The sequence below is a fragment of the Methylobacterium sp. 77 genome (assembly GCF_000372825.1).
GTDB lineage: Bacteria > Pseudomonadota > Alphaproteobacteria > Rhizobiales > Beijerinckiaceae > Methylobacterium.
Genome location: NZ_KB910516.1, coordinates 1575377 through 1690719, shown reverse-complemented (window position 1 = coordinate 1690719; position 115343 = coordinate 1575377). Strand labels below are relative to the sequence as shown.

Genomic DNA, 115343 nt, shown 5'->3' with positions numbered 1-115343 from the left:
TCGTCATCACCGTGTCTCCTCAGCTCCGTCCCGCATAGGCCGTGCGGACGGCGCTCAGCAAGATCGGGTGTCGAGCCGGCGATTCAAGCGCAAGGATTCAAGCGCAACGGCTGCACGCAGGCAGATCAGGCCGCGCGCGACCAGGTGATCTCCCCAAGATTCTCGCGGAAGGCGAAGCGCATCAGGTGATCAGCCACCACGTTTTCGAGGCGGGTGAGGCCGGCCGGATCGGGAGTCGCCACGCGCATCAGCAGCGCGTCTGCTTCCGCCTGGAACGTGCACACGCGGTTCTCGCCGAACGGCACGGTGCCGGACGCGTCCGTGGTCTCTACGGGAAACTTGTGGCTCCAGTGTCGGCAGAGCTGCTTCAGGTAGCGGCTCGCCTCGGCTGTGGGAACTCTCGCCTGCGAGGTCGGCATCGTGTCGTCTCCTTCGGTCCCTGTTGTCCGTCAGCGCAGCTGCGCCATGGTCGTCGCCCGGCCAATCAGGCCGTCGCGGACGCCCTCAGAAGTGTGATCCGTCCCTCGATGAAGTGCTCAAGACCGTTAACACCCCAATAAGACGCTGCAGCGCACCCACGGAGCACGCTCGTTGCGACAGAGCCTTAGACCGGAATTTCGAGCCGATTTATGGCGCATCGCAAGAGAGATTGTGACGCCATCTTGTGCGATGCACAATGGGGCAACTTGATAACGCAGGCAGCGCTCAAACCGGCGCTGCGGCGAATCCCCTCAGGCGCCCGATCTATTCCTGGGGCAACGCGGAAGGAGGGTTCAGCGACAACGCGACGATCTTGCCGGGGTTCAGCAGGTCTTTCGGGTCAAGGGCAAGCTTGAGCCGGCGCATCAGATCCAATCCAACCGGATCGCCGTAACGGCCGAGTTCGTCGCGCTTGAGCAAGCCGATCCCGTGCTCGGCGGCGATCGACCCTCCCATCCCGTGCACGATGTCGTGAACGACCCGATTGAAACGGCCCCATTGCTTCAAGAACGCGGTCTTTTCCATGCCGAGGGGCTGACTGAGGTTGAAGTGGATGTTGCCGTCGCCGAAATGCCCGAAGGCGCAGACGCGCAGGCCCGGCATCTCGGCCTCGCAGGCTGACGTTGCCGCATCGAGAAAATCGGCGAGACGCGACAGTGGCACCGACACATCGTGCTTGATCGAGCCGCCTTCGAGGGACTGAACGTCGGACAGATTCTCGCGAAGCGCCCACAAGTTCGCGTTCTGCGCCTCGCTGGAGCCGATCACAGCATCCTCCGCGAGGCCATCTTCGATAGCGGCCGCGAGTGCCGCCTCCAGTCCGTCGAGGGAACCCGCGCCGGGCCGTGTGGTGGACATCTCCACAAGCGCGTAGGCCGCGTGATCTCCGGACAGGGGACGCGGCAACCCGGACCGGTGCTTCAGGACGATGTCGAGGCCGAAACGCGGGATGTACTCGAACGCCGTGAGGTCGCGGCCGCCCGCCCGTCTCAGCGCCTCGAACAGCGCGAGCGCCTTTTGCGGTGAAGACAGGCCGACGAAGCCCACCGCCCGCGACGAAGGCTTCGGATAGAGCTTCAGCACCGAAGCGGTGATGATGCCGAGCGTGCCCTCCGAACCGACGAACAGGTGCTTGAGGTCGTAGCCGGCATTGTCCTTGCGGAGCGCGCTCAACCCGTTCCAGACGCGTCCATCGGCCAGCACCACTTCGAGGCCGAGCACCAGGTCGCGCATGTTGCCGTAGGCGAGCACTCCGGTCCCGCCGGCATTGGTCGCGAGGTTGCCGCCGATTGTGCAGGACCCTTCCGATGGCAGCGACAGGGGAAACATCATGCCCTGCGCATCGGCCGCCGCCTGAACGTCGGCGAGGAGCGCGCCGGCCTCCACGGTGATGGTAGCGCTCAGCGGGTCGACGGCTCGGATGCGGGAAAGGCGCACCAGCGACAGGACGATCCCGCCATGAGGAACGCCGCCGCCGACGAGACCGGTATTGCCGCCTTGGGCGACGATGGCGATTCCGGCCTCGGCACAGGCCGCGACGACGAAGGCGACCTCGCCGGTATCGGCAGGCCGGATGACGGCGAGCGCGCTTCCCTGGAACAGGCCGCGCCATTCCAGGAGATGGGGCGCGATATCCGCCTCTGCCGTGAGGACATGCTTGTCCCCCAGGCGCTCGGCGAGACGAGAGAGGAGATCGTGGGAAGCGGTCACTGGCGTCTCGGTGGGCGGGTGTTCGGGAGATGGCGTCGGTAGACTGTCCCCCTATGATAAGCGTCGTGACCCGTCTTTGCAGGGCGCCAAGCCGACCTGCAACCGATCAGCGCGAACCCGTGACAAGGCACCCGACCGATGCTGTCCGTGATCCCAAACCCACCCCGCATCGCCCTGCCCATCGTCGGCAGCGAGGATTTCTTCCCCGTGCGCCGCGTCTATTGCGTGGGTCGAAACTACGCCGCCCATGCGCGCGAGATGGGCAAGGACCCCGACCGCGAGCCACCGTTCTTCTTCATGAAACCCGCCGACGCACTCCAGATCGTTCCGGGTGCGGAGGCGGTCGATCACCCCTATCCGCCCCGCACCGCCAATTACCATTTCGAAGTGGAACTCGTGGCGGCCCTCGGGAGGGGAGGGCGGGACATCCCGGCGGATGAGGCCCTCGACTATGTCTACGGCTACGCCGTCGGCCTCGACATGACCCGGCGCGATGTCCAGGACGAGGCCAAGCGCCTCGCCCGTCCGTGGGATCTCGCCAAGTCTGCGGATGCCTCGGCACCCATCGGACCGCTCCACCGGGCCGAACTCCGCGGACATCCGGTGCGCGGCGCCATCGCGCTCGCCGTGGACGATGCTCCCCGCCAAGCGGGTGACCTGTCGGAGATGATCTGGTCGATCCCCGACCAGATCGCGCTCCTGTCCAGCTATTTCGAGCTCCATCCCGGCGACCTGATTTTCACCGGCACTCCCTCGGGAGTCGGCGCGGTCGAGCGCGGACAGGTGATGGAAGCGGCCATCGAAGGCTTCGGCGCCATACGCCTCAACGTCGTATGATCGGCACGCTCTTCGACAGGCCGCTGCTCCAACGGCTGTTTCAGCTCGGCGCCCTCGCCACCCGCGGAATGACCCTCGGCGTACGGGGAGCGGCCTTCGACGAGCGAGGTCGCGTCTGCCTCGTGCGCCATACCTACGTGGCCGGATGGCACCTGCCCGGTGGCGGGGTCGAGGTCGGAGAGTCCGCCGTCGATGCCATGATCCGGGAGTTTCGGGAGGAAGCGGAGGTCGCGGTCAATGAACGCGTGCCGTTGCGGCTGCACGGCTTCTTCCGCAGCACGGCGGCAGCGGGACGCGACCATATCGCGGTCTATGTCGCCCCTACCTTCAGGCTCCTCGGACCGAAGGATCCCGACCGCGAAATCGCGGAAAGCGGCTTCTTTGCCCTCGACGCCCTGCCTGAGGAGACGACGCGGGCCACGCGCGAGCGCCTGCGCGAGATCGCCGAGGGAGCGTCCCCGGCCGCCACATGGTGAGCGCGGAAGAAAGATGGGCGTCGGCAAAAGAAGCGGGAAACAGCCCTTGCCACGCCCGCCAGAATGTTGTTTAGAGACGCCGTCCGGGGCCGCCGGCGGTCTTCACCACCAGCGGCACGGCATTGTGAGCGGGTGTAGCTCAGGGGTAGAGCACAACCTTGCCAAGGTTGGGGTCGAGGGTTCGAATCCCTTCGCCCGCTCCAATTTTTCATTCCCGATGCAGATAAAAGCGACAGTTGAACGACTGTCGCTTTTGGCGTTGTCGAAGCCGTTCGCGGCTCGCAGTTGAGCTCCCGATGGCTTGGCGATGTGCCGGTCGGCTCGAACGATCGAGTGGCACCACCGGTACACCCAGAGGATCGCGACGCCGCCACGCGGATCGTCGTGAAGGCACCGACTCCCCGCGTCGCCGCCTCATGAAGTGGCTGGACAGGACCATTTCGACGAAGCGGCCCCTATCTCCCAGCCCGCCTCGCTCACCGGACTAAACCGGAAGCTCGGATTCAATCCTTCTGGAGTATCTTGCCCAGCGATCTGTGGACGCGAATTTCGCCATCGTATTCGATGAATCCCAGATCCCGGAACTTGTTGAGGAACTGGCTAACTCTCGGACGGCTCGCACCGACCATCTGTGCGAGACTTGCCTGGCTCAGCCTCGGGATCACGGCGGTCAGATCATCGTCGGTATCGAAATTCGCCAACAAAAGCAGCGTACGGGCCAAGCGTTTCTCGCTGGAATTAAACAACTGGTCGATCAAATCCTCTTCGATGCGCTTCGATCTGGCGAGCAGATGAGCCAGGAAACTGCCCGAGAAAATGTCATCCTCTCGCAGCAGGCGGATGACGAGCGCCTTCTCGATTCTGAGAATCGTCGCAGGCCCGATCGCAACCGCGTCGCTCGCACGCCTGGAATGTCCTGCGATGAGGCAGCCTTCGCCGAAGAACTGGCCGGCGTTAGAAATACCAATGATGGCTTCCTTGCCGCTTATCGAGAAGGCGACGAGTTTAATCTGACCTCCCGATACGTAGAATACAGAATCCGCGAGATCCCCCTGGTTGTAGATGACATGCCGTTCTTCAAGAAAATATTCCGACACACCGGAACCTAGACTGAGCAGAAATTCCTTGAAACCCAATATTTTCAATTGCTTACGAGGCATCGTGCTTGCCCTACGCTCCATGTCCGGCGACGACTCGATTAATGCCCTATCTGTGATGATAGTAACCCGAACCTAATCTCGCCGCAGGTTGGACCGATGCGCAGGTTTGGTATCCTCGCTTGATCCAATGCCTTGAGGATAAACAATAATTTTTTGCATTCAATGTTCTTTTTGGAACAGACATATAATGCTCACTTGCGCTGATTTATCTCTCGAATGAAAAATCGAGATTTCACGGCAAGACCGAAGCTTAAATTAACTTTTGTTTATTTTTCTATAACAGTACTGAAACTTCGATAGCCTCGTTCGAGTTCGTCTACGCAGTCTGCATCCGATCATAACTGTATAATCCGTCCACAGAAACTGAAGGATTCATGCCAGGATTTCCTCATTACGGATGGGATACCGGACAAGAAAATCGCAGGCGGATACGGTTTTCATAGACACAAAACACTGTTCGTGAAAGCTGACACTCTGCATTGATCGATGGATTTTGCAGAACTATCGGATGGGAAGCCAATATCTTTATGTCACCATATGGTGGATACTTATCAGGCAATTTACCGGCATCGCAGGTCTCGTCGAAGGGTAAGATTTAGAACCTATATTCCTATGTTCTCTCATCCTCTGCAGGCAGCGTCTGCATCAGGTCATAGCGAGGTGGACAAAATGACGAAGCGTCCGCACCGACCGATTGGCGGCATTGGCAACATCAGTCTTCGCGTAGGCCTCAAGAAGTCTCGGCCCCGCGGAACCGAGGAAGTTGTCCTGGTTGTTCCGAACGAAGTCTTCCGCGAAGGACTGAGAAGCGTCATTGCGGGGTGCCGGATCAAGGTCAGCATGTGTTTCGATAGCGTGATGGAGCTACAGGCATCGAAGGATTCGCTTCGCGAGGAAGCGATCGTGCTGATCGATTGTGCGACCGAGGCCGAGGTGGCGCTGATATCCGATCTCGCAACACAGATTCAGAGCTGTACGTCGTCGATCAGGATCGTCGTGCTGGCAGCCCCGGAAGCGACCGGCCTCTGGCATCTGGCCAATCTCGGCATCATCAACGCCTTCGTGCCGCGCAGCATCAGCTCTTCGGCACTCGTGAGCCTGCTGTATCTGGTCTGGGATGATTTCGCGGTCACGTCGATGGGATTGATGCAGACCATGAGGGTGCTGCAGAAGCCGGAACCGATGCAGATCGAGTGCGTTCAAGCGCCCCGGCCGGACGAGGTCGTCCTCCTGAACGAGATGAGGACGCTCTCGAACCGCGAGCGGGAAATTCTCTTCCTTCTCACCAACGGCGCATCCAACAAGGAAATCGCGCGCAAGCTCAATATCGCGGAATCAACGGTCAAGATTCACGTCAAGGGCGTATTTCGCAAGATCGGCGCCGCCAATCGCACCCAGGCAGCCATCTGGGCACTGATGCGAGCCGAGCCCGATCAGCCGATGCACCATCTCCCCCTGCCTCTGACGGCAGCGCTCGACAGCGACATCCAAGTGATGAACGGAGTCGCCAAGATTCAGTGATCCGATTCCGGAGCCGATGAGTCCGAACTCATCGGCTCCGCTGTCGGCAATTGCGACGCGACGCCAGCGCCAGACGGCGAAACTGATCACAACCAAGCATCTCGGTCATCGGCCCGGATAGAATTTCCGAGGCGGTGCCGTGATCGACTTCCATCAGCGAAAAATTGCGCCTGCTCAGTCGCGCAGCGCCCGTTTCTGCGAGGCGGCGTCCGGGAGGAAGACCTGTATCCGATCGATCTCGAAATCGGCCGGGAAGCGGGTCGCGGCGTCTGGTGTCCCCGTCCATGTGCCGCCGACGGCGAGGTTGACGAGCAGGAACATCGGCTGGTGCAAATCCGACGGCGTTTTCTCGGTGAAGACGGGCGCGCCGTCGAAGTACCAAGTGATCTCCTCCATCGTCCATTTGACCGCATAGACGTGGAACCCCGCCGACAGGTCCGAGACGTCGATCTTGCGCTGCGATTGACGGTGACGGCCGATGTCGCCGGTATGCAGGGTAACATCGAGAGTGGAGGTGCGGTCGCCGTAGACTTCCATCACATCGATCTCGGGCGGCCAGCCGCCGGCACGGGGCAGCAGCCAGAGCGCCGGCCAGAGACCGCGCCCCTTCGGCACGCGCGCCCGCATCTCGACGTAACCGTAGAGGAAGCTGAAGCTGCGGTATGTCGTGAGCATGCCCGAGGCGTAGGCGAGACCGGAGCTGGCATGCCGATCCGCCCGAGGCACCGGCCGTGCGCGGATCGTGAGGATGCCGTCGCTCACCGAGAACGGGCTCAGGGCGGCAAGCCCCGGCGCCTCGCGTCCGGGCCGCGGATCGACGTAATACTCCATTTCCTGATTGCCCCGGTTGGTCCGCGACCCGTCCGGATAGGCGTAGTCCCATCGCCCCTGATCGGCTTGGGCCGTATCGAGCTTGTCAAAGGTCTCGTCGAACGCGAGCCGCCAGCCGGAGGGGGGGAGGGGAGCGGCCGATTCGGCTGCCCACGGGCCGCTCGGGATCGTCCATGCGCCGAGCGCCGTGATGGCGACGAGGCCGAGAATGACCCAGCCTGCGCGCGTCGAAGCCCCTGACGCCCTCGGACGGATGAGATCAGTGATCATGGCGGTCTACTCCGCGGAGGACGGCTCGGCTGGGGGAGGTGATTTGCCGATGCGCGGCAGCAGCCACTGGGCATCCCGCGCGATGACATAGAAGACGATGAGGTTCTGCAGTGCCGGCAGGATGAAGATCGGCGCCTCGCTCAGGCCGGAGACCACCATGAAGATCGTCACCTGGTCGCGGGTCGGGTCGGGTGTGGTGATCATCCGCAGGAGCAGGCCGGCCACGAAGCAGAAGCCGGGAATTGCCCCGATGAACCCGAGGGTAAGGACGAGTTGCACACTCATGTTGTGCGCGTTGAGATGGCTTCCGTAGAAGGTCGTCGGCACGCTGTCGGAGATCAGCTGCTCGGTTCCGTTGTAGCCCCATCCGAACAGGGGGCGCTGGGCAATGAGGTCCGCAGCGACGGACCAGATTTCCGTGCGCCCCGTCAGCGTCGTCAATTCGCTGATCGAGCCGCTCCGGGTCACGCCACCGAGCAGCGCATCGAAGTGCGACAGGTCGGCAACCGCGAGGAAGAGCGCGGCGAAGGATCCCGCGAGACACACGGGGATCGCGGCGAGCATAAGAAGACCGCGCCCGCGCAGGCCGATCACGCCCCAGGCGAGCAGGCAGGCCAACAGGGTCGTCCGGCTATTGGTCATCCAGATAGCGGAGCACGCGGTGACGATACAGACGAGGGCCATGCCCCTGCCGATCTGTGAGCGGCGACGTGCACAGACGGCGAGCGTCAGAAAGTATCCGGCTTGTTGCGCGCAGACGTTGGGATGCCCGGAGATGCCCTGGAAACGCCATTGCGGCTCTTCGTTCGAAGGAGGAAGCCACCCGATCTCCGGAAACAGCGTTCCGATGACGAACCCGCCAACCATCAAACCGAACAGGCTTCCCGTCATCACGCGGATCGCCGTCCGGTCCGGCACGGTCGCGGCCAGGAGGCAGGCAAAGCCGAGATAGCCAAGCAGTCCGAGCCCGTTCACCATCGTGTAGACCGGCGTCAGGGACCAGAGCGTCGAGAGCAGCGCCACCGCCACATGGGCGCCGGCGAAGGCGAGGACGGGGTCGCGGAACATCTCCGCGATCCTGCGCCCGTGCAGGATCGCGACGACGGCGAGGACCAGCCAGACCACGAGCTTCACCCCGTTCTGTGGAGTCAGTCCGACCTCTCCCTCCGCCCGAGGGGCAAATGCGATGTTGAGCCCGAGCACGACGATGGCCAACATGATCAGGAGGGCCATCGGCCGCGCCGCCATCAGGCCCCAGAGAATCAGTGCGACCGCGAATCCCCCTGCGACGAGAAGCGGCGCGAGATAGGCGATCGTGCCGTGATTGCCGGCAGTGGCGAGGTAAGCGGCCCATGCCGCGGTAAAGGCGAGCGGCAGCGCGATTGAACCGAGCAGGCCGGACGCGCGGGACGGAGTCATCGCGCGAGCTCGCTGACCTTTGTGCTGCCCGTGGCGCCGACGACGAGCTGCTCGGGGCGGATCACGACTTCGATCACGTCGTCGGGCAGGATCTCGGTGCCTTCCTCCGCCGGGACACGGACGGTCCCCTCCGGATTCTTGCGGTAGATCACCACGTCAGGCGCGCGCCCGGTCCCGCGCAGCTGCGCCTTCAGGGCTCCCGTATAGAGCAGCCGCTCACCCGCCGACCGCACCTGGGCGCGCTCGCGCTCCAGCTCGACGACCATGGTCTGCAAGGTCTGGGTCACTGTCGACCTGTGCTCGTCAATGGACCGTTCGAGCCTGCGTTCCAGTTCGGACAGGTCCCGCCGAGCCTGGGCGAGACGCGCCGTCGCATCGACCTCCTGGGACCTCAGGAAGGCGACTGAACGACGATCCTCCTCGAGGCGATAGGTCGGCGTCAGACCCTTTGCGGCGTTGCCGGCCGTCCGTTCGATCGCCTGCCCCTGTTGTACAAGGGTGGCTTGGCTTTCACGCAGCGAGCGTTCGAGAGAGGCAATGTTCGTCTGCGTCTGCTGGATCAGCCGCTCGATCGACTGGCGCTCGTTACGGAAATTGGCGGTGCGGATGGCGAGGTCGCGGGATTCGAGTTGACCGATCTGCGCGACGACGCGCGGATCGACCGGCGCCTCCTTCAGCACCGCGAGATCGATACTGTCCCGTCCGTCGATCTCGGCCTGGAGACTCAGAACCCGTGCCTTGCGACGCACCAATTCCACCCAGTGCGAATCGTATTGGCTCTGCATCTCAGGGCCGGCGAGCAGCGGGTTTTCGGCTCGGAAGCGAAGGGCGTCGTAACCGCCGGCCACCGCCACCGCGTGACGGACGGTCATGCCCGGCCGATAGACCTGGGAACCGGGGCGGGCGACGTCACCGCTGATGTAAAAGGGGCGGTGCTCGATCAGCTCCACCGTGACGTCGGGATTACGCACGGTGCCACTCGCATCGAGCCCCGTCGAGACGGTCTTGCGCAATTCGGCCAGCGTCAGTCCGGATGCCTTCGCCTCGCCGAGAAACGGCAGGGACACCGTTCCGTCGATGTTGACGGTGACGCGGCGCCGGTAGTCCGACATCCCGAAGATCGCCACCTCGACGATGTCACCCGTGCCGAGGCGATACTCCGCTCGGGCCGATGGGACAGCGGCGGTGAAGCAGATCAGGGTCGAGAAGGCACAAAGGACCGGTCTCATGGGAAGCCTCATCGATCGCTCGAAGTTTGGGCCGTGAACGTTGCGGAATGGGTGCGCTCAGCGGAGGGGGCAGTCTGCTGCCTCCACACGGCGGCCGTCAGGGCGATGACGCTCGCCAGAACGATCTGTGTCGCGGCCATGCGACGGGCCTCGACAGCGGCGACGATGCGGGCGCGTCTCAACATCGCCACGAGCCCGACAAACGTGAGCAGCCCCGCGAGCGCGCAGCCCCAGCCCTGACCGGCAATCCCTGCGTAGGAATCTCCGACGACGATGAGGGCGACGAGAACGACGAGCGCGGGCACGAAGAGGCGCAGAGCCTCGACCAGGGGCTTGTCCGTCAACACCATGGCCATGGGAATGGTCCATGCGACGACACCGAGCGGCACGCAGGAGAGGGCGAGGCCAATCGTGGCCGACGTCGCAGCCTCGTAGCCCGGAAACAGGAGCGCGATGACCGGGCCGGTGAGGAAGATGGCGAGAAGGGCGATCCCGGCGAGGACGAGGCCGACACGGCGTGCCTCATGCTCGAACATCGCCGAGGTCGCCTCCGGCGTGCTGGCCACTCCGCTGAGAAGCTTGGGGTAACGCACCTGGGCGACGGCGCCGACGATCGCGAGGCCGACCATCGCCAGGTTCGCGCCGAACGCGAACAATCCGAGTTGTTCGGGCGCGGACAGGAACGCCGAGACCCAGCGGTTGGAGGTCATGTAGGCGAGCCAGAGACCGTTGAAGACGAAGAGCGGCAACGCCTGCCGGACCATGCCGGCGAGAGGTCCGATCTTCCAGGCGAAGGCGCGTTGCGGTTGGCCGAAGAGCGCCAAGAGCAGCACCGACCACAGAGCCAGGGCGGCAAAGCAGCCAGTCACGCCACCGAGGACCAGGCCGGCGAGGCGCGGTGCGGTGAGTCCGGCCTGCTGAACCAGGGCGAGCAGCGTGAAGTCCCAATGCTGGGAGGCGGCCCGGTAGATCATCGTCGGCGCATGCGCGACCATTCCCAGCACGCCGCCGATGACGGCGAGGGCCGCATCCAGCGGAGCGAAGCGCCCGCTGGCGAGAGCGGCGGCGACGGCGACCGGTGTGAGCACCACGACACCGATCAGCCCGAGGGCCCAGGAGGCCTGTAGAATCTCCGCGCTGCGCGCTGCCGCGGCGTGGGGCCGGCTCGCCAGATCGCGGTCGGCGAGCTGGGACAGGCCGAGATCCGACCGGGCGGCATATTGGAACAGAGTGCCGAGGAGCGCGAAAGAACCGAAGGCCGCGGGATCGAGGAGGCGCGGGATGATCAGCGTCGTCCCCATGCTGAGAAGACTGACGAGGCATACGCCGATTGCGTAGGCGGACGGGTGCCCGAGCCAATCGAGACCGATCCGCCGCCGGATGCCCCTGAGGGCAGCGGAGCGGGGGATGTCGAGGATGTCGAGTTCCGCGCTCATAGGGCCTGTCGCCCCCTGGGCTGCGCGAACAGCACCTGGCGAAGAGAATGCATCCCGTCGAGCGCGCGGCCGAGACGGAGGGAATCCCGCATCAGGCCGAGGGCGACGAGTTGCGTCGAGGAGGTGAACGTCTCGCTCTCCGCATGGAAGAAGCCGGTTTCGGGCCGGGCCGCGATGATCGCGGCATAGCGGGCATATTCAGCGGCCCCGTCCCAATGCTGGCCCCGCGCCGCCTCCTGGACCGCGCGAGCATGGAAATCGGAGAAGAACTTGAAGTGAAGCAAGATTCCGGTCACGGGAGCGGGAATGAAGGGCGTCGTCAGGTGGTTGCCGATCCAGCGAAGGCCGGGCCGGACCTTGAGCAGGGGCACCTTCCGGAGTTCGGGCGGAAGCCCCGCTCCCAAACGCGTCCGATCCAGGCCGAGATGCGATCCGATCGGGTTGAGGCGGAGGGAGCGCAACGCGCGCCGCATCGCCATTCCGAGGCGCCCGGTCCGTGCGAGTTCGGGATAGAACAGCCGCTGGCGCGGGCCGCCGACGATCTCGGGCTCGTGGCCTGGAACGAGGCTCGGACGCTCGCGATATGTCCTGTCGAAATGGGGGCAGGTCGTCAGGAACGACGTGCCAGTCTCGTATTTGGCATCCCGGATCGGCCCGGCATTGTACATGTCGAGCATCAGCGTCGAGAGACCTTCACTTCCCGCTTCGTTCAGGAAGGCGCAGAAGCGCGGGAGCTTCAGGCTCTCCGAATGGGGATAGACCAGCAGCTCATCGGCATCGATGAACAGGCACCAGGTCCCCGCCGGCAGCCGCTCTGCGAGTCCATTGATCCAATCCATGCCGAAATTCGCATCGCGAAAGCTCTCCTCAGTGCGAAAGACGTAGCAATCGGGCTGTGAGAGGAGGAATTCGAGGCTTCCATCGGTGGAGCCGTTGTCGACGACGAAGAAACGCTCGACTCCGAGGTCGCGGTGATAGTCCAGGACGAAGGGAAGGCGCAGGGCCTCGTTTCGTACGACCATCAGCGCAGGGCAGGAGCCCCTACCGACCGAGAGCGTCCGGGTGTCCAGTCGTCTGAGGGGCATCGGCGGCGTCCTCTGTGCGGCGGTAGGATGGGCTTCGGGCAAAATTCGCAGTGACGGCGAAGCTCAGAGCGCCAGAAGGCGGCGCGCTCGCGAGAACAGCAGACGGCCGTTCATCGCGGCGCCCGCTAGGCAGGCGGCAAGGACACCGCCGATGGCGTAGAGGGGCAAGCTCGGAAACGCCGCCTGGGTCGGCACCTCAGGCTGCGAGACCACGTCGACATCGGCGCGCTGAGCTCCGTCATTCGCGATCTGCGCCTTCATCCGGGTGAGTGCGTCGGTGAGCGCGCTGCGATCGCTGGCAGCCTCCTGCTGCAACCGCTCCAGGGTCATCGTGGCCTTCTGGCGCAAGGTCAGGGTCGCGCGGATCGAGAGGATCTGATCCTGCAGAGCGCTTGCGCGAAGGATCCAGTTCCGAGCCTCGGCATCGACGCTCCGCACGATGCGATCGCTTTCATTGGCGATCTGCTCGTTCACCGCCCGCTGCTCAGGGGACATGACCACGGTGCGGCCGAGCGCGGCGCTGAGGTTCTGCTTGAGGGCCTGGATCGTGGTGGAAGCGAGCACCTCCGGCGCACCATCGAGAGCGTTCGCGGTGCGCATGGCCGCCAATGTGGACGCGCGGGTCGAGACGTCGATGGCCCGGGCCTTGGCGAGGGCTGCCTCCTGGCTCAAGGTGACGAGCTGGGCATCCAACGAGATCTGGGCGCCGCGATCGACCAGACCGGAACTCGTGGCGAAATCTTCCATCGCCTGGGTGCTGGCCTGCTGCTTGGCCCGGATCAGGTCGACACGCTGTTCGAGCCATTTGAACAGCTGTTCGGCCACCCGCCGCTTACGGGCGATCTGCTCGTCGAGATAGGTATCGAGGATCGTGCGCGAGATCGCATAGGCCTTGGCCGGGTCCGACGACCAGAATCCGACCTTGACCGTATAGGATCGCCGATCGCGTGCCGTCAGGATATGGGAGCGAACTGCGCTGCGAAGCTCTGCCTCGGTCAGGCGGAGGGGGGTCGGGCCGGGCCTGAGCCAGTCCTTCAAGCGGGCGACGGAGGAGATCGCCGCGAATTCAGGATCGATGGCGATGTCGTGATGCGCGATCACCGCATCGACGATCTTGGTCGCTGCGACGACGTCCATTTCGGACTGGACGGCATTGTCGTCCAGCGGCTGGCGCATCGACTGCACCGAATCCGACTGCCCCTCGCGATCGGTTGGGCGCAGGACGATGCTGCCCGCCGCTTCGTAGCGTCGGGGCAGAAGCGGCCATGCGATCGCGGCCGCACACATCACGACGAAGAACCCGAACATGAACCGTCTGACGGCGCCCGCCATCGCGTCCGTCGCGAACAGGTCCAGGTCGCGCGGCCAGGGCGCGGTGACGCGCTCATGCGGGGGTAGGCGGCGGGAAGTCAGGTCGTCCATGAGTATGTCCCCATTGTACCGCGTCGGCGCGCTCACGTCGGGTCGGTGTCTCAGGTCCGCGTCAGGGCGTAGAGGCGGTTGCGCATGCCGCCGGAGACCAGCCGGAAGATCGTGTAGAGGCCGGTGACCACGAGAAATTCGCGGGTGTTGAGAAAGCCGGCGCGCAAGCAATCGACGCGGAAACGGATCTCGTTCAGCGCGTAGCGCGCACCTCCACGCCTTCGGCGCTGGTCGATACTGCTCCTGATCCGTACGAGAACCTTGGGGATGACCCGAAACCTGGCCCCCTTCACCGCGAGGCGCACGAACAGGTCGTAATCCTCGAGTAGGCCGTACTTCGCCCGGTACCCATCGACCGACCGCAGGATCTCAGTGCGCACGAAGACCGTCGAGTGCTGGATGACGTTGCGCCATTTCAGCGCCGCCAGCAGAGCGTCATGAGTGACGGGCGCCACTTTCAGGCGAGTGGGACCGCCCTCGTCGAAGAATTCATCGTTCCACGAACAGATGAAGTCTAGGTCTGGAGAGCGGACCGCATAGTGGGATTGGAGTTCGAGACGGTCGGGAAGACAGAGATCATCGCTGTCCATCCGCGCCGTATACGTCCCGTTGCAATGCGCGAGCCCGGCATTGAGGGCACGCGCGAGACCTTGGTTCGTCGGCAGCCGGACGAGCTCCAGGCGTGAGCCGTGCTCGCCCGCCACATGCCTGGCGATGACGGCCTCCTGGTCCGGGCCGACCGGACCGTCGAGGACGAGGACCACCTGATCAGGAAGGAGCGTCTGCGACCATAAGCTGTCCAGCGAGGCCTCCAGGTTGGCGGCAGTCTCGCGGACGTAGGTGGACATCAGCACACTTACGCTGGGTCGGTCGGTCGGCGGCGAGATCGGGCTCGACATGGCCACCCCCTACTTCGCGCCGGAGCGGCGCAGGACGGCACGCGGTGTCGAGAGCAGGATCGCCAGATCCCGAACCAGGCTCCAGCGCTCGACATAGGTCCGGTCGAGGGCGACGCGGCTCGTATAACTGAGATCGCTGCGACCGCTGACCTGCCAGAGGCCGGTCATGCCGGGCAGCACGCTCATGTAGAGGGCTGCGGTCGGGCCGTAATGGATCATCTCCGAGCGTGTCACCGGCCGGGGTCCGACGAGGCTCATCTCGCCGCGCAGCACGTTCAGAAGCTGCGGCAGCTCGTCCAGGCTCCATTCCCGCAGAAGCGCGCCGATCGGAGTCACGCGGGGATCACGAACGAGCTTCTGGCTCGCCCGCCACTCGGTGTTCGCCAACGGGTGGTAGGAGAGGTATTCGCCCAGGCACTCTTCCGCACCGGGGATCATGGTGCGGAACTTGAGGCAGTCGAAAGCCCTGCCGTCCTTGCCGATCCGGCGATGCCCATAGAAGACCGGACCGCCGTCGAGGGCAACCATCACGGCGATGATCAGGAAGAGCGGCCACAGGATGGCGAGGAGGATGAGGGCACCTGTCATATCGATGGCCCACTTCGTCAGATGAGCCCCCGCATCGATGGCTTTGGGCCGACGCTGCGTCAGTCTGTTCTGTTCGGTGCCGAAAGTTTCAGACAGGCTGAAGACTGCCGAGGACCTCACATCCCCGAACGGAATCGACTCCGAACGGGCATTCGATTCCACCAATTGATGATCCATCCCGAATCCTCCTGGTATTCGACACAGGTCAGGGATGGCCTCCATTTCCGGGCAAGACAGCTCGCCGTCAGCAGCGCGGTGGCCGCAACAACACAAGCATTCAGCTCGATAAATGTCGGCGCGAGGATGTTATGCGCCCAGATCTTGAAGAACTGGACTTGTTTATTGATCTGCCTCTAGTCCCTGACCCGTCTAGTGACGCTTAGAGAGAGCACCATTTCGGCGGCAAATCACAATATGTGCGGAAGTATTAATGCCGACGAACCGCCCGTTTTGCAGCATGCGAGAGCATCCGTGAGGCGAATATGAAAACCCCGAGGAAGCTATGGGCGAGTGGCCCCGGGTTAGGAGGCTACGCAGGTCGGCGGAGCATCGGGTAGGAAGACTCGGCGGCCTCGGAAGGGGGCATCTGCCGCGATCTCGGTCGGAGGTCCGGATCAGCGCGTCGGATCGGGCATGGCATCCCGTCTCATGCGCTAAGCCCTTGTTTTCGCATCACACGAATGCGCCGAACGGCGGCGGAGACATCCGCCGCCGTCGATCGCCTGGGAGCATAGGCCTGAAAAGCGGACGCCGCCTTTCTGGCCTATGCAAACCAAGACACTCTGCAATGTCCCGGATACGATATCCGGTACGGAGTCCTAGGCGAACATCCAGTCGGCCTGGTGGAGCTGGTTTGGCAGGATGTGGTCGAGGGTGGTCAGCGGGACCGCTGCGTGCCCCCCGGTCCCGTCCGCGTCGAAGGACACGTCCGTGCCGCCCGAACCGTTCGCGGTCAGGGTGAGCGTGTGGTCTGCGAGCGGGTCGGTGCCGTGATAGCCCGCACCGGTGAGCAGGCTCCGCAGATCGAGCTTGTCCGAGCCGGACTTGAAGTCCGTCACGTGGCCGGCCTGCGAGGGCAGTTCATCGAAGCGGAAGCTGTCCGCGCCATGACCACCCGTCATCGTCGCGGCACCGTGCTTGGAGACGAGCGTATCGTTGCCGTCGCCGCCACGCAGGTCGGCCTCGTTCCATGCGGAAGCGACGATGTTGTTGTCCCCCGCATTGCCGATGCCGGTCTGCGGACCGCTCCCGTTGAGTTGTAGGTTTTCGACGTTCTTCGGAAGGGAGTACTCCGTAAGGGTTGTCCTGACGAGATCGTCACCCCGATTGTTCCATTCGATCACTCGGTCGCCGGCATTGTCGACGATGTAGGTGTCGTCGCCACCTCCGCCTCTCGTCGTGTCGGCACCGTGGCCGCCATCGATGAGTTCGTTCGCCGAACTACCCCAAAGCCTGTCGTTTTGCCCGTGTCCCGTGACCGTACGGGTGGGGTCCGCCGTCCAGGTCAGGTCGGTGATATGATCCGTGCCCGGCTCGGTCGTCGGCGTCGTGACCGGGTCGGTCGGCGTATCCGGCGAAACGGGCGTGGGCGTCGTCACCGGAACCGTCGGCGTAGTCGGCGTATCCACCACCGGTGTCACGACCGGGTCGGTCGGCGTGACCGGGGTCGTGGGCGTCGTGGCAGGGTCCGTCTCGGTGGGTGGCGGCGTTCCTCCGCCGGGCATCTCGGAATAGACTCGGATGTAGTCGATCAGCATGTGGTTCGTGCTGCCGTTCGGCTCACCGGCCCAGGCCCCGCCGGTCGCCAGATTGGCGAGCATGTACATCGGGTCATGCATGTCCGCCGGCGTATCCGCCTCGAAGACTGCCTTGCCATCGAGATACCAAGTGATCGTGTCCGCCTGCCAGTCGACTCCGTAGGTGTGCATCCCCCCGCTCGAGAGGCCGGGCACGTTGGTCGCCCTGTTGACCATCTGGTGTCCGTTGGCGTCCCAGTGCACGGTGGTCACGAGGGCGTCCGGCGCAGTTCCCACGACCTCCATGACGTCGAGTTCCGGCGGCCAGCCACCCGATGTCGGCAGAAGCCAGAAGGCCGGCCACATTCCTTCGCCGGCTGGAATGTCGGCGCGCATCTCGAAGTAGCCATAGGTCTGGCTGAACGATTGCTGGGTATTCACCATTCCCGAGGTGAAATCGTAGCCGTTGATCAGGGCTTGCGTCGCTGCGCTAGCTGGAGCCTCCTTGATGTCGAGCACGCCGTCATGGACCGTGTAGGTGTCGAGCTGCGAGGTCGGCGCGTAATTCGCGTTGATGTACCACCCGGACTCACCGTTCGCGGTGTTGGTGCTGCCGTTCGCCGCGCCCCAGGGATATCCCGTCCCCCAGGTGCTGGAATCGAGCGTCGTCGTATTGAACTCGTCCGAGAAGGTCAGCGTCGCGGTCGTTGCTAGGTTGTTCGGGTTGATAGCCATGAATTATCCTCATGCGGCAGTGTTCCCGGTTCGAAGACCGGGGCCTGCTGATTCGGTTGGGTTTGGATTGCTCCGGAGATGGACCGGCCATGCTGCCGTGACGCAGACTGGAAGCAGCATGGAACCTCAGGCGCCGTCAGTGCGTGACGGGTCCTGACGGGGGAAGTGCACACCGAAGGGGAAGGCAGGAGTCCGAGTCTCCCGGAGCAAGAACGGACATCGTCGAGCGTGCAGGCCGCGCCGGGTCTGGAAGTTCGCTCGTCGACGGGGGGTGCCGGCGCCTACCCCGATGGGACTAGGCTGGCAGAGCGGTATCGTTATGTGAGCGGCAATCGTACCTCCTGGTCTGGTTGGCGGAATCGACGCGCCGGGCCGCTATCCTGTCGGGTTAGGGCCGGCGCGAAGGGGAGAGGGCGCTGTCACTTCTCGCGGAAGGCGCGCGCAACCTGATCGGCGAAGGGCTTCGTGAAGTAGGAAAGCACGCTTCGCGGGTGTGTCTGGACGAAGACCTCGACGGGCATGCCGGGCTGGGTCTTCACGCCGCCGAGGCGGGCGATCTGGTCATCGGTCACCGCGACGCGCGTGGTGTAGTATCCCTGGCCAGTTTTCGGATCCGTGGTGATGTCGGCCGAGATCAGGGACACGGCGCCCTCGATCTCTGGCGTCGTCCGCTGGTTGAGGGCGGAAAAGCGCAGGATCGCGCGCTGGCCGGGATAGGTCTGGTCGCGGTCCTGCGGCGAGAGCCGGGCCTCGACGGCGAGGCGGTCCTCCGCCGGAACGATCCGCATCACGGTTTCCCCGGCGCTGACGACGCCGCCCACGGTGTGGAGGGCGAGTTGGTCAACGATGCCGTCCTGGGGCGCGCGGATGTCGACGCGCTTCAGCTGGTCCTCCGCCGACACCTTCCGCTCGACAAATTCGGAGATGCGGTTCCAGATGTCCGCGAGTTCCTGGCCGACCTTCGTCCGCATGTCCTGTTCGAGCTGGATCTGTTGAAGGCGCGTCTCGCTGATGCGTCCGCGTGCCTGCGCGATGTCGGAGACGCGGGAGCCTCGCTCGCTGCGAATGCGAACGAGATCGCGCTCGAGGGCGGTCACACGCTGAATCGGGACGAGTTTCTTCTGCCAGAGCTCACGGACGCCGCCGATCTCGCTCTCGATCAGCGCGATCTCGCTGCCCTTAGCCTCGATCTGTTCGTTGAGGCCTTTGATCTGCTCCTCCGATTGGGCGATTCGCTCGGACAGCTGCGCCTTTTGGGCGTCGAGCGCGGAGCGTCGCATCTCGAACAGGGTCCGTTCGCCGCGAATCAGCCGATCGACATCCGTCTCCCCCTTTCGGGCGAGCAAATCGGACGGAAACACCAGTTCGGTGGATCCTTCCTGCTCGGCCTGGAGACGTGCGCGCCGCGCCATCGACTCGTCGAGGGCCTTCGTCACGATGGCGAGGTTGGCCCGCAGCAGGGTGTCGTCGAGGCGGAGCAGGATGCTGCCCGCGGTTACGGCATCGCCGTTACGGACGCGAAGCTCGCCCACGACTCCGCCGGTCGGATGCTGGATCTTCTTGACCTGGGATTCGACGACAAGGAGGCCCGATGTAACGACCGCACCGGAAAACTCGACATTCGCGGCCCATCCCCCGGCACTGACCACCAGCGCAGCGAGGCCGGCCGACGTGGCGATGAGGTGATGGCGGATGCTGCGCGCCGTGGTGGGGCTGAGTTCGATCATGATTGCGCTCCCCCCACGGCTCTCAAGGGACGGTCGCCGCGCGCCGGAGGGACGGCCTTCAGCGTATGGGCGAAGATCTCCTCCTTCGGTGCCAGTGCGTGCATGCGGCCCTCGGTCATCACCAGGACCAAATCGATGGCGGCGAGCGCGCTCGGTCGGTGAGCCACCACGACCACGATCCCACCGCGACGGCGGATCGCGACCATCGCATCCGTCAGGGCCTGCTCGCCCTCGCTGTCGAGGTTCGAGTTCGGCTCGTCGAGGACGACGAGGAAAGGCTCCCCGAAGAGGGCCCGTGCCAGGGCGATGCGCTGGCGCTGACCTGCCGAAAGATCTGCACCATGGTCGCCTACGAGGGTTTGATAACCCGCGGGAAGCGCCTGGATCATGGCGTGAACGTTGGCGGCCTGTGCCGCCGCAATCACGGCCTCCGCAGTGGCGTCCGGGCGGAATCGGGCGATATTGGCGGCGACCGTTCCTGGGAAAAGCTCGATCTCCTGGGCCATGTATCCGACATGTCGCCCGAGCGCGTCGGCATCCCAATCCTCAAGGGCCGAGCCATCGAGGCGCACCTTGCCCCGGACGGGGGCCCAGATGCCGACAAGGAGACGCGCGAGGCTGGACTTCCCGGAGGCGCTCGGACCGATGATCCCAAGCCCTTGTCCGCCGTTCAGGGTGAAGCTGACATCGGCCGCGGTCAGCCGCTGGACGTTGGGCGGCGCGGCGCAGGCGCCCTCGACGATCAGGGTCTGGCGCGGAGCGGGAAGCGGCATCCGCACCGGCTCGTCGCGGGTGAGGGAGAGATGGGCGGACAGGCGCTGCCAGCTCTGGCGGGCGAGGGTGAGCCCCTTCCAATGCCCGATCGCCTGGTCCACCGGCGCCAGAGCACGGGCCGTCAGGATCGAACTCGCGATGATGACACCGCCTGTGGCGTCCTGCCGGATCACGAGAAAAGCGCCGACGCCGAGGACGAGGGATTGAAGCAGCAAGCGAAGGACGCGAGCGGCCGATCCAAGCCCCGCCGTCACGGCGGATACGCTCTCCTGGCTCGTGCGATAGGGCAGGTTGACGCGATCCCAGATCAGGGAAAGCTCCGGCTGCATTCCCATTGCCCGAATACTGTCGGCGTTTCGGCGAGCCGATTCGGCGACGCGCTGGCGTGTTGCACCGGCTGCCACGGCCTCGCGTGTCGGCTCACGCACCGCGAGTTCCGTCGCCAGGGTCAGCCCTACCATCAGGATGGCTCCGCCGAGCACGACCGCCCCGATCCAGACGTGGAACAGAAAGCAGAGGGCGAGGTAGATCGGCAACCACGGCAGGTCGAAGAACACGGCGGGACCGCTGCCCGACAGGAAGCTGCGGACCTGATCGAGATCCCTGATGAGCTGCGACGCATCGCCATTCGGGCGCCCGCCCGCCGGCACCGCCACCGAGGCCCGGAAGACGCGGCGGCTCAGCGCTTCGTCGACATGGGTTCCGACCTTCAGAAGGAGCCGGCCGCGAAGCAGATCGAAGATTCCGTGAAAACCGTAGAGGAAGACGATCAGTGCCGTCAGACCGAGCAGCGTCGGCACGCTGTGGCTCGGGAGGACTCGGTCGTACACTTCCATCATGTAGAACGAACCGGCAAGCGCCAGGAGGTTCAGCATCCCGCTCAGGATGGCCGCCGCGGCAAGCGCCGAACGGCAGGGGCGAAGGACCTCGATGAGGGCTCGGGCTCGGACATCTTTCCGCACGAAATCGCCGACGCCAAACCCGGCCATGAGAGTGTTCGGCAGAAATGCCTTGATCTTTCCGATTTCCAAGACGCTCATGCTATCGCTTTTCCCAAGGTTATAATCTCAAGTAGAAGTATTAATTTGTAATATAACGTTATTTGCAGTTAGTAATATTGAGATTTAGATTGAAATCAGTGTGCAAACTCAGTTCGGAACATGGCTAGGTTGGGGCTTGGCCGAGCTCGAAATCGTCTTTCCGCGCCAAAAAGCCGGGATACCCGGTCAAGCATCGCCCCTTCGGCTTAGCCAAAGGCGGCGGCGGTCCTTCCGACGGGGTAGGACGGCCGGGCGATTTCGCTGCTGAGCCGCACAGGCTAGGCTTCTTTGCCGATCGCGTCGGGGCAGCCACCGCTGCATCGCCGCACCCATCCCACCGATTCGAATCGACACTCATCTCGACAGGTAAGGCGCGCGCTTTTCCGCTGGCGTCCCTCGGGGCCGTCCGCGGCGGGGACGGCACCGTTCCGACCGGAGCACCCATGCCGGGATGCGTCGGGAAGGGGCGGGTGCTGCCCAGGAGGCCGAACAGCATCGGCGACAGGCCAGTTCGCAAGGCTCTGCAACAAGGCTCTGCACAATGCCCTACGCTGACGCCATCAATGCCGCTCTGCCCGTGACGGACGCCACCCTCGTCCGGCTCGCATCGGGCCGGATCGCGCATGCCGGATTGCCAGTGCACGCACTCCTTCGCGAGGTCGGCTTGCCCACCTCGGTCATGGATCACCCCGAACCGGTCGGTGCGATCCAGGAGGCGAGTTTCCTCGAACTCGCCTCGCGGGTTCTCGAAGACGGCCTTCTCGGCTTCCACATGGCCAAGGAGACCGATGGCCGGGCCTTCGGCCCGCTACACTATCTTCTCGCCTCCAGCGCCGATCTCGGCGATGCGCTCTCGAAGCAGGCTCACTACCTGCCGACCGTCAATCGAGGACTGACCTGCAGCGTCGAGAGACCGCCGTCCCTGCTCGCGCTGGAGTTCCATACCGAGGGCATCGACCGCGACCTCTGCACCCAGGAGATCGAGTTCTGGATCACCTCGGTCCTGCGGATGTCGCGCAAGCTGACGACGCTGGAGCTGAACCCGTCGCGAATCGAATTCCGGCACGAGCACCGGGGCGACATCTCAGAAATGCGTGACTATTTCGGAAGGACGCCGGTCTTTCAGGCGGAAAGAGACAGCATCGTCTTCGACGATCAGGTAGCCGGCCTGCCTCTCATGCAGACGGACCCCTATCTCAACGCCTTCCTGACGCGCTTTCACGACGAACTGCTGACGCGGTCGGTGTCCGAATCGAACTCGATCGCGGTTCGTGTCGCCTCGCTTCTCACACCGCTGCTCGCTCAAGGCCAGGGGAACGTCACGCTGGTGGCGACGACGCTCGGCATGAGTGCGCGGACCCTTGGCCGCCGGCTCGCAGGAGAGGGGGTCAGCTTCCGCTCGATCCTCGATCAGCTTCGGGCGGATCTGGCTCTGCGCTATGTCCGCGACACGACGATGCCGGTCTCGCAGATCGCCTGGCGGCTCGGCTACCGCGATCCGAGCGCGTTTATCGTGGCTTTCAAGCGATGGACCGGCAGGGTGCCACTGGCGGTACGCCGCGAATCGCGTGCGTGAGCGGGCTGGAGCCGGCGCGGAAAGCTGCGCCTTAACCCCCCTTTCTCGTTTCCAAGCATGACGCGGCGCGAAAGCATATCCGTTCGGGGGAGGTTTACCGAAACGCCGACACAGTCCCATCCGTCGGCCCGCCATTCGCGCTAGCCCAATGGCCTAGTCCCTCAGAGCGAATTGCGCGCGGATCGAACGCACCGTCACTCTGCAAGTGTCGAAGCGCGGCTGCGGCGGGCGGTTCTTAGAAGATCCTACCGAGATCGCATCCAGACTGGAGCAACTCATCGTTCGTCTCAGATCTTCCTGAGGCATGTCCTTGGGTTTTCCTTGGGGGAGGAATGCTCAGTGTGCGGATTGGTCGGATACGTCGGAAGCGTTTCTTCGGACGAGAGCAGCTCCGTCTTGCAGAACATGGTGCTGTCGCTGGCTCACAGGGGGCCTGATGACCGGGGAGCTACGACGTTCGAAGGGGCCGGGCTCGGCCATACCCGCTTGGCCATCGTCGACATCGACGGCGGAATCCAGCCGATGGCGAGTGAGGACGGAGCCATCTGCGTCAGCTTCAACGGCGAGATCTTCAACTTCGTCGAGTTGCGCGACCGATTGCGCCAGCGGGGCCGCCGCTTCCGGACGGAATCGGATACAGAGGTCTTGCTGCACCTCTACGAGGAATACGGCCCCGACTGCGTCGAAGCGCTGAACGGCGACTTCGCCTTCGCGATCTGGGACGGCAGGCGCCGGCGGATGATGCTGGCCCGTGACCGCGCCGGCGTCCGTCCGCTATTCCATGCGCGACGGGGCGAAATCATTGTCTTCGCCTCGGAGATCAAGGCGCTGCTGAGATTCCCCGGCATCGCCACGGAGATCGACCCGATCGCCCTCGATCAAACCTTCACGTTGTGGGCGCCGATCCCGCCACGGACGATGTTCAAGGACATCGCCGAATTGCCGCCTGCCCACATGATGCTGATTGAGGACGGGCAGGAGACCATACGGCCGTACTGGCAGCTCACCTTCCCGGACCGGGACGCGCCGCAAACGACCCGCTCCGACGAAGACCTGTGCGAAGAGGCCCTCGCCCTCCTCGAACACGCCACCGCCATCCGGATGCGCTCAGACGTGCCGGTCGGGGCCTATCTGTCGGGCGGGCTCGATTCTTCCCTCGTCGCTGCGCTCGCGGCGCGCCAGGCTCCGGAAAACCTGCGCACTTTCTCGGTGACGTTCGACTCGGCGGAGCACGACGAGAGCGCCTACCAGCGGATCATGGCGGACCACCTCGGCACGCGCCATGCTGCCGTCGCCTGCGGTGCCCGCGAGATCGCGCAGTCCTTCCCCGACGTCATCCGCCACACTGAGCGCCCAATCCTGCGGACGGCCCCGGCGCCGCTCTTCCTGCTCTCGAGGCTCGTCAGCGAGAACGGCATGAAGGTCGTCCTCACGGGAGAAGGGGCCGACGAAGTCTTTGCCGGCTACGACATTTTCAAGGAGGCCAGGGTTCGGCGCTTCTGTGCGCGCCAGCCGACCTCACGGATGCGGCCTCACCTGCTGCGCCGGCTCTATCCCTATATGTCCGGTCTTCAGCAGCAGACGCCGGAATCGCTGGGTGCGTTCTTCGGGGCCGGCGAGGATGCCCTCGACGACCCGCTCTATTCGCATCGCCCGCGCTTCCGGGGCACGGCGGCCACGAAGATATTCTTCTCGGGTGATCTCAAGGCTACCTTGGGCGACTACGATGCAACCGAGGAACTCGCGGCCGCGCTGCCTGCCGAGATGCGGCGCTGGCACCCGCTGCATCAGGCGCAATACCTGGAAACCCGATACCTCTTGCCCGGCTACATCCTCTCGAGCCAGGGCGACCGAATGGCGATGGCTCATGGCGTCGAAGGCCGCTTCCCGTTCCTCGATCATCGCCTGATCGAGTTCGCCGCCGCACTTCCACCGGGCCTGAAGTTACGGGGCCTCGCGGAGAAGCATATCCTGAAGCGGGCCGCGCGGGACATCGTCCCGGCTGCGATCATCGATCGACCAAAGCAGCCCTACCGAGCGCCCGACAGCAGCTCCTTCGCGGGACCGGACGCGCCCGACTACGTCGCCGCGATGCTTTCGTCCGAGGCGGTTCGCAGGACCGGTCTTTTCAATCCGGCCTCCGTGACGCGGCTCGCCGAGAAATGCCGCACCCTCGGCAGCCGTGGGTTCCGGGACAACGCGGCCTTCGTGGGGATCCTGTCGACGCAACTCTGGCATCGCAGCTTCGCCGAGGCGCGGACGCATGAGGGCGAAGCCACCGCGCTCGCCGCCGCGATCTGAGAAAGAATCGGACCAGGGACACGTCGAAAGTCGGCGAAGTCAGATCATATCAAGTTTTATTCGGGGAGAATGAAGATGTCATCCAGCATTTCAGACCAGGTTCATTCATTCGTCGTCGAAACGTTTCTCTTCGGCGATGTGACCTCTCCTTTGACCTACGACGGATCGTTCATCGAGCATGGCGTGATCGACTCCACCGGCATCCTCGAACTCGTAGCTTTCGTAGAAGATACGTTCGGGATCGTCGTTGCCGATGACGAAATTCTGCCGGCCAATTTCGATTCCATCGCCAAGGTAGACGCCTTCGTCGCACGAAAGCGTTTCGCCGTGGTGTCCCCGTCCTCCCAGGCAGCCTGAGGAGGCCGGGATGCGCATCGAGAATTATCTCCGCGAGAGCGCCCGCCGCCTCGGATCGAAGGTTGCTCTAGTCACGTCGGAACGCCGTCTCACCTATTCCGAGCTCGACCTGCTGTCGGATCGCCTCGCGGGAGTACTCCAGGCCCGCGGCATCGAGCGGGGCGACCGCGTGGTCATCCAGATGGGGAACATCTGGGAGGCGGTCGTCGCCATCTTCGCCGTGCTGAAGACCGGCGCCGTCTTCAGCATGGTCAATCCGTCAGTGAAACCAGAGAAGCTCGACTATATCTTGCGTAATTGTGAGGCCCGCGCAGTGCTCATTGAGGCTCCGCTCGCCGTCGCCGCGAGGTCCGTCCTCGCATTGGCCCCGAGCGTCATCCTCGTCGTCGCGAACGGCGCGACGGAAACCGTTCCGAATGCCGTCTCCTTCGCGGGCTGCCTCGAGGCCGCGCCCCCACTGCAGTTGCCGCATGGCGGGATCGACTCGGATCTCGCGATGCTCGTCTACACGTCGGGCTCTACCGGCCGGCCGAAAGGCGTGATGATGACCCATCGCAACGTCGATGCGGCGGCAAGTTCGATCACTACTTACCTGCGCAACGTCGAAGAGGACGTGATCCTCAACGTGCTGCCCATCGCTTTCGATTACGGACTGTATCAGGTCCTCATGGCAGTGAAGGTCGGCGCCCGAATCGTCCTCGCGACGTCCTTTGCCTATCCGCATGCCATCTTCGGGCTGATGCGCACCGAGCGCGTCACGGGTCTGCCCCTGGTTCCGACGATGGTGGCGATGATCCTGAAACTGCGCTCCTTCCAGCCGGACTCGCTGCCGGACCTGCGCTACCTCACCAACACTGCGGCCGCCCTGCCGGTCGCCCATATCGAACGGCTGCGCCAACTCTTCCCGCATGCCGCGCTCTACTCGATGTATGGGCTGACAGAGTGCAAGCGCTGCACATGGCTCCCGCCGGAGCGGATCGAAACCCATGCCGGGTCGGTCGGGATCGCCATCCCCGGCACCGAAGCCGTCGTCGTCGATGCAGCCGGCCGGCCGGTCCCTCCGCACGTCGTCGGCGAACTCGTCATCCGCGGGCCTCACGTCATGCAGGGCTATTGGCAGAACGAGGAAGCCACGCGCGTTGCCCTGAGACCCGGATGGAACAGCTGGGAGAAGGTTCTCTACACGGGAGACCTGTTTTACGCGGACGCCGATGGCTTCCTATACTTCATCGGGCGCAAGGACGACATCATCAAGACGCGGGGCGAAAAGGTTGCTCCGAAGGAAGTCGAGGCTGTGATTCATGCGATGTCCGGTATCGACGAGGTGGTCGTGATCGGGCTGCCCGATCCCGTCCTTGGCCAATCGATCCGCGCGCTGGTCGTCGCCTCCGATCCGGCGATCACCACTCTCGACGTGCTGCGCCACTGCCAGCGGCATCTCGAGGATTTCATGGTGCCGCAATCTGTGGAGTTCAGGTCCGAACTTCCCATGACCGATACCGGCAAGGTGAGTCGCAGGCTCGCCGCCGAGGGCATCAAAGCCGACGACAGCATGGAGATGGGAGCATGAAAACGGGTCTCGCCTCCCTCTCCGGTCTCACAGCCTTAACTGTCGAGCCCGACTTCTCCGCCGCGAGCCTGAGGCTTGATCCGGGCGCGGAGACCGACCGCATCGTCGAAAGCCTTCGTCGACAGGTCCAGGGGACGTTGCGCAAGCGCGGCATCGTCCTTGGCCTCTCCGGCGGAGTCGATTCCAGTCTCTGCGCCGCCCTCGCGGTCCAGGCCGTCGGCGCCGAGCATGTCCTCGGCCTGCTGATGCCGGAGCACGATTCCGATCCGGAGAGCCTAACCCTCGGCCGGGAGGTGGCGGATGCTTTCGGGATCCGGTCGACGATCGAGGATATCGGCGACACGCTTCAGGCGATGGGCTGCTACGCCCGGCGCGATGACGCCATTCGAACGGTCGAACCGGCCTATGCCGAGGACTGGAGATCCAAGGTCGTGATCGCCAATCCCCTGGCGGGCGCCGAATACGGCATCTCGTCGCTCGTGGTGCAATCGCCCACCGGACAGATGCGCAAGATCCGACTGCGGGCGGCCACCTACCAAGCGATCGTGGCCGCGACCAACATGAAGCAGCGCACTCGCAAGCAGATGGAATATTACCATGCCGATCGATTGAACTATGCAGTGCTCGGCACGCCCAACAAGCTCGAATACGACCAGGGTTTCTTCGTGAAGAACGGCGACGGGGCGGCCGACGTCAAACCGATCGCGCATCTCTACAAGGCGCAGGTCTATCAGCTCGCGGAGCATGTCGGCGTGCCCATCGGCATCCGAAGCCGGCCGCCCACGACGGACACCTGGTCGCTGCCGCAGACCCAGGAGGAATTCTACTTCGCGTTGCCCTGGCAAGCGATGGATCTTTGCCTCGCGGGGCTCTCGCTCCACGCACCACCTCATGCGGTGGCCGCCTGCACAGATCTTCGAGAGGATCAGGTCATGCGCATCTGGCGCGACATCGAGGCGAAGCGGACGGCGACCGCCGCCCTTCACTTGCCGCCGCTGCTGTGCGGCGCCTGACCAAAGCGGGATCACGAGACGGCAGGCTCCCGCCACCAAGACGATCCTCGCGACGCGCGGATCGGCATCGCGCTCAAGGCGAATGGGACGAACGGCATGACGGATGACGTTCAGAAGGAACTGGCGAGACATCGACGCCTCGAGAAGCTGCGGTTCTGGCGCTATGCCTGTGCCGCGGAAGGTACGGTGGTGACACGCTACATCGGTGCGCCGGGCAGTTCGTTCGCTCCCGACGCCGCGCCGCTGCATTTCTTCCATGGTGATTGGGATAATGGCGGTCTCTACATGGCGAGATTGGCGGCAGAGCTCGGCTTCCCGGTCATCGGCATCGCCCCGCATCTCGAGCCCGTCCCCGCCACCGTCCACGAGATGGCAACGGACCGTGTGCAACACCTCCTCGTCGCGCAACCGGACGGACCTTACCGCCTCGGCGGATTCTGCAACGGCGCCATGGTTGCCTATGAGGCGGCGCGCCTGCTGATTCAGAGCGGGCGGGATGTCGAGTTGGTGGCCCTCGTCGCCCCCCCATCGCTGAATGCCGGACGTGCCTTTCGGCGCCTCTTCGCGATCACCGACAGGGCGCTCGGGCCATCCAGCCCCGGCTCCTCTCCCATGCGCCAGTATCGGGTCGGCACAGCCATGACGCGCTTGACCGCCCTGCGACGGGTCATGGGCTTCTCGCTGCACGAGATGCGGGTGGTCCTCGACCGGAAGAGAAGACTCAGGACCGCACGCAAGATGCGGCTGGTCGCGGATGCCGCCGTCCCCGCGGCCGCGCGCGCGCAAGAGTTGGCGATCAGCGAGAAGCACCTGTCCCTCACCAGCGCCTACGAGCGCGCGCTGTACTCGTACATTCCGCCCTCCCTCCCGGTGCGGATCGTCGTGCTCGGGACCGGGGTCGATGCAGCAGGGCGGCGCGGAGAGAATTACGACGCCGCCTATGACGGCCGATCCTGGGCCAAACTGTGCCCCGACGTCACCTACGTCCCGGTCCCTGGCAACCACTACACCTGCATCGCGGATCATGCGCCGGAACTGGCGCACGCGCTCTCGGACGCATTCCACTTCCCTCGGACATCCCACCATCAACGCATCGAGATTTCGAGCGAGATCCCATGTCGAACAGCATCGAGCGGCACAGGCACGATCGTCCTCTCCTCGGCCACCCCGGAGCGTGGCGACCAGCGGCACGCCTCCTTACCATCCCCCTTGTAGGCTTCCTTCGCGGAGCGCCATGCCCTCCTTCGTCCCTCGCCGGCTGGCGCCCGCCCTACCGCTGCCCCGAAGACATGGTCCGAGCAGGATCTGGAGATGGGAGCACATCACCTGACCGGTGCCGCCGATCCCCGGCTCGGATCGTGATGCACCTTCAGCCAAGCCCGCGTCGCGGTTTCGTCCGGGCGGCGCGGTGGAAAGACGGTCTTGGATCACGGGCCGACGTGACCGACGAGAGCCCCTCAGGAACGAGCGAACCCACCGATCGGGATGATTTCGCTCCACCGGCCTTCAGCCCAAGACATGGACGGCCGGACCAAAGACGCGCTCCTCTTTCCCATGCCGAGGAATGGGTGAACCCGCCACGCGATCTCGCGTGCAAGTCCAAGTGTGGCGAGAGGGGCAGGCCATCATGATCGATGCCGAATGGTCTCAGATGATCGAGCCGATCCTGCACACGCCGATACTCGGAGCTTCCTTCCGCCTGCATCAGCTAAATCTGCCCCGGAAGGACGTCGGTGCCTCCGTGGACCTCGCCGGTCATTCCGTCGACGGCACCATCAAGGTCGTTCCGTTCATGGGCTCGACCGAGGATTGGGAACGGTTCGCTCAAGCATGCGACGCCTCGTTCTGGTGTGCCGGAGGCGGCATGCGCATGTGGCAGATGAAGCTGCATTCGCTCTTCCACCTGAGGCGCTTCGAGGTCTTCGCCGTCCGGCGCGGTGCCGGAGAGTGCAAGATCGGGCAATGTGCGGTCGGTATCGGTCCTCGGATCAAGGCGTTCTCGGACGGGCTTCATCTCCTGCCCGCCTTCGCGCCGCTCTGGCCCAAGGCGATGAAGGCCGTCCTCGATACGCTCGGGCCGGGCCGCTACGTCTACGGGTCGTTCTGGAGCACAGAAGAGCCGCGGGAACGCATGCTGGAAGCCATGACAGGCGTCGAGCTCGTCGCCTCCCGTCCGCTCGCGGTCGAAGCGGTCGACTTCGCGCGCTGGCCACAATGGGATGATTTCCTCAAGACCATCAGCAAGAACGTCCTGCGCAACGCCCGGAAGTCGAGCGTGACGGAGATGCCCGCCAGATCGGGGGCCGAAGCGGTCCTCTCCTTGCCAGTCGCGCTGGGCCTGCGCGGGACCATGTACAACCGGAAGTCGATCGCCTTCAGCCAGAGTTGGGCAGCCGCCGGCTACGTCCTGAGGTGTCTGATGCTGCACAGGCACGTCTCGACGACGATCGCCTACGGCGATCGGGCACCGCTGGCGACGGCCGGCACCGTCGCGTTCGGCCGGAACGTTTACTACCTCGACGGCGGTTCGCGTGAGGATTGCGCGGGGGCGGGATGGGCTCTCATCCTGCATCTGCTCAAGTCCCTACATGACGCGCAGCCGCGAGGACGCTTCCTGCTCGGATACACCGACCTCGCGGCCGGATTTTCCGAAAGCGAGTGGACGAGCCCAGTCCGCTACCGGCGGGACTGCCGGGCAACGGCGACAGAGACCAGTATCGTGGCCTTCGACGTCGGCGGCCGGAAGGCCGGCGGCGCGGCGATTCCGGAATTGCTGCTCCAGCGCACGATCCCATGCTGGACCGGTCCGTACACGCCTTCGAAATGCTGACGATCGCTTCGACGGAACGGGGCAACGGCCCAGGCGAGAGCATGGCCCCATCCTCGGAAACGCACCCGTGAACCTTCAACAGGGGAGGAGATGATGGAGCCGTCACACGCCGTCGCCAGGACGAAGAGTTTCCTGGGAGTCGAGATGGAGATTGGGCAGGACGTCCTCGTCCCCCGCGAAGAAACCGAGCTCCTCGGTCGTGCCGCCTGTGAGATTCTGCGGCAACGCGGCAACCGTGGGACCGTGGTCGACATGTGCTGCGGGGCCGGCAATCTCGCCTGCGCCTTGGCGACGGCCTTCCCGGAGACGAAAATCCTGGCGAGCGACCTCACGAGCGGGGCGGTCGCCGCCGCCTCGGCCAATGTGGTGCGCCTCGGTCTGACGAACCGGATCACGGTGCGGCAGGGAGACCTCTTCGCTGCGATCGCTCCCGACCTCGCAAAGGGCGAAGCCGACCTCATCGTCTGCAACCCGCCCTATATCTCGACGGGACGGCTCGCTGCGGAGAAGGCCTATCTGCTCGCGGCAGAACCGCGCGAGGCCTTCGATGGCGGCCCCTACGGTCTGTCCGTCCATCAGCGCGTCATCCAGGAAGGACTGAGCTTCCTGAAGCCGGATGGGTGGCTCGCCATGGAGTTCGGCGAGGGCCAGCACCTACAGATCGCGACTCTGTTCAGGCGTGCCCGAGGCTACGAGGCGCCGGATTTCCTCTGCGATGGGCACGCCATCCCCCGCGTCGTGCGCGCTAGGCGTAGAGCGGAGATGTCCTGAATCAGCTTGCCTGATCTGCAAGGAAACCCCGTGGGAGCCGTTTCGGGAAAGCCTTCCTGCGGTTCCCGACCGACGCCGCGCTTCCAGAGCGATGAGAAGCGACGTTGCATCAAATCTACGTCATCATAGAATCGTTCTATCCTCTTATACGTTTGGCCGACAGTTTATGCCGGCACGATACTCACAATGGACAATTGGCAAGTAGGCGACCAGCGGCGATCATTCTTAACAAGTCTGCGGAACTCACTTCGTCAGCAGTCTCAAGGAGCTGTCATGGACAAGGCCTCCCCCCCGCAGAAGATCGCGTCGCTGACATGCCAGGACCCGGACGATGCCGTCGCCAAGGCGCCGCGGCAGTCGAGGCATACAGAGAATGTTACGACCATCGGCAGCAGTGCCGACGCGCGAGACGGTGCGCTCTTCGAGGCGCGGATCGCCTGTCCCGTTTGCGGCTCGATCCATTCAGCGACACTGTTCACCGCAGGATACGAGGCGCCGCAGGTGCGCCGGCATGTCGAGAGCCATTACCGGAATCAGGGAACGGTCAATTGCGACATCCTGAAAGGATTCGACTACACGATCATGGAATGTCCGAACTGCGAACTGATCTACCAGAAGAATACGCCCTCGGACCGAATGCTGAGTGTCATCTACGACCAATTCATTGACCCCGATAAACTCAAGCGATTCGAGTTCGATCGGCTCACGGCCGACAATTTCCAGGACGTCTCACGCCGCCTGATCGACCTGCTTGCCATTCTCGGCAAGGAGCCGAAGGATGTCAGCCTGCTCGATTTCGGCTTCGGCTACGGGCGCTGGGCGCGGGTGGCGGTGGGAATGGGCATGAGCGTCTATGCCACCGAAATCTCGCCGGAGAAGATCGCCTTTGCGCGCTCCATCGGAGTGACAATTCTAACCGATGCGGAACTGAAGAACCGCCGCTTCGACATCGTCCATACCGAGCAGGTCTTCGAGCACCTGACCGACCCGGTCGCGGTCTTCGACATGCTGGCGGATTGTGTGGCGGAGGGCGGCCTGTTCAAGATCGCGGTGCCCCGCCAGGGCCGGATCCGCGACCTTTTGAGAAAGAACGGCTTCATCGACTGGTCACCGTTCGAGTTCGATTTTCAGCGGCGACGGCGCTTCAACGACTACAATACGATCCTTCCGCTCGAGCACGTGAACTCGTTCTCGAGAAAGTCGGTCGAGGTGCTCGCGTCACGGGCCGGAATGACCGTCACCGTGGGGCGCTTCGGGGGGCACCATATCGATGTCGACGTCGGATCCTATCGATCTTTCGGACGATCCTTGCGGCTCCTCGGCATCCGTCTGCTGAAAGACCTCTACGTCAATCTGGGGCCGGGACGTCGCGACAGCGGCTATTACATTCTCCGGAAAGAGGCGTGATCATCGGCCGGCGCCGTCGCGGATCTGACCGTGGTTCGTCACCGACAGCCGCGATGAACCAATCCGATCCATCATTGTTGAGTTAACGAAAGCGAGGGAGCAATCGCATGACTTCAACCTGGATGACGATCGAGGAACTGGCCTTGAACCGCCGCATCACGGTGGAAGAGGCTCTCCGGATCGTGAACGAAGCTCATTGTCCGAAGGTGTTCCGCGCGACGGCAACGCTCTATTTGGTCTGAGAGCTGTGACGGATCGGAGGGATTTTGGTAACTTTTTCTGCCCTTCATATCCGTCTCAGCTCCCAATCCGCTGACTCAAGACCGAAGGAATACGACGCGATGAAATCATTCCGGATTGCCGCTCTCACGGCGTTCGTAGCCTGTGCTGGCTTCGCCTCAGCATCCCAGGCTGCACCGATGTCGCTCGGCAACGTGGACGTCGCTCCGTCGAGCGCAGTGGAACATGTTCAATACGGTTATGGCTACGGCTACGGCCACAGCGCACGCTACCTTCACCGCAAAGCCGTTCGTCAGGACATCCGTCGGCAGCAGCGCCGTTACTATGACTCGCGCCGGCGCGCTTGGCGCTACGGCTACTGATCGGATGATCGGTCGGTAAGCGACCGGTTTGAATGAGAAAGCTTGGTTCCATAACATTGGAAACCGGGCTTTCTCTTTGGGTGGAGCGATCCATCCAAAAAGCTATCGCTGTATTCGCGGGATAGGGATCCCGATACCCGAAGAACCGCCACGCACTCGTCATTTCCGTCTATGACGAGCTCCTACTCGCGATTCTGCGATTTAGAGCTGAACAAGCAGCGAACGGCAGCCGACATCCAACACGGATCGGTGCTTTCTGAGAAGGCCACCCGCGGGGCCTATGGGCTGGACGGCGCTCTCTCAAGCCATTTCATGCCGAAGCGAGCGTCGGTCCCCGTGACCGCCTCCACGGAAGAAGGCGCGCATAGAGTTCAGAGCGGCTGACCGCTCCCTTGACGCAGGGGATCGCAGATCTTGGCCGACACCTTGTCGAGATGCTCACAGGCGTTCTTGAGGTACCACGCCCTCAGGTCCGGCTGAGTCGGTGCAACGAACATCGCGACGAGGACGAAACCCACGAAGCCAAGGACGATGAGCGTCAGGATATTCCGCATAAACTCACTCCAAAGAAGAGCGTTTTCTCCAAAAACAGGGTGCCCCTGTAGAAGACAACGCAAAGCGGCCAGCGAATCGTCTGAACGGACAATTCGACTGGCCGATCTAGTATTATGCCGTTTGAACGAGTCGACATGGGAAAGGCTGTTGAGACCTGCAACCCTAACGAGGCAGCCGCCCATCCGGTTCCTTCCCCGGAGCGTCCTAGGCGTCGGCTGGTTCGAACAGTGGAACGATGCGCATGCCGGGCACGAGCACGAGACCCTTATCGGTGATCCGGATTTCGGGAATGACCGACAGAGGGATCAGGTTGAACCCCATATAAGGAATCGTGCATCCTGCCCGCTCCCAAGCCTCTTTCAGAAGGCGCACCTCCTCGGCGACGATTCCAACGCGCTTGTCGGAGAGGAGTCCCGCGACGGGTAATGGAACCATGGCCGCGACCTGGCCGTCCTCGACGACGCAGACGCCGCCCTGAATTGCAGACAGGGTATCGAGCGCGACGCGCATGTCCTGCTCGTTCAGCCCGGCGACGATCACGTTGTGGGAATCATGGCCGACGCTGCTCGCCACCGCGCCTCGTTTCAACCCGAAGGCGCGCAACAATCCGTGTGCGACGTTACCGGCTCCACCGTGGCGCTCGATCACGGTGACGAAGCACATGTCGTTATCCTGAAGCGTCGTCTGCCAATCGGGCCCTGGATTCAGGGCGTACCGCTCGTGCGTCAGCTCGATTCCCGGAAGCGTGGTGCGGATGGCGTTGACGACGCAGGGGCCGCCGGGAAGCGCTGGGACAAGGGCCGGCAACGGCTGCGGCATATGCATCGTCGCGTAAGCAGGGGCCGGGTATCGGTAGGGACGCGAGAGCGCAGCATCGAGCAGCGGGGTGATCGCCCGGTTCTCGACGACGCAGCGGCCACCGTACCAGGTGGTCTGCGGGATGAAGTCGTCGTCGAGGAGCACCAGGTCCGCCCTCCGTCCACCACCAAAGCCGCCGATCTCGCCATCGAGCCCATAGCGGGTTGCCGGATGCAGCGAGCCCATCGACCATGCCTGTTCGCGCGGGATACCCATGCGGATGGCTTCGCGCACCACCCAGTCCAGTCCGTAGGCGAGAAGATCCTGCGCGTCCCGGTCATCGGTACAGACGCAGACCCGCTTGGCCGCAGCGCCGAGTTCGATGATCGTACCGATGGCCTTGGGCAGGCTGTGCCATGGAGTGGTCGGCGGCCCGCCGCGCAGGTAGATCCATAACCCCGCCTCGAGGAGATCGTCGGCGATGTCCCTGTCGATGGCCTCGTGGGTATCGGTAACACCACTCGCGGCATAGGCGGCGACGAAGCCGCGCCCGTAGATGTGGCCGGAGACCGGTCGCCCCCTCCGCAAGGCCGACTCGATGATGGCATGCGCCCTCTCATCGCCCTCGGCCACGGCGACGAAGTCCATCTTCTCACCCAGGCCGATCGCCTCCGGCCACGCATCGAACAGAGCCCCGATCTTCTCGGCCGTGAGATCACCGCCGGCGGTCTCCAGTTCCGGCGAGGTGGCCGGGACCGTGCTCGGAACGGTCAGATAGATGTTGAGTGGCGCTTGGCGCGCATCCTCCAGCATCCAGGCGATCCCGTCCGCGTCGAGGACGTTCCCGATCTCGTGGCTGTCGCAGACGATGGTCGTCGTTCCGTTCAAGAGCGCCGCCTCGGCATAGGCGCAGGCCGTCACCATGCTGCTCTCGATGTGGAGGTGCGGATCCACCAATCCGGGGGCAAGAATGCCGCCCCCTGCATCGTAGCGGGGGGCAGATCCTTTATAGGCGCCAGCCTGCTTCACGGCGGCGATGCGCCCTCCGGCGATCCAGACCTCGCGGTCGGGCTGCATACGCTCGGAATATGTAGACAGGATACGCGCACCGGTGATGACGAGGTCCGGCTCCGTCCGTCCACCGGCAACGCCCGCGAGATGCCGGGTCATCCGGCTCAGGGGCGCGACGGAAAAACGTGTCAGCGGCGTCTGATCGGTCATCGTCTGTCCGGCTCCTCGCGTCGATCGGTGACGCCGCCATGGCGGACCGATCCGTCGAACGGCGCGCACGCATCATGCCACAGGCAGCCATGCCCCGCGCGACCGGATGCCGGCGCGAAGCGGGTTGCCAACCTCTTGCGCCGGGACCATGTAGCGCTGCGAGTCCGGTCGGGACCTCACCGATCGATCGGTGATGGCCACGATGTCAGAGTGCCGACGGGACCAAGGGGTCGAACGCCGGACATTCCGCTTCCCAGGCTTGCGACCTTAGATTTTCCAGATTTCCTTGATCGAGCATCCGTCATGGCCAAGCGCACCAAGTCGAAACCGCAGGAGCGGGGCTCCGTCCTGTTCGACGTCGTCTACGAAGACGAGTCCCGCGCATCGAACCGTCGGGTTCCCATGGAAATCCTCGGAGGTCTCGATGGCGACGAGCCGGCCCGGCAGTTGATCGAAGAGCAGGATCGCGCCATCGCCGAGAAGTCGGGTCGTCCTTCCCGCGCGATCCGCAGTCTCAGCCGCTCTCCGGCGCGCGTGACCAGCAGCGATTCCGACGACTGACCCTCACGCCTTCTTGAGGAATTGCGTCTTCAGGACGAGTCCCTTCACCTTGTCGGCGTTGCACTCGATCTCGTCCGGGTCGTCGGTGATACGGATGTTCTTGACCAGGGTCCCGCGCTTCAAAGTGGTGGAGGTGCCCTTCACCTTGAGATCCTTCACCAGCGTCACCGAATCTCCATCGACGAGCTTCGTGCCGTTGGCGTCCTTCGTGTCGGCCATGGCTCAGGCCCCGGCATCGGTGACGGGGGGCATGTAGGGCTGGCCGGCATTGGTCAGTGCCCGATCCACCGCCTCGATCGCGAGCAGGATGCGCATGAAATCCTCGGCGGCGGAGGCGGCTGCGAGTTCGCTCGATCCGATCCGTTTGGCCAACGCACTGCGCTGCCGCGACAGGCTGGCGCGGGCGCGGTTGAGGTCGGCAATCTCGTCGGGCGTCATGGCAGGGTCTCCGTACCGATCGACCGTCGTTGCGGCCTCGGGTGCGGATCGATGCAGCCTTTGCACCTGGGATGCAATGGCACGCCGTCCGGTGCGGGACGACGACGTTACGATCCGCTAACCGGGATCGAGGAAGGTTGTGGGCGACGCGTTGAGAATTTCTCGACGCTGTGACCCGCGCCATGGTTCCAAAGCAAGGCGGGCGGAAACCAAAAAAGCAGCTTGGTCAAATGTTTGGACGCCGTGTCTGGAGATCGACGTCCGAAGGCAAGCCCGTCGCTGGACGATTACTGACACAGCGGCTCCATCTTGCCGCCACGGACCGTGCTATCTAGGGTTTCGCAGCTGCGAGGGCTGCCATGACCATTGTCTCTGATTATACGGCGTTAATTTCCGGAAGCGATCTCTGGGGCGGAACGACCGCCAAGAAGCCGATCTTCATCACCTATTCGTTCGATACCAAGCCGTCCGACTATGTCTCGGAGGGCGGTGAATCGTCCGCCTTCATCAATTCGTTCGCCGCCTTCACGGCAGCGGAACGCCGGTCGGCCCTCGAGGCACTGGGGCAATGGGACGATGCGAGTGGAATTCGCTTTCTCGAAGTGCCGGCCGGGCAGGGCGAGATCCGGTTCGGGAATTACGACTTTTCCCTGAGCCGTTCGGCCGGCGCCGCGGGCTATGCCTACTATCCCGGGATGTCCATCGGCGAGACCTACGTCTATCAATCCAAAATCGGCAGCGATGTGTTCATCGATAAATCGGTGATGCAATACTCGACCGACGACATGCAGCACGTCATGATTCACGAGATCGGGCATGCGATCGGCCTGAAGCACTCGTTCGACGGAAGCGTCGTCCTCGATCCCAAGCTGGACAACACCAGCTATACGGTGATGAGCTATACCGGTTACGCCCCGGATCTCGGCCCGTTGGATATTGCAGCGGCGCGAGCGTTGTACGGGACCGACGGAAGCGACGGCAAGCAGGTGGCGAGCTGGGACTGGAACGTTCGCACCCATACCCTGACACAGACCGGCGGCAGCGGCGCCGACACCATCCGCGGCGTGACGACGGCGGATGTGATGCACGGCATGGCCGGCAAAGACATCCTTCTCGGGGGAGACGGCAACGACACGATGGACGGCGGATCGAGCAACGACACGCTCTTCGGCGGCGACGGCAACGATACGCTCATTGGCGGCACCGGAGACGATCGGCTGGACGGCGGCAACGGCTTCGGTTCGACGACGGACGGCAAGGATACGGTCGATTACAGCGCCGTGGTCTCCGCGGTGACGGTGAACCTGTCCGGCATCGGTGACTACAGCAACGGTGTCTACGCGCAATATTTCGCCAAAGGCGTCGATATCGGCCGCGATACCTTGATCAGCATCGAGAACATCACCGGTGGGAAAGGCGCGGACACCCTGGTCGGAAGCGGCGTCTCGAACGTCCTGAGGGGTGGCGCCGGCCAGGATGCGATTTCAGGCGAAGCGGGCAACGACCTGATCTATGGCGGCGCCGGATCGGATGTCCTGTCGGGTGGGAGCGGTGGCGATCGGTTCTACTTCGATACCAAGATCGGTCGCACCAACGTCGACACGCTCACCGACTTCAAGGTCCGTCTCGACACGATCGTCCTCGACGACGACATCTTCACCGCCCTCAACGACGGCACTCTGTCGGCGTCGGAATTCCGCATCGGTACCGGGGCTCGAGACAGCTCGGACCACATGATCTACGATGTGGCGAGCGGACTACTCTCCTACGATGCAGACGGATCCGGCGCAGGCGCCCAGGTCGCGTTCGCGCACCTCAAGGCCAACCTCGCGCTGACCTACACCGACTTCCTCGTCGTCGCCTGATCACGCCTCGGCGGGCTCACAGTTCCGCCGAGCGACCCGACAATTCCGCTCGTAATTGCCGGGCAGCATCGGTGAGAGCCGCGTCGCGGCGGCGGCGCGGGCGAGGCACGTCGATGGCCATCTCGGCCGCGACCCGCCCGGGGCTGCCGGCGAGCACCACGACACGATCTGCCAGCGTCACGGCCTCGTCGATGTCGTGGGTGACGAACAGGATGGTCTTGCCCGTCGTCGCCTGGATGCGCTGCAGCTCGTCCTGCAGGCCTTCGCGGGTGAAGCTGTCGAGCGCTGAGAACGGCTCGTCCATGAGGAGCACGTCCGGGTCGACGGCCAGCGCACGCGCGATGGCGACGCGCTGGCGCTGGCCGCCGGAGAGCTGGTGCGGCCAGCGATGGCCGAGGTCGCCGAGACCGACGAGGGCGAGCATCTCCTGCGCCTTGGCGAGGCGTTCGGGCTTCGACAGTCCGCTTCCCTCGAGGCCGAAGGCGACGTTGGCGACGACGCGGCGCCAGGGGAGCAGGCGCGCGTCCTGGAACACCAGCGCCATCGGTGTGCGGCAGCCCTCGCGCGTGGCGAGGCGGACCGTACCGCCGCTGGGCGCCGCGAGGCCGATGAGGACACGCAGGACCGTGGATTTGCCGACGCCGGATTCGCCGACGATGACCACGAACTCCCCGCGCGCGATGGAGAGGTCGAGCTCCGACAGGATGACGTTGCGGAGGCCGTCGCGCTCGTAGGCGAGGCTGAGGCCGCGGATGTCGATGATCGGGTCCATCACGCGCGCCACCGCAGGAGCCAGCCCTGGAGGGCGACGAAGCCGGTGTCGAACAGGCCGTAGAGGCCGGCCATGGTGAGCATGTAGACGACCACGATGTCGGTGGAGAGGAGGCTGGAGGCCTGCATCATCCGCGCGCCGACGCCCGGCACGCCGAAGATCTCGGCGGCCACCACCGCCATCCAGGCCTGGCCGAGCGCCGTGCGCAGGCCGACGAGGATGCCGGGGGTCGCGGCCGGCAGCAGGATCTTGGTGAGGCGCGCGAGGGGCGAGCGGAAGCCGAAGGCCTGGGCGACCTCGACGAGGTCGCGGTCGACCCCGCGCACCGCCCCCTGGGTCGCGAAGAACACGATCCAGAACACGCCGATGGCGATGATGAACACGGCGGCCGAGGGCTGGACCCCGAACCAGATGATGGCGAAGGGCACCCAGGCGAGGCCGGGGATCGGGCGCAGCAGGCGCACGATCCAGGCGGTCAGCGCCTCGAAGCCGCGGAACATGCCGACGACGACCCCGAGGGCGATGCCAGCGCCGGCGCCGACGGCGAGACCGACGAGGTAGTGGCTCAGGCTCGACCACACCGCCTCGCCCCAGACGCCGAGGCGGAGCTCGTTGAGGAAGGCGGCGGGAATCGTGCTCGGCGGCGGCAGGAAGGCCGGGTTGATCAGCCCGAGCCGGGGCATCGCCTCCCAGAACAGCAGGAAGGCGGCGAGTCCGAGAGCCGCGAGGGCGGTGGCGCGAAGGGATGCCATCCGATCAGCGCGCGATCGCCTTCTCGTAGTAGCGCGCGTCGAACAGCCCATCGAGGGGCACGTCCTTCTCGAGCGCGCCGATGGAGACCTGATAGGCCTGCATCGCCCGGGTGGCGGCGACGATGGCGCGCGGATCGACGGTGAACTTCGCCGCCGGCGAGGTGATCGCCTTCTGCATGGTGGCGGCGTCGACGATGCCCTTGCCGAGGGCGGCGACCACGTGCGGGGCGGCCCTGGCCGGGTCGGTCTTCAGCATGTCGTTGGCGAGGATGAGCGAGCGCACCAGCGCTTCCACGGCGCCGGGGTTCCTGTCGGCATAGGCGCCGTAGACGGCGACCACCGTGCCCGGCTGGTCGGGGAACATCTCGGCCCCGGTGGCGATCAGCGTGATCGCCGGGTTGCGGCCCTGGACGATGGTGAGGGCCGGCTCGCGGATCGAGGCGCCGTCGACGGCGCCGGCGAGCATCGCCTGCTGCGTGGCGTCGATGCCCATCGGCACCACATCGGCATTGGCCTTGTCGGCCTTGGCCACCTGCCAGAGCCAGTATTGCAGGGTGGTGTTGGGCACGGAGCCGAGGGGCTGCGTGGCGAGCCGCGCGGCGCGGCCTTCCTTGGCCTTGAACTGGGCGAAGGCCTCGGCCTTGCTCGCGCCGCCGGCGAAATAGGGGGCGAGCTTCGGGCCGGCGACGAACACCATCTCCTCCACCGCGGTCGCGGCGATGACGCGGACGTCGATGTTCTTGCTCCGCGCCACGGCGAGCGGGGCGATCCCGGCGACGTAGACGTCGATCGTGCCCGAGGCGAGGGCCTGGATCATGTTCGGGCCGGATTCGAAGGTGGTGAAGGCGGGGGCGAGGCCCGCCTCCTTGAGCCAGCCTTCGCCGCTGGCGACGAAGATCGGCGAGGCGCCGATGACCGGGATGACACCGATCCGCATGGGGATCGGCGCCGTCTGGGCAGAGGCGGGAGCCGCGATCAACCATCCGGCGAGGGAAGCCAGGAGCGTCGCGATGACGGGGAGGGCAGGGCGCATCGGGAAATCCGGATTCCGGGGCGGGACGGGCCGGCTCGCGAGGAGCCGTCGCCCGGCCATGCCACAGCCGCCGGATTCCGCAAACACCCGAGGGCCCAAGATCGGCCCCGCCGGCCCAATCGGGAAGCGACTTCTCCGGCCACGCTTCGAGACGGAGCCTTTCTTCGCCGGCAGGGTGCGGCAAACCGGAACGGCACCGGCCCTATTCTGTTAAGACAGGAACTCGGCCGCCCGTCTCGGTGGCCGGTCAACGACAGGGACCATACGCCATGAGCTTTCTCGGCAGCATCGTCAGCAAGATCCTCCACCCGTTCGGTGGCGGAAGCACCAGCGCGGATGCCGCTCCGGCGGACACCTCCACCGGCTCGACCGGCTCCAGCGCCCCCGCCTCCACCGGGTCGGCCGCCCCGTCCGGCGAGCCCGTCGACGTGGAAGCCGTGCTGAACGGCATGGCCGCGAAGAACTCGCAGACCCTCAACTGGCGGACCTCCATCGTCGACCTGATGAAGCTCCTCGACATCGATTCGAGCCTCAGCGCCCGTAAATCGCTGGCCGACGAGCTGCACTATACCGGCGACAAGGAAGACTCGGCCACGATGAACGTCTGGCTGCACAAGCAGGTCATCAAGAAGCTCGAAGAGAACGGCGGCAAGGTGCCGGCCGATCTGAAGGATTGATCGCCGCTTGAACCCTCCCCCCAATGCGGGGGAGGGTGGTCGCGGAGCGACCGGGAGAGGGGACGACGCTTTACGGATACGGCGTTCCCCTCATCCGACCTGGCTCGCGGGCCATCGTCCCCCGCGGAGGGGAGACGGACACTTGCACCACCGGCTCTCCAAACACCTTCACCCCCGCGCGCGACAGCGCCGGGGGCATGGCCCAAGAACCTCGACCCAAGACAAGCCTTGAGAAGGGGGACGCGGGACGCCGCGGAACCCATTGAGCGCTGTAGTTTGATTGCCGGTTCCCCGGCGTCCCATCGGGCTCCGGCGTGACCGCCGGGGTCCTTTTCACGTCGCGGTGTCTCCAACGGCCTCGCGTTGCGTCGCGCTCTGGTGCTGGTCGTTCTTCACGCCCACCCGGCTGTTCGAACGGACTTTGCCCCGCACGCCCTCTCGTATTGGAGGGGTCGCAATCTTCGTCATGGCAGCCCAGACCTGGGTCGCTGCCGGGCCATTTACTCCCGGCTCTCACGCCCCGCTCCGAGCCCCCAGCCTATCGAACCGCCGCCCGGGGCGATGGTGACCGACACCACCGACGCGGGCACCGCCCCACCACCCCTCCGGCCCACCCGGTCGGTCACCGGACAGGCCCCCTTCGCTGGGTGGCAGGTGTGGGTATATAGGCATGAAATAGGAATTTTGTCAAGACAATTTTTTAGTTCGACAGAAGCGCTGTTGACGTGTGGGTAACAGGAGTTAATCATGGATGGTGACACTGGATCATGCCGATCGACATTCTGCTCGCGTGTTCATTAATAGTCTGACTTTGCTAGAAAAAGCGCCACCTATATTGTGACGACTCTTGCATTCGATCGTCCTGTAACCCGTCGATTCTACAAAAGTAAAATTATTACCGCTCGGTGAAATTAAAGTAATAAAACAAATAACCATTGAAATTGAGAGAGGCAAATGAAACTAATTTCACATTTTACCAATTTTCTAAGAGATACGGTGAATCTTAATCAGACGCGAATTGATGATTTAGACAGTAGCGTTGAAGCTATTAAAAAGTTTGTCCGAGAGTCCAATTGGGAACCAAGAGTTTGGAAATTTATCGAGCAGGGATCTTGGGCACATAATACCATCATCCGGCCAGTCGAAGGCGGCGAATTTGATGCCGACCTACTAGTTATTGTCGAGCCTATCGACGGCTGGAACCCCAGTGATTACATCGATTCACTAGGAAGAATATTCATTTCAAGCGGAAGATATGTCGATAAAGTTCAAATTTTTGATTATTGTATCACTATTACGTACGCTGGATATCGCAAAATCGATATCGCGCCTTGCGTGCGCGGACGATTACTCGATGGCCAACTGGAAGTTTGCAACAAACGAGAAGACACATTCGAACGCAGCGAACCATTACAATATACAGAATGGTTTAATACAAAAAATACCTATTCTGGATCAAATACTTTTAGAAAAGTCACCAGACTTATAAAATATCTACGTGATATTGAGGGTGGTTTTGAATGCCCATCGATTATACTTACGACATTAATCGGCGAAAGAATAAACTGGAATGATGATGGTTCTGCTAATTTTGTTGACGTGCCCACTACGCTAAAAACCATTATTGGCAGGCTGGATGATTGGCTCCAGCTTCATCAGATTAAACCATCAATATATAATCCTCATCTACGCTCCGAGGATTTTGCAAAAGATTTTACACAAAATTCTTACTCAAAATTCCGAAACACAATTCATCAAATGCGTTCAAAGATCGATTATGCTTATGATATAGAAGGAAAATATGCAAGCATTACGGCTTGGCGCGACATTTTCGGACAAAATTTTGCGAAGGGCCATAGTATTGTTGCTATTGCAAGCGTTAACGAACAGCTTGGTTTCGACAAATCCGAAGACACCTTTTTAACTGACGTTGCAAAGCCAAATGCAGATCATGATAGCACGATAGTTGATCTAGTGCGAACTTACGGTCGTTGGCTCTGGAAACCTAAGTTTGATCGTCCAAAACATATGAGCGCACCCATTTGGGCGCGAGCAGATATTGTATCCGACCGTGTCGAAGTAATTGCCAGCTGGCAGCCAAGTCGACATTCTCCAGTATCAACAAAGATCCGTGATTTTGATGAACTTTCAAATACAGGAGGCATATGGTTTGACGTTTTAGTCAACAACGGAGCATCTCTTCCGCCTGAGCATAGAGTACGATACCGGGTAACAAACACCGGTGCGGTAGCGATTGCACTAAAAAAAGGTCGAGGCGGCTTTGAAACACCGCAAGAATTTTCAAGACGCTGGGAGAACCTAGAGTATCGAGGAATACATCTTGTCGAAGCGTTCATAATACGTGATAGGGACGATAAAATCGTTGGTCAAAGCATGCCATTTCATGTTGTGATTCAATAGCAGCCTTGCAAATATTGAGGTGCCAAATTATGATATCCGAAATCGGTTCTAAACAGAATACCTCGATAAACTTGAAGCTTCTGAAAGCACGACAATGGCGATGGCTAGTCGCGTCGTATTGGCAATGCGCACAACTTGCGCTTGTCATTATTGCACCCCTTTGCGTTCTGGGCGTAGCGCTATTACTACCAAGCCTCAAGCCAACGGTGTCGTTTTTGGCTGTTGTTCTAGCTCTTCTGGATGTTGCATGGATCGATAGAAAATATCGTCAAGCATTGAAAAGCGCAGCACGCGCGAGCGAGCTTTTTGATACCGAGTTATTAAATCTTCCTTGGAATAGCCTAGCGGCGGGCGCTAGACCAAAACCTGAAGAAACTGATCGAGCAGCACGCAATTGGGACAAAAAATTTGGGGTTTCCAACGAAAAGGGGATTCGCGATTGGTATTCCCCCGCTGTAGACCGGGCTTCTTGGGAACTAGCGAGAGCAATATGCCAACGAACGAATTTATCCTATGACAATAGCCTTCGCAACTTATATATAAATGCCCTCACAATAATTGCGTCAATAGTCATAGTTGCATTGATATCTGTAGGGATGCTCAGCGAGCAAACTTTCGGAGATTTTATTACAGCAGGCTGGGTTCTTGCTGCACCATTTGCAATATGGGCGATACGCGAGCGGTTTCGCCAAGCTGATGCCATCGACGCGAACAATCCTATACTTATTGAAGCAGAAAAACTAATCGAGAGCATTATAAACACAGGATGCTCTGAGAAAGAATGTCAGACCAAATCACGCGAACTTCAAAATGCTATTTTTAACAGAAGATCATCTACAGTATTATTATTCCCAGGGATTTATAAATTTAGCAGACCCGATGCTGAACGCGATATGCATGCCAGCGCTGATTATTGGCTGAATAAAGCAGGTTGCTAGACTTTACTCACCGTCCCGTCCGCACCCGCGTCCAACTCCGCGTGACAAACCGTTGCGTCCGGTCATCCCAAGCCTGGTTGGTGAACAGCCGCTGCATCGTCGCGTCGTCCGGGTAGATGCCCGGGTTCGAGAGGATGTCGGGCTTCACCAGGGGTTTGGCGGCGAGGTTGCCGTTGGCATAAGCGACGAAGTTGGTGTTGGCCGCCGCCACTTCGGGGCGCATCATGTAGTCGATGAAGATGTGGGCTTCCTCCGGGTGGGGGGCGTCCTTCGGGATGGCGAGGGCGTCGAACCACATCAGCGCGCCTTCCTTCGGGATGAAATAGGCGATCTCGACGCCGTTCTTCGATTCGTCGGCGCGTTTCTTGGCCTGCATCACGTCGCCGGAATAGCCGACCGCGAGGCAGAGGTCGCCGTTGGCGAGCCCGTTGATGTATTCCGAGGAGTGGAACTTCCGCACCGAGCCGCGCACCTTGAACAGCGCGTCGGTGACCTGGGAGATGTCGTCCCAGCGCTTGGTGTCGGGCTTGAAGCCGTAGGCCGGGAGCATGCTCGGGATCAGGTCCTCGGGGCTGTCGAGCATCATCACCCCGCAATCCTTCAGCTTGGCCATCAGGCCGGGATTGAGCACCAGGGTCCAGGTGTTGAGCGGCTGATTGGGGCCGAGGCGCTCGCGCACCGCCTTGAGGTTCACGCCGATGCCGGTGGTGCCCCACATGTAATCCACGGCGTAGGCGTTGCCGGGATCGTAGACCGAAAGCCGCTGGGCGATCTCGGGCCAGGCGTGTTTCAGGTTCGGGATCTTGGCCTTGTCGAGTGGCCGGAACACGCCCGCCTTGATCAGCCGCTGCAGGAACGGGCCGGTGGGCACCACGAGATCGTAGCCGGACTGGCCGGCCAGCAGCTTGGTCTCCAGGATCTCGTTGTTGTCGTAGGTGTCGTAGACGACCTTGATGCCGGTCTCGCGGGTGAAGGCCTCCAGCGATTTCGGATCGATGTAATCCGACCAGTTGTAGATGTTGACGACCCGCTCCCCCGCCTGCGCCTGCGCCTGCGCCGAATGGACGAGGGCGAAGGCCAGGAACAGCGACCCGGCGACGCTGAGCGCCAGCGCGATCAGCAGGACGACGAACACGACACGGCGCATCGGCTGGCTCTCTTGTCTCGGGATCGGGGTCGGGAGCGGGATCAGGCGGCGAGCTTGGCCGCGACGACGACGATCTCGACGAGGTATTCCGGCCCCGCGAGCTTGGCTTCCACCGTGGCGCGGGTGGGCGGGTGCTCCTTCGAGACCCAGGCATCCCAGGCGGCGTTCATCTCGGCGAAGGTCGCCATGTCGGCGAGGTAGATCGTGGCCGAGATCAGCCGGGTCTTGTCGCTGCCGGCCAGTGCCAGCAGCCGGTCGATCGCCCCGAGCACCTCCTGCGTCTGCGCGGTGACGCCGGCGCCGACGGTCGTCCCCGCCACCTGGCCGGCGAGGTAGACCATGTCGCCATGGCTGACGGCCTGGCTCATGCGGGCGCCGGATTCGAAGCGGGTGATGGTCATGGAACGCTCTTCAGGGTGGCGCCGCACGGGCGCGGATCGTCGGGGCAAGCGTTGTGCCGCGCGAGGCGCCCGCGCGTAAAGGGGCAGGGGCGCGGCCCCGCGCGAGATTGCGACACAATCGCCGCCCCTGCGCGCAACCCATCCCGCGATGCGGCGTTGCATGAGCACAAACGGTCAAGTCCGGGCGCGACAATCCCGGCCACCGCGTTTCGAGGATCAGCTTATGGGTATCATCTGGACCATCATCATCGGTTTCCTGGCCGGTGTCGTCGCCAAGTTCATCATGCCGGGGAACAATGAGCCCGCGGGCTTCATCCTCACCGCCATCCTCGGCATCGTCGGCGCCTTCGTCGCCACCTTCCTCGGTCAGGCGCTCGGCTGGTACGGTCCGAACCAGGGCGCGGGCTTCATCGGCGCGGTCGTCGGCGCCATCGTCGTGCTCGCGATCTACGGCTTCGTCGCCGGCCGCCGCACCACCACCCTCTGAACGACGACAGGCGCGGACCCCGGGGTCCGCGCCTTCTCCGTCGATCCTGCACTGCGAAAAGGGGCGCCCCGTGGGAGCGCCCCTTCTTCGTTTGCGTGTCAGGCGATCCCGCCGCTGCGCTTGACCGGGCAATGGCCGGTGGCGCCGCGGATGGCGAGGCCGGCGCCGACGATGAGGGCGGCGAGACTCAGCCACTTGTTCGGGCGCGGCTGCGCGGCGGCGGCGGCGATGCCGAGGCCGAGCGCCACGGAGACCGCCCGCTCGGTGGTGGTCATGTTGGTCTCGCCCTCGAAGATGCTCGGGATCATCGGATCGGCCATGGTGTTCTGAGACTCCTGATGTTGCGTCGCGGGGCGAACGCGGCGTGAGGATGGGTGTTCCGCCTCGGGCCGGCACAATCGGGCGCCCGCTTTCGCGCGTCCGGCCGCTGGGCGGGGAGCGCGAAGTCCGTATACCGTGCCCCGACGATCCATGTCGTGCCGCTCCGGGAGAGACACCATGCCGAGCCACAGAATCGCAGTCATCGCCGGGGACGGCATCGGCAAGGAGGTCGTGCCGGAAGGGATGCGCGTCCTCGAAGCCGCGGGCAGGAAATTCGGCATCGACTTCCGATGGGACGAGCTGCCCTGGAGCTGCGACCACTATCTCGCGCATGGCCGCATGATGCCCGAGGATGGCCTCGCCCGGATCCGCCACCATGACGGGATCTTCCTCGGCGCGGTGGGCTACCCGACCGTGCCGGACCACGTCTCCCTGTGGGGATTGCTCATCGCGATCCGGCGCGGCTTCCAGCAATACGCCAACATCCGGCCGGTGCGGCTGATGCCGGGCATCACCTCGCCGCTGCGCGACCGCGCGCCGGGCGACATCGATTTCATCGTCGTGCGCGAGAACAGCGAGGGCGAATACTCCGCCATCGGCGGCATCAGCTTCGAGGATACCGACGACGAGGTCGTCATGCAGACCAGCGTGTTCAGCCGGCGCGGTGTCGACCGGATCATGCGCTACGCCTTCGAACTGGCCCGCTCGCGCCCGCGCAAGCAGGTCAGTTCGGCGACGAAATCCAACGGCATGTCGATCTCGATGCCCTATTGGGACAAGCGCTTCCAGCTCATGGCCGAGCAGTATCCGGACGTGACCCCGAGCCAGTTCCACATCGACATCCTGTCCGCGCATTTCGTGCGCAACCCGGACCGGTTCGACGTGGTCGTCGCCTCGAACCTGTTCGGCGATATCCTGTCCGATCTCGGCCCCGCCTGCACCGGCACCATCGCCATCGCGCCCTCGGCCAACCTCAACCCCGAACGGGACTTCCCCTCGATGTTCGAGCCGGTCCACGGTTCGGCGCCGGACATCCACGGCCGCAACATCGCCAACCCCATCGGCCAGATCTGGTCGGGGGCGATGATGCTCGACCATCTCGGCCACGGACAGGCCTCGGAGGCGATCGTGCGGGCCATCGAGACCGTGCTGACCGACGGACCGCGCACCCCCGATATCGGCGGAACGGCCACCACCCAGGAACTGGGCCGGGCCATCGCCGAGGCGATCTAAGGGTCAACGTCTGATGGATTGTACGCGCACCCCGGGTCCGCATTCGATCCATTGCGGACCCTCGGAATGTCGGTCTCCGGGAAACTCGGCTGACTGTCGCCTGCGACCGGGTTGGGTGGGTTTGCGACGGTCCGCTTTCGCGAGGCGGAACCTTGGAAACGGACATCCGCTGAGGCGGTGGATGTTGAGGCGCCAGTTTCAAACCATGGATGCCCGGCTTAAAGCCCTCTCCGGCTCAACGTTTCCTGCTAGCGAAACCGCATCAATTCGCAACCGCCGTCACATCGCCGACGCGCTCGCTCATCACTTTTGAGACGGCCCTCGATGGACTACGCGACATAGGGCGAGTCGCACGAAATCGTCATGATCGCCGCCGCGCTCGCGCGCGAAATGGTGACCCTTTTCGCTACCGAATGACATTGGCCAAGGGCGATCGCGATGTGGGCCCGTCGCATTACAGAAGCCGCAATGTCCGCGCGCCGGCTTGGGCGACCAAGTCCAGTTTCAAATCGGGTTGGATGCGTTATCGTGCCGCCCACGCACTCGGCGGAACGGCCCGCCCTGCATCACTGGAGCTGGTCCACCGATGTTGGACGAATACGGCTTTCTCCGCGGCGCTGAGTGGGACGACGAGGCGCTGCCCGCTCTTTATCACTTCGTCTATTGCAGCCGTGCCGCCGAGGGCGTCGATGACGCGGAGGTCGGGCGTATCGTCGAGTCGGCCCAGCGCCACAACCTAGCGCGCGGCATAACCGGCGTGTTGGTTTTCGGCAGCGGTATCTTTTTCCAGTGGATTGAAGGACCGGCCACGCAGATGCAAAATCTCATCGCGAGCTTGCACGGTGATTCACGCCATTACGATATTGTAACGCTGAGCCAAAGCGAGGAAGAGCGAGAGCGTCTCTATCCGGATTGGGACATGGAGAAGGTCGAAGCCGACGATATACGCGTCGTACTACAGGACGCCCTCGAAAGCACTGAAGACAAAGACAATATCGCGGCACTGACGCGAATTCTTCAGCAACTCGACTCGGGACCCATCAATTCACTTGGTCGAAAATAGTCCGAGCAGCGACCAGTAGGCCCAGGAAAGCTATTCACCTGCGTCGCGTCGATGATTATCATCGTCGCGAACGTGGCGAAAACATATGATGTCCTCTCCAGCTCCGCTTTCGGATCAGACACAATCCTGAGCCGGAATTTTTTTGCAAGCTCCTTTACATTCTTCAGGAGCGGCGCTTTGATGTGTCGAAGAGGTGTACGGCAGCGACCGACAAGCGCCCCCTGCAAAAGAAAGAGAGTTCAGGGGAGCGGACCATGTCAAACCTCGCTTCGTCCACCTTTGTGTGGACCGACCCGTCGGCACGTCATGCCGGATGGGTGTCGGAGGTTCGGCTTGAATACGCGCGCAAACGCACGGCCGAGGACAGCCGCCAGCGCGCCCTCGCTCTCAGCCGCATTGTCGAAACAGACATCATCCCTCGTTTGAAGCTGCTTCACCCGCAACTCGCCCCTTCGGCAAGCGCTCCGCTTGCCAAACCAGATGCGCAGCAAGTCGAAGCCTTCACGCAGCTCCTCCTCGGTTCGGACCTTTCCGCAGCGTCGGACGCCGTCAGAGATCATTTAGCCAAGGGTTACTCTGCAGAGAATATGTTCCTCGAACTTCTAGCGCCTGCCGCTTCCTTACTTGGACGCTTATGGGAGGAAGATCTCTGCGACTTCATCGAGGTGACTGTGGGCGTCGCTCGCCTTCGGCTGCTCCTCTCGCAATACAGATCCGAACCAAAGGTTTCATCCCAAGAGGAGCACCGCGCTGCACTTCTAATGGGAGCGCCGGGCGAGCTGCATACGTTTGGCGTCGCCGTCGTTGAGCAATTCCTACAAGCCGCAGGATGGCAGGTCGCGAGCGGCTTGGCTTCCAGCCCAAGCCAGATCTCAGACCTCGTGAGTTCCACGTGGTTCGATGTCGTCGGACTAACGCTCAGCTGCGAGACTCGCCTGGATGGTCTGAGGGCCTCGATCCAAGCGATCCGCGACGTATCACGGAACCGTTCTGTAGGCATTATGGTGGGCGGCCCCGTCTTCCTCGACAAGCCCGAACTCGTCGAGCATGTCGGAGCGGACGCATCTGCTGTCGATGCACCGACAGCTGTCCTGCTGGCTCAGAGACTGCTCGACATCAGTTTCGCCACCGGACTTAGCCCTGACATTAAAGATAAAGCCTAAGCGTGACCCCAAAGCTTCAGACCCGAATCGATGTGAGGCTGATACAATGAACCTCGTACAGCTCATCTATGCGTCTCGTCCGTTCGGATTTGATCACTCCGCCCTGGATAGCATCCTCACCCAATCGCGGCGCTGCAATACGCGAGACGGCCTGACCGGCGCCCTCATTTGTCGTGGAGACATCTACCTGCAACTTCTGGAAGGCAACGCTGACGCCATTGATGCCACGTATGCGCGGATCGTCAGAGATGATCGACATCTTGAGATCAATCGCCTGTCCTATGAAGTTGCGACAGAGCGTCTTTTCCCGGCCTGGGCCATGCGTAGCGATCCCGCACGTTCTTGGATGTGGTCCCAGGATGAAGTGGCCAACGGGGCAGCAACTCAGGCATCACCAGAACACGTGCTTGGAATTTTTCGGCGGATCGCGACAGAGCCTGCTGAACAGCCTCAGCTTACGATCATATAATTTGCGATAGAACGGCTCGCATCGATGATAGTATCTTCTCGTGTTTGAAGTGATGTGGAATGGCATAGCCCTTGATTTTGAAAGCGCAGGCGCGAGTTGAACCCAGGCTCACGGCGGATCGACAGATGTCAGATCACGGGCAGCTTTTAATGGTCGCGACTGACTAGCTTGGGTCAGAGGCGGAACGTCCGCTTCAGGGTTTGGGGTCAGGGTCCGCTACCCACCCCGAACCGAATTTGCCGAACGGCCAACGAATGGCCGCTTTTGGGAGGCGGCCATGGCAATCTGGGCAGTTGGGTTGTGTCGGGAGCGGAACGTCCGCTTCAGGGCGTAGGGTCAGGTTCTGCTTCCCACCGAGGCTGTGTGAAAAGAGCGTCTGGTGATCAGGCCTGCCTGACATCGCGGAAAATTGCCTTGAGGTTTTGCAAGACATGCGGTTCGTTGGTGGCGACCTCGTAGAAGCTGCTGTCGATAGCGCGCACGATCAACACAGGCACCGGAGCGCTCGCATCTGCGTAAGCCCGAAACTCGCCCCTGATGACCTGCCGGGTTCCATTGGCGAGGTCTCGCAGCCGATCTCCCGTGATCCGTCTGCCGGAGGCCGCAAGCTCGTCGAGACGTCCAGCCTGTTCGCCCGTCGCGTCGAATGCCTCATCGTATGCTGCGACACCGCTCACAATCCACGAGCATTCGATGGCCTGCGCTCCGAGCATTGCCAGGATATGACGTAGGTCGAAATCCAGCACGCTGTCAGTCGTGTCGTAGATGCGAACGATGTGCATGGCCGATCTTCTTGTTCGAGATTCGAGCTCATGATGGTCGTCTTTCTCCCAAGGCGGGAGGTAGAAGATGGCACGCTTTGTCCAAGCAGCAGGCCGCGATCAGGTCGTGTTGCTTCCTGATTGCCTGATGGCATCGTCGGCCCTGTCCACCCGAAGGCGATGCCGGTCTTGCTGACGACGCCGAAGGAGTGGCGGACGTGGCTTGAAGCGCCGACACAGGTCGCCCTCGAGTTACAGCGCCCGCTGCCCGACGCCATGGTGAAGGTCGTGGCGACGGGCGCGCGGCGCGACCCTGCGGAATGAGGATCGCGCCGCGGCCGGTCTGGTGCAGGGACCGGACCGGCCGAGAAGCCGTCTTGACTGGCCGAGGCGTCGGCATCAGCACCGAGGCGCAGAGTCACTCGCGGAGTGGCCTTCCTTAAGGATAGGGTTCGAAAGAGAACGGTGAGAGCCAATGGCCGTTCGGCATTCTGGCCTCCTTCAAAAGCGGACGCGAAAACCGATGATGACGAGAGTTATGGTGGCCGCGCTGACGATGCTGAGCGTGAGCACGACCGTTCACGCCCAAGGGCTCACACGTGGGGCCCAGGACGGAGCGGAGCGCGGAGGGAACATCGCCGGCCCGTTGGGTGCCGCTGTCGGGAGCGCCATCGGTGGTGCAGTTGGGACTGCCAACGAGATTTTAGGTATCGACCGTCGTGAGCGCTTTCGCATCTACACGCGAGGCGAACGGCGGCCTTCGTTCGCCTACCGCGGCACGGTGCGAGTCGGAGCGGTGCTGCCGGAAGACGGCGTCGTCTATTATGACGTACCACCGGAGTTTGCCCTGAAGGGTTTCAACTACACCATCGTCAACGACATACCCGTGTTGGTCGAACCAGGAACGCGCCGGATCGTCGAAGTGATCGACTGACGGGCGATTTGCGCGACCAAGCTTGCGCGAAGGCCGCCAGACGTGGCCTTTTGCGGTCATGCGCTATCCGGCGCGAGCCTAGCTTCCTATACCCCATCGCCTGGCCTTCAACTCCAGGCCGTGAACCGGTTCGAACCGGCCGGTCGCTGATGCAAGGGTTGTCGACGTCAGCATGAGCAGACGGTCTGCCACTTCAGCGATGGGCGATTTGTAGCCTCTCCGACGGGCGAGGTTGGAGAGAAGCGACAATGAGCCAAGTGGCAGTAGCGAAGCCGGAACGGACAGCCTTCTGGTCGGCACTGTTCACCGATCGACGGATCGCGCCAGCCCTCGGCCTTGGGTTCACGTCGGGCATCCCTTTCCTTCTCGTGTACGCGACACAGTCGGCTTGGCTGTCCGACATCGGGATCTCGATCGCGACCATCGGACTCCTGAGCGAGCTGACCCTCGCCTACAAATTCAAATTTTTATGGGCGCCGTTCCTCGATCGGTACGATCCGCCTTTGCTCGGGCGCATCCTCGGCCGAAGGAGAGGCTGGATCGTTGCTGCGCAGCTCGGGGTGATGGCGGCGGTCGCCGGCATAGCGTGCGGCGATCCAGCGAATATGCTCGTATGGACGATCGTTTTTTCGCTGGCCTTGGGGTTTGCGGGAGCAACACTCGACCTCGTCATCGACGGCTGGCGCATCACCAGCGTCCGGCCCCCGGAAAAGCAGGCCGTGCTTTCATCCTGGACGGAGATCGGCTGGCGCCTCGGGAACCTCGCCGCAGGAGCAGGTGCCCTTTTCCTGGCTGACAGGATCGGATGGCGTGGCGCCTATCTCTGCATGGGCGCTCTGATGCTCGTAGGCATGATCGCAGCCGTACTCGCGCCCGAACCACCATCGGATAAGGTTCCTCATCTCGCCCGGTCGGGCTTCGTCGAAACGATCTGGGCGCCCATCCGCGAGTTGCTCACACGTCTCGGCCCAACAGCACCCGTCATCTTGTTGCTGGTCGCCGGCTTCCGCATGCCTGGCTACGTCGCGAGCGCGATGGCGGTGCCGCTGTTCAAGCACCAAGGCTTCTCCAACACCGACATCGCGACAGTCACCAAACTCTTCGGCTTCTGGATCGGGCTTGGCGGGACGTTCCTGGCCGGCGCTCTCATCCCGCGGATCGGGATGCTACCGAGCCTCCTCATCGGCACGGTGGCGGGTTCGGCCGCGCATCTGAGCCTCGCCTACCTCGCTGCGCACGGAGGCGACGGCGGAACGGCCTTCTGGACCTTCGCGGTCACGGTCGGCATCGATGGTTTCGCCTATGCCTTCGCGTCGGTGGTATTGATCACCTACATGTCGACGCTCGCATCGGCCGATCACGCGGCCAGCCAGTTCGGCCTTCTGACGTCGCTCTGCGCTTTCCCGGGCAGCATCCTGGCAGGCTTTTCCGGGTTCGTTATCGAGCGGACAGGCTTCACCTGGTTCTTCATCGGCACGTCGCTGATCGGCGTTCCGGTCGCGCTGCTCGCGTTCTACGTCTGGGCCAAGGTGGGTATCTCCGACGAGGCCACGCCACGGCCCACCGCGCTGCATTAAGTGGTGAAGGGAGAACTTTCCAAGCCGCTCAGGCCATCGCGACCAGAAAATGCCGCTCAGCTATCGTCGCTGAGCGAAGCACGAATCGCTGGATGTTGAAGATGACGTGCGCAGCGATGGTCGAGGGGCCAATGCTGCCAAGAGCGATTTCGAAGCGCTGTCAAACGTCTGCGAGGAGGCTGGCAAGGCGTTCGGCGAGGGCGGCCGGGTGGTGCCTGGCCTCCTCAGTGCTCCGCGCAAGACGGCGTAGCCGGACGCAGGTCCCTCCCGTTCAGTACCGCCCGCACTCGACCCCTCTCGGACATTCAGGAATGTCTACCAAGTGCCGGATTTCGGCCACCGGCTGTCCGGTCCCGGCATTGGGTGGAGCGGGTTCGTCCAACTTCCGATGCAGCGCGCGGATCGCCGTCTCGGTGACCGAGGATTAGCCGAAGGCGACGACGTCGATGCGCCCGGATGCCGGCCGTTGCGCCGCACTGGCGGCGGCACGTCCCGCGACGCCACGAACCCGCGCCAATCTGGCCCTCGAGCGGGGCCGAACTTGGAATCGTTCGCACTTAAGTGCATCCTGACGCCGTATTTGGCCGGCTCGCGAGAACAATAACGCGGGACGCCCGGCGGCGGAGGAAACATGAACGAGATCGTCAAGCCCGACTCCCTGCTGGTCGCCGAGGCCGAGAGCCTGACCGAGACCTTCTTCGGCGGTTGTCCGCACGATTGCCCCGACACCTGCTCGATGCTGTTCGAGGTCAAGGACGGGGAGTTGCTGAGCGTACGCGGCAACCCGGACCACCCGATGACCCGCGGCGGCCTCTGCGTGAAGCTGAAGGATTACGAGAAGCGCCACTACCACCCGGACCGGCTGCTGTATCCGATGAAGCGGGTCGGGCCGAAGGGTGAGAGGCAGTTCGAGCGCATCACCTGGGACGAGGCCCTCGACACCATCGTCACGCGCTGGAAGGCGATCATCGACCAGTACGGGCCGCAGGCCATCGCGCCCTACAGCTACCTCGGCAACCAGGGTCTCGTGCACGGGCTGAACGGCGGCGACGCCTTCTTCAACCGCATGGGCGCCACGGTGACCGAGCGGACCTTCTGCGGCGAGGGCTCGTGCACCGCGTGGCTCCTCACCGTCGGCCCGACCGCAGGGCTCGATCCGGACAGCTACATCCACTCCAAATACATCGTGATCTGGGCCTGCAACTCGGTCTCGACGAACCTGCACCACTGGGCCATCGTCAAGGACGCCCAGAAAAAGGGCGCCAAGGTCGTGGTGATCGACACCTATGCCTCACGCACCGCCAAGGCGGCCGACTGGCACATCGCGCCCAAGCCCGGCACAGACGGCGCCCTCGCCATGGCGCTGATCAACTCCATCATCGAACAAGGCCTCGTCGACCAGGATTACGTCGACAACCACACGGTCGGCTTCGAGGAGTTGAAGGAGAGGGCCAGCACCCGCACGCCGGAATGGGCCGCCGAGATCACCGGCGTCCCGGCCGAGTACATCCGCAAACTCGCCCGCGAGATGGCGACCGAGCAGCCGGTGGGCATCCGCATGGGCGTGGCGCTGGAGCGACATTACGGCGGCGGCCAGACCATCCGGGCCGTGACCTGCATCCCGGCCCTGACCGGCGCCTGGCGCCATGTCGGCGGCGGCGTCACGCAGTTCGGCGTCTGGGAGCACCCCTACAAGTTCGACGTGATGTGCCGGCCCGACCTGATCCCCGAGGGCACCCGCGTCATCAGCAACCTGCAGATCGGACGCGCGCTCACCGGCGAGCTGAAGCTCGATCCGCCGATCATGTCGATGATGTGCTGGAACTCGAACCCGGTCACGCAGGCACCCGAGACCGACAAGATCGTCGAGGGGCTGATGCGCGAGGACCTGTTCATGGTCTCCGCCGAGCACTTCATCTCGGACACCGCCTCCTACGCCGACATCGTGCTCCCGGCGACGATGGGCGCGGAGATGGAGGACATGATCCTGTCCTGGGGTCACCTCTACCTAACCTACAACACCAAATGCGCGGACGCGCCCGGCGAGGCGATCCCGAACAACGAGATCTTCCGCCAGCTCGCCGCCCGGCTCGGCTATGAGGACGAGAACTTCAAGTGGACCGATACGGAGTGCCTGGAGCACTACGTCGACTGGAACGCGCCGGCCTGCGAGGGCATCGACCTCCAGTATATGCGCGAGCACGGTTTCGCGCGGCTCAAGGTCGGCACGCCGGACGACCGGGCTCCGCACAAGGAGGGCAACTTCCCGACGCCGACCGGCAAGTGCATGTTCATGGTCGAGGGCGCCACGAACTTCGTCGCACCGCCGTTCCGGCAGATGTACGAGGCCTTCCAGCCCGGCGAGGCGCTCGATCCGTTGCCCGACTATCTCGGCCCGCGCGAATCCCACACCAACGACCCGGAGCTGGCCAAGCGCTTCCCGCTCAACATCGTCTCGCCCAAGAGCCACTACTTCCTGAACTCCTGCTACGCGAACATGGAGGACAAGCAGAAGGGCCAGGGCGAGCAGTTCGTGATGATCAGTCAAGCCGACGCGGACGCCCGCGACGTCAGGGATGGTGACCGGGTGCAGGTCGCCAACGACCGCGGCGCCTTCAAGGGCGTGGCCCGCATCACCGACGACGTGAAGCCCGGCATCGTGGTGGCGACGCTCGGCTACTGGCGCCAGCTCAACGACGGCACGGTCAACAGCATCTCGTCGGGCGCCTTCACCGATATGGGCCACGCCCCCTCGTTCTCGGACAACCTCGTCGAGGTCTCGCGAGCGAATTGAGGGCGTCGCCGAGCGCCTGAACGAGACATTCCATAACGACGCCGAGCGTCCCAAGGGGCGCTCGGCGTCGTCGGCGGCGGCCTATCCAGCAGACACCATGAAAAAAGCGCGGCCCCTCGCGGGACCGCGCTTCTCAGACTCGTTCGGCCATGAGGCCGAGGCGGATTACGCCTCCTGACGCGGGCCGCGGGCGCGGTCCTGGTCGGCGTTGCGCTCGGCCTTGAGCTTCTCGGTGATGTCCTCGCCGGTCTCCTGATCGACGACCTTCATGGAGAGGCGGATCTTGCCGCGGTCGTCCTGGCCGAGGAACTTCACCTTGACCTTGTCGCCTTCCTTGACGACGTCGGTGACCTTGGCGACGCGGGCAGCGGCGAGTTCGGAGATGTGGACGAGACCGTCCTTGGCGCCGAAGAAGTTCACGAAGGCGCCGAACTCCATCGTCTTCACGACCGTGCCGTCATAGATCATGCCCGGCTCGGCTTCCGCTACGATCGAACGGATCCAGTTATAGGCGGCCTTGATGGCCTTGCCGTCGCTGGAGGCGATCTTCACCGTGCCGGTGTCGTCGATGTTGATCTTGGCGCCGGTCTTCTCGACGATCTCGCGGATCACCTTGCCGCCGGTGCCGATCACTTCCCGGATCTTGTCGGTGGGGATCTGCATGGTCTCGATGCGGGGCGCGTATTCGCCGAGCTCGGGACGGGCGTCGGTGAGGGCCTTGGCCATCTCGCCGAGGATGTGGACGCGGCCTTCCTGCGCCTGATGCAGGGCGACCTTCATGATCTCCTCGGTGATGCCGGCGATCTTGATGTCCATCTGCAGCGAGGTGATGCCGGCTTCCGTGCCCGCCACCTTGAAGTCCATGTCGCCGAGGTGATCCTCGTCGCCGAGGATGTCGGACAGCACGGCGTAGCGCTCACCTTCGAGGATGAGGCCCATGGCGATGCCGGCCACCGGACGGCGCAGGGGCACGCCCGCATCCATCAGCGACAGCGAGGCGCCACAGACGGAGGCCATCGAGGACGAGCCGTTGGACTCGGTGATCTCGGACACGACGCGGATCGTGTACGGGAACTCGTGGGCCGGCGGCAGCACGGGGTGCACGGCGCGCCAGGCGAGCTTGCCGTGGCCGATCTCGCGACGGCCCGGGGAGCCCATGCGGCCGGTCTCGCCCACCGAGTAGGGAGGGAAGTTGTAGTGCAGCAGGAAGGTCTCCTTGTAGGTGCCTTCCAGCGCGTCGATGAACTGCTCGTCCTCGCCGGTGCCGAGGGTGGCGACCACGAGGGCCTGGGTCTCACCGCGGGTGAACAGCGACGAGCCGTGGGCGCGCGGCAGCACGCCGACCTGAGACACGATCGGGCGCACGGTGCGGACGTCGCGTCCGTCGATGCGCGAACCGGTGTCGAGGATGTTCCAGCGCACGACCTTGGACTGCGCTTCCTTGAACGCGGCCTTGACCTTCTCAGGCGCGAACTTCTGCTCGCCTTCGGCCGGGCACAGGGCCGCGATCACCTTCGCCTTGACGGCGTCGACGGCGGCGTAGCGCTCCTGCTTGACGGTGTTCTTGTAGGCGTCGCGCAGCTCGGCCTCGCAGACGTCGAGGACGGCCTTCTCCACGTCGCCGTTCTCGGGCGCGGAGAAGTTGCGGGGCTCCTTGGCGGCCTTCTCGGCGAGGCGGATGATCGCCTCGATGACCGGCTGGAAATGCTTGTGGCCGAACATCACGGCGCCGAGCATGACCTCTTCGTCGAGCTCCTTGGCCTCGGATTCCACCATCAGCACGGCGTCCTGCGTGCCGGCGACGACGAGATCCAGGGTCGAGTTCTCGAGCTCGGGCACCGGCGGGTTGAGGATGTACTGGCCGTTGATGAAGCCGACGCGCGCAGCGCCGATCGGGCCCGTGAACGGCACGCCCGACAGCGTCAGGGCGGCGGAGGCCGCGACCATGGCGAGGATGTCGGGATCGTTCTCGAGATCGTGGGTCAGGACGGTGACGACGACCTGGGTATCGTTGCGCCAGCCCTCGACGAAGAGGGGGCGGATCGGACGGTCGATCAGGCGGGAGACCAGGGTCTCCTTCTCGGACGGACGGCCCTCGCGCTTGAAGTAGCCGCCGGGGATGCGGCCGGCGGCGTAGGCGCGCTCCTGGTAGTTCACGGTGAGCGGCAGGAAGTCGATTCCGGCCTTGGGCTCCTTGCCCGACACGACGGTGGCCAGCACCGAGGTCTCGCCGTAGGTCGCCATCACGGCGCCGTCGGCCTGGCGGGCGACCTTGCCCGTCTCGAGGACGAGCTTGCGGTCGCCCCACATCAGCTCTTCACGTTGTACGTCGAACATATGTCTCGCCTTCCTGCGATCGGGCGAACCCGGCGCCGCCAGGGGCAAGATGGCGCGGCACTCGACCGAGGGGGCCGAGTGCCGCGCGATCCTGTCCCCGGCGCATCGCGCCTCCAAGTCGCCCGAGGGTCGCGCGGCCGGACCCATTCCGGCAGCGCGGGTGTTGTGGAGCATCGGGTCTCGCGAGACCGTTTCCCGGTCTCCAGGCCGATGCCGTGACGAAAACGCGGCCCGGAGCCGAGGCTCGGGACCGCGTGGAGTCTCGCCTTAGCGGCGGATGCCGAGACGCTCGATGAGGCTGCGGTAGCGAGCCTCGTCCTTGCGCTTGACGTAATCGAGCAGCGAGCGGCGCTGCGACACCATCTTCAGGAGGCCGCGGCGGGAATGGTTGTCCTTGCCGTGGGTCTTGAAGTGGCCGGTGAGGTTGGTGATCCGCTCGGTGAGGATCGCCACCTGGACCTCCGGAGAACCGGTATCCTTGCCGCCGGTCGCATATTCCTTGATGAGCGCGGTCTTGCGCTCTGCTGAAATCGACATCGCATTCCCTTTCGATACGGGTTTTGGGTCGAGACGGCCCACGCGATGGAGGGTCGGCCTCAGCCTGGGGCGTGGCCTGTGCCGGGATGTCGTCCAGCACGGTCGCGTCCACAAGCAGCTTTAGCCCCGTGCCCGTTTCCGGGTCGAGGCTCGGGCACACATACACGAATCCGGGATGCGTGCCACCCCCGTCGCGCGACCCGTCCGATCGATCCGCCCCTGCGCGATCGCCGAATCGGATTGAGCCTCGACGCCGGTGACGGAGCGGGGAGGGCCCGGTTCCGCACCGGTGGGACGACCCAATTCGCTCCCCTCCGCCACCGGCCCCAACCTCTAGATTTTCCGTATTGTCTGTCTGCAGATTGGAATTCATTCCACCCACTGATGATATCCGGCTAAAATTCCAGTTGTTGTGTTTGCGGTCAAACATATCCATAAAGTCAAGCTTGGTTGGCTCAATCATGAACACAACCTGCTAACGAACCCAAGGCCGGGATGGAATGGACAGAATTGTCATTCGGATCGTCAAACCAATAACTTTTGCTCTTATTGCCTTCATATCGAGCTACTACTTGTTTGGCTCGCTCTTTATCTCAGGGGTACTGAGCCTGATCCCCCTGCTGCTTGGATGGGTCGGCGTCCTCGAGGCATTCTCCTATACGATCGCAGCATTGATCTTCATTGCCGCCGTCGTCTGGGCCGTCGTTCCGGTGGAGACGAAAAATTTCGTCCGGCAACAGTCGGATGCGTTCACCAATGAGCTGACCGCCGCGGTGCCGGAGACGAAAAAACCGGACTAGAAACGCAGAGCGCATCACCGAACGCCAATCGCTGCCGATCGAATTGGCTGGACCGACGGTGCCCGCGCAGGATGCGAGGCACCATCCGGTCTCATCGCCCGATCAAACGGCGAGCGCCGCCGGATCCGCGACCGTCGCGCTCACGGCGCGGATATCCCGAACCAGCGCATCGATCCGTTCGGGGTCGGAATCCCAGGCGAACATGAACCGGGCGCCGCCGCCGATGAAGGTGTAGAAGCGCCAGCCCCGCTCCCGCAGGGCGTCGAGCCGCTCGGGAGCGGCCCTCAGGAACACCGCATTGGCCTCCACCGGGAACATGGCGGTGATGCCGGGGCATTCCGCCACCGCCTCGGCGAGGCGCTGCGCGCAGGCATTGGCGTGGGCCGCGTTGCGGAGCCAGGCGCCGCCCTCCAGCATCCCGACCCAGGGCGCGGTGAGGAAGCGCATCTTGGAGGCGAGCTGCCCCGCCTGCTTGCAGCGGTAGCCGAAATCCTCGGCCAGAGCCGGGTCGAAGAACAGGATCGCCTCGCCCGCGGCCATGCCGTTCTTGGTGCCGCCGAAGCAGAGGAGGTCGACGCCGGCCTTCCAGGTCATCTCGGCGGGATCGCAGCCGAGGCTGGCGCAGGCATTGGCGAAGCGCGCCCCGTCCATGTGGAGGCGCAGGGAGAGCTCGCGGCAGGTGGCCGCGATCGCCCGGATCTCGTCGAGCGTGTAGACCTCCCCCGTCTCCGTCGGCTGAGTGATCGTCACCACGCGCGGTTTCGGGAAATGGATGTCCGAGCGGCCGGTGGCGAGGCCGCGGATCAGGGCAGGGGTGAGCTTGCCGTCGCCGCTCGCCGCCACCAGCAGCTTCGAGCCGTTGGAGAAGAATTCCGGCGCGCCGCATTCGTCGGTCTCCACATGCGCCGAGGCCGAGCAGATGACGCTGTGATAGGACTGGCACAGGGATGCCAGCGCCAGCGAATTCGCGGCCGTGCCGTTGAAGGCGAAGAACACCTCCGCATCCGGCTTGCCGAACAGAGTGCGGAACGCGTCCGCCGCCCGTTTCGTCCAGGCATCCTCGCCATAGGCCGGCACCGAGCCGCCATTGGCCGCCTCGGTGGCGTTCCATGCCTCGGGGCAGATGCCGGCGTAATTGTCGCTCGCGAATTGCTGGGGTTCGGGTGTCATCGTCTCGTTCGCCTTCCGTCGATCTCGCATCAGAAGCGAAGCGACTCGTGGCGAAACCCGTTTGTTTGCCGGTTCGGCCACATCCCCTCGTCTCGTTGAGGGCTCCACCTTGCTCGGATCAGCAGGTTGGCGTCGGGCGTCGCCGCGACTCTTGATGCAACCGCGCACATAGCAGGCGCTACCTTCCGCTGCAACGCAGTATGGCGCCCAACGCAGACACACCGCTTCGATTGTCTTCCGACCGGCCGATACGGCGGCCTCGTTAACCGTCTCCGGACAGGATCGCGAAGGGAGCGCCGTGGTATCGGCGCCGATCCGCACGCCCGGTCGAGGACGACATCCGGTGAGTTCAGCATCGACGACGCCCCGGCTCCGACCTCGCGCCGGTTCCGCCACCGGCTCCGGGCGCTCGCCCTTCGACCATCCGGCGATCCTGTGGGCGCTCCTCGCCTCCGGTCTCTACGCGCTCTATCCCGTCACCGCGCTCCTCGATGTGATCCGGCACCTCAACCTGCCCGACACCGACGATGCCATGCGCCTCGTCCAGGTGCGGGATCTGCTGGCCGGGCAGGGCTGGTTCGACATGGTCCAGCACCGGTTGCTACCGCCGAACGGTGCCGCGATGCACTGGTCGCGCTTCGTCGACGCGCCCCTCGCCGGTCTGATCGCCGCCGCGAGCCCGATCGTCGGGCGCCCCCTGGCGGAAGGCCTCGTCGTCGCGCTGTGGCCGCCGCTGCTGTTCGGCCTCTATCTCACCCTGGTCTACCGGGCGGTCGCCGCGCGCTTCAATCGCCGCGCGGCCATGCTGTCGCTGTTCGCGGCGACCCAGGCCGGCGAACTCGGCGGCCTCTTCGCCTTCGGCCGGATCGACCACCACAATATCCAGGTGCTCTTCATCCTCGGCCTCGGCCTGTCGATCGCCGGCAACGATCGATCCTGGCGCAAGGCCGCGCTGGCCGGCCTGTTCGCGGCCTGCTCCCTGGCCGTCGGCCTCGAAGCGCTGCCCTTCATCGCCCTGGCCGCTCTGTTCGTCCTCGGCGACTGGATCCTCGACGGCGAGCGGGCGCTGGCGGCGCTCCTCGCCTTCGCCCTCTGCCTCGCGGGCGCGGCCCTCGTCCTCTTCGCCGGTCAGACCGCGTCGGGCCTGTGGCTGACAACGGAATGCGATGCCCTCTCGCCGCCCTGGCTCTGGATCGCCGCCGCCGGAGCCGGCATCGCCATCGGCGCTCGCGCACTCACACCCGTGCTCGCGACCCCGCTGCGAAGGGCCGCCGTCACGGCGATGCTCGGGGCCGGCGCCATCGCCGCCTTCGTCGCCCTGTTCCCCGCCTGTCTCTCCGGCCCGTTCACCGGCATGCCGGACATCGTGCGGAGGGAATGGCTGAACCAGGTGATGGAGATGCTGCCGTTCCGCACTTTGCTGGCGGCAAAGCCCGCCGAGGCCCTGGCCTACGTGGTGCCCCTGGCCCTCGCGGCCATCGTCGCGGCCTGGGCGGCGTGGCGCGGCCCCGTGGCGAACAGGCGAGGCGCGGCCCTGACGGCCCTGTTCCTCGGCACCGGCTTCGCCCTGGCGCAGTTTCAGTTTCGGGGGATCTACGTGGCGTCGGGCTTCATCGCGCTGGTGGCGGCGCCGATGCTCGACCGCGCCATCACGCTCCTGCGCGAGGATGCACCGGCTTGGCGCCGGGTCGCGATGCTGGCCGGGGCGGTGCTGCTGCTGGCAAAGGTCTGGGCGGTGCCCTTCGCGCTCGTGCGCTCGGCGACGGAGCAGGCCGCGTCCCCTGTCGCCGCCTGGCAGAACTGCACGGCGAAGGCGTCTCTCGAGGCGCTGGATGGGCGGGAGCCCGGAACCGTCCTGGCGGCGATCAACAACGGCCCGCCGATCCTGGTCCACACCCATCACGCCGTGGTGGCGGCTCCGTATCACCGCGCGATCGCCGGCCTGCGTGCCTCGATCGAAGGCCTCAACGGCGACGAGGCGGCGCTGAGGCACGCCCTCATCGAATCGGGCGCGACCTATCTCGTTCTATGCAGCAACGGCGAACCCGGCTCGGGTCCGGTGCCGTTCTCCGACCGCCTCGTCGCGGGCTCCGCATCCGTGCCGTGGCTCGAACGCATCCCGCTCGACGCGACGCCGGTCTTCCTATGGCGCTTCCGCCCGGAACGCTGAGCCGAGCGTTCTCATGCCCGGGCCCAGCGAGGTCCGGTCTCAGGCCGTGGGGCGGCCCGAGCGGCCGGCATAGCGACGGCGAAGGTAGGACACGACCTTGGGAAGGATGAAGGCGAGGATCAGCTTGCGCATGAAGGAGCAGCTCCGGAGCGAGGGGAATGGGGGCTCTGGCGGAGCCCGCCTGTCCGGAGAGCAATGATCGGCAGGGCGTTGCGTTCCGCGGGCGAACACGAAGCCGTGAGGCACGCAAGGTCCGCCGGGCCGCTCACAGCTCGAGGGTCAGCGTCACCGGGACATGGTCGGACGGACGCTCCCAGCCCCGCGCCTCCCGGAAGACGTCCACCGAACGGGCCGTGCCGGCGAGATCGGGCGAGACCCAGGCATGGTCGAGGCGCCGCCCCTTGTTGGCCGCGGACCAGTCGGGCGAGCGGTAGCTCCACCACGTGAAGATCTTCTCCGGCTCCGGCGTCAGCACGCGGGCGGCATCGATCCAGCCGGCTTCCCCGCGCAGGAGTTCCAGGGCCTCGGTCTCCACCGGCGTGTGGCTGACCACGGAGAGGAGCTGCTTGTGCGACCAGACGTCGTGCTCCAGCGGCGCCACGTTGAGGTCGCCCACCAGGATCGCCGGACCGGCCATGCGCCGGCCGCCCCAGGCGCGCAGGTCGCGCAGGAAGTCGAGCTTGTGCGCGAATTTCGGGTTGAGGCCGACATCCGGGACGTCGCCGCCCGCGGGGACGTAGAAATTGTGGATCGCGAGGCCGGCCGCCGCACCCGCCTCGGGCCCGAGCACCGCCGAGATGTGGCGGGGCATCCGGCTTTTCGCAGAAGGCCATGACGTCGCGGGTGAGCAGGGGAAAGCGCGACAGGATGGCGACGCCGTTATAGCCCTTCTGGCCGGCGAACACGACATGCTCGTAGCCCGATCCGCGCAAGGCCTTGAGCGGAAAGGCGTCGTCCGGGCACTTGGTCTCCTGCAGGCAGAGCACGTCGGGCTTGGCCTCGGCGAGGAATCGGAGGACGAGATCGATGCGCAACCGCACCGAATTGATGTTCCAGGTGGTGACGGAGAGGCGCAACGGGTCTAGCTCACATATGTCATAAGGGTCTGGGCCGATCGCTTCGATAGACCGGATCGGCTCGCCCGTCGCCGCACAATTGCCGCGTTCCATCATCGAGAAGGACGCGCCGTCGAAGATACAGGAAGGATCGCCCGTCGTGTCGCGCACCCGCTCTGCGCTCTTCAACGCCTACTGGGCCGGCTGGACCGCCCTGTTCGCCTTCCCCCTCGTGGTGCTGGCGATCCTCGGCTGCCCGACCCGGCCGATCCGGGCGGCGACCCGGCTGTGGTCGCGGGGCATCCTGTTCGGGCTGCGCCACATCGTCGGCCTCGACTATGTCGAGGAGGGGCGGGCGCATATCCCATCCGAGCCATGCCTGATCGTGGCCAACCACCAATCGGCCTGGGAGACCCTGGCCTTCCTCATCCTGATCCCCAACGTCGCCATCGTCGCCAAGCGCGAACTCGTGGCGATCCCCATCGTCGGCTGGTTCCTGCGGCGTTCGCCGATGATCATCATCGACCGGGCCAACGGCACCCAGGCCCTGCGCACGATGATCGACGAGAGCCGCCTCGCCATCGCGGAAGGCCGCTCGATCCTGATGTTCCCGGAGGGCACCCGCAGCACCATCGACGCGCCGGTGCAGTTCAAGCGCGGGGTGGAACTGCTCTACGCCAAGCTCGGCCTGCCGGTGCTGCCGGTGGCGGTGAATTCCGGCCTGTACTGGCCCCATGGCGGTTCGCGCCACATCCCCGGCACCGTGGTGGTGAGCTACCTCACGGCGCTGAAGCCGGGCCTCTCCGGCGGCGAGTTCATGCGGGGCACGCAGGATGCGATCGACGCGGAACTGGATCGCTGGCGGAACGGCCCCCCGGTGATGGGACTTCAGGCGTCGTGACATCAGCTTTCCGGGACGGCTGAATCGCCAGCTGGAGTCGATCCTGGAAACGAGGCGAGTGACGGATCGCCCGGTCTTCATCAACGCGAAAACCCTGCCCCCTCCGCGGGGGAGGGTGCCTGCGGAGCAGGCGGGAGAGGGGACGACCTCTCCGAATGGCTCACGCCCCTCATCCGACCCGCTGACGCGGGCCACCTTCTCCCGCGGAGGGGAGAAAGAAGGCGCTCGTGATCATTGCGCCTTGATCTGCTTTTCCATCGCCTTGTCCTCGGTGCGCCCGTAATTGATGAAGAACTGGCTGCCGTCGACGGCCTTGCCCTTCTGCAGGTTCGAGAGCTGCACCGTGGTCTGGTAGCCCTGCGGGTCGGTGATCCGCCACTGGCTCAGGGTCTTCATCTCGGCATCGAAGAACAGCTGGATCTTCGAGGTGCCGCCGAGCGTCGCGCGGTCCTCCAGCGAGATGCGGATGCCGCCCGGATCGTTGGAGACGTCCGACACGGTGAGGTCGCGGGCGAGGTCGATCTTGTCGCGGAGCAGGAATTTCAGCGGCGTCTGCGAGATGAAATAGAGGTCCTGGGTCTTCAGCTTGCGGTCCTTCACCGCCACCGAGGTGCCGTCGGCCACCACCTCCATGGGGGAGGGCTGGTCGTAATCGAAGCGCAGGCGGCCGGGCTTGGCGAGGGTGATCTTGCCGCCGATGCGGCGCCCGTCGGCGGCGATCTGGACGAAGCTGCCGCTGAGCGTGGTCATGCCGTTGAAATAGGCGTTGGCCTGGGCGAGCACGGCGGCGGGCTCGGCATCGAGCATCGACGAGGCGGCCGAGGGCGCGCCGACGGCGGCGACCTTGGCGGGCGCGTCCGGGGCGGCCGCCTTGGCACCGGCCTTCGCGCCGGGCGCTGCCTTGTCGGCGGTCGCCTTGGCATCCTTGGCGGGTTTCGGCGCCTGGGCCGTCGGCTTCTTCGCGGCGGGGGGAGCGGCCGGGGCCGCTTCCGGCTCGGGCGCCGGGGCCGGAGCGGGCTGTTCCTTGCGGCCGAACAGGCCGTCGAGGAAGGAAGAGACCTGCGCTGAGGCCGGTGCGGGCTGCAGGCTGGCGGCCAGCACGAAGAGCGAGCCGGCGGCGAGGGTGTGGCGGCGGCCGGTCATCGTGGCGCGTTCTCCGAAGTCGGGTGGGCTTCCGGCTTAGAACCCCACCCTGTGGCGAATATGGGACGGGCGGCGTCGAACCTCCCCCGCCGGCGAGGGAGGCATCGGCTCAATCGTCGTAATCCATCGCGGCGCCCATCGAGGAGCCCATGGACGACGGTGCCATCTCCATCAGGATATCGCGCTTGCCGGCATGGTTGGCCTGCCCGACGATGCCCTCGACCTCCATCCGCTCCATGATCGAGGCGGCGCGGTTGTAGCCGATCTGGAGGCGGCGCTGGATGTAGCTGGTCGAAGCCTTGCGGTCCCGCATCACCACCTGCACCGCCTGATCGTAGAGGTCGGCCCCCGCGTCGATCCCGCCGCCGGCATAGGCGCTGGCATCGAAGATCGGCGCGTCGATCTCATCGGCATCGGCGGCGGCCGCCTTCTCGGCCTTGGAGGCCTTGGCCGGCTTCTCCTCGGGCGGGTTGTCGTCGACGGTGACGGCTTCGAGATAGGACGGCCGGCCCTGGCGCTTGAGATGGGCGACCACGCTCTCGACTTCCGAATCCGAGCAGAACGGGCCGTGGACGCGGGTGGTGCGTCCGCCGCCGGCCATGAACAGCATGTCGCCCTGGCCGAGCAGCTGCTCCGCGCCCATCTCGCCGAGAATCGTGCGGCTGTCGATCTTGCTCGTGACCTGGAAGCTGATCCGGGTCGGGAAGTTCGCCTTGATCGTGCCGGTGATGACGTCGACCGAGGGGCGCTGCGTCGCCATGATCAGGTGGATGCCGGCGGCGCGCGCCATCTGCGCGAGACGCTGGATCGCGCCCTCGATGTCCTTGCCGGCCACCATCATCAGGTCGGCCATCTCATCGACCACGATGACGATGTAGGGCAGGGCCGAGAGGTCCATCTCCTCGGTCTCGAACACGGCCTGGCCGGTCTCGCGGTTGAAGCCGGTATGGACCTCGCGGGTGATGATCTCGCCCTTGGCCCGCGCTTCCGCCATCCGGGCATTGTAGCCGTCGATGTTGCGGACCGCGATCTTCGACATCTTCTTGTAGCGCTCCTCCATCTCGCGCACCGCCCATTTGAGGGCGATGACCGCCTTCTTCGGGTCGGTGACGACGGGGGAGAGCAGGTGCGGGATGCCGTCATAGACCGACAGTTCCAGCATCTTCGGATCGACCATGATCAGGCGGCACTCCTCGGGCTTCATCCGGTAGAGCAGCGACAGGATCATGGTGTTGATGGCCACCGACTTGCCCGAACCGGTGGTGCCGGCCACCAGCAGGTGGGGCATCTTGGCCAGATCCGCGATGATCGGCTCGCCGCCGATATTCTTGCCGAGGCAGAGGGCGAGCTTGTGCTTGCTGATGCAGAAATCGGCCGAGGACAGGAGTTCGCGCAGATACACGGTCTCGCGCGTCTCGTTCGGCAGTTCGATGCCGATGACGTTGCGTCCGGGCACGACCGCGACGCGGGCCGAGACCGCCGACATCGAGCGGGCGATGTCGTCCGACAGGCCGATGACGCGGCTCGACTTGGTGCCGGGCGCCGGCTCGAGTTCGTAGAGCGTCACGACCGGGCCGGGGCGCACGGCGAGGATGTCGCCGCGCACGCCGAAATCCTGCACCGTCTGCTGAAGGTTGAGCGCGTTCTGCTCCAGCACGTCGGCATCGACCTCCTCGGTCCCGCTCACCGGCGGCTCGGCCAGGAGTTCGAGGGAGGGGTGCTCGTAATCCTCGTTCTCCACCAGCGACATCGGCGTGTGCCGGCCGGCCGGGATCAGCGTGGCGCGGGGCTCGGGGAAGATCGCGCGGGATGCCTGCGGGGCAGGCGCCGGAGCGGGCAGGGCGAGCACGGGCGCCGGCGCCTCCTCGACCTCGGCGACGGCCACGGACTCTTCCGGTGCCACCTCCGGCTCGGGTTCAGGGGTCGGCGCGGGGGCGGGCGCCGCCTTCGGATTGCGCAGCAGGACGGGGCGCGGCGGCACCGGAACGATGACGGGAGCGACCTGCGGGTGGGCGACCGTGGTAGGGGAGGGGGCCTGAGGGGCGAAAGCCTGCATCACAGGGGCTTCGACCGATCGGGCCTCGACCACGGGGGCCTCGTTCTGCGCGGCCGTCATGCGGGCAGGGCGGATCGCGGCGCGGGCGGCCATGGCCGAGACGAGGGCGGAACGCTGCGACACCGCTCCGGTCGGCGCGATGACGAGCGACAGGGTCGCCGCCTCGGCAACCGCCGCGACGCGATCCTCGTGGCTGGGCTCGCCGGGCAGGGCATCGATCTGGCCGTTATCCTGACCGTCGGCGGGCTGGAATGCGCCGCCGCGATCGAACCGGACGAGGCGGTCGAAGACGTAGACGGGGTTCGGCGGAAGCGCGCGCAGCAGGGAGATGTCCACGGGCGGCGAGACGACGAAGGGCACCGGCACGACCGCGTCCGGGCCGACCGCCTGCGCCGTGGCGATGTCGGGCACAAACGGGGCGCCAGGGGAATCCGCGTGGATCGCCGACCAGGTCTCGAGGGCGGTCGAATCCTCGCCGTCGAACCAGGCGCGCATGGCGGCCCAATCCGGAACGTCGGTCCAGTCGCGGTCTATCGGCAGCGGGGCGGGCTCCGCCACGGTCACGCTCGCCGGGACCGGCAGCGGCTCGTCGACGACGGTGGCGAGGACGGCCTGCGGACGACGGTCGGGCGAGCGGAAGAAGCGCACGCCGGGCGGCGGGGTATAGGGCTGGCGCCACAGCGGCTGCGGCGGCTCGGGCGGGAGCGCGGCCAGGAGCGCGGCCTCCGCGGCCTCGGCGGCGGCACGCTCGGCCTCCTCCGCGGCGAGGGCGGCGAGTTCGGCGGCGCGACGCGCGTCATCCTGCGCCTGCAAGGCGGCGCGGACCTGTTCTTCCTGGGCCAGACGCTCGGCGTCGAGCGCCCGCTGGCGGCGCTCCTGCAGCACCGGATCGGGCGTGCGGGTGTAGCGCACCGCCGGGGCGACCGGCTCGGCGGCGGCCGTGTAGGCCGGCACATCGTAGCCCTCGGGCGTGATCGAGGCAGGGCGGCGCGGCGAGCGGATCAGCACGCGCGGGCTCGACGCGTCGTGGTCGATCCGGCTCTCGCCGGTCGGGTCCAGGGCCGCGATGCCGGAGGAGCGGGCGAGGTCGGGGGTGGCGCGGTCGTCGAAGACGTGGTCCGGCCAGCCCTGCGGCTCCGCCCACTCGCTCCGCTCGGACCAGGCCTGCGGCTGGGCATGGGAGTGGGCATGGGAGTGGGTATGGGAGGCGGGGGCGTCGTGCACCATGTCCCGCGGCGCCGTGAGCCAGGATGGCGCGGGACGCGGCGAGACGAGGCTCGGACGCTGCGGCGGTCCGGAAAGACGCCGGGTCAGGCTCGCGCGCAGGCTGATCAGCCGGTGCGCCAGGGCTCCCAGGGTCAGGCCGGGGCGGTCGCCGCCGCGTCCGGGCCGGGAGGGATCACGATGAGAATAGGGAGGCCGTCCCGATGCGCGCATGATGCTCTGGATTGACTCGAAGGGTACCGGTCCGCTTCCTCGACAGGAGCGGTTCTTCACCACGCTAGGGCCAACGTCGTTAACAGACGCTTGCCCGGTTAAGAGACGCTTGCCCCAACGCTTCGAAACGTCCGGTGTCCGGCCGTGGAGAATCCCGCCTCCCCCTGGAGCGCCGACGCGCGACAGGTTAGGTTAGCGAACCCGATGAAGGGCTTTTGATCACACGGATTTTCCCCGTGGAGCCCCAGCGGTCCGTCGCCTCGCGATGCACGAGCCCGCGTCACCCTTGCGAGAGGCCACCCGCCCCTTGGCCGATACCGAACGAGCGATCGCCTTCAAGTCCCTCTATCGTCACGGCTTTGCCCGCGTGGCGGCCTGCGCCGGGCGAAGCCACCCGGCCGAGCCTCAGCGCAACGCCGACGAGATCCTGACGCTCGCGGGCGAGTGCCATCGGGCAGGGGCGGCGCTCGCGGTTTTCCCGGAACTCTGCGTCTCGTCCTATGCCATCGAGGACCTGCTGCTGCAGGCGACCCTGCTCGATGCGGTGGAGGCGGCGCTCGTCCGCATCGTCGCGGCCTCGGCCGACCTGACGCCGGTCCTCGTCGTCGGCGCGCCGCTGCGCTGGCGTCACCGGATCTATAATTGCGCGCTCGCTATCCACCGGGGCCGGCTGCTCGGGGTGGTGCCCAAGAGCTACCTGCCGAATTACCGGGAATTCTACGAGAAGCGCCATTTCGCCCCCGGCGCCGGCATCCTCGGCGAGATCATCACCCTCGGCGGCATCGAAGCGCCGTTCGGCACCGACCTGCTCTTCGCGGCCGAGGACCTGCCCGGCTTCACCCTCGGCATCGAGATCTGCGAGGATCTCTGGGTTCCCGCCTCCCCCGGCGCCGATGCGGCGCTTGCCGGTGCCACCATCCTCGCCAACCTCTCGGGCAGCCCGATCACCGTGGGCCGCGCCGAGTCGCGGGCCCTGCTCACGCGCGCGGCGTCGATGCGCGGCCTGTGCGCCTATGTCTACGCGGCGGCGGGACTCGGCGAATCCACCACCGACCTGTCCTGGGACGGCCAGACCAGCATCGACGAGGCGGGCATCCGCCTCGCCGAGGGCGAGCGCTTCGCGGCCGGGCCGGTGACGACCCTCGCCGATATCGACCTCGACCTCCTGGCGCAGGAGCGACTCCAGGCGGGAAGCTTCGACGACAATGCCCGCGCGCGCGGGCTCTCCTATCGCACGATCGGCTTTCGCCTCGATCCGCCGGCGGACGATCTCGGCCTGAAGCGGCGGGTGGAACGCTTCCCGTTCGTGCCGGCCGACGTCGCCCGCCTCGCCCAGGATTGCTACGAGGCCTACAGCATCCAGGTGGCGGGCCTCGCCCAGCGCCTCGCGGCCACCGGCACCGGCAAGGCCGTGATCGGCATCTCGGGCGGCCTCGATTCGACTCATGCCCTCATCGTCGTCGCCAAGGCGTTCGACAGGCTCGGCCTGCCGCGCGCGGACATCCTCGCCTACACCCTTCCGGGCTTCGCCACCTCGGAGGCCACCAAGGCCAACGCCCATGCGCTGATGGCGGCGCTGGGGACGACGGCGGCGGAGATCGACATCAGGCCGGCGGCGCGGCAGATGCTCGCCGATATGGGCCATCCGTTCGGGCGGGGGGAGCCGGTCTACGACGTCACCTTCGAGAACGTGCAGGCCGGCCTGCGCACCGATTACCTGTTCCGGCTCGCCAACCAGAACGGTGCCATCGTCATCGGCACGGGCGACCTGTCGGAACTGGCGCTCGGCTGGTGCACCTACGGCGTCGGCGACCAGATGAGCCATTACGGCGTCAATTCCGGAGTGCCCAAGACCTTGATCCAGCACCTGATCCGCTGGGTCGTCGCCAGCGGCCAGATCGGGCATGAGGCCGACGCGACCCTGCGCGCGATCCTCGACACGGAGATCTCGCCCGAACTCGTGCCGGCGGAGGAGGGCGCCTCGCCCCAGAGCACGGAGGCCAGGATCGGCCCCTACGCGCTGCAGGATTTCACCCTGTTCTACACCCTGCGCCACGGGTTCAGCCCGTCGAAGATCGCCTTCCTGGCGCTGCATGCCTGGGGCGACGCGGCGCGCGGCGCGTGGCCGCCGGACTTCCCCTCATCGAAGCGCCAGGCCTACACGCTGGCGGAGATCCGTTCCTGGCTCGGCGTATTCCTGCAGCGCTTCTTCGGCTTCAGCCAGTTCAAGCGCTCGGCGATGCCCAACGGACCGAAGGTCGTGGCCGGGGGCGCCCTCTCCCCGCGTGGCGACTGGCGGGCGCCATCCGACGGCAATGCCCGGATCTGGCTCGACGAGCTCGCCCGCAACGTCCCGGAAAACTAGGGCAGGATGCGGAAGAGCGGGAACCGATGATTCGCAAAACATCCTGCGATCGCAACGCTCTGACGCCCGCTGCGGTGTCCCCGGCGACGCAGCCGACTTTAAGCGACACAGTCCGGTCCGATTATGCCACTATCAGCCCGAGTCGGGGTGGCCAGTCGGAGACCGACCGATGCAAAGCTACAACGTGTTCTGCCTGAAGTCCGTCAGCGGCCTGTGCTGCGCGGTGCCCGAGAGCCGTGCGGTTCCGAGTTTCCTGAGCGGACGGAACTGGGCGTTCAGCGGACGCCTGCGCGACGAGGCCGAGGCGCCGGACGATTTCGATGAACGGGCCGCGACCACGGCGGTGCGCTTCAACGGCTTCTATCTGTTCGAGACGATGGACCGGCGCTTCAATTGATGCCGTCCTTCGCTCTCTCGGCGGTCATGGCGAGCATTCCTTAAGGCACGCCGTGCAAAGGTCCCGGTCGCACGAAGCCGAGCCGGAGACCGACCCTCATGTCGGACAATCGCAGGGAACCGCGGCAGAGGACGTTCCTCAAGGGCCGCATCATCTTCAACAACGGCGCATCGAGCATGGATTGCCTCGTGCGCGACATGTCGGCCACCGGCGCGCGCCTCGCTCTCTCGGAAACCGCGACGCTTCCGGAGGTGTTCGAGCTGTTCATTCCCCAGAAGGAGCGGACCTACAAGGCGAGCCTGCGCTGGCGCCGTACCGACGGCATCGGCATCGCGTTCGTCGACGACGCCGCGCCGGCCGCGGAACCGCCAGCGGCCGCGACGCCGCAGGCCGATTCGACGGGGATGCTGGCGCTCGTCCGCCGCATCAGCGAGCTCGAAGCCGAGAACGCCGCCCTGCGCCGGCTGATCGCCGCGACGCCGGCCGCCATCAACGTCGCCTGAATCAAACCCCGGCGAGCGCCGCGCGGATCTTGCCCGCATGATCGGCGAGCACGTCCTTGTCGGCCATGCCCCCCGTATGACGCCCGAGCGCCACGCCCTCGAAGCGCGGAACGATGTGGACGTGGAGGTGGAACACCGTCTGTCCGCCGGCCGGCTCGTTGTACTGGAAGATCGTCAGGCCATCGGCCGCGAACGCCGCCTTCACCGCGCGGGCGACCCGCTGCACGGTCGCCACGGTGGCGGCCAGCGAGGCCGGATCGGCGTCGAGGAGGCCGCGCGCCGGCGCCTTGGGGATCACCAGGGTATGGCCCGGCCCCTGGGGCATCACGTCCATGAAGGCCAGGGTGTGCTCGTCCTCGTAGACCGTCTGGGCGGGAATCTCGCCGCGCAGGATCTTGGCGAAGATGTTCTCGGGATCGTACTGCGCAGGTTCGACGTTTGAGGACATGAATGCCGGCTCCATCGCGGATTTCGTCTGCGGGTGTCGGCCGGACCTTGCACAGACTGGCCCTCGGCGTCCACGGCGCGCGGCCGAACCTCCCGGGAGTGAACCGCCTTCATGGCGCATGAGAGCAACGGCGCGATCTACACCGCCGCAGGAGCAAACCTCGCCATCGCCGTCGCGAAATTCGTGGGTGCCTTCTTCACCGGTTCCTCGGCCATGCTGGCCGAGGGCGTCCACTCGCTGGTGGACACGACCAATCAGATCCTCCTCCTCGTCGGCCTGTCGCGGGCGAAGAAGCCGGCCGATGCGCGCTTTCCCTTCGGCTATGGCCGCGAGGTGTATTTCTACGCCTTCATCGTCGCGCTCTTCATCTTCCTCGGCGGCGGGGCCTTTGCGGTCTACGAGGGCATCCACAAGATCCACTACCCGGAAGCCTCCGCCGACGCGGTGATCGCGGGCCACACCATCCCCGGCTTCTGGGTCAATCTCGGCATCCTCGGCTTCGCGGTCCTGGCCGAGGGCTATTCCTGCGCCGTCGCCCTCAAGGCGTTCTGGGCCGAGAAGGGCGACCGGGAAGCGATCACCGCGATCCGCCGCAGCAAGGATCCCGCCCTGTTCACCGTGCTGATCGAGGATATCGCCGCCCTCCTCGGTCTGATGGTGGCCATCGCGGGGGTCGTCCTCGCGGAATGGCTGCAGATGCCCTCCCTCGACGGCTGGTCCTCCATCGGCATCGGCGCGATCCTGATCGGGATGGCGATCTTCCTGATGATCGAGACCCATGGCCTGCTCGTCGGCGAGGCGGCGGCGCCCGAGACCGTGTCGGCGATCGAGAAGACCGTGCGCAGCGAGACCGGCATCCGGCACGTCAACGCGGTGCTGACCCAGCATCTCGGTCCGTCCGACATCCTCGTGAATATCAGCCTCGACATGGAGGACAGCCTCGATGCCGGCGCGGTGGAGGCCATGGTCGGCCGCCTCGATGCCCGGCTCAAGGCACAGATCCCGGCGGTGAAGCGCGTCTTCATCGAGATCCAGGCGAAGGAGCCGGTCCCCGCCTGACTCAGGCCGTCGCCGAATTCCTGACGGCGAGGGCGGAGACGAGATCGGCCTCCAGGCCCGTGGGCTTGACGATGGGCGAGTAGCGCCGGATGGCGCGGCCGTCGCGGCCGACCAGGAACTTGGTGAAGTTCCACTTGATCGCCGCGATGCCCAAAAGCCCCGGCTTCTCACGCTTGAGATGGGCGAAGACCGGGTCGGTCGCCGGGCCGTTGACCTCGATCTTGGCGAGGACCGGAAAGGTCACGTCGTAGGTCAGGCTGCAGAACCGGGCGATCTCGGCGGCATCACCCGGCTCCTGCCGCCCGAACTGGTTGCAGGGAAAGCCGAGCACCACGAACCCCTCGTCGCGGTGCCGGCGCCACAGGCTCTCGAGATCCGCATATTGCCGCGTGAAGCCGCATTTCGAGGCGGTGTTGACCACGAGCACGACCCTGCCCCGATGCTGCGCGAGCGGGTAGGGCGCCCCGTCGGCGGCCTTCGGGGTGAGGTCGTGGAGGCGGGTCATGCGGCGGTGCGTCTCTCGACCAGGCGGGCGAGGTAGGAACTGCCCAGCGGGATGATGCTGTCGTCGAAATCGAAGGCCGCGTTGTGCAGGCCCGGCCCCGGCGTCGCGCCGATCCAGGCATAGGCGCCCGGCACCGCCATCAGCATGTCGGCGAAATCCTCGCTGCCCATGCGCGGCACGGTGTCGTCGTCGACGCCCTCGGCCCCGAAGATCTCGCGGGCGATCTCCGCCGCCGCCGCCGCATGGTCGGCGCTGTTCTCGAGGACGGAGAACACGTCGCGGAGATCCACCTCGATCGTGACGCCGTGGGCGAGGGCGATGCCCTTGGCGATCTCGCGGATGCGCGCGGAGACGAGTTTGCGCACGCCCGCATCGAAGGTCCGCACCGTGCCGGCGAGATGGGCGCCCTCGGGAATGACGTTGTAGGCCGCACCCGCATGGATCTGAGTCACCGAGACCACCGCGCTCTTCAGCGGGTCGGCATTGCGCGAGACGATGGATTGCATCGCCTGGACCAGGGCCGAGGCCGCCACGATGGAATCGAGGCCGCGATGGGGTTCGGCCGCGTGGGCGCCACGCCCGGTGATGCGGATGTCGAAGAAATCGGCCGCCGCCATCATCGGGCCGGGACGGATCTTGAGCTTGCCGTGCGGGCCGCTGGGCGTGTTGTGCAGCCCGTAGATCTCGTCGCAGGGGAAGCGCGCGAACAGCCCGTCGGCGAGCATGGCGCGGGCGCCGCCGAGCCCTTCCTCCGCCGGCTGGAACACGAACAGGGCGGTGCCGTCGAAATCGCGGGTCTCGGCGAGGTAGCGCGCCGCGCCGAGCAGCATGGTGGTGTGCCCGTCATGACCGCAGGCGTGCATCTTGCCCGGAATCGTCGAGCGATGGGGGAGGTTGGTCTCCTCCTCGATCGGCAGCGCGTCCATCTCGGCCCGCAGGCCGATGCGGCGGCCCTTGGCCGATCGTCCCTCGAGCACGCCGACGACGCCGGTTCCACCGAGCCCGCGATGGACCTCGATGCCGTAGCGCTCCAGCTGCTCGGCCACGAGATTCGAGGTGCGCACCTCCTCGAAGCCGATCTCGGGATGGGCGTGGATGTCCCGGCGGATCGCCGTGAGGTCGTCGGCGAAGGCCTTGATGCGGTCGATCGGGCTCATGAACGCTCCTCTTGATCCGGGGTCTGCCGATCCGAAGCCCCTCGGTCGGGGGTCTCTTGGTCGGGATTCTCTTGGTTCGAGCTGTCGGGAGCGGGAATCGTGCCGTCCCGACGGAAGGGGGTCATCTCGCCGAGCATCGAGGCCGCCTCGACCACGTGCTCGCGCTCGCGGCGGAGGTAATCGGCGATGGCCCGGCGCAGGCCGGGATCGGCGATGTCGTGGGCGGAATGCATCAGCACCGGGGCGTAGCCGCGGGCGAGCTTGTGCTCCCCCTGCGCGCCGGCCTCGACCCGCCGGAGGCCGCGCGCGATCGCGAAATCGATGGCCTGATAGTAGCAGACCTCGAAATGCAGGAACGGGTGGTCCTCGTTGCAGCCCCAGTTCCGGCCGTAGAGGGCCACGTCTCCGATGAGGTTGATGGCGCCCGCGACGTAGCGCCCCTCGCGCTTGGCCATCACCAGCAGGACGCGCTCGGGCATGCGCTCGCCGAGCAGGCCGAAGAACAGGCGGTTGAGATAGGGCCGGCCCCATTTGCGCGCGCCGGTATCGGAATAGAACTCGTAGAACGCGTCCCAATGGGCCGGCGTCAGGTCGGCGCCGGTGACGTGCTCGATGGTGATCCCGTTGGCCAGGGCGTCGCGGCGCTCGCGCCGGATCGCCTTGCGCTTGCGCGAAGCCAGCGCCCCGAGGAAATCCTCGAACCCGGCATAGCCTTGGTTGGTCCAGTGGAACTGCTGGTCGACGCGCTGGAGCATGCCGAGCTCGCCGGCCTGCTCCCACTCGCGCTCCTGCATGAAGGTGACGTGGATCGAGGAGGCCTTGGTCTCTGCCCTGAGCGCGCGCAGGCCGGCGACGAGCGCGGAGGCCGCCTCGGCCACGTCCTGCCCCGGCGCGATCAGGAAGCGCGGGCCGGTCACCGGCGTGAACGGCACGCTGACCTGGAGCTTCGGGTAATAATCCCCGCCGGCGCGCTCGTAGGCGTCGGCCCAGCCATGGTCGAACACGTATTCGCCCTGGCTGTGAGATTTCAGGTAGCACGGCGCGACCCCGACGAGCCGCCCCGCGCGCTCCACCGCCACGTGGAGGGGCAGCCAGCCGGTCTTGCGCGAGACGCAGCCGGAATCTTCCAGCGCCGAGAGGAAGGCGTGGGAGACGAACGGATTGTGGGTCTCGTCCCCCGCCGACAGGGTCTCCGGCGAGGTGGCGCAGGCATCCCATTCCGAAGCGGGAATCTGGGTCAGGCCCGTGACCGCGCGAACCTGCAGGGTCAGGGCGGAATCCAGCGCAGCCTCGGCTGTCGATCCGGTCTTTTCCATAGGCGCAATCTAGCCCGGTCGCGCGAAGGGACAAGCGCGTGAGGAGGACGCGGCCATGGATCCAGGATGGGCAAGGAATTCAGGATGGGCAAGACCGGCAATGGAACCGGACAAGCCGACCGTCCGCATCATCCTACCTCCAGAACCGTCCGGGTTGAGGCGCTCAGGGTCTGAATCCCTCGAACACCATCTGGTCGGCATGGTCCTGTGCGTTGCGGCGCTGGTCGGGGTTGCGCACGGTCCAGGTCATCACCGGCATGCGGCCGAGATGGCGGCACAGGAAGGTGGCGGCGCAGGGCAGATCGTCGACCCGCCAGGACAGGAAATCGGGACGGCTCGTCGCGAGATGGAGCAGGTCGGAGAGTGAGCGGCGCAGGCTGTCCGACATCGTCGCATAGGCCGGATCGTCCTGACGGGTCTCGCCGACGATCCCGCGCGGGATATCCGGCGCGAGACCGGCGAACGCCGCGATGAGGGACGGGTCGAACGATTTCACCGCCACCGGGCCGTCATAGCTCCGGACGATCTCGGCCACCCGTTCGGTCAGGCGCAGGTCGCCGGTGAACCGCGACTTGATCTCGATCACGAGCGGCACCCGGCCGGCGATGGCAGCGAGATAGTCGGGCAGCGTGGGGATGGTCTCGGACGAGCCGGCGACGGCGAGCGCCGCCAGCGCCGCGACCGGCGTCTCGGCGACGAGGGCGACGGCGCCGGTGAGGCGTCCCAAGGCCTCGTCGTGGAACACCATCGCCTCGCCATCGGCGCTGATCTGGACGTCGCACTCAATGGCGTATCCGTGCGCGACGGCGGCTTGCGCCGCCGCCACGGTGTTCTCGGGGATGCCCGCCGCGCGGTCGTGCAGGCCGCGATGGGCGATCGGCCGCGCCGTCAGCCAGGCGGGGGCGTTCGGCCCCACCTTCACTTCACCTCGAACATCGCCTCGACCTCGACGGCGGCGTCGAGGGGCAGTTCGGCGACACCCACGGTGGAGCGCGCATGCCGGCCACGATCGCCCAGGATCTCGACCATCAGGTCGGAGGCGCCGTTCATGATGCCGGCGAGGCCCGCGAAGGTCGGCACCGCGTTGATGAAGCCGCCGAGCCGCAGACATTGCACCACGCCGTGGTCGAGATCGCCGACCGCCGCCTGGACCTGCGCCAGCACGTTGAGGGCGCAGAGCCTGGCCGCGGCGATGCCGTGCTCGGGCGAGACCTCGGCACCGAGCTTGCCCGTGTGGGCGGCCGCGAGTTTTCCGTCGACGCCGAAGCAGATCTGGCCGGAGACGATCACCAGGTTGCCGGTGCGGATGAAGGGCACGTAGTTCGCGACCGGCGCCGCCGCCTTGGGCAGGACCAGACCGAGGGCATCCAGGCGTTCCTTGACCGTGCTCATCCGTCGTCGTCCTTATTGTTCGTCCGGGGCCGTCGCCGGGAGGGCGACGGGTCGCGAGAGAGGTCCCCGAAGATCGCGGCGGGACTGAGCATGATCGCGCCTCGTCGCGCAAGCCGCTCGCGCGCCATCGCAGAGCCCGTGTCACCGGTCACCGAGGCCGGCCGGCGGCCGTCGAGATGTGCGCGGCACCACAGCCTAGTTGCCAGGCATGTCGGTCCTGTGAACACGCCACATCATTGACAGAACGGGCCAATTCTCTAGTAATCGCAGCCGTGCCGCCCGCTTTCGAGGCGGCACTTTCATTTGGTGCGGGTGCGCTCCGCGAGCGCCCGCTTTGACACACGGGAAGTACGGGATCGTGACATCCGCCCTTCTGCCGACCTACGCCCGGGCTCCGATCGCCTTCGAGCGCGGAGAGGGTGCCTGGCTCGTGGCGCGCGACGGCAGGCGATTTCTCGATTTCGGTGCCGGCATCGCCGTCAACGCGCTCGGCCACGCCCACCCGCATCTCGTCGAGGCGCTGACCCAGCAGGCGCAGAAGCTGTGGCACACCTCGAACCTGTTCGAGATTCCCGAGGGCGAGCGGCTCGGTCGGCGGCTGGTGGACGCGACCTTCGCGGACGTGGCCTTCTTCGCCAATTCCGGTGCCGAGGCCAACGAGGCCGCCATCAAGATGGCGCGCAAGTACCATGCGGCCGGGGGACATCCCGAGCGGTTCCGCATCGTCACGTTCGAGGGTGCCTTCCACGGCCGGACCCTGGCGACCATCGCCGCCGGCGGCCAGCAGAAATACATCGAGGGCTTCGGCCCCAAGGTCGACGGGTTCGATCAGGTGCCCTTCGACGACCGCGAGGCGCTGCTGGCGGCGATCGGTCCTGAGACCGCCGCCCTCATGATCGAGCCGATCCAGGGGGAGGGCGGCATCCGCACGGTGCCGCCGGAGATGCTGCGCGACCTGCGCTCGCTGTGCGACGAGCACGGCCTCCTCCTCATCATGGACGAGGTCCAGACCGGCGTCGGCCGCACCGGCCGCCTGTTCGCCCATGAATGGTCCGGGGTCACCCCCGACATCATGAGCGCAGCCAAGGGCATCGGCGGCGGCTTCCCGCTGGGCGTCTGCCTCGCCACGGCCGAGGCCGCGCGCGGGATGATTGCGGGCAGTCACGGCACCACCTTCGGCGGAAACCCCCTCGCCATGGCCGTCGGCAACGCCGTGCTCGACGTGGTGCTGGCCGAGGGTTTCCTCGACCACGTCCTGCGGATGGGCCTGCTGTTGAAGCAGCAGCTCGCCGCCGTCATGGATCGCCATCCCGGAACCATCTCCGAGATTCGCGGAACCGCGCTGATCCTGGGCCTCAAGCTCGGCGTGCCCAACACCGCCTTCACGGCGGCCGCGCGCGACGAACATCTGCTGGTGATTCCCGCCGGCGACAACGTGGTCCGGCTCTTGCCGCCGCTGATCATCACCGAGGCGGACGTGGCCGAGGCGGTGAAGCGCATCGATGCCACGGCCGACCGGCTCGAAGCGCAGATGCGCGGCGCGGCGGAATAACCGGCGCACCGCGCGATCACGCCCGAGATGCCCAGACGCACGAGACGAAGAACGGACCAATGATTCCCCACATCAACGGGACCGCAACCGGGCCCCGCCACTTCCTCGACCTCAAGGATTTCTCCGGCGAGGACCTTCGCGCCGTGCTGGCTTCGGCCGCGCAGATGAAGTCGCGCCGCCGCAAGGGCGAGATCGCGGCCGAGCGACCGCTGACGGGCAAGATGCTGGCGATGGTGTTCGACCGGCCCTCCACCCGCACCCGGGTCTCGTTCGACGTCGCCATGCGCGAACTCGGCGGCGAGACGCTGATGCTCACCGGCAGCGAAATGCAGCTCGGCCGCGGCGAGACCGTGGGCGACACCGCCCGCGTGCTGTCGCGTTACATCGACGCGATCATGATCCGCATCCTCGACCACGACCTGATGCTGGAACTGGCGCAATATGCCAGCGTCCCGGTGATCAACGCGCTGACCAAGGTCTCGCATCCCTGCCAGATCATGGCCGACGTCCTGACCTTCGAGGAGCATCGCGGGCCGATCAAGGGGCGGACCGTCGCCTGGTCGGGCGACGCCAACAACGTGCTCGCCTCCTGGGCACATGCGGCCGCGCGTTTCGACTTCACCCTCAACATCGCGGCCCCGCCCGAACTCTCGGCCCCGTCGGCCCTGCTCGACTGGGCGAAAGCCGAGGGCGCGCGCATCAACGTCACCACCGACCCGTTCGAGGCGGTGGACGGGGCGGACGCCGTCGTCACCGATTGCTGGGTCTCGATGGGCGACGAGGACGAGCATTACCGCCACAACCTGCTCTCGCCCTATCAGGTCAACGCCACGCTGATGGCGGCGGCGAAGACCGACGCGATCTTCATGCATTGCCTCCCCGCCCATCGCGGCGAGGAGGTGACGGCCGAGATCATGGACGGTCCGCGCTCGGTGGTGTTCGACGAGGCCGAGAACCGGCTCCACGCGCAGAAGGGCATTCTGGCGTGGTGCCTGGGGGCGGGCGGGGCTTGAGGCCCGATACGTCATCCCGCCTTCGCACTTGCCAATTGGGCGAGGGCGTCGAGCCGGCGGCTAGGCTTGTGTCTCACCGGGGCTTCGCCGTCGTGGTGAGGTAGGCCTGTTTCCAGGCGTCCATCTGTCCAATGCGGATCCCGAAAATCGTCGTCTGTGGCTCGGATCGTCCTGAACCAAGCCGTCCTAGATAGGCGGTTCCGGCATTCGTCCAGCACATCCTTCAGTTCACAGTCGATGACATAGAGGCGCCCCAATCCGCGCCGCGGCGATCCGCCATACAAGACGGCTTGGATGCGATAGATGATCGCCGCATGCACAAGTCCGCGTCCGAACGGCATTCCCCAGCCGCTCTGGTAGAGCCACTTGTTTCCGACCGTTTCGAAGGTGCTTATCGAGTCTGCGACATCGTCGCGTTCGGCGATGAGCCGCTCCAATCTTTCGGAGAGACCTGTCGCATCGAGTTTTGCGAGGTCGCCCCTAAAGCTCAGTCCCCACCGCATGGCGACGCCTCTCGGCCCTCCGTCCCATTCGCGACATCGGTGACGTCACCCCCTCACGGGGTACATCGACCGTGGCTCACCCTTGAGCGCGATGCGAAGACACGGCAAGGCACCCACATAGCCGAAGAGCACGAAGCAAGAGACAGGGAGAGGCCATGACCTCCGGACACGAGATTTCCGCCACCGTCATCGAGGGTGCCGACGACGTCGCCCTGCCGTTCTCGGTGGAAGCGCTGGACGTGCGCGGCCGCGTGGTGCGGCTCGGCCCCAGCGTCGACACCATCCTGCGCCGACACGGCTATCCCGATCCGGTGGCGCGGTTGCTGGGCGAGGCGGCGGCGCTCACCGTGCTACTCGGCTCGTCTCTGAAATTCGAGGGCCGGTTCCAGCTCCAGACCAAGACCGACGGCCCGGTCGAGATGATCGTGGTCGATTTCGAGGCGCCCGATCGCCTGCGCGCCACCGCGCGCTTCGATGCCGGGCGCGTCGAAGCGCTGGGCGACACTCCGCAGAAGGATGCCGACCTGATCGGGCAGGGGCATCTCGCCATGACCATCGACCAGGGCAACGCGTTCAGCCGCTACCAGGGCGTGGTCGCCCTGGAGGGACAGAGCCTGGAACAGGCGGCGCACCAGTATTTCCGCCAGTCCGAACAGATCCCGACCCAGGTCCGCCTCGCGGTGGCCGAGCAGTTCGCCCATGGCGAGAAGACCTACCGCGCGGGCGGGCTGCTGGTTCAGTTCCTGCCGCAATCCATCGACCGCGCCAGGCTCGCCGACCTCCCGCCCGGCGACATCCCCGAGGGCCATGCCCATCTCGGCTCCGGTGAGGTCCGTGAGGACGATGCCTGGGTGGAAGCGCGCAGCCTCGTCGGTACGGTGGAGGACCATGAACTGGTCGATCCGGAGGTCTCCTCCGAGCGGCTGCTCTACCGTCTCTTCCACGAGCGCGGCGTGCGGGTGTTCGAGGCGCAAACGATCCAGGAGCGATGCCGCTGCTCGCCCGAGCGCGTGATGGGGATGATCCGCTCGTTCGCGCCGCAGGAACGCAGCGACATGATCGCCGAGGACGGCCGCATCGGCATCACCTGCGAATTCTGCTCGCGGCGCTACGACATCGACCCGGCCGAGGTCGAGGCGCAGACCGGCGAGTCGGAATAGAACGACGGTCGCCACGCGGCAGAGGCGCGGCGACCGACGCAGCGGTACCGAGGATCGGCCCCCTGCGATCGGACAATATTCTTGGTTCGCAAAATTCTCGGCTCACACGGTTCTCGGCTCGAATGAAAGCTTGGCCATAATTGCTTCCGTCACAGTATTTGACGAGCTTTCTCAAACCTCGCTCCGCGCACGCCTCAGTTGCGAGCACCATGCCGAGAGTTCAAACCCGGAAGATTTGGTTTTTCTTCTGAACCATTTTGCCGATGTCGACGTTCCGATGGCTCAAAAGCTATGGGAGAAACGTCCATGACGAGATTTGGATTGGGTCTTGCGGCATTGTTGATGTCGACATCTGTCTTCGCGCAGGGAGCGGCGAGCGGTGACTCGAGGAGCAGTGTCGGCGCATCGAGCGGAGCCAGCACGCGGGACGGCGCCGGTGGCGGGCAGGGGGCTCGTGGCGGCGAAGCGAAGGCCGACCGATCGACGACTCAAGGGGCGATGGGCAACCGTGATTCCGGTGCGACCGGAGGCGACTCGCAGAAGCAGGACACGGCGCGCCGGGATAGCGGCCGCGAGGGCGGTGAGCGTGACGGAATGCGCGGCGACCGTGGGTCGATGCGCGCCGAGACCGGCGGCCGGATGAACCGCGACCGGAGCGAGACCCGCGAGAGCCGCACGGAGCGGAGCACGACCCGCGTCGGCGGACGTTACGAGGGCGGCAGCCATCGCTCCGGCCGTACCGTCACGATCCACGGCCAGCGGGTCGTCTACGGATCGCCCGAATATCGCCGCCTCGTGGTCGTCGAGCGCCGTGGCGGCCATCGCTATGGCGAGACCGGACGCCGGCGGATGGTGACGATCCGCGGTCAGCGCGTCGTTTACGGGTCACCGGAATACCGTCGCCTCGTCTCCGTCCGCGTGACCGAGCGGCGTCGCCCGGGCGCGCGCTACGTGTTCATCCGTGGTCAGCGCGTGGTCTATGGCTCACCCGAATATCGTCGCCTCACCGTGACCACGGCCCGGAGCGGCCGCGATCGTGTGACGGTGAGTGGCCGCTTTGGCGAACGCGCTCGCGGCGGTGAGGAGCGTGTCTCGACCCGTTCCTCGATGCGGAGCGAAGGACAGGTCCGTCGGGAAGGCCAGCGTGGCGACGAGGCCAATCCCGGCAATGGTGGACGCGGCGGCATGCAGCGGAACGAGGCGGAACGCGGCGAGACCCGCAATGCCGGTCGCGAGGGTGGTTCCGAGCGCTCGGGCATCCGCAACGCGGCAGATCGCGGCGACCGCGGCGACCGCGGCGGCATGAAGTCGACGGGCATGAACGGTCGGAGCGGCGGTGGTGCCGAGCAAGGCGGCGCCGAGGCCGGCACCAAGGGCGGCCGCAACTGAGCCGACAGCGGTCCGATGATACCGGAGGGGAGAGGTCACGGCGTGGCCCCTCCCCGTTTCATGTCGAAGGGGTGGTCCCGTCCAAGCCGGAGCCGGTGATCAAGGCGTCGGGAGCGGATCTCGCGGATCGACGTGTTTCCGTCTTCGGGCCAAGTTCTTCGTTCAGGCGACGTGCTTCCTTCAGGCGAAGTGCTTCGACAGCTTGAGTCCCTGCGCCTGGTAGTTCGACCCGGCATCCGCCCCGTAGAGGGCGGCGGGCCGCTCGGCCATGCGCTCGTAGACGAGGCGGCCGACGATCTGGCCGTCCTCGAGCAGGAACGGCACGTCGCGCGAGCGCACTTCGAGCACCGCTCGCGCACCGGCGCCTCCCGCCGCGGCGAAGCCGAAGCCGGGGTCGAAGAAGCCGGCGTAATGGACCCGGAACTCGCCCACCAGCGGATCGAACGGCACCATCTCGGCCGCGAAATCGGGCGGCACCTGCACGGCCTCCTTCGAGGCCAGGATGTAGAATTGGCCGGGATCGAGGATCAGCGCGCCGGATTGGTCGGCGGGGAGGGGCTCCCAGAAATCCGCGATGGCGTGCCGGCCGGGCGCGTCCACGTCGACGAGGCCGGTATGGCGTTTGGCGCGGTAGCCGATGAGCCCTCCGAACCCGGCGAGATCGACGGAGACGGCGATGCCGCCCTGGAACGACGGGTTGGCCGAGGCCACCAGCGGGGTGGCGGCATGGAGGGCGGCGAGCTCCGTGTCGGACAGGCGCGGTTCGCCGCGGCGGAAACGGATCTGCGACAGGCGCGATCCGGTGCGGACGCGGACCGGGAAGGTGCGCGGCGAGATCTCGGCATAGAGCCGGCCCCGATACCCGGCCTCGACCTGATCGAAGGCCTGTCCCCGGTCGGTGATGACGCGGGTGAACACGTCGATGCGGCCGGTGGAGCTTTTGGGGTTGGCGCTGGCGGCGACATCCGCGGGCAGGGCCAGGGTCTCCTGCAGTTCGGCAATGTAGACGCAGCCGGTCTCCAGCACCGCGCCCTTGGTCAGGTCGATCTCGTGGAGGGCGAAGGCCTCGATGCAGGCGGTGACGGGACGGGCGCCCGGCAGGAAGCTGGTGCGCACGCGGAAGGCGCGAGACCCCAGGCGCAGGTCGAGGCTCGCCGGCTGAACCTGATCGGCCGCGAAGGGGCTTTCGGGCAGGATGGCGCCGGCCGCATGCAGGGCCTGGATCCCCTGTGCCGCCAGAATGCCACCGGAAGGGTGCGGGCGCGGTGGCGCCGTGTCCTGCTTGGTATCCGGCATGGTCTCGTGTCGCCCGCTCAGCACTGGGCCGCCTTCCCCGGCTGGGGATCAGGAATGCCGCATGGTTCGGTCCATCATCCCACCGGATCGCTGAAGGCGCGGTTAAGCCTCCTCCTCGCGATCGACTCTCAGCACGATCCAGGCGACGACGAGGCGGGCGATGGCGCCCATGGCGATCAGGCCCGCGAGCGCGCTCGCCACCGGGGGAAACCCCGCCGGCCAGAGCAGGAGTGCTACGGCGAACAGCACCGCGCCGAGGCCGGCCGCCGGGCCGAAGGCCAGGACCAGCGACGGCAGGCCGGCGATCCGGGGCGCGGGACCGCGCCGGGCGAGATATCCGCCGGCGAGGAGCGCGAGGCCGTCGAGGAGGAGCGCGCCCCCGAGTGCCAGGGCGGCCCATCCGTTCCGTTCCGGCATGGTCCAGGCGAAGGCGGCGGCCAGGACCGCGATCGCCAGACTGGCGAGAACGGCACGGCCGGGAGACGGTGCCGGCAGACGCGAGAGGGTCTCCTCGACCACGGGACACGACCTTCCGATTGCGCGGGCAGCCCCCGCATTCAGCGCGATTGACGAGATTTCGCCCGGGACGTACCACGGCGAAAAGGCTATGTCGCTTCGGGTAGGCGACGGCACGGGAGGCTTTGAAGGCGATGTACAAGGCCCAGACGCGCGGCATCAGCGTGACCGTCCAGCCCCGCTTCGTCGAGGAGGAATCCTCCCCCGACGAAAGCCGCTATTTCTTCGCCTACACTGTCGAGATCGTGAATAACGGCTCCGAGCAGGTGCAATTGCGCTCGCGTCACTGGCGCATCGTCGACGGACGCGGCGAGACCCAGGAGGTGCGCGGCGCCGGCGTCGTCGGCAAGCAGCCGGTACTCGGACCCGGCGAGTCGTTCAGCTATACCAGCGGCTGCCCGCTCACCACGCCGGACGGCCTGATGGCCGGGAGCTACACGATGTCGACCACTGCCGGCGAAAGCTTCGAGGCCGAGATCCCCGCCTTCTCCCTCGATTCGCCGCACGTCCGCCGCAGCGTCCATTAAGCCGATGTCGCGTGGCGGAGAACGGCTGACCACGCTCGACCTGCTGGCGCGCCTCGTCGCCTTCGACACCGAGAGTTCGCGCTCCAATCTCGCGCTGATCGACAGCGTCTGCGCCTATCTCGACGGCTGGGGCGTGAGCCATGTGCGCATCCCGAACGCGCAGGGCGACAAGGCGGCGATCTTCGCCACGATCGGCCCGATGGCCGATGGCGGCATCGTCCTGTCCGGCCATACCGACGTGGTGCCGGTGACGGGCCAGGCCTGGACGACCGACCCCTTCGCCCTGCGCATCGCCGACGGGCGCGCCTATGGCCGCGGCGCCGTCGACATGAAGGGCTTCTGCGCCCTGGCTCTGGCCGCCGTGCCGGACATGATCGCGGCCGATCTGAAGCGCCCGATCCACATCCTCCTCTCTTACGACGAGGAAACCACCTGCCTCGGCGTCGCCGACACCATCGCCCGGTTCGGAGCGGACCTGCCGCGTCCCGGCGCGGTGATCGTCGGTGAGCCCACCGACCTCGACGTCGCCGATGCGCATAAGAGCATCGTCACCTATCTCACCACCGTCCACGGCCACGAGGCGCATTCGGCCAAGCCGATGCTCGGCGCCAATGCGGTGATGGCGGCGGCCGAGCTGGTCTCCGAGCTCAACCGCATCGCCGATGCGATGATCGAGCGGGGCGACGCCTCCGGCCGGTTCGACCCACCCTCCACCACCGTCCATGTGGGCACGATCTCCGGCGGAACGGCGCGCAACATCCTGCCGAAGGTCTGCACCTTCCACTGGGAGTTCCGCGGCCTGCCCGATCTCGACATGGGCGAGATCCCGGCCCTGTTCGCGGCCAAGGTCGAGACGGTGCTGACGGGGCGACTCAACCGCTACGGCGATTACGGGCGGATCGAGACCATCGAGGAAGTCGCGGTGCCGGGGCTCGCCCCCGAGCCGGGCTCCGAGGCCGAGCGCCTGACCCTGCGGGTGGCGGGGCGCAACCACACCATCTCGGTCCCCTATGCCACCGAGGCCGGGCGGTTCCAGATGGCGGGCATCCCCACCGTGGTCTGCGGTCCGGGCTCCATCGACCAGGCTCACCAGCCCGACGAATACATCACCCTCGCGGCGCTCGAATCGGGCGAGGCGTTCATGCGCCGTCTCATCGCAGAATGCGTGACCCCATGACCGCGACCGCCTTCGTTCCCCGCACCATCGCCGCCGACGGTCCGGTGAAGCTCCGCCCGCTGGAGCGCGAGGACCTGATGTTCGTGCATCAGCTCAACAACAACGACAGCATCATGCGCTACTGGTTCGAGGAGGCCTACGAGTCCTTCGCCGAACTGGCGCAGCTCTACGAGCGCAACATCCACAACCAGACCGAGCGGCGCTTCATCATCGCCAATTCGGAAGGTGCGCCGGCCGGTCTCGTCGAGCTCGTGGAGATCAACCACCTGCACCGGCGCTGCGAATTCCAGATCGCGATCCACCCGGCCTTCCAGGGCCAGGGCTACGCGCCGCGCGCCACCCGGATCGCCATGGATTACGCCTTCAGCGTCCTCAACATCCACAAGCTCTACCTGCACGTGGACAAGGACAATGCCCGCGCCGTGCGCATCTACGAGCGCTGCGGCTTCGTGCCGGAGGGCATCCTGAAGGACGAATTCTTCGTCAACGGCAAGTACCGCGACGCGGTGCGCATGTGCCTGTTCCAGCCGGCCTACCTCGCCCGGCGCGGCAGCGGCGAGATCGCCGAGCCGGTGCTGAAGGCGTAGCGGTCGATCCCTGGACGAGTCTTGTGCCGAACGCGCAGGAGCGGACATCGCCCTGACCGGCGGTGAGATGAACCGCGCTCAGGCTATGGCGAAGAACACGGCCAGCGCACGCGTCACCGCCAGCATCGTCTCGGCATCGAGATGGCCGATCGTCCCGCCGATTTTCTCGCGCTTCACGGACATGGCTTTGTCCACCATGACCTGCGAGCGTTTCTTCAAGCCATTGGCCGGCGTCGGCTCGATCGTCGTCCGGATCAGGGGAGCATCGACCAGCGTGCCGGATATCAGCAGGACCGTCACCGTGCCGGTCTGGTGAAAGACGTCCGATTGAATGACGAGCGCCGGGCGAGGTTTGCCGAAATCGCCGGGCATGGCGATGGTGACGAGATCGCCCCGCTTCATGCCTCGCGTTCGGGGAGCATATCGAGGAGCGCGGCATCCAGGAAGGCATCCAGCTCCCGGTCCGCCGCGTCCGCCGCCGCCACGATACCGGCCTGCCGCCCGCATTCTTCGGCAAAGCCCGCCCTTCGTGTATCGGGCACCCAAATCTGGACCGGTCGCAAGCCGGCTGCCCGGAGCGCGGCACGCCGCTTTCGTACGCGCTCACCGACGGATACGGACACGACGAACCCTTTCCGATTACGTTACATGTAACGTAGGCTCGACATGCGAGGCTGCCAAGGGGTCATCGCGCCAGCGGGCCCTCGCTCACCTGAAAGGTTTCGTGAGACGGCTTTGCGCGATCTCACCCGAAATCTGCGGCCGCGCGGTCGAGCAGCCATGTCAGGTCGCCGACGCTGGAGATGCGGCGCGCGGGCAGGTCCTCGCCGTTGGCGATACGGGTGAGGGGTTCGCGCTTGCCCGCTCCCGTCACCAGCACGAGAAGCCGGCGCGACGAGGCGAGGGCCGGGAAGGTGAGGGTGATGCGCGGCACGAACGGGTCAAGCCCGGACTCGGGGACCGGCGCGACCCAGGCCTCGCGCTCGTCGAGCCCCGGCTTCCCCGGAAACAAAGAGGCGGTGTGCCCGTCCTCACCGAGGCCGAGGAGGACGAGGTCGAAGAGCGGGCGGGCGGGGTCGAGACGGTCCGCGCCGTAGACATCGCGCAGGGTCGCGGCATAGGCGGTGGCCGCCTCCTCCAGCGTGCCGTCGGCGGGAATACAATGCCAGTGGTCCTCGGGGATCGGCGCGTCGCCGAAGGCTGTCCGGGCCATGTGCACGTTGCTCAACGGGTCGGTCCAGGGCACGAACCGGTCGTCGCCGAAGAACCAGTGCAGGCGGTCCCAGGGGAGAGACCCGACGTAATCGGGCCCGGCCAGCAGCGCGTAGAGGCGTTTGGGGGTAGAGCCGCCCGAGAGGCAGACTGCGATGCGCTCCTGCTTGCTCTCGGCACAGAGAGCCACCAGCCGGTCGGCCGCCGCGCGGGCGACGCTCTCGCCATCGGGGAAGAGTTCCGAATTGTTCGGTAGCGGGATCATGAGGCGGCTCGGTCTCCTTGCTCGTTCCTGAAACGGCTCTCCGGCGGGCTATTTCGGCTCGACATGTCCGCCGAAACCCTTGCGCATGGCCGAGAGCAGCTTGTCCGCGTAGGAGGCATCCTCCCGCGAGCGGAAGCGGGCGTAGAGAGCGGCCGAGAGGACGTTGGCCGGCACCGATTCCTCGATGGCCGCATTGAGCGTCCAGCGCCCCTCGCCGGAATCGGCGACGAAGCCGGAAAAACCTTCCAGCGATTCGTCGCCTGCGAGCGCCCCCGCCGTGAGGTCGAGGAGCCAGGACGAGACCACGCTGCCGCGCCGCCACACCTCGGCGATGTCGCCGATGTTGAGGTCGAAGCGCTGATCCTCGGCCAAGTCCTTCGAATTGGCGTGTTTCAGGATGTCGAACCCCTCGGCATAGGCCTGCATCAGCCCGTATTCGATGCCGTTATGGACCATCTTGACGAAATGCCCGGCGCCGCTCGGTCCGGCATGGATGTAGCCCTGCTCGGCGCGCTCATCGCGGCCTTCGCGGCCGGGCGTCTTCGAGATCGTGCCGGCGCCCGGAGCCAGCGTCTTGAAGATCGGGTCGAGCCGGTCGAGGGCGGCGGTGCTGCCGCCGATCATCATGCAATAGCCGCGCTCCAGGCCCCAGACGCCGCCCGACGTGCCGACATCGACGTAATGGATGCCCTTCGGCTTCAAGGCGGCGGCGCGGCGAATGTCGTCCTTGTAGAAGGAATTGCCGCCGTCGATGATGCAGTCGTCGGAGGCCAGCAGATCGCCGAGCGTCGTCACCGTGGCCTCGGTGATCGCACCCGCCGGCAGCATCACCCAGGCTGCGCGGGGAGCGTCGAGCTTGGAGACGAACTCTTCGAGGCTCGCCGCGCCGACCGCGCCCTCGGCGACGAGGCTCGCCACCGCCTCGGGATTCTGGTCGAACACCACCGCCGTATGGCCGTCCCGCAGGAGCCGGCGGACGATGTTGCCGCCCATCCGGCCGAGGCCGATCATGCCGAGTTGCATTGGGGGATTTCCTTTCGAGGGGGCGTCGTCAGCCCGGGCACCGATCCGTCGTCCTATCGACCCACCTCATTCCGAGGCTCCGCAGCGCGGCGGAGGCCTCGAAGGAGTCTTCCTTCGAGGCGCACAACGGCGGCATATCTCGGGGTGAGGTGACGGGCTGGAATGACCCAGCGGGCCGCATCACGCGACCGTGCTCACGCCACCGCCGCCTTGATCGCCGCGGCGATGCGCTTCAGCCCCGCCTCGACATCGCCGCCCTTGATGTGGACGCGCAGCGCCCGGCGACCGCGCTCGGCCAGCACCGCGAAATCGCCGCGCGCCTGCGCCGCCACCACCGTGCCGAAGCCGAGGGCACGGCCGGGGATGGAGAGATCCTCCGACGGGTCGGCCGTGATCTGGAGGAACACGCCGGTATCCGGTCCGCCCTTGTAGGCTTGGCCTGTGGAGTGGAGGAAGCGCGGCCCGAATTCGAGGCAGGTCGCCACCTTGCGCTTGTCGCGCAGGGCGATGCGCGCTTCCTGCAGGATGGCGTGATGGGCCTCGTTGCGGGCGACGTAGGCGAGAAGCGCCGCGTAATCGCCGTCCTTGATCCGGCCGAGATGGGCGGCGAGCGCCGCCTCGAAGCCTTCCGCCGTCTGCGGCAACGCTTCGGCATTGGCCGGGTCGGCGTAGAGGGCGATGGTGTCGTCGGAGAAGAGCGGCGTCTCGCCGGGCAGCGAACCGCTCTTCTCGGCGGCATCGAACAGCTTCTTCGTCTCGATCTTGCTCGCCTCGACGTCGGGCTGGTCGAACGGATTGATCCCGAGCAGTGCCCCGGCGACGGCGGTCGCCATCTCGAAGCGGAAGAATTCCTGCGGCAGCTGCTCCTCGTTGGCGAGGATGATGTGGGCGACGGGGTGCCCCTCGCGTTCGAGGCTGCGCACGGCTTCGTCCTGGCGGGCATCGGCCCGGTTGTCGAGGCGCAGGTAGACGAAGAACCGGTCGTGGCCATAGACCGCCGGCACGTCCACCGGCTCGCCGTCGATGGGAATCAGACCCTTGCCGTCCTTGCCGGTGGATTCGGCGATGAGCTGTTCGGCCCAGGCGCCGAACGTGTCGATGCCGGGCGAGGCGATGAACGTCACCTTGTCGCGACCGGCATGGAGAGCGGCGGCGGCGAGGGCAGTGCCGAGCAGCACGCCGGGATTCTGGGCCGGCGGGACGGCCGGGCCGCAGGAGCGGACCATGGTCCGCGCCGAGTCGAGGAACTCCTTCACGTCGATGCCCGAGGCCGCCGCAGGCACCAGCCCGAAAGCCGAGAGCACGGAATAGCGCCCGCCGATCTGCTTCACGCCGTAGAAGATCTTCCGGAAATTATCGGCCTTGGCCGCTTCCTCCATGGCCGAGCCGGGATCGGTGACGGCGACGAAATGCGCGCCGGCCCGCTCGCCGACCACGGCCTTCATCCGGCCGAGGAAATAGTCGCGGAAGACGTTCGGCTCGAGGGTCGAGCCGGATTTCGAGGCGACGATGAACAGGGTCGTCTCGAGATTCACCGCGCTTTCCGTGGCGCGGACCTGATCCGGGTCGGTGGAATCGAGGATGCGCAGGCGCGGGAACCCCTCGCGGGTGCCGTAGGTCTCGGCCAGCACTTCCGGGCCGAGGCTGGAGCCGCCCATGCCGAGTACGACGACGTCGGAGAAGCCGGTCTGGCGGATGTCCTCGGCGAAGGCCTGGTACTCGGAGACGTGGGCGAGCTCGTCCTCGACGATGCGCAGCCAACCGAGCCAGCGATCCTCGTCGGCATTCGACCAGACCGTCTTGTCATGCGCCCACAGGCGGCGGATCGCGCCGGAGGCGCGCCAGGATTCGACGGCCTTCTTCGCCTCGGCGCCGATGGAATCGCCCAGGATCAGGGTCTGGCCGTCGAGCTTGGCGCCGAGGAAGTCGGCGCGCTTGCCCGCTACCGCGCCGAGGAGCTTGTCGGCGGCATCAATGAAGAGCTGGACGCCCTCGTCCACGAGTTGCTTGGCCACCGCGCCGATATCGATGCCGGCCTTGGCGAGGCGGGCCATCACCGCCTCGGCCTCGCCGACATTCTCCTCGATGGCGGGCTTGACCGTGCCGTGGTCGCGGAACGCGTCCATGGTGGCCGGCGGCATGGTGTTGACGGTATCGCGGCCGATCAGCTCCTCGACGTAGAGCACGTCGGAATAGGCCTTGTTCTTGGTCCCCGTGGAGGCCCAGAGCAGGCGCTGGGGCTTGGCGCCCTTCGCCGCCAGGGCCTGCCATTTCGGCTCGGCGAAGATGCGCTTGTAGCGCTGGTAGGCGAGCTTGGCGTTGGCGATGGCGACCTTGCCCTTGAGGGCTTCCAGCGCCGCCTTCTCGTCGGGATCGTTCGCGGCGGCGATCCTGGCGTCCAGCGCCTTGTCCACGGCGACGTCGATGCGGCTGATGAAGAAGCTCGCGACGCTGGCGACCTTGGAGACGTCGCCGCCCTTGGCGCCGAACTCCTCCAGGCCGGCGATGAAGGCGCGCGCCACCTCCTCGTAGGAATCCTGGCCGAACAGCAGGGTGACGTTGATGCTGATGCCGTCGGCGGTCAGCGCCCGGATCGCGGGGATACCGGCCGGGGTGGCGGGCACCTTCACCATCAGGTTGTCGCGGGCCACCGTCTTGTGGAGGCGGCGGGCCTCGTCGAGCGTCTCCTCGGTGTCGAGGGCGAGATACGGCGAGACTTCGAGGCTGACATAGCCGTCGGCGCCGCCGCTCTCATCGTAGACCGGGCGCAGCACGTCGGCCGCCGCCTGAATGTCGGCGATGGCGCAGCCCTCGTAGAGGTCGATCACGCGGGCGTCGCCGGCATCCATCACCGCCTTAAGCGCCGCGTCGTATTCCGAGGAATCGCCGATCGCCTTCTCGAAGATCGACGGGTTCGAGGTCACGCCCCGAAGGCCGTCCTCGTCCACCAGCGCCTTGAGGCGTCCATCCGCGATGAAGCCGCGGGCGACGAAATCGAGCCACACGGCCTGGCCCTGTTCCGGGAAGAGAGCCTTGAGCGGGTTCATGCGAAATCTCCTCGTCGTGGTCGTCGTGCCGCACGGGAACAGGCGGCATCATCTCACCAAGCTCGGACCTCGTCCCGAAATCCCCGCGTGGAGGGTTTCGGAGGAGGCCGTCAGGGATGAGGGGGCGGGCAGGACGATCCGGCCACCTCATCCCTTCATGAACCCGCGAGGCCTAGTTCTTGTGCCGCGCAATCTGGTCGCGGGCCGCCTGCAGCACCTTCTCCGGCGTGAAGCCGAACTTGGTCTGCAGGTCCTTGATCGGCGCGGACGACCCGAACGTGTGCATGCCGATGATCGAGCCGGCGGAACCGGCATAGCGGTCCCAGCCGATCACCGAGCCCTGCTCGACGGCGACCCGGGCGAGAACCTCCGGCGGCAGCACCGAGTTCCGGTAGGCCTCGTCCTGACGCTCGAACAGATCCCAGGACGGCATCGAGACCACGCGGGCCTTCACGCCCTCCGCCTTCAGGGTCTCGTAGGTCGAGACGCAGAGCTGGACCTCGCTGCCGGTGCCGATGAGGATGACCTCGGGCGTGCCCTCGCTGTCGGCCAGGACGTAGGCGCCCTTCGCGACGCCCGCCGCGCTGGCGTATTTGCTGCGGTCGACGGTCGGCAGCGGCTGGCGGCTCAGCGCCAGCACCGCCGGCTGATCCTTCAGGCTCATGATGACGCGGTAGGATTCCGCGACCTCGTTGGCATCCGCCGGGCGCAGGGTGACGAGGCCGGGGATGGCGCGCAGCGTCAGGAGCTGCTCCACCGGCTGGTGGGTCGGGCCATCCTCGCCGACGCCGATCGAATCGTGCGTGAAGACGTGGAAGACCGGCAGCTCCATCAGCGCGGCGAGGCGGATCGGCGGGCGCATGTAATCGGCGAAGACCAGGAAGGTCGCGCCGTAGGCCCGGAGGCCGACGAGGCCGAGACCGTTGACGATCGACCCCATGGCGTGTTCGCGCACGCCGAAATGGATATTGCGCCCGCCCGGCTCGAACGGCGAGAGCGTGCCGGCCCCCTCGAATTCGAGCTTGGTCTTGTTGGAGGGCGCCAGATCGGCCGAGCCGCCGAGCATGTGGGGCACGTGCTTGGCGATGGCATTGAGGACCTTGCCAGAGGATTCGCGGGTGGCCATGCCCTTGGCGTCGGGCTCGAAGACCGGGATGTCCCTGTCCCAGCCCTCGGGCAACCGGCCCGAGAGCAGGGCGTCGACCTCCTCGGCCAGCGCCGGATCGGCGGCCTTGGCCTCGGCCATGAAGCCTTCCCAGGTGGCGAACAGCTCGGCGCCGCGCTGGCCGATGCCGGCGCGGAAATTCTCGACCACGCCGTCGGGTACCAGGAACTGGGCGTCTTCCGGCCAGCCATAGGCGCGCTTGGCGCCCTTGACCTCGTCGACGCCGAGCGCGTCCGAATGGGCCTTCGAGGTGTTCTGCTTGCTCGGCGCGCCGAAGCCGATGATGGAATTGACGACGATGAGCGTCGGCCGGTCGCTGGACTGGAGGAAGGTTTCCAGGGCGCCGGAGATGGCATGGACGTCGTTGGCGTCGGCCACCCTCAGCACCTGCCAGCCGTAGCCGAGGAAGCGCGTCGCCACCTCCTCCGAGAAGGCGAGCTCGGTATGCCCCTCGATGGTGATGGTGTTGTTGTCGTAGATCCAGCACAGGTTCGACAGGCGCAGGTGCCCGGCGATGGAGGCGGCCTCGGAGGCGACGCCCTCCATCAGGTCGCCGTCCGAGCAGATCGCGTAGACGTTGAAGTCGAACAGCGGCAGGTCGGGCCGGTTCACGGTCTCGCCGAGGAAGCGGCCGCCCATCGCCATGCCGACGGAGTTCGCGACTCCCTGGCCGAGCGGCCCGGTGGTGGTCTCGACGCCGGTGGTGAAGTGATATTCCGGGTGCCCCGGCGTCTTGCTGTCGAGCTGGCGGAAGTTCTTGATGTCGTCGATGGTGATCGCCGGCTCGTTGCCGCCATCGCTCTGGGCGACCCCGGCCAGATGCAGCAATCCGTAGAGCAGCATCGAGGCATGGCCGGCCGAGAGCACGAAACGGTCGCGGTTGGGCCAGTGCGGATGCGCCGGGTCGTAGCGCAGGTAGCGGTTCCACAGGGTGTAGGCCACGGGCGCCAGCGCCATCGGCGCGCCGGCATGGCCGGAATTCGCCTTCTGCACCGCGTCGATCGCCAGGGTGCGCAGGGTGTCGATCGAGAGCTTGTCGATCTCGCTCAGCTCGCCCTTCGGCTTGGTCTCGGCTCCGCTCATGGTCTCGTCTTCCTGTTGTCTGGGAGGCCTGCGGCGCTCAGCTGTGCTGCGCCGCGGCGTCCTGTAGGTCTGCGCCGTCCCCCTGGTTGGGGGAGGTGGCCCGGGCGAGAGCGGATTTCCCGCTGCGCTCCCGCGCCGGCCCGTTGGCGCGGCTGTAGTTCAGTATCGTGTTCACCAGCGTGACGTGGCTGAACGCCTGAGGGAAATTGCCGACCAGGCGTTTGGCTTCCACGTCGTATTCCTCGGCCACGAGCCCGAGATCGTTGCAAACGCCGATCAGGCGCTCGATCAGCTCCCGCGCCTCGCGGCACCGGCCGAGACCGATCAGGTTGTCGGCGTACCAGAAGCTACAGGGCAGGAAAGCCCCTTCGCCGCCGGGCAGCCCATCGGTATTGTGATCCTCGGTGTCGTAGCGCAGCACGAAGCCGTCGCGCATCAGGTGTTTGCCGATGGCCTCCACCGTGCCGACGACGCGCGGGTCGTCCTGGGGCAGGAAGCCCATATGCGCGATGAGGAGCAGGCTCGCATCGAGGGTCTTCGCGCCGTAATACTGGACGAAGCTGTTCAGCTCGGTGTTGAAGCCCTTCTCGCAGACCTCCTCGTGGATGTGGTCGCGGATCGCGCGCCAGCGATCCACCGGCGCGGGCGGGCCGTCGCCCATCTCGAAGGAGCGGATCGCCCGGTCGAAGGCGACCCAGGCCATGACCTTCGAATGGACGAAGTGGCGACGCCCGCCGCGCACCTCCCAGATGCCCTCGTCGGGCTCGCTCCAGACCTTCTCGAGATGCTCCAGCAAAGCGAGGCCGACGCGCCAGCCATCGGCATCGCCGAGAAGCCCGCGCTGGCGAGCCTGATAGAGGGCGTCGAAGATCTCGCCGTAGACGTCGAGCTGGAACTGGTCGACCGCCGCGTTGCCGATGCGCACCGGCTTCGAATTCTCGTAGCCAGGAAGCCAGTCGAGCTCGATCTCGGGCAGCAGCCTCTCCCCGGCGATGCCGTAGAGGATGTGGGCCTGTTCCGGATTGCCGGCCACCGCCCGCACCAGCCAGTCGCGCCAGGCCCGCGCCTCGTCGAGGAAACCGCCATCCATCAGCGCGATGAGCGTGAAGGTGGAATCGCGCAGCCAGCAGAAGCGGTAATCCCAGTTGCGCACCCCGCCGAGTTGTTCGGGCAGCGAGGTCGTGGGCGCGGCGACGATCCCGCCGGTGGGCGCGTAGATCAGTGCCTTCAGCGTCAGGAGCGAGCGCTTGAGAATGGCGTCCCAGGGCGTGCCGGAGGCGCAGCGGCTCGACCAGTCGCGCCAGTAGCGGTCGGTCTCGAACAACACCTTGCGCGGCTGGATCGGCGGCGGGTCGTCCTCGTGGGAGGGGCCGTAGCTGAGGCTGAAGGCCATGCTCTCGCCCTCCGCCACGGCGAATTCGGAGACCGTGGTCTGGCCGATCCCGTCGAGGGGGGCACGGGTGCGCAGCACCACCTTGTGAGGACCGGAGATCGCGCGCAGGTCGCCGAGTTCGTTGTGCGAGACCCAGGGCACCGCGAGCCCGTAATCGAAGCGCACGGCCAGCACCATGCGCATGTCGACCGAGCCGGAGACGCCCTCGACGATCCGCACCATGTGCGAACCGTCATTGGCCGGCATGTAGTCGATCACCTTCACCTCGCCGCCGGAGGTGACGTAGCGCGTCTCGAGGACGAGGCTGCCGTCGCGGTAGCGGCGCGAGACCGTGGCATCGCTCTCCGCCGGGGACAGTTTCCAGAACCCGTGTTCCTCGGTGCCGAGGAGAGCGGCGAAGCAGGCGGCGGAATCGAAGCGGGGCCAGCACATCCAGTCGATGCTGCCGTCCCGCCCGATGAGCGCAGCGGTACGGCCATCGCCGACCAGCGCGTAATCCTCGATCCGTCCCGCCATGCACATCCCCGCCACGGGGACACCGCGGCACTGCTCTCGTCGCGACCGTATCGCCGACGAAGGCTCACCTAGTCCCCGAGGACGGGAGAATCCAGCGGCAACGCTCGGAAAGGCACCCTGGACGGAGCCGAAATCGCGAGGGGCGTGTCGACCGGGATCAGCGCTGGAGCGGCAGGCGGTCGACGAGTCCGGTCACGACATTGCCGAGGGCGAGGGCCTTCGCTCCCGCGACCGCGCTCTGGGCGCCGACGAAGCTGCCGGCGCGGCTGAGGGCGGAGATGGCCGGCGCGAAGGGGAGGGCGAGATCGGGCAGGAGATCCTCCGCCGCCTCGGCCTGCGCCGTGAACGGCTCGGAAGACGCTTTCGCGGCGACCGCCGACGGAGCACGGGCGGCGTCCGCCTTCACCGGATCGATCTTGCCTGACTCGCTCTTGCCCGCATCGCTCTTGCCTGACTCGATTCTCGCCACCTCGGAGCGCGCGGCATCCGGGCGCCGCAGGGTCGGCTTGGCGGCGACGCGCGGTGCCGTGCGGCGCGGCGCGGCCTCGGCGCTCATGACGAGGTGCTCGCGGAGCGGAAACTGATCGCGGAAGGCGAGGGCGGCAGGCACGAAGGCCACGCTCGCATCCGTCGCATCGGCCCGCGCATCGGCCTGGGCCGGCCGGCTCTCCATCTGGACCACGCGCGTTTCGACGACGGCCTCGGGAGCCGGAGCGGACGGTGACTGGCAGAGGAACGAGGCGGCGGAGACGATCACCGCGAAGGCGAGCGTCGGCAGCAGCGGAAGCGCCATTCCGGCATTGGCCTCGGATGCGAGGACGTCCTCAACGGGCTGCGATATGCGGCACTCCACCATCCCAACACCTCGCCTGTCGCCCCGAAGCATCCATAAGCGGCCCGGTTTGCGGCGGAAGCTGGGCCATTTCCTTTCTCGATCGTATCAGGCGTCAACCGGCTCCCGTCTTCGACCCCGCGCCTTCTCCACACCGTCGGTTTTGGGTAGGTCCCCGTCGACAAGCCTCGTATGAGGTACGCCTCTTGCCCTTGATGCCGGCATGCGCCGGCCGAACCGCCGCCCGTTGGGCTCCGATGACAGAACCTTCCTTCACCGTTGCCGTGATCGACCCGAGCCGGGCCCGCGCCGCGATCCTCGAAGAGGGATTGCGCGCGGCCGGGATCGCGCATGTCGTGATCATCCCCGACACAGCCGACCTGCCCGCCCAGGTCGCCGCCCTCAACCCGGACGTGGTGGTGATCCATCTGGAGAGCCCCAGCCGGGACATCCTCGAACAGATGTCGGGCCTGTCCCGCCATGTCGAGCGGCCGGTGGCGATGTTCGTCGACCGCTCGGACGTGCCGATGATGCAGGCGGCGGTGGATGCCGGAATCTCGGCCTATGTGGTGGACGGTCTCCATCCCCAACGCATCCGCTCGATCCTCGACATCGCGATCCTGCGCTTCCAGGCTTTCGCCCGGCTGCAGCGGGAACTCGTCGAGGCCCGCGGCGAACTCGCCGACCGCAAGATCGTGGAGCGCGCCAAGGGCATCCTCATGGCCGCCCGCTCCATGAGCGAGGAGGACGCCTACAAGCTGATGCGGCGCAAGGCCATGAACGAGAAGCGCAAGATCGCCGACATCGCGCGCGCGATCGTCACCACGGCGGACCTGTTCGGATGAGGCTCGCTCTCGGATACGTCCCCCTCGTCGACGCCGCCGGCCTGATCGCGGCGGCGGAACTCGGCTTCGCCAAGGCCGAAGGCCTGACCCTCGACCTCGTGCGCGAGCCGTCCTGGGCGACCCTGCGCGACAAGCTGGCCCTGGGCCATCTCGACGGCGCGCATATCCTGGCGCCGCTCGCCATCGCCAGCACGCTCGGGCTCAGCGGACCGCAGACGCGGCTGCGCGTACCGATGGCGCTGAACCTCAACGGCAACGCCGTCACCCTCTCCCGCCCCCTGTGGGAGGCGATGGAACTCGACGGCGACGAGGTCGACGCGGTGGCCGCCGCCTTCGCCCGCATCGCCGAGCGGAGAGCCGGCGAAGGACGTCCGCTGACGCTCGGCACGGTTCATCCGTTCTCGAGCCACACCTACCAGCTCAGGATCTTCGCCGAGCGCGGCGGCCTCGACCTCGATGCGACGACGCGTCTGGTGGTGATCCCGCCGCCGCAGATCGCCGAGGCCCTGCGGCGCGAGCTGATCGACGGGTTCTGCGTCGGCAGCCCGTGGAACAGCGTCGCCGTCGCCGAGGGCTATGGCCGCATCGCGGTTCTCGGCAGCGAGCTCATGCCGGATTGCCCGGAAAAGGTTCTGGCTCTGCCTGAATCGGAGGCGGAGCGTTGCGCTCCCCTGGTGCGCGCCCTCGACCGGGCCGGGCGCTGGTGCGCCGATCCCGGCAACGGCGCCGAACTCGCGGCCCTCCTCGCGCGCGAGGCCTATCTCGGGGTGCCCGCGCCGCTCCTGGAGCGGGCGCTTCGGGGAGACGTGATCGTCGATCCCGACGGCAGCCGGCGGCGGGACTCGCGTTTCGTCCGGTTCGGCGAGCCGGCGCACCGGCCCGATCCCGCCCATGCGGATTGGTGCATCGACCAGGCGTTGCGGGCCGGGCAGCTCACAGCCACGGACGACATCCGCGCCGCGGCCCGCGCGGTCTACCGCCCGGACCTGTTCGATGCGGCGCTGCAAGATCGACCACGCTAGAGGATCGGCCACGCTGAAGGACTGATCGAGCCAAGGCGCCGCTTTTGACGGCAGGTTAAGCCTCTCGATTGTGCAGCGCACGCTTCGGCGCGGGCCGAACCCGTGCCCGCCCGCCCCGCGCCCACCACCTCCCGATCCCAGAGCCGTTACAGGCTGGACGGCGTTTGGCACGGAACCTGCTGAACACCCTTCGCTCGTCAACGGCGACGGGCACCAATGTCGGCAGAGCCGCTGACCCGAGTACCCGTTGGCGCGCATTCGCGGCTGCCTTCGGTTGCGCTTGGGCGGCGGTTTTTTCGTGTTTCGGGTCGGCTGATCACGCTTCGAGGGATCGAGTTCTCCATGACTGATGGGTTTCGGAACAACCGGCGCACTCTCCTGAAGGGCGCAGCAGCGACCTTGTCGCTGGCCGCTCTGGCGCGCACCGCACTGCCCGGCGGCGCCTTCGCGCAAGGTGCCGGTCCCGAGGTGAAGGGCGCGAAGCTCGGTTTCATCGCCCTCACCGATGCGAGCCCGCTCTTCGTCGCCAAGGAGAAGGGGTTCTTCGCCAAGCACGGCATGCCCGATGTCGAGGTGCTGAAGCAGGCCTCCTGGGGCACCACCCGCGACAACCTCGTGCTCGGTTCCGAGGGGAACGGCATCGACGGCGCCCACATCCTGACGCCGATGCCCTACCTGATCAGCGCCGGCCGCGTGACCCAGAACAACGTGCCCGTGCCGATGCACATCCTGGCCCGGCTCAACACCAACGGCCAGTGCGTCTCGGTGGCCAAGGAATATCTCGACGCCAAGGTCGGCCTCGATTCCAAGGTGTTCAAAACCGCGATCGAGAAGAAGAAGGCCGCCGGCAAGTCGGTGAAGGCGGCCATGACCTTCCCCGGCGGCACCCACGACCTCTGGATCCGCTACTGGCTGGCGGCCGGCGGCATCGATCCCGACAAGGACATCGAGACCATCGTCGTGCCGCCGCCGCAGATGGTGGCGAACATGAAGGTCGGCACGATGGACTGCTTCTGCGTCGGCGAGCCGTGGAACGCGCAGCTCGTGCAGCAGGGCCTCGGCTACACCGCGCTCACCACGGGCGAGCTCTGGAAGGACCATCCCGAGAAGGCCTTCGCCATGCGGGCTTCCTTCACCGAGAAGTACCCGAACGCGACGAAAGCCCTGCTGATGGCGGTGCTGGAAGCGCAAGCGTGGTGCGACCAGCCCGGGAACAAGGACGAGGTCGCGGCCATCGCCGCCAAGCGCCAATGGATGAACGTCCCCGTGGGCGACGTCGCCGGGCGCATCAAGGGCACCATCGATTACGGCGACGGCCGCGTGGTCGAGAACAGCCCGCACATCATGAAGTTCTGGAACGACAACGCGTCGTATCCCTACCAGAGCCACGACCTCTGGTTCCTCACCGAGGATATCCGCTGGGGCAAGTTCGACGCGCAGACGGACACCAAGGCGCTGATCGCCAAGGTGAACCGCGAGGATCTGTGGCGTGACGCGGCCAAGGCGCTCGGCGTCACCGCGATCCCGAGCTCCACCTCGCGCGGAAAAGAGACCTTCTTCGACGGCAAGGTCTTCGATCCGGCCGATCCCGCCGCCTACCTGTCCAGCCTCGGCATCAAGAGGATCGCGTGATGGCCAACACCTCGACCATCGCCGTCCCGGTATCGGCCAAAGCGGCGACCAAGCCGGCAGCGGTGAAGGCGCCGCGCAAGCCGCTCGTGACCCTGGCGACGTTCCGCCAGATCGCCGCGAACCTGATCCCGCCGATCGTGGTGCTGGTCGCCTTCCTGGTGATCTGGGAGCTGCTGTGCTCGCGGCCGACCTCCGGCTTGCCGCCGCCCTCGCGCGTCGTCAACGAGGCGTGGGACATCATCGCCCACCCGTTCTACGACAATGGCGGCACCGACAAGGGCCTGTTCTGGCACATCTCGGCGAGCATCCAGCGCGTCGCCTTCGGCTTCGCCCTCGCCACCGTCGTCGGCATCATGGTCGGCACCCTGATCGGCCAGTCGGACTGGGCCATGCGCGGCCTCGATCCGATCTTCCAGGTGCTGCGCACGATCCCGCCGCTGGCCTGGCTGCCGCTCTCCCTCGCGGCGTTCCGCGACGGCCAGCCCTCGGCCATCTTCGTGATCTTCATCACCTCGATCTGGCCGATCATCATCAACACGGCGGTGGGCATCCGCAACATCCCGCAGGACTACCGCAACGTGGCGGCGGTGCTGCGGCTCAACCCGCTCGAGTTCTTCGTGAAGATCATGCTGCCCTCGGCGGCGCCCTACATCTTCACGGGGCTTCGCATCGGCGTCGGCCTGTCCTGGCTCGCCATCGTGGCGGCCGAGATGCTCATCGGCGGCGTCGGCATCGGCTTCTTCATCTGGGATGCCTGGAACTCGTCGCACATCTCCGAGATCATCGTCGCCCTCGTCTATGTCGGGGTGATCGGGTTCTTCCTCGACCGGTTCGTGGCCTTCATCGGCACCCTCGTGACCCGCGGCGCCACCGCCTGAACGACCCCGCGCGGCGCGCCGGGTCCTTGCCCCCGCGCCGCGCCCTCGACCGCCTCTCGCACAGAGACCCGAGCCCCAAGGGACACGAGACCCATGAGCTATCTCAGCATCGAGAATGTCGGCATCAGCTTCACCCGCGCCGGGCGCACCAACGAGGTGCTGCGCGACGTGAGCGTGAAGATCGACAAGGGCGAGTTCGTCTCGCTGATCGGCCATTCCGGCTGCGGCAAGTCGACGGTGCTCAACATCGTCGCCGGCCTGCTCAAGGCCTCCACCGGCGGCGTCCTCCTCGAGGAGAAAGAGGTGAACAGCCCCGGCCCGGACCGCGCCGTGGTGTTCCAGAACCATTCCCTGCTGCCCTGGCTCACCGTGCGCGAGAACGTGGCGCTGGCCGTGGAGAAGGTGCTCAAGGGCAAGAAGTCGAGGGCCGAACGGTCCGAGTGGATCGACCACAACCTCGCCCTCGTGAACATGACCCATGCCGCCGACCGGCGCCCGAACGAGATCTCGGGCGGCATGAAGCAGCGTGTCGGCATCGCCCGCGCGCTCGCCATGGAGCCGAAGGTGCTCCTTCTCGACGAGCCGTTCGGCGCCCTCGACGCCCTCACCCGCGCCCATCTCCAGGATTCGCTCATGGACATCCATGCGCGGCTGAAGAACGCCGTGATCATGATCACCCACGACGTCGACGAGGCGGTGCTGCTCTCGGACCGCATCGTGATGATGACCAACGGCCCCTCGGCCACGGTGGGCGAGATCCTGAAGGTCGAGCTCGAACGTCCCCGCCGCCGCCTCGATCTGGTGGAGGACGCGACCTACACCCATGCCCGCGCAGCGGTGCTGGAATTCCTCTATGCCCGCCACGCCAAACCCGCCATGGCGGCGTGAGGATCGGACGCGCGTCATGAAGGAGCGTCTGGTCGTCATCGGCAACGGCATGGCGTCGTTGCGCTTCCTGGAGCGGCTGACCGAGCGCGCGCCCGGCCGCTATGACGTCACCGTCGTCGGCGCCGAGCCGCAGGCGGCCTATAACCGCGTCCTGCTCTCGTCGCTTCTCGGCGGCGAGGTCGACGAGGCGGCCTGCGCGTTTCGCGGGCTCGACTGGTATGAGGAGCACGGCATCCGCCTCATCACCGGCGCTCCGGTGACACAGGTCGACCGGGAGAACGCCCTCGTCATCGTCGGCGAGACCCATGTCCTGCCGTTCGACAAGCTGGTGCTCGCGGTGGGCTCCCTGCCGATCCGCCTGCCGAAGCCCGGCATGGACCTGCCCGGCATCATCACGTTCCGCGATCTCGCCGACGTGGCGGCCATCCGGAAGGCGGCGGTCACCGGCGCCAAGGCCATCGTCATCGGCGGCGGCCTGCTCGGGCTGGAGGCCGCCGTCGGCCTCGCGCGGCTCGGGGTCGACACCACCCTGCTGCACGTCATGGACCGGCTGATGGAGCGCCAGCTCGATCATCACGCCGCCGGCCTCGTGAAGCGCGCCCTGGAATCGCGCGGAATCCGCATCCTGCTCAAGGCCGATACCGCCCATGTGGAGGGCGACGGCCGGGTCGAGCGCCTCGTCCTGTCCGACGGCACCGTGCTGCCGGCCGACCTCGTGGTGATGTCGGTGGGCGTGCGGCCCAACGCCGTTCTCGCGCAAGGCGCCGGGATCGAGGTCGGGCGCGGCATCAAGGTCGACGACCGGATGACAAGTTCCGATCCGCGCATCTTCGCGCTCGGCGAATGCGCCGAGCATCGCGGCATGGTCTACGGCCTCGTCGAGCCCGCCTACGACCAGGCCGAGGTGCTGAGCCGCCACCTCGTCGGCGAGGAGGCCGCCTATCTCGGCACCTCGCTGGCCACCAGCCTCAAGGTGTCGGGCCTGCCGGTCTTCTCGGCCGGCGCCATCGAGGCGCCGGAGAACGCGGAGACGGTGGTGATGTCGGATCCCGGCCTCGGCCTCTACCGCAAGCTGATCATCGGCGACGGCCGGCTCCTCGGGGCGGTCTTCGTCGGCGACATTTCCGAACAGGGCTGGTGCAAGACGCTGATCCGCACCGGCGAACCGATCGCCGACCACCGCGACGACCTGATGTTCGGGCGCGCCGCCGCGCCCGATTCCCACTCCCTGGCAGCATGATGGAGGCTTCCATGGCTGACGACTTCAACGCCGAACAGAAGCGCTATCTCGAAGGCTTCGCCTCGGGGATCGCCGCCGCCCGCCTGACCGGCGGGCTCGCCCTCGGGCAGGGGGCCGCCGCGCCCTCCGAACCCACGGGGCCGGACGCGATCCACATCAAGGCCCAGGATGCCACGGTGAAGGCCGGCGGCAAGCTCTGCGACCAGGAGAAGTGGAAGCGGGCGGAGAACCCGTTCGAGGGCCATAACCGCCTGATCGCGGAGGCCGCCACCGGCAAGACCCCGAAGCCGGAGGACAATTTCCGCTGGCGCTATCACGGCCTGTTCTGGCTCTCGCCGGCCAGCGGCGACTTCATGTGCCGCCTGCGCATCCCCAACGGCATCCTGCAGCACTGGCAGTTCGCCGGGATCGCCGACCTCGCCGATGCCCATGGCGGCGGCTACAGCCACGTCACCACCCGCGCCAACCTCCAGGTCCGCGAGATCACGGTGGAGCACGGCCAGCCATTCCTCGACGGGCTGATCGACCTCGGGCTGACCGCACGCGGCTCGGGCGCCGACAACATCCGCAACGTCACCGGCTCGCCGGTCGCCGGCATCGACGCTCAGGAACTCCTCGACACCCGGCCGCTGGCCAAGTCCTGGCACAACTGGATCATCAACGACCGTTCGCTCTACGGCCTGCCGCGCAAGTTCAACGTCGCCTTCGACGGCGGCGGCGTGATGCCGGTGCTGGAAGAGACCAACGATATCGGCTTCCAGGCCATCCGCGTCCTCGAAGGCGCCGCCGTGGAGCCCGGCATCTGGATGCGCCTCGTTCTCGGCGGCATCTCCGGCCACCGCGACCTCGCCCGCGATACCGGCGTCGTCCTGAAGCCGGAGGAGTGCAACAAGGTCGCCGACGCGATCCTGCGGGTCTTCATCAAGAACGGCGACCGGACCAACCGCAACAAGAGCCGGATGAAGTACGTCCTCGACGCCTGGGGCTTCGACAAGTACCTCGCCGCCGTCGAGGAGGAGCTCGGCTACACCCTCGCCCGGGTCGACCCGGCCCATATCGCCCCGCGCGGGGCGATGGACCGCTATTCCCATGTCGGCGTCCACAGACAGGTCCAGCCCGGACTCAACTGGATCGGCGTGATCCTGCCGGTGGGCAAGATGACCTCCGACCAGATGCGCGAACTCGCCCGGATCGCGGCCGAATGCGGCGACGGCGCCATCCGCATGACCGTGTGGCAGAACTTCCTGTTCTCCGGCGTGCCGGACGCCAAGGTAATGGAGGTCGAGGCGCGCGTTGCCGCCCTCGGTCTCACCACCCAGGCCTCCAGCATCCGCGCCGGTCTCGTCGCCTGCACCGGCAACAAGGGCTGCAAGTTCGCCGCCTCGGACACGAAGGGGCACGCCCTCATCATCGCCGACTACATCGAGGCCAACCTCACGGAGCTCGACGTTCCGGTGAACGTCCACGTCACCGGGTGCCACCATAGCTGCGCCCAGCATTACATCGGCGATATCGGCCTCATCGGCGCCAAGGTCGTGGTCTCGGAGGAGGGCGACACCGTCGAGGGCTACGACATCGTCGTCGGCGGCGGCTTCGGCGATTCGCCGAAGATCGGCACCGAGATCTGGAAGGCGGTGAAGGCCGAGGATTGCCCGCCCCGGATCGAGGCGCTGCTGCGCAGCTACCTCGCCCGACGCGAGAGCCAGGCCGAGAGCTTCCAGGCCTTCACCGCGCGCACCGGCCCCGAATCCCTGCGCAGCTTCGCCGAAGAACAACCGATCCTAAGAGCAGCCGCATGAGCGAGCACGTCAGCCCCCCGCTCGTTCTCATCCCCGAGAACGCCCCCTTCAACACCGACCAGCGCTCCTGGCTGTCCGGCTATTTCGCCGCCCTGCTCGGGCCTGCCGTGGAGGGCGCGACGGCGCTCGCCCCCGGCGATTCCGGCGGTGGTCCGAAGCTTGCCGACAACGACGACGCGCCGTGGCACGACCCGTCGATGCCGCTGCCCGACCGCATGGAGATGGCCAAGGACCGGCCCGAGCCGCAGAAGCTCATGGCCGCCATGGCCCAGCAGGATTGCGGCCAGTGCGGCTACAATTGCGCGGATTACGCCAACGCCCTGTTCCTAAAGAAGGAAGAGCGCCTGAACCTGTGCCAGCCGGGGGGCAAGGACACCCTCCGCATGCTCAAGAAGCTGGATGAGGAATTCGGCGCAAGCGGCGGCGGCGCCACGAAGAAAGCCGATGCGGGGGAGGACGGGGCCAAGGCCGAGGCGCCGCTCGGACCGCTCGGCTATTGCCGCGAGAACCCGGTGGAGGCCGTGTTCCTGTCCCGCACCCGCCTCAACGAGCCGGGCGGCGAGAAGGAGACCTGGCATATCGAGATCGATCTCACGGGGACGCCGATCGAGTACGTGGTGGGCGATTCCCTCGGCCTGTTCCCCTCGAATCCGCCGGCCCTGGTGGATGCGGTGATCGCCGAACTCGGCGCCCGCCCGGAGCGCATCATCGGCGGCCAGACCCTGCGCAATCGTCTGCTCAAGGACTACGCCCTCGGCGGCGCGCCGGACGGGCTCTACCAACTCCTCTCGCTCCTCACCTCGGGCGACGCGCGCAAGAAGGCGCAGGCGCTCTCGGCCGGTGAGGACCCGGACGGCGATTCCGCCTATCTCGACGTGCTCGGCGCCCTGCACAAGTTTCCCGGCGCACGCCCCGATGCGGAGGTGTTCCTCGAATCCCTCGACGAGCTGCAGCCGCGGCTCTACTCGATCTCGTCCTCGCCCAAGGCCGATCCGGGCCGGGTCTCGCTCACCGTCGACGCGGTGCGCTACAACCACCGCTCGCGCCTGCGTCTGGGCGTCGCCTCGACCCATCTCGGCGAGCGCATTTCCGAGAAGACCACGGTCAAGGTCTACCTGCAGAAGGCGCACGGGTTCGCCCTTCCGGACGACCTGTCGAAGGACGTCATCATGTGCGGCCCCGGCACCGGCATCGCGCCGTTCCGCGCCTTCCTGCGCGAGCGGGCCGCGACGCAGGCTCCGGGACGGAACTGGCTGTTCTACGGCCATCAGCGCCAGGCCAGCGACTTCTTCTACAAGGACGAGCTGAATGCGCTGAAGGACGGCAAGGTGCTGACCCGCCTGTCCCTCGCCTGGTCACGCGACGGCACCGAGAAGACCTACGTCCAGGACCGCATGCGCGAGAGCGGGGCGGAGCTGTGGAAGTGGCTCGAGGGCGGCGCCCATTTCTACGTCTGCGGCGATGCCAAGCGCATGGCCAAGGACGTCGAGCGCGCCATCATCGACGTCGCCGCGAGCCACGGCGGCAAGAACCCGGACGAGGCGGTGGCCTATTTCGGAGCGCTGAAGAAGGCCGGGCGGTATCAGGCCGACGTGTATTGAGGCGCGCTCAGGCCCGACTTTTGCTGCAAGCCCTTTCGCAGCAAGCCCCGATGAGACGACATCCGCTGAGGATCACGCCATGAACGTGCACGTGTCCGACGCCGCCCCGCATGCGGTGAAGACCACCTGCCCCTATTGCGGCGTCGGTTGCGGCGTGATCGCGACCCCCGATGGGGCGGGTGGGGCAGGCATTGCCGGCGATAGCGCGCATCCGGCCAATTTCGGCCGCCTGTGCTCGAAGGGTTCGGCGCTCGGCGAGACCCTGTCCCTCGACAACCGCCTGCTGCACCCCTCCGTCGACGGCGTGCGGGCGAGCTGGGAATCGGCCCTCGGCACGGTGGCCGGCGGCCTGCGCAAGGTCGCCGAGCAGCATGGCCCGGATGCGATCGCATTCTATCTGTCGGGGCAGCTCCTCACCGAGGATTACTACGTCGCCAACAAGCTCGCGAAGGGGTTCCTCGGCACGCCGCACGTGGACACCAACTCGCGCCTGTGCATGTCGAGCGCGGTGGCGGCACACCGCCGCGCCTTCGGCTCCGACACGGTGCCGGGCTGCTACGAGGATCTCGACGAGGCCGACCTGATCGTGCTGGTGGGCTCGAACACCGCCTGGTGCCACCCGATCCTGTTCCGCCGCATGGTCGATGCCCGCGCCAAGCGCGGCACCAAACTGGTGGTGATCGATCCGCGCAAGACCCAGACGGGGGAGGAGGCCGACCTCTTCCTCGGGCTGAAGCCGGGCACCGACACCGCCCTGTTCTCCGGCCTGCTCGTGCATCTGGCGAGCGCGGGCGCCCTCGATTACCGCTTCGTCCTCGACCACACGACCGGCTTCGACGGTGCCCTGGAGCGCGCCCGCTCGATCGCCCCCGACATCGCCGCGACGGCCGTCGCGACCGGTCTCTCGGAGGCGGAGGTCGGGCAGTTCTTCGCCCTGTTCACCCGCACCAAGCGCGTGGTCACCGCCTTCTCGCAGGGCGTCAACCAATCGGCTCAGGGCACCGACAAGGGCAATGCGATCATCAATTGCCACCTCGCCACCGGCCGTATCGGCCAGCCCGGCGCGGGGCCGTTCTCCCTCACCGGCCAGCCCAACGCCATGGGCGGCCGCGAGGTCGGGGGCCTGGCCAACATGCTCGCCGCCCACATGCATTTCGCGCCCGAGGAGGTGGACAAGGTCCGCCGCTTCTGGAGCGCGCCGCGCATCATCACCGGCGAGGGCATGAAGGCCGTCGCCCTGTTCGAGGCGGTGGAGCGCGGCAAGATCAAGGCCCTCTGGGTGATGGGCACCAATCCCGTCGTGTCGATGCCCCGCGCCGATGCGATCCGCGAGGCGATCAAGGGGCTCGACCTCTACGTCGTCTCCGAGTCGGTGGCCGACAGCGACACGGCCCGCGCCACCGGCCGGAGGACCGTTCTGCTGCCGGCCCAGGCCTGGGGCGAGAAGGACGGCACCGTCACCAATTCCGAGCGGCGCATCTCGCGCCAGCGCCGCTTCCTGAAACCGCCCGGCGAGGCGCGGGCCGACTGGGCGATCGTCAGCGACGTCGCCAAGCGCCTCGGCCATGGCGACGCCTTCGCATATCCGAACGCCGCCGCGATCTTCCGCGAGCATGCCGCGCTCTCGGCCTTCGAGAATAACGGCACCCGCGATTTCGACATCGGCGCCGTGAGCGACATCTCGGATGCCGCCTATGCCGACGCCAGGCCGCTGCAATGGCCGCTGACGAAGCGCGGAGCCAAGGAGGGCAGGCAGCGGCTGTTCGCCGACGGGCAGTTCTTCACCTTCGACAAGCGCGCCCGCTTCGTTGCGGTGCAGCCCCCCGCCCTGGCGCAGCCGGTGAGCGAGGGCTTCCCCTTCGTGCTCAATACCGGCCGGGTGCGCGACCACTGGCATACGATGACGCGCACCGGAAAGAGCCAGCGCCTGTCCGCCCATCGCGACGTGCCCTTCGTCGAGATCCACCCCGACGACGCGGCGGCGATGGGGGTGGTCCATGGCGGTCTCGCCACGGTCTCCACCGCCCACGGCGCGGCGGTGCTGGAGGTGATGGTGGGGGAGGGGATGCGCCGCGGCGACCTCTTCGCCGCCTTCCACTGGAGCGCGGCCACGGCCTCGGCGGGCCGGGTCGGCGCCCTTCCGCGCGGCATTCCCGACCCGGTCTCCGGCCAGCCCGAGCTGAAAGCGACGCCCGCCGCCATCGCGCCGGCGGCCTATCGCAGCCGCGGCTTCCTCCTCACCCGCGACCAGAGATCGCTCCCCGCCGGCTGGTGGTGGGCGCGCGCCACGATCCAGGGCGGCTCCGGCCTGCACTTCGCCACGCAGGAAAGCTCGCGCGAGGTCGCGCTGATGCTGCGCGGGATGTTCCAGGGCCTCGAGATCGCCGACTATGCCGACCACGCCCGTGGCCGCTACCGCTTCGCCGCCTATGACGGGGGCCGCCTCGTCGCCTGCCTGGCGCTCGCCCCCGGCGATGCGAAGCCGGGCTGGGAGACCGAGAAGGCGTATTTCGCCGCGCCCGAGCTGGAGCCCGCGGCACGGCGCGCCCTGCTCTCCGGCCGGGCCGAGACGGCGTCCGCCGGGCCGACGGTCTGCGCCTGCCACGGCGTCGGTCTCGACATCATCACCGCCACCATCGCCGCCGGTGCCCACAGCGTCGAGGCGGTGGGTGCCGCCTGCAAGGCCGGGACGAATTGCGGCTCGTGCATCCCTGAGATCCGCAAGCTGCTGCCCCAGGCGCTTGCGCGCGACGCCGCATAAGATCATTTTCACGCCATGAGTACGCCCCGCCAACCCCGGGAAACCCGGCCCGCCGGAATCGCCGCCCGTGAGGGCGCCGGACATGCCGGCCTCGAGCCTTTGGCGGTCCTGCCGGTCTTCGTTCCGCTTCAGGGCAAGCGCGCGGTGCTGGCCGGCTCCAATGGCGGTGCGCCCTGGAAGGTGAAGCTGCTCGCCGCCGCCGGGGCCGATGTCGACGTCTACGCCCCCGAGCCCAGCGACGAATTGCGCGCGGTGCCGGGCGAGATCGTCGCCGGCAGCGTCACCCTGCACGAACGCCAGTGGCAGCCCTCCGACCTTCAGGGCTCGGCCTTCTGCATCGGCGCCATGGAGGACGAGGCCGATTGCATCGCCTTCGTCGCGGCGGCGCGGGCGACCGGCGCCATCGTCAACGCGGTCGACAGGCCGCATCTCTGCGACGTCAAGTTCGGCGCCATCGTCAACCGCTCGCCCATGGTGGTGGGCATCTCGACGGAGGGCGCCGCCCCGGTCTTCGGCCAGACCGTGCGCGCCCGGATCGAGGGCATGCTGCCGCGCGGGTTCAAGGCCTGGATCGGCGCCGCCCGCGACTGGCGCGAGGAGGTCACCTCCCGCTTCCATGCCTTCTCCGACCGCCGCGCCTTCTGGGAGCGCTTCACGGACCGCGCCTTCGCCGAGCCCGATAGGGCACCGACCGAGACGGATCTCGCCGAGCTTCTCGATCATACCGAAGGCGCGCCGAAGGGCGGAGCCGTCACGCTGGTCGGCGCCGGGCCGGGCGATGCCGAACTCCTCACCCTCAAGGCTCTGCGGGCGCTGCGCAACGCAGACGTGATCCTCTACGACGATCTCGTGGCGCCGGAGATCCTGGACTATGCCCGCCGCGAGGCGCGCACCATGCTGGTGGGCAAGACCGGGCACGGCCCGTCCTGCCGCCAGGACGACATCAACGCGCTGATGGTCCAGCTCGCCAAATCCGGCAAGCAGGTGGTGCGGCTGAAATCCGGCGACCCGCTCGTCTTCGGCCGGGCCGGCGAGGAGATCGACGCCTGCACTCAGGCCGGCGTGCCGGTTAGCGTCGTTCCCGGCATCTCGGCGGCACAGGGGGCGGCCGCCTCGCTCTGCGTCTCGCTGACCAATCGCGATGCGGCGCGGCGCCTGCAATTCGTCACCGGCCACGACCGCCGCGGCTCCCTGCCGGAGGATCTGAACTGGGGCGCGCTCGCCGATCCCAGCGTCACCACCGTGGTCTACATGCCGAAGAAGACGCTTCGGGTGCTGTTGGAGCGCGCCATCGCCGAAGGTCTGGCACCCGCCACCACCGCGCTCCTCGTCTTCAACGCCACCCGCCGCAACCAGGCGGTGGTTGCGGGCACTGCCGCCGATCTCGCCGACCGGGTCGAGGCCTCGGGCCATGAGGGGCCGGCATTGTTGATGGTCGGCGAGGCTTTGCAGCGCGTGGGCGCCGAAGCGGCTGTCGCGGCGCGGGAGCC

At 66.0% G+C, this 115343-nt stretch carries 99 protein-coding genes, 1 tRNA gene, 2 pseudogenes and 1 riboswitch (2 of these 103 running past the window's edge); of the genes and pseudogenes, 53 read left to right on the top strand and 49 right to left on the bottom strand.

What is annotated here, in order from left to right:
* From A3OK_RS0107990 to A3OK_RS0107980, 3 genes are all read right to left on the bottom strand, one after another.
* Positions 1–7, bottom strand: partial view of an aminopeptidase gene (locus A3OK_RS0107990; RefSeq protein ID WP_019904421.1) — the start only. The gene continues 1259 nt to the left of window position 1, outside the view; the window shows 7 of its 1266 coding nt (coding positions 1–7); its start codon is at positions 5–7; the stop codon falls past the left edge of the window.
* A 118-nt stretch (positions 8–125) separates the two neighbouring features.
* On the bottom strand, positions 126–419 hold the full coding sequence (locus A3OK_RS0107985) for a DUF2218 domain-containing protein (protein ID WP_019904420.1): 294 nt from the start codon (positions 417–419) through the stop codon (positions 126–128).
* 325 nt (positions 420–744) lie between these two features.
* On the bottom strand, positions 745–2190 hold the full coding sequence (locus A3OK_RS0107980) for an FAD-binding oxidoreductase (RefSeq protein WP_019904419.1): 1446 nt from the start codon (positions 2188–2190) through the stop codon (positions 745–747).
* 138 nt (positions 2191–2328) lie between these two features.
* Here A3OK_RS0107980 and A3OK_RS0107975 point away from each other — a divergent pair, with 138 nt between their 5' ends.
* The 3 genes from A3OK_RS0107975 (at position 2329) to A3OK_RS0107965 (ending at position 3706) form a co-directional block, all read left to right on the top strand.
* Positions 2329–3027, top strand: coding sequence for a fumarylacetoacetate hydrolase family protein (locus A3OK_RS0107975; protein WP_019904418.1), 699 nt, complete (start codon positions 2329–2331; stop codon positions 3025–3027).
* Positions 3024–3503 (top strand): NUDIX domain-containing protein, encoded by a 480-nt coding sequence (locus tag A3OK_RS0107970; protein WP_019904417.1) that lies wholly within the window; start codon positions 3024–3026, stop codon positions 3501–3503. Before A3OK_RS0107975 ends, A3OK_RS0107970 begins: the two co-directional genes overlap by 4 nt.
* A gap of 128 nt (positions 3504–3631) precedes the next feature.
* Positions 3632–3706, top strand: a tRNA-Gly gene (locus A3OK_RS0107965).
* 300 nt (positions 3707–4006) lie between these two features.
* Here the strand turns inward: A3OK_RS0107965 and A3OK_RS0107960 are convergent.
* The gene (locus A3OK_RS0107960; RefSeq protein WP_026597044.1) at positions 4007–4663 is read right to left on the bottom strand and encodes a Crp/Fnr family transcriptional regulator; all 657 of its coding nucleotides are present in this window, start codon (positions 4661–4663) and stop codon (positions 4007–4009) included.
* Between the two features lie 669 nt (positions 4664–5332).
* Here A3OK_RS0107960 and A3OK_RS23535 point away from each other — a divergent pair.
* Positions 5333–6184, top strand: a complete 852-nt coding sequence (locus A3OK_RS23535) for a response regulator transcription factor (protein WP_196805427.1) — start codon at positions 5333–5335, stop codon at positions 6182–6184.
* A 174-nt stretch (positions 6185–6358) separates the two neighbouring features.
* On the opposite strand, the gene A3OK_RS22560 is transcribed toward A3OK_RS23535, so the two are convergent.
* The 11 genes from A3OK_RS22560 to A3OK_RS0107900 all read right to left on the bottom strand — a co-directional run bounded on the left by A3OK_RS22560 (position 6359) and on the right by A3OK_RS0107900 (position 21375).
* Positions 6359–7285, bottom strand: coding sequence for a glycoside hydrolase family 16 protein (locus A3OK_RS22560; RefSeq protein ID WP_019904414.1), 927 nt, complete (start codon positions 7283–7285; stop codon positions 6359–6361).
* Positions 7286–7291: 6 nt separating this feature from the next.
* Positions 7292–8704 carry an O-antigen ligase family protein gene (locus tag A3OK_RS0107945; protein WP_019904413.1) on the bottom strand — a complete coding sequence of 471 codons (1413 nt, stop codon included), beginning with the start codon at positions 8702–8704 and terminating at the stop codon, positions 7292–7294.
* Positions 8701–9933, bottom strand: a complete 1233-nt coding sequence (locus A3OK_RS22555; protein ID WP_019904412.1) for a polysaccharide biosynthesis/export family protein — start codon at positions 9931–9933, stop codon at positions 8701–8703. The genes A3OK_RS0107945 and A3OK_RS22555 overlap by 4 nt, the downstream gene beginning before the upstream one ends.
* A gap of 8 nt (positions 9934–9941) precedes the next feature.
* Positions 9942–11369 (bottom strand): oligosaccharide flippase family protein, encoded by a 1428-nt coding sequence (locus A3OK_RS0107935; RefSeq protein WP_019904411.1) that lies wholly within the window; start codon positions 11367–11369, stop codon positions 9942–9944.
* Positions 11366–12454 carry a glycosyltransferase family 2 protein gene (locus A3OK_RS22550; RefSeq protein WP_081631169.1) on the bottom strand — a complete coding sequence of 363 codons (1089 nt, stop codon included), beginning with the start codon at positions 12452–12454 and terminating at the stop codon, positions 11366–11368. The genes A3OK_RS0107935 and A3OK_RS22550 overlap by 4 nt, the downstream gene beginning before the upstream one ends.
* A 63-nt stretch (positions 12455–12517) precedes the next feature.
* Complete coding sequence (locus A3OK_RS22545; RefSeq protein ID WP_019904409.1) at positions 12518–13876, bottom strand: hypothetical protein; 1359 nt, start codon at positions 13874–13876, stop codon at positions 12518–12520.
* A gap of 50 nt (positions 13877–13926) precedes the next feature.
* On the bottom strand, positions 13927–14724 hold the full coding sequence (locus tag A3OK_RS0107920; RefSeq protein WP_019904408.1) for a glycosyltransferase: 798 nt from the start codon (positions 14722–14724) through the stop codon (positions 13927–13929).
* Positions 14725–14784: 60 nt separating this feature from the next.
* Positions 14785–15363 carry a sugar transferase gene (locus A3OK_RS22540; RefSeq protein ID WP_245259331.1) on the bottom strand — a complete coding sequence of 193 codons (579 nt, stop codon included), beginning with the start codon at positions 15361–15363 and terminating at the stop codon, positions 14785–14787.
* 818 nt (positions 15364–16181) lie between these two features.
* On the bottom strand, positions 16182–17834 hold the full coding sequence (locus A3OK_RS23280; RefSeq protein WP_019904406.1) for a family 16 glycosylhydrolase: 1653 nt from the start codon (positions 17832–17834) through the stop codon (positions 16182–16184).
* A 419-nt stretch (positions 17835–18253) separates the two neighbouring features.
* Complete coding sequence (locus tag A3OK_RS0107905) at positions 18254–19561, bottom strand: HlyD family type I secretion periplasmic adaptor subunit (protein WP_019904405.1); 1308 nt, start codon at positions 19559–19561, stop codon at positions 18254–18256.
* Positions 19558–21375, bottom strand: coding sequence for a type I secretion system permease/ATPase (locus A3OK_RS0107900; RefSeq protein ID WP_019904404.1), 1818 nt, complete (start codon positions 21373–21375; stop codon positions 19558–19560). Before A3OK_RS0107900 ends, A3OK_RS0107905 begins: the two co-directional genes overlap by 4 nt.
* Before the next feature lie 541 nt (positions 21376–21916).
* On the opposite strand from A3OK_RS0107900, the gene A3OK_RS22530 reads away from it, so the two are divergent.
* From A3OK_RS22530 to A3OK_RS0107845, 11 genes are all read left to right on the top strand, one after another.
* Positions 21917–22951, top strand: coding sequence for an AraC family transcriptional regulator (locus A3OK_RS22530; RefSeq protein WP_019904403.1), 1035 nt, complete (start codon positions 21917–21919; stop codon positions 22949–22951).
* A 339-nt stretch (positions 22952–23290) separates the two neighbouring features.
* Positions 23291–25252: an asparagine synthase (glutamine-hydrolyzing) gene (gene asnB / locus A3OK_RS22525; protein ID WP_051092912.1), complete on the top strand. Its 1962-nt coding sequence runs from the start codon at positions 23291–23293 to the stop codon at positions 25250–25252.
* A 75-nt stretch (positions 25253–25327) separates the two neighbouring features.
* Positions 25328–25609 (top strand): acyl carrier protein, encoded by a 282-nt coding sequence (locus A3OK_RS0107885; RefSeq protein ID WP_026597041.1) that lies wholly within the window; start codon positions 25328–25330, stop codon positions 25607–25609.
* A gap of 10 nt (positions 25610–25619) precedes the next feature.
* Entirely contained in the window at positions 25620–27179 is a 1560-nt protein-coding gene (locus A3OK_RS0107880; RefSeq protein WP_019904400.1) for a class I adenylate-forming enzyme family protein, read from the top strand.
* Positions 27176–28192, top strand: a complete 1017-nt coding sequence (gene nadE / locus A3OK_RS0107875) for an NAD(+) synthase (protein WP_019904399.1) — start codon at positions 27176–27178, stop codon at positions 28190–28192. Before A3OK_RS0107880 ends, nadE begins: the two co-directional genes overlap by 4 nt.
* Positions 28193–28288: 96 nt before the next feature.
* Complete coding sequence (locus tag A3OK_RS0107870; protein ID WP_019904398.1) at positions 28289–29407, top strand: thioesterase domain-containing protein; 1119 nt, start codon at positions 28289–28291, stop codon at positions 29405–29407.
* A 412-nt stretch (positions 29408–29819) separates the two neighbouring features.
* Positions 29820–31022, top strand: a complete 1203-nt coding sequence (locus A3OK_RS0107865; protein WP_019904397.1) for a hypothetical protein — start codon at positions 29820–29822, stop codon at positions 31020–31022.
* 90 nt (positions 31023–31112) lie between these two features.
* Entirely contained in the window at positions 31113–31793 is a 681-nt protein-coding gene (locus tag A3OK_RS22520) for a class I SAM-dependent methyltransferase (RefSeq protein WP_019904396.1), read from the top strand.
* A 273-nt stretch (positions 31794–32066) separates the two neighbouring features.
* A complete protein-coding gene (locus tag A3OK_RS0107855; RefSeq protein WP_019904395.1) occupies positions 32067–33200 on the top strand; it encodes a class I SAM-dependent methyltransferase in 1134 nt (377 codons plus the stop codon).
* 107 nt (positions 33201–33307) lie between these two features.
* Entirely contained in the window at positions 33308–33442 is a 135-nt protein-coding gene (locus tag A3OK_RS24715) for a hypothetical protein (RefSeq protein ID WP_280791120.1), read from the top strand.
* Between the two features lie 99 nt (positions 33443–33541).
* Positions 33542–33802 (top strand): hypothetical protein, encoded by a 261-nt coding sequence (locus tag A3OK_RS0107845; protein ID WP_026597040.1) that lies wholly within the window; start codon positions 33542–33544, stop codon positions 33800–33802.
* Between the two features lie 371 nt (positions 33803–34173).
* Here A3OK_RS0107845 and A3OK_RS0107840 read toward each other — a convergent pair whose 3' ends face one another.
* Both A3OK_RS0107840 and A3OK_RS0107835 read right to left on the bottom strand, forming a co-directional pair.
* Positions 34174–34356 (bottom strand): hypothetical protein, encoded by a 183-nt coding sequence (locus tag A3OK_RS0107840; RefSeq protein WP_019904393.1) that lies wholly within the window; start codon positions 34354–34356, stop codon positions 34174–34176.
* Between the two features lie 205 nt (positions 34357–34561).
* Entirely contained in the window at positions 34562–36376 is a 1815-nt protein-coding gene (locus A3OK_RS0107835; protein ID WP_019904392.1) for an adenine deaminase C-terminal domain-containing protein, read from the bottom strand.
* 303 nt (positions 36377–36679) lie between these two features.
* Here A3OK_RS0107835 and A3OK_RS0107830 point away from each other — a divergent pair, with 303 nt between their 5' ends.
* Positions 36680–36937 (top strand): hypothetical protein, encoded by a 258-nt coding sequence (locus A3OK_RS0107830; RefSeq protein ID WP_019904391.1) that lies wholly within the window; start codon positions 36680–36682, stop codon positions 36935–36937.
* Positions 36938–36940: 3 nt separating this feature from the next.
* Here A3OK_RS0107830 and A3OK_RS0107825 read toward each other — a convergent pair whose 3' ends face one another.
* Both A3OK_RS0107825 and A3OK_RS0107820 read right to left on the bottom strand, forming a co-directional pair.
* Entirely contained in the window at positions 36941–37156 is a 216-nt protein-coding gene (locus A3OK_RS0107825; RefSeq protein ID WP_019904390.1) for an alkylphosphonate utilization protein, read from the bottom strand.
* A 3-nt stretch (positions 37157–37159) separates the two neighbouring features.
* A complete protein-coding gene (locus A3OK_RS0107820) occupies positions 37160–37375 on the bottom strand; it encodes a hypothetical protein (protein ID WP_019904389.1) in 216 nt (71 codons plus the stop codon).
* 359 nt (positions 37376–37734) lie between these two features.
* Here A3OK_RS0107820 and A3OK_RS23275 point away from each other — a divergent pair, with 359 nt between their 5' ends.
* Entirely contained in the window at positions 37735–39240 is a 1506-nt protein-coding gene (locus A3OK_RS23275; protein WP_019904388.1) for a M57 family metalloprotease, read from the top strand.
* 16 nt (positions 39241–39256) lie between these two features.
* Here A3OK_RS23275 and A3OK_RS0107810 read toward each other — a convergent pair whose 3' ends face one another.
* The 3 genes from A3OK_RS0107810 to A3OK_RS0107800 are packed head-to-tail and all read right to left on the bottom strand — an operon-like array spanning position 39257 to position 41797.
* Positions 39257–40012 carry an ABC transporter ATP-binding protein gene (locus tag A3OK_RS0107810; RefSeq protein WP_036302685.1) on the bottom strand — a complete coding sequence of 252 codons (756 nt, stop codon included), beginning with the start codon at positions 40010–40012 and terminating at the stop codon, positions 39257–39259.
* Positions 40012–40764: an ABC transporter permease gene (locus A3OK_RS0107805; protein WP_019904386.1), complete on the bottom strand. Its 753-nt coding sequence runs from the start codon at positions 40762–40764 to the stop codon at positions 40012–40014. Before A3OK_RS0107805 ends, A3OK_RS0107810 begins: the two co-directional genes overlap by 1 nt.
* 4 nt (positions 40765–40768) lie before the next feature.
* On the bottom strand, positions 40769–41797 hold the full coding sequence (locus A3OK_RS0107800) for an ABC transporter substrate-binding protein (RefSeq protein ID WP_026597039.1): 1029 nt from the start codon (positions 41795–41797) through the stop codon (positions 40769–40771).
* 269 nt (positions 41798–42066) lie between these two features.
* Between A3OK_RS0107800 and A3OK_RS0107795 the strand changes: the two genes are divergently transcribed.
* From A3OK_RS0107795 to A3OK_RS23945, 3 genes are all read left to right on the top strand, one after another.
* Positions 42067–42474 carry a DUF3597 domain-containing protein gene (locus A3OK_RS0107795; protein ID WP_019904384.1) on the top strand — a complete coding sequence of 136 codons (408 nt, stop codon included), beginning with the start codon at positions 42067–42069 and terminating at the stop codon, positions 42472–42474.
* A gap of 954 nt (positions 42475–43428) precedes the next feature.
* Entirely contained in the window at positions 43429–44895 is a 1467-nt protein-coding gene (locus A3OK_RS23530; RefSeq protein WP_081631166.1) for a nucleotidyltransferase, read from the top strand.
* 29 nt (positions 44896–44924) lie between these two features.
* Positions 44925–45833 (top strand): S-4TM family putative pore-forming effector, encoded by a 909-nt coding sequence (locus A3OK_RS23945; RefSeq protein WP_280791119.1) that lies wholly within the window; start codon positions 44925–44927, stop codon positions 45831–45833.
* A 7-nt stretch (positions 45834–45840) separates the two neighbouring features.
* On the opposite strand, the gene A3OK_RS0107790 is transcribed toward A3OK_RS23945, so the two are convergent.
* Together A3OK_RS0107790 and A3OK_RS0107785 are read right to left on the bottom strand one after the other, a co-directional pair.
* A complete protein-coding gene (locus A3OK_RS0107790) occupies positions 45841–46980 on the bottom strand; it encodes a polyamine ABC transporter substrate-binding protein (protein ID WP_019904383.1) in 1140 nt (379 codons plus the stop codon).
* Positions 46981–47021: 41 nt separating this feature from the next.
* Complete coding sequence (locus A3OK_RS0107785) at positions 47022–47381, bottom strand: RidA family protein (protein WP_019904382.1); 360 nt, start codon at positions 47379–47381, stop codon at positions 47022–47024.
* Between the two features lie 223 nt (positions 47382–47604).
* On the opposite strand from A3OK_RS0107785, the gene A3OK_RS0107780 reads away from it, so the two are divergent.
* The gene (locus A3OK_RS0107780; protein WP_019904381.1) at positions 47605–47868 is read left to right on the top strand and encodes a GlsB/YeaQ/YmgE family stress response membrane protein; all 264 of its coding nucleotides are present in this window, start codon (positions 47605–47607) and stop codon (positions 47866–47868) included.
* A gap of 98 nt (positions 47869–47966) precedes the next feature.
* On the opposite strand, the gene A3OK_RS0107775 is transcribed toward A3OK_RS0107780, so the two are convergent.
* On the bottom strand, positions 47967–48188 hold the full coding sequence (locus A3OK_RS0107775; RefSeq protein WP_019904380.1) for a DUF2892 domain-containing protein: 222 nt from the start codon (positions 48186–48188) through the stop codon (positions 47967–47969).
* Between the two features lie 178 nt (positions 48189–48366).
* Between A3OK_RS0107775 and A3OK_RS0107770 the strand changes: the two genes are divergently transcribed.
* The 4 genes from A3OK_RS0107770 (at position 48367) to A3OK_RS23525 (ending at position 52117) form a co-directional block, all read left to right on the top strand.
* Positions 48367–49422, top strand: coding sequence for a tartrate dehydrogenase (locus tag A3OK_RS0107770; RefSeq protein WP_019904379.1), 1056 nt, complete (start codon positions 48367–48369; stop codon positions 49420–49422).
* Positions 49423–50008: 586 nt separating this feature from the next.
* Positions 50009–50485, top strand: a complete 477-nt coding sequence (locus A3OK_RS0107765; protein WP_019904378.1) for a BLUF domain-containing protein — start codon at positions 50009–50011, stop codon at positions 50483–50485.
* Positions 50486–50739: 254 nt separating this feature from the next.
* Positions 50740–51648 carry a cobalamin-dependent protein gene (locus A3OK_RS0107760; RefSeq protein WP_081631165.1) on the top strand — a complete coding sequence of 303 codons (909 nt, stop codon included), beginning with the start codon at positions 50740–50742 and terminating at the stop codon, positions 51646–51648.
* A 46-nt stretch (positions 51649–51694) separates the two neighbouring features.
* The gene (locus A3OK_RS23525; RefSeq protein WP_081631164.1) at positions 51695–52117 is read left to right on the top strand and encodes a BLUF domain-containing protein; all 423 of its coding nucleotides are present in this window, start codon (positions 51695–51697) and stop codon (positions 52115–52117) included.
* A 383-nt stretch (positions 52118–52500) separates the two neighbouring features.
* Here the strand turns inward: A3OK_RS23525 and A3OK_RS22510 are convergent, their stop codons facing one another.
* A complete protein-coding gene (locus A3OK_RS22510) occupies positions 52501–52899 on the bottom strand; it encodes a hypothetical protein (RefSeq protein WP_019904375.1) in 399 nt (132 codons plus the stop codon).
* Positions 52900–53025: 126 nt separating this feature from the next.
* On the opposite strand from A3OK_RS22510, the pseudogene A3OK_RS23520 reads away from it, so the two are divergent.
* The 4 genes and pseudogenes from A3OK_RS23520 to A3OK_RS0107725 form a co-directional block, all read left to right on the top strand.
* Positions 53026–53202, top strand: a pseudogene (locus A3OK_RS23520) (SOS response-associated peptidase); the annotation flags it as partial.
* A 214-nt stretch (positions 53203–53416) separates the two neighbouring features.
* A complete protein-coding gene (locus A3OK_RS0107740; protein WP_245259330.1) occupies positions 53417–53812 on the top strand; it encodes a DUF1236 domain-containing protein in 396 nt (131 codons plus the stop codon).
* Between the two features lie 248 nt (positions 53813–54060).
* Positions 54061–55389 (top strand): MFS transporter, encoded by a 1329-nt coding sequence (locus A3OK_RS0107735; RefSeq protein WP_019904372.1) that lies wholly within the window; start codon positions 54061–54063, stop codon positions 55387–55389.
* A gap of 631 nt (positions 55390–56020) precedes the next feature.
* Entirely contained in the window at positions 56021–58183 is a 2163-nt protein-coding gene (locus A3OK_RS0107725) for a molybdopterin oxidoreductase family protein (protein ID WP_019904370.1), read from the top strand.
* A gap of 165 nt (positions 58184–58348) precedes the next feature.
* Here A3OK_RS0107725 and pnp read toward each other — a convergent pair whose 3' ends face one another.
* Positions 58349–60520, bottom strand: a complete 2172-nt coding sequence (pnp, locus tag A3OK_RS0107720; protein WP_019904369.1) for a polyribonucleotide nucleotidyltransferase — start codon at positions 60518–60520, stop codon at positions 58349–58351.
* A gap of 267 nt (positions 60521–60787) precedes the next feature.
* Complete coding sequence (rpsO, locus tag A3OK_RS0107715; RefSeq protein WP_018044126.1) at positions 60788–61057, bottom strand: 30S ribosomal protein S15; 270 nt, start codon at positions 61055–61057, stop codon at positions 60788–60790.
* 500 nt (positions 61058–61557) lie between these two features.
* Here rpsO and A3OK_RS0107710 point away from each other — a divergent pair, with 500 nt between their 5' ends.
* Entirely contained in the window at positions 61558–61857 is a 300-nt protein-coding gene (locus A3OK_RS0107710; RefSeq protein WP_019904368.1) for a hypothetical protein, read from the top strand.
* 102 nt (positions 61858–61959) lie between these two features.
* On the opposite strand, the gene A3OK_RS0107705 is transcribed toward A3OK_RS0107710, so the two are convergent.
* Positions 61960–63027: a low specificity L-threonine aldolase gene (locus A3OK_RS0107705; RefSeq protein WP_026597038.1), complete on the bottom strand. Its 1068-nt coding sequence runs from the start codon at positions 63025–63027 to the stop codon at positions 61960–61962.
* Positions 63028–63078: 51 nt separating this feature from the next.
* Positions 63079–63190: riboswitch (SAM-I-IV-variant riboswitch) on the bottom strand.
* A gap of 180 nt (positions 63191–63370) precedes the next feature.
* Between A3OK_RS0107705 and A3OK_RS22505 the strand changes: the two genes are divergently transcribed.
* Complete coding sequence (locus A3OK_RS22505) at positions 63371–65197, top strand: hypothetical protein (protein ID WP_019904366.1); 1827 nt, start codon at positions 63371–63373, stop codon at positions 65195–65197.
* 265 nt (positions 65198–65462) lie between these two features.
* Here the strand turns inward: A3OK_RS22505 and A3OK_RS22500 are convergent.
* A pseudogene (locus A3OK_RS22500) lies at positions 65463–66273 on the bottom strand (exodeoxyribonuclease III).
* 139 nt (positions 66274–66412) lie between these two features.
* Between A3OK_RS22500 and A3OK_RS0107685 the strand changes: the two are divergent.
* A complete protein-coding gene (locus A3OK_RS0107685; protein ID WP_036302683.1) occupies positions 66413–67153 on the top strand; it encodes a lysophospholipid acyltransferase family protein in 741 nt (246 codons plus the stop codon).
* Positions 67154–67384: 231 nt separating this feature from the next.
* Here the strand turns inward: A3OK_RS0107685 and A3OK_RS0107680 are convergent, their stop codons facing one another.
* Both A3OK_RS0107680 and A3OK_RS0107675 read right to left on the bottom strand, forming a co-directional pair.
* Positions 67385–68296, bottom strand: coding sequence for an outer-membrane lipoprotein carrier protein LolA (locus tag A3OK_RS0107680; protein ID WP_019904361.1), 912 nt, complete (start codon positions 68294–68296; stop codon positions 67385–67387).
* 109 nt (positions 68297–68405) lie between these two features.
* On the bottom strand, positions 68406–71789 hold the full coding sequence (locus A3OK_RS0107675) for a DNA translocase FtsK (RefSeq protein WP_019904360.1): 3384 nt from the start codon (positions 71787–71789) through the stop codon (positions 68406–68408).
* Positions 71790–72075: 286 nt separating this feature from the next.
* Between A3OK_RS0107675 and A3OK_RS0107670 the strand changes: the two genes are divergently transcribed.
* From A3OK_RS0107670 to A3OK_RS0107660, 3 genes are all read left to right on the top strand, one after another.
* Positions 72076–74154, top strand: a complete 2079-nt coding sequence (locus A3OK_RS0107670; RefSeq protein WP_245259329.1) for an NAD(+) synthase — start codon at positions 72076–72078, stop codon at positions 74152–74154.
* 169 nt (positions 74155–74323) lie between these two features.
* Positions 74324–74551 carry a hypothetical protein gene (locus A3OK_RS0107665; RefSeq protein ID WP_019904358.1) on the top strand — a complete coding sequence of 76 codons (228 nt, stop codon included), beginning with the start codon at positions 74324–74326 and terminating at the stop codon, positions 74549–74551.
* Between the two features lie 98 nt (positions 74552–74649).
* Entirely contained in the window at positions 74650–75054 is a 405-nt protein-coding gene (locus A3OK_RS0107660; protein ID WP_019904357.1) for a PilZ domain-containing protein, read from the top strand.
* A gap of 1 nt (position 75055) precedes the next feature.
* On the opposite strand, the gene A3OK_RS0107655 is transcribed toward A3OK_RS0107660, so the two are convergent.
* Positions 75056–75502, bottom strand: coding sequence for an HIT family protein (locus tag A3OK_RS0107655; RefSeq protein WP_026597037.1), 447 nt, complete (start codon positions 75500–75502; stop codon positions 75056–75058).
* A gap of 111 nt (positions 75503–75613) precedes the next feature.
* Here A3OK_RS0107655 and A3OK_RS0107650 point away from each other — a divergent pair, with 111 nt between their 5' ends.
* Positions 75614–76561 (top strand): cation diffusion facilitator family transporter, encoded by a 948-nt coding sequence (locus A3OK_RS0107650; RefSeq protein ID WP_019904355.1) that lies wholly within the window; start codon positions 75614–75616, stop codon positions 76559–76561.
* Between the two features lies 1 nt (position 76562).
* Here the strand turns inward: A3OK_RS0107650 and A3OK_RS0107645 are convergent, their stop codons facing one another.
* The 5 genes from A3OK_RS0107645 to A3OK_RS0107625 form a co-directional block, all read right to left on the bottom strand.
* Positions 76563–77066: a glutathione peroxidase gene (locus tag A3OK_RS0107645; RefSeq protein WP_019904354.1), complete on the bottom strand. Its 504-nt coding sequence runs from the start codon at positions 77064–77066 to the stop codon at positions 76563–76565.
* Positions 77063–78223 carry a M20 aminoacylase family protein gene (locus A3OK_RS0107640; RefSeq protein WP_019904353.1) on the bottom strand — a complete coding sequence of 387 codons (1161 nt, stop codon included), beginning with the start codon at positions 78221–78223 and terminating at the stop codon, positions 77063–77065. Before A3OK_RS0107640 ends, A3OK_RS0107645 begins: the two co-directional genes overlap by 4 nt.
* Entirely contained in the window at positions 78220–79539 is a 1320-nt protein-coding gene (locus tag A3OK_RS0107635; RefSeq protein ID WP_019904352.1) for a GNAT family N-acetyltransferase, read from the bottom strand. Before A3OK_RS0107635 ends, A3OK_RS0107640 begins: the two co-directional genes overlap by 4 nt.
* Positions 79540–79702: 163 nt before the next feature.
* Positions 79703–80455 (bottom strand): glycerophosphodiester phosphodiesterase family protein, encoded by a 753-nt coding sequence (locus A3OK_RS0107630; RefSeq protein ID WP_036302679.1) that lies wholly within the window; start codon positions 80453–80455, stop codon positions 79703–79705.
* Between the two features lie 2 nt (positions 80456–80457).
* Positions 80458–80931, bottom strand: a complete 474-nt coding sequence (locus tag A3OK_RS0107625; RefSeq protein WP_019904350.1) for a RidA family protein — start codon at positions 80929–80931, stop codon at positions 80458–80460.
* A gap of 358 nt (positions 80932–81289) precedes the next feature.
* Between A3OK_RS0107625 and A3OK_RS0107620 the strand changes: the two genes are divergently transcribed.
* Entirely contained in the window at positions 81290–82483 is a 1194-nt protein-coding gene (locus tag A3OK_RS0107620; RefSeq protein ID WP_019904349.1) for an aspartate aminotransferase family protein, read from the top strand.
* A 59-nt stretch (positions 82484–82542) separates the two neighbouring features.
* Positions 82543–83496 carry an ornithine carbamoyltransferase gene (argF, locus tag A3OK_RS0107615; protein ID WP_019904348.1) on the top strand — a complete coding sequence of 318 codons (954 nt, stop codon included), beginning with the start codon at positions 82543–82545 and terminating at the stop codon, positions 83494–83496.
* An 11-nt stretch (positions 83497–83507) separates the two neighbouring features.
* Here the strand turns inward: argF and A3OK_RS0107610 are convergent, their stop codons facing one another.
* Positions 83508–83999, bottom strand: a complete 492-nt coding sequence (locus A3OK_RS0107610) for a hypothetical protein (protein ID WP_019904347.1) — start codon at positions 83997–83999, stop codon at positions 83508–83510.
* Between the two features lie 155 nt (positions 84000–84154).
* On the opposite strand from A3OK_RS0107610, the gene A3OK_RS0107605 reads away from it, so the two are divergent.
* Positions 84155–85159 (top strand): Hsp33 family molecular chaperone, encoded by a 1005-nt coding sequence (locus A3OK_RS0107605; RefSeq protein ID WP_019904346.1) that lies wholly within the window; start codon positions 84155–84157, stop codon positions 85157–85159.
* Between the two features lie 342 nt (positions 85160–85501).
* Positions 85502–86548: a hypothetical protein gene (locus tag A3OK_RS22495; protein WP_245259328.1), complete on the top strand. Its 1047-nt coding sequence runs from the start codon at positions 85502–85504 to the stop codon at positions 86546–86548.
* Between the two features lie 180 nt (positions 86549–86728).
* Here A3OK_RS22495 and A3OK_RS0107595 read toward each other — a convergent pair whose 3' ends face one another.
* Both A3OK_RS0107595 and A3OK_RS0107590 read right to left on the bottom strand, forming a co-directional pair.
* A complete protein-coding gene (locus A3OK_RS0107595; RefSeq protein WP_019904344.1) occupies positions 86729–87844 on the bottom strand; it encodes a 2'-deoxycytidine 5'-triphosphate deaminase in 1116 nt (371 codons plus the stop codon).
* Between the two features lie 102 nt (positions 87845–87946).
* Complete coding sequence (locus tag A3OK_RS0107590; RefSeq protein ID WP_019904343.1) at positions 87947–88363, bottom strand: hypothetical protein; 417 nt, start codon at positions 88361–88363, stop codon at positions 87947–87949.
* A 131-nt stretch (positions 88364–88494) separates the two neighbouring features.
* On the opposite strand from A3OK_RS0107590, the gene apaG reads away from it, so the two are divergent.
* From apaG to speG, 3 genes are read left to right on the top strand one after another with little or no spacing between them, the layout of a single operon-like run.
* Positions 88495–88887: a Co2+/Mg2+ efflux protein ApaG gene (gene apaG / locus A3OK_RS0107585; RefSeq protein ID WP_018044100.1), complete on the top strand. Its 393-nt coding sequence runs from the start codon at positions 88495–88497 to the stop codon at positions 88885–88887.
* A 4-nt stretch (positions 88888–88891) separates the two neighbouring features.
* Positions 88892–90064 (top strand): acetylornithine deacetylase, encoded by a 1173-nt coding sequence (argE, locus tag A3OK_RS0107580; RefSeq protein ID WP_019904342.1) that lies wholly within the window; start codon positions 88892–88894, stop codon positions 90062–90064.
* Positions 90061–90651, top strand: coding sequence for a spermidine N1-acetyltransferase (gene speG / locus A3OK_RS0107575; RefSeq protein WP_019904341.1), 591 nt, complete (start codon positions 90061–90063; stop codon positions 90649–90651). Before argE ends, speG begins: the two co-directional genes overlap by 4 nt.
* 78 nt (positions 90652–90729) lie before the next feature.
* On the opposite strand, the gene A3OK_RS0107570 is transcribed toward speG, so the two are convergent.
* From A3OK_RS0107570 to A3OK_RS0107535, 8 genes are all read right to left on the bottom strand, one after another.
* Positions 90730–91053 carry a type II toxin-antitoxin system PemK/MazF family toxin gene (locus A3OK_RS0107570; protein ID WP_019904340.1) on the bottom strand — a complete coding sequence of 108 codons (324 nt, stop codon included), beginning with the start codon at positions 91051–91053 and terminating at the stop codon, positions 90730–90732.
* Positions 91050–91274, bottom strand: coding sequence for an antitoxin MazE-like protein (locus A3OK_RS0107565; protein WP_026597034.1), 225 nt, complete (start codon positions 91272–91274; stop codon positions 91050–91052). Before A3OK_RS0107565 ends, A3OK_RS0107570 begins: the two co-directional genes overlap by 4 nt.
* A 122-nt stretch (positions 91275–91396) precedes the next feature.
* Positions 91397–92128 (bottom strand): 6-phosphogluconolactonase, encoded by a 732-nt coding sequence (gene pgl, locus A3OK_RS0107560; RefSeq protein WP_019904338.1) that lies wholly within the window; start codon positions 92126–92128, stop codon positions 91397–91399.
* A 48-nt stretch (positions 92129–92176) separates the two neighbouring features.
* Positions 92177–93151: a phosphogluconate dehydrogenase (NAD(+)-dependent, decarboxylating) gene (gene gnd / locus A3OK_RS0107555; protein WP_019904337.1), complete on the bottom strand. Its 975-nt coding sequence runs from the start codon at positions 93149–93151 to the stop codon at positions 92177–92179.
* A gap of 194 nt (positions 93152–93345) precedes the next feature.
* A complete protein-coding gene (locus tag A3OK_RS0107550; RefSeq protein WP_019904336.1) occupies positions 93346–96198 on the bottom strand; it encodes a bifunctional transaldolase/phosoglucose isomerase in 2853 nt (950 codons plus the stop codon).
* Positions 96199–96370: 172 nt separating this feature from the next.
* A complete protein-coding gene (tkt, locus tag A3OK_RS0107545; RefSeq protein ID WP_019904335.1) occupies positions 96371–98446 on the bottom strand; it encodes a transketolase in 2076 nt (691 codons plus the stop codon).
* Positions 98447–98483: 37 nt separating this feature from the next.
* Positions 98484–100355: a glycoside hydrolase family 15 protein gene (locus tag A3OK_RS0107540; RefSeq protein WP_051092988.1), complete on the bottom strand. Its 1872-nt coding sequence runs from the start codon at positions 100353–100355 to the stop codon at positions 98484–98486.
* Positions 100356–100512: 157 nt separating this feature from the next.
* Entirely contained in the window at positions 100513–101148 is a 636-nt protein-coding gene (locus A3OK_RS0107535; RefSeq protein ID WP_155911975.1) for a hypothetical protein, read from the bottom strand.
* A 296-nt stretch (positions 101149–101444) separates the two neighbouring features.
* Here A3OK_RS0107535 and A3OK_RS0107530 point away from each other — a divergent pair, with 296 nt between their 5' ends.
* The 10 genes from A3OK_RS0107530 to cysG all read left to right on the top strand — a co-directional run.
* Positions 101445–102032, top strand: coding sequence for an ANTAR domain-containing protein (locus tag A3OK_RS0107530; RefSeq protein ID WP_019904333.1), 588 nt, complete (start codon positions 101445–101447; stop codon positions 102030–102032).
* The gene (locus tag A3OK_RS0107525; RefSeq protein WP_019904332.1) at positions 102029–103054 is read left to right on the top strand and encodes a CmpA/NrtA family ABC transporter substrate-binding protein; all 1026 of its coding nucleotides are present in this window, start codon (positions 102029–102031) and stop codon (positions 103052–103054) included. The genes A3OK_RS0107530 and A3OK_RS0107525 overlap by 4 nt, the downstream gene beginning before the upstream one ends.
* 342 nt (positions 103055–103396) lie before the next feature.
* A complete protein-coding gene (locus A3OK_RS0107520; protein WP_019904331.1) occupies positions 103397–104686 on the top strand; it encodes a CmpA/NrtA family ABC transporter substrate-binding protein in 1290 nt (429 codons plus the stop codon).
* Positions 104686–105564: a nitrate ABC transporter permease gene (gene ntrB, locus A3OK_RS0107515; RefSeq protein ID WP_019904330.1), complete on the top strand. Its 879-nt coding sequence runs from the start codon at positions 104686–104688 to the stop codon at positions 105562–105564. The genes A3OK_RS0107520 and ntrB overlap by 1 nt, the downstream gene beginning before the upstream one ends.
* 93 nt (positions 105565–105657) lie before the next feature.
* A complete protein-coding gene (locus tag A3OK_RS0107510) occupies positions 105658–106452 on the top strand; it encodes an ABC transporter ATP-binding protein (protein WP_019904329.1) in 795 nt (264 codons plus the stop codon).
* Between the two features lie 16 nt (positions 106453–106468).
* On the top strand, positions 106469–107692 hold the full coding sequence (locus A3OK_RS22490; protein WP_019904328.1) for an FAD-dependent oxidoreductase: 1224 nt from the start codon (positions 106469–106471) through the stop codon (positions 107690–107692).
* Between the two features lie 11 nt (positions 107693–107703).
* Entirely contained in the window at positions 107704–109491 is a 1788-nt protein-coding gene (locus A3OK_RS0107500) for a NirA family protein (RefSeq protein WP_026597032.1), read from the top strand.
* Positions 109488–111092 carry a sulfite reductase subunit alpha gene (locus A3OK_RS0107495; protein WP_019904326.1) on the top strand — a complete coding sequence of 535 codons (1605 nt, stop codon included), beginning with the start codon at positions 109488–109490 and terminating at the stop codon, positions 111090–111092. The genes A3OK_RS0107500 and A3OK_RS0107495 overlap by 4 nt, the downstream gene beginning before the upstream one ends.
* Positions 111093–111171: 79 nt before the next feature.
* Positions 111172–113853: a nitrate reductase gene (locus A3OK_RS0107490; RefSeq protein ID WP_019904325.1), complete on the top strand. Its 2682-nt coding sequence runs from the start codon at positions 111172–111174 to the stop codon at positions 113851–113853.
* A gap of 15 nt (positions 113854–113868) precedes the next feature.
* Positions 113869–115343, top strand: partial view of a siroheme synthase CysG gene (gene cysG / locus A3OK_RS0107485; RefSeq protein WP_026597031.1) — the 5' portion only. The gene runs 19 nt beyond the window's last position; only the first 1475 of its 1494 coding nucleotides appear in the window; the start codon lies at positions 113869–113871; the stop codon falls past the right edge of the window.

Bases quoted from the DNA above. Each gene is read 5' to 3' on its own strand.
- A3OK_RS0107985 (WP_019904420.1), bottom strand. From the start codon at position 419: ATGCCGACCTCGCAGGCGAGAGTTCCCACAGCCGAGGCGAGCCGCTAC.
- A3OK_RS0107975 (WP_019904418.1), top strand. From the start codon at position 2,329: ATGCTGTCCGTGATCCCAAACCCACCCCGCATCGCCCTGCCCATCGTC.
- A3OK_RS0107970 (WP_019904417.1), top strand. From the start codon at position 3,024: ATGATCGGCACGCTCTTCGACAGGCCGCTGCTCCAACGGCTGTTTCAG.
- A3OK_RS0107960 (WP_026597044.1), bottom strand. From the start codon at position 4,663: ATGCCTCGTAAGCAATTGAAAATATTGGGTTTCAAGGAATTTCTGCTC.
- A3OK_RS23535 (WP_196805427.1), top strand. From the start codon at position 5,333: ATGACGAAGCGTCCGCACCGACCGATTGGCGGCATTGGCAACATCAGT.
- A3OK_RS22560 (WP_019904414.1), bottom strand. From the start codon at position 7,285: ATGATCACTGATCTCATCCGTCCGAGGGCGTCAGGGGCTTCGACGCGC.
- A3OK_RS0107945 (WP_019904413.1), bottom strand. From the start codon at position 8,704: ATGACTCCGTCCCGCGCGTCCGGCCTGCTCGGTTCAATCGCGCTGCCG.
- A3OK_RS22555 (WP_019904412.1), bottom strand. From the start codon at position 9,933: ATGAGACCGGTCCTTTGTGCCTTCTCGACCCTGATCTGCTTCACCGCC.
- A3OK_RS0107935 (WP_019904411.1), bottom strand. From the start codon at position 11,369: ATGAGCGCGGAACTCGACATCCTCGACATCCCCCGCTCCGCTGCCCTC.
- A3OK_RS22550 (WP_081631169.1), bottom strand. From the start codon at position 12,454: ATGCCCCTCAGACGACTGGACACCCGGACGCTCTCGGTCGGTAGGGGC.
- A3OK_RS22545 (WP_019904409.1), bottom strand. From the start codon at position 13,876: ATGGACGACCTGACTTCCCGCCGCCTACCCCCGCATGAGCGCGTCACC.
- A3OK_RS0107920 (WP_019904408.1), bottom strand. From the start codon at position 14,724: ATGTCCACCTACGTCCGCGAGACTGCCGCCAACCTGGAGGCCTCGCTG.
- A3OK_RS22540 (WP_245259331.1), bottom strand. From the start codon at position 15,363: ATGACAGGTGCCCTCATCCTCCTCGCCATCCTGTGGCCGCTCTTCCTG.
- A3OK_RS23280 (WP_019904406.1), bottom strand. From the start codon at position 17,834: ATGGCTATCAACCCGAACAACCTAGCAACGACCGCGACGCTGACCTTC.
- A3OK_RS0107905 (WP_019904405.1), bottom strand. From the start codon at position 19,561: ATGATCGAACTCAGCCCCACCACGGCGCGCAGCATCCGCCATCACCTC.
- A3OK_RS0107900 (WP_019904404.1), bottom strand. From the start codon at position 21,375: ATGAGCGTCTTGGAAATCGGAAAGATCAAGGCATTTCTGCCGAACACT.
- A3OK_RS22530 (WP_019904403.1), top strand. From the start codon at position 21,917: ATGCCCTACGCTGACGCCATCAATGCCGCTCTGCCCGTGACGGACGCC.
- A3OK_RS0107885 (WP_026597041.1), top strand. From the start codon at position 25,328: ATGTCATCCAGCATTTCAGACCAGGTTCATTCATTCGTCGTCGAAACG.
- A3OK_RS0107880 (WP_019904400.1), top strand. From the start codon at position 25,620: ATGCGCATCGAGAATTATCTCCGCGAGAGCGCCCGCCGCCTCGGATCG.
- nadE (WP_019904399.1), top strand. From the start codon at position 27,176: ATGAAAACGGGTCTCGCCTCCCTCTCCGGTCTCACAGCCTTAACTGTC.
- A3OK_RS0107870 (WP_019904398.1), top strand. From the start codon at position 28,289: ATGACGGATGACGTTCAGAAGGAACTGGCGAGACATCGACGCCTCGAG.
- A3OK_RS0107865 (WP_019904397.1), top strand. From the start codon at position 29,820: ATGATCGATGCCGAATGGTCTCAGATGATCGAGCCGATCCTGCACACG.
- A3OK_RS22520 (WP_019904396.1), top strand. From the start codon at position 31,113: ATGATGGAGCCGTCACACGCCGTCGCCAGGACGAAGAGTTTCCTGGGA.
- A3OK_RS0107855 (WP_019904395.1), top strand. From the start codon at position 32,067: ATGGACAAGGCCTCCCCCCCGCAGAAGATCGCGTCGCTGACATGCCAG.
- A3OK_RS24715 (WP_280791120.1), top strand. From the start codon at position 33,308: ATGACTTCAACCTGGATGACGATCGAGGAACTGGCCTTGAACCGCCGC.
- A3OK_RS0107845 (WP_026597040.1), top strand. From the start codon at position 33,542: ATGAAATCATTCCGGATTGCCGCTCTCACGGCGTTCGTAGCCTGTGCT.
- A3OK_RS0107840 (WP_019904393.1), bottom strand. From the start codon at position 34,356: ATGCGGAATATCCTGACGCTCATCGTCCTTGGCTTCGTGGGTTTCGTC.
- A3OK_RS0107835 (WP_019904392.1), bottom strand. From the start codon at position 36,376: ATGACCGATCAGACGCCGCTGACACGTTTTTCCGTCGCGCCCCTGAGC.
- A3OK_RS0107830 (WP_019904391.1), top strand. From the start codon at position 36,680: ATGGCCAAGCGCACCAAGTCGAAACCGCAGGAGCGGGGCTCCGTCCTG.
- A3OK_RS0107825 (WP_019904390.1), bottom strand. From the start codon at position 37,156: ATGGCCGACACGAAGGACGCCAACGGCACGAAGCTCGTCGATGGAGAT.
- A3OK_RS0107820 (WP_019904389.1), bottom strand. From the start codon at position 37,375: ATGACGCCCGACGAGATTGCCGACCTCAACCGCGCCCGCGCCAGCCTG.
- A3OK_RS23275 (WP_019904388.1), top strand. From the start codon at position 37,735: ATGACCATTGTCTCTGATTATACGGCGTTAATTTCCGGAAGCGATCTC.
- A3OK_RS0107810 (WP_036302685.1), bottom strand. From the start codon at position 40,012: ATGGACCCGATCATCGACATCCGCGGCCTCAGCCTCGCCTACGAGCGC.
- A3OK_RS0107805 (WP_019904386.1), bottom strand. From the start codon at position 40,764: ATGGCATCCCTTCGCGCCACCGCCCTCGCGGCTCTCGGACTCGCCGCC.
- A3OK_RS0107800 (WP_026597039.1), bottom strand. From the start codon at position 41,797: ATGCGCCCTGCCCTCCCCGTCATCGCGACGCTCCTGGCTTCCCTCGCC.
- A3OK_RS0107795 (WP_019904384.1), top strand. From the start codon at position 42,067: ATGAGCTTTCTCGGCAGCATCGTCAGCAAGATCCTCCACCCGTTCGGT.
- A3OK_RS23530 (WP_081631166.1), top strand. From the start codon at position 43,429: ATGAAACTAATTTCACATTTTACCAATTTTCTAAGAGATACGGTGAAT.
- A3OK_RS23945 (WP_280791119.1), top strand. From the start codon at position 44,925: ATGATATCCGAAATCGGTTCTAAACAGAATACCTCGATAAACTTGAAG.
- A3OK_RS0107790 (WP_019904383.1), bottom strand. From the start codon at position 46,980: ATGCGCCGTGTCGTGTTCGTCGTCCTGCTGATCGCGCTGGCGCTCAGC.
- A3OK_RS0107785 (WP_019904382.1), bottom strand. From the start codon at position 47,381: ATGACCATCACCCGCTTCGAATCCGGCGCCCGCATGAGCCAGGCCGTC.
- A3OK_RS0107780 (WP_019904381.1), top strand. From the start codon at position 47,605: ATGGGTATCATCTGGACCATCATCATCGGTTTCCTGGCCGGTGTCGTC.
- A3OK_RS0107775 (WP_019904380.1), bottom strand. From the start codon at position 48,188: ATGGCCGATCCGATGATCCCGAGCATCTTCGAGGGCGAGACCAACATG.
- A3OK_RS0107770 (WP_019904379.1), top strand. From the start codon at position 48,367: ATGCCGAGCCACAGAATCGCAGTCATCGCCGGGGACGGCATCGGCAAG.
- A3OK_RS0107765 (WP_019904378.1), top strand. From the start codon at position 50,009: ATGTTGGACGAATACGGCTTTCTCCGCGGCGCTGAGTGGGACGACGAG.
- A3OK_RS0107760 (WP_081631165.1), top strand. From the start codon at position 50,740: ATGTCAAACCTCGCTTCGTCCACCTTTGTGTGGACCGACCCGTCGGCA.
- A3OK_RS23525 (WP_081631164.1), top strand. From the start codon at position 51,695: ATGAACCTCGTACAGCTCATCTATGCGTCTCGTCCGTTCGGATTTGAT.
- A3OK_RS22510 (WP_019904375.1), bottom strand. From the start codon at position 52,899: ATGCACATCGTTCGCATCTACGACACGACTGACAGCGTGCTGGATTTC.
- A3OK_RS0107740 (WP_245259330.1), top strand. From the start codon at position 53,417: ATGGTGGCCGCGCTGACGATGCTGAGCGTGAGCACGACCGTTCACGCC.
- A3OK_RS0107735 (WP_019904372.1), top strand. From the start codon at position 54,061: ATGAGCCAAGTGGCAGTAGCGAAGCCGGAACGGACAGCCTTCTGGTCG.
- A3OK_RS0107725 (WP_019904370.1), top strand. From the start codon at position 56,021: ATGAACGAGATCGTCAAGCCCGACTCCCTGCTGGTCGCCGAGGCCGAG.
- pnp (WP_019904369.1), bottom strand. From the start codon at position 60,520: ATGTTCGACGTACAACGTGAAGAGCTGATGTGGGGCGACCGCAAGCTC.
- rpsO (WP_018044126.1), bottom strand. From the start codon at position 61,057: ATGTCGATTTCAGCAGAGCGCAAGACCGCGCTCATCAAGGAATATGCG.
- A3OK_RS0107710 (WP_019904368.1), top strand. From the start codon at position 61,558: ATGGACAGAATTGTCATTCGGATCGTCAAACCAATAACTTTTGCTCTT.
- A3OK_RS0107705 (WP_026597038.1), bottom strand. From the start codon at position 63,027: ATGACACCCGAACCCCAGCAATTCGCGAGCGACAATTACGCCGGCATC.
- A3OK_RS0107680 (WP_019904361.1), bottom strand. From the start codon at position 68,296: ATGACCGGCCGCCGCCACACCCTCGCCGCCGGCTCGCTCTTCGTGCTG.
- A3OK_RS0107675 (WP_019904360.1), bottom strand. From the start codon at position 71,789: ATGCGCGCATCGGGACGGCCTCCCTATTCTCATCGTGATCCCTCCCGG.
- A3OK_RS0107665 (WP_019904358.1), top strand. From the start codon at position 74,324: ATGCAAAGCTACAACGTGTTCTGCCTGAAGTCCGTCAGCGGCCTGTGC.
- A3OK_RS0107660 (WP_019904357.1), top strand. From the start codon at position 74,650: ATGTCGGACAATCGCAGGGAACCGCGGCAGAGGACGTTCCTCAAGGGC.
- A3OK_RS0107655 (WP_026597037.1), bottom strand. From the start codon at position 75,502: ATGTCCTCAAACGTCGAACCTGCGCAGTACGATCCCGAGAACATCTTC.
- A3OK_RS0107650 (WP_019904355.1), top strand. From the start codon at position 75,614: ATGGCGCATGAGAGCAACGGCGCGATCTACACCGCCGCAGGAGCAAAC.
- A3OK_RS0107645 (WP_019904354.1), bottom strand. From the start codon at position 77,066: ATGACCCGCCTCCACGACCTCACCCCGAAGGCCGCCGACGGGGCGCCC.
- A3OK_RS0107640 (WP_019904353.1), bottom strand. From the start codon at position 78,223: ATGAGCCCGATCGACCGCATCAAGGCCTTCGCCGACGACCTCACGGCG.
- A3OK_RS0107635 (WP_019904352.1), bottom strand. From the start codon at position 79,539: ATGGAAAAGACCGGATCGACAGCCGAGGCTGCGCTGGATTCCGCCCTG.
- A3OK_RS0107625 (WP_019904350.1), bottom strand. From the start codon at position 80,931: ATGAGCACGGTCAAGGAACGCCTGGATGCCCTCGGTCTGGTCCTGCCC.
- argF (WP_019904348.1), top strand. From the start codon at position 82,543: ATGATTCCCCACATCAACGGGACCGCAACCGGGCCCCGCCACTTCCTC.
- A3OK_RS0107610 (WP_019904347.1), bottom strand. From the start codon at position 83,999: ATGCGGTGGGGACTGAGCTTTAGGGGCGACCTCGCAAAACTCGATGCG.
- A3OK_RS0107605 (WP_019904346.1), top strand. From the start codon at position 84,155: ATGACCTCCGGACACGAGATTTCCGCCACCGTCATCGAGGGTGCCGAC.
- A3OK_RS22495 (WP_245259328.1), top strand. From the start codon at position 85,502: ATGTCGACATCTGTCTTCGCGCAGGGAGCGGCGAGCGGTGACTCGAGG.
- A3OK_RS0107595 (WP_019904344.1), bottom strand. From the start codon at position 87,844: ATGCCGGATACCAAGCAGGACACGGCGCCACCGCGCCCGCACCCTTCC.
- apaG (WP_018044100.1), top strand. From the start codon at position 88,495: ATGTACAAGGCCCAGACGCGCGGCATCAGCGTGACCGTCCAGCCCCGC.
- argE (WP_019904342.1), top strand. From the start codon at position 88,892: ATGTCGCGTGGCGGAGAACGGCTGACCACGCTCGACCTGCTGGCGCGC.
- speG (WP_019904341.1), top strand. From the start codon at position 90,061: ATGACCGCGACCGCCTTCGTTCCCCGCACCATCGCCGCCGACGGTCCG.
- A3OK_RS0107570 (WP_019904340.1), bottom strand. From the start codon at position 91,053: ATGAAGCGGGGCGATCTCGTCACCATCGCCATGCCCGGCGATTTCGGC.
- pgl (WP_019904338.1), bottom strand. From the start codon at position 92,128: ATGATCCCGCTACCGAACAATTCGGAACTCTTCCCCGATGGCGAGAGC.
- gnd (WP_019904337.1), bottom strand. From the start codon at position 93,151: ATGCAACTCGGCATGATCGGCCTCGGCCGGATGGGCGGCAACATCGTC.
- A3OK_RS0107550 (WP_019904336.1), bottom strand. From the start codon at position 96,198: ATGAACCCGCTCAAGGCTCTCTTCCCGGAACAGGGCCAGGCCGTGTGG.
- tkt (WP_019904335.1), bottom strand. From the start codon at position 98,446: ATGAGCGGAGCCGAGACCAAGCCGAAGGGCGAGCTGAGCGAGATCGAC.
- A3OK_RS0107540 (WP_051092988.1), bottom strand. From the start codon at position 100,355: ATGGCGGGACGGATCGAGGATTACGCGCTGGTCGGCGATGGCCGTACC.
- A3OK_RS0107535 (WP_155911975.1), bottom strand. From the start codon at position 101,148: ATGGCGCTTCCGCTGCTGCCGACGCTCGCCTTCGCGGTGATCGTCTCC.
- A3OK_RS0107530 (WP_019904333.1), top strand. From the start codon at position 101,445: ATGACAGAACCTTCCTTCACCGTTGCCGTGATCGACCCGAGCCGGGCC.
- A3OK_RS0107525 (WP_019904332.1), top strand. From the start codon at position 102,029: ATGAGGCTCGCTCTCGGATACGTCCCCCTCGTCGACGCCGCCGGCCTG.
- A3OK_RS0107520 (WP_019904331.1), top strand. From the start codon at position 103,397: ATGACTGATGGGTTTCGGAACAACCGGCGCACTCTCCTGAAGGGCGCA.
- ntrB (WP_019904330.1), top strand. From the start codon at position 104,686: ATGGCCAACACCTCGACCATCGCCGTCCCGGTATCGGCCAAAGCGGCG.
- A3OK_RS0107510 (WP_019904329.1), top strand. From the start codon at position 105,658: ATGAGCTATCTCAGCATCGAGAATGTCGGCATCAGCTTCACCCGCGCC.
- A3OK_RS22490 (WP_019904328.1), top strand. From the start codon at position 106,469: ATGAAGGAGCGTCTGGTCGTCATCGGCAACGGCATGGCGTCGTTGCGC.
- A3OK_RS0107500 (WP_026597032.1), top strand. From the start codon at position 107,704: ATGGCTGACGACTTCAACGCCGAACAGAAGCGCTATCTCGAAGGCTTC.
- A3OK_RS0107495 (WP_019904326.1), top strand. From the start codon at position 109,488: ATGAGCGAGCACGTCAGCCCCCCGCTCGTTCTCATCCCCGAGAACGCC.
- A3OK_RS0107490 (WP_019904325.1), top strand. From the start codon at position 111,172: ATGAACGTGCACGTGTCCGACGCCGCCCCGCATGCGGTGAAGACCACC.